We start from the raw sequence: 115,343 nt of genomic DNA on the forward strand, positions 1-115,343 counted from the left end.
GCGCTTTTCGGGGACGCGGCCGATCTTCACGGTCGCCGAAACTACCCGAAAACCCGTTCTGTTCAGGCATTTTCACCTCAGCGAACTGTCCCGGACAGTCCACCCGCGCCCGCGTCCACCGACTGCGAGATCCCCGGCTCCGCCGGTTCGAACCGGTCACCGAAACTCCCCGCGCGCAGGTGCGCCAGGCCGAGGAAGGCCACGACGACGAGCGCGGTCACCAAGGCCGCCACCGCCAGCGCGGCGAAACCGATCTGCGCCTGTTCGACCCGGCGCACCGGATGCACTCCCCCGGCCCGCCCGACCCCGGACACCCGGGCGTACAGCGCCGCCTCGGCGGGACGGCTCGCCTGCCGCGGCCCGCGCTCGGTCCGGACCGGCTCACGCGTGCGGCGCGGCGAATCCGTCTGCGGCACCGTGGCGAAGGCGAGGTCGAGCTCGGCGTCGGCGGGCCGCTGCGACGCCGCCGCCAGTACGCCGCGGGCGACGGCCAGACCGTCGGCCCCGTAGGCGGCGAACACCTCGGCAGCGGGCCCGCGCGAGACCTCGGGTCGCGGCGGCAGCGGCGGCGGCACCGGCGCGGGCCGACGGACGATCGAGCCGGCGCCGACGCCGCGCACGAGCGAGAACGGCCGTCGCGCCCGGGCGTCGCGGCGGCGCCGGACGATCGGCTCGGGGTAGGCGGCGTGGTCGTGGGAACGCAGGGCGCTGGTCGCTGTGCTCATCGGAAGAACCTCCGGGGTGGTGTGCTCCGCTGCTGAAGGAAGTGCTGGTGAAGCCGCTGTGTCACACTTTGTTCGAACACCTGTGCGACGAACTGATGTTCGATTTCTACCACGCCGCGGAGACGATGTCAGCACGAAACGCCCGACATGCTCGAACAGATGTTTGATACTTCGGCGTGGCACGACTAGCCTCGGAAAGGCGAAATCGACCAGCGGAAGGGCGGGACACGGTGACCCACACAGACGACACGGGTGACGAAAGCGCTACCGGCACCGTCACATCGGGATCCGGTGCGGATCTCACCGTGCGTCAGCGCACGGTCCTCGACGTCATCCGTACCTCGGTGACCGAACGCGGCTATCCGCCCAGCATCCGCGAGATCGGGGACGCGGTCGGGCTCACCTCCACCTCCTCGGTGGCGCATCAGCTGCGCGCGCTCGAGCGCAAGGGGTACCTGCGTCGCGACCCGAATCGTCCGCGCGCGGTGAATGTTCGCGGTCTCGACGAAGCGGTCCGCTCGGTGACGACGCTGCCCGTCGACGCGCCCGACGAGGTGGACGCGGCCAGGCCGACGCCGACCTTCGTTCCGGTCCTGGGCCGAATCGCCGCCGGTGGGCCGATCCTGGCCGAGCAGGCCGTGGAAGACGTCTTCCCGCTCCCCCGCGAGCTCGTCGGCGACGGCTCGCTGTTCCTGCTGAAGGTCGTGGGCCAGTCCATGGTCGACGCGGCCATCTGCGACGGCGACTGGGTCGTGGTGCGGCAGCAGAACGTCGCCGAGGGCGGTGACATCGTCGCCGCCATGATCGACGGCGAGGCGACGGTGAAGACGTTCAAGCGCACCGGCAAGGACGTGTGGCTGATGCCGCACAACCCGCACTTCGAACCGATTCCGGGCAACGACGCGCAAATTCTCGGCAAGGTCGTCACCGTCATCCGCAAGATCTGAGATCCGGCCGCCCCGGCGCTCAGTCGCGCACGGCGGCGTCCATCTCCCAGATCAGCAGTTCGGCGGCGGTCGACGCGGTAACGCGGTGGCCGCCGGCGGCGGTCAGACGCACCGCGTCGCCCTGCGCCAGCGCGCCGTGGTCCTCGAACTCGACCGAGCCGCGCGCGACGAAGACGTGCCCGTACAGCGCGTCCGGCACGGTGATCGAGCGGCCCGGATCCAGCCGCGCCACATGGAACGTGGCGTGCCGGTTGCCGATGCCGATCGCGGCGTGGTCGCGGTGGCGCGGCATGCCGGAGGCGACGGGCAGCAGGGTGTTGCGGCGCAGCTCGTCGGCGATGTCGAGTTCCTGGTAGCTCGGCGTGACGCCCGGGGTGTCCGGCGGGATCCACATCTGCACGACGTGCAGGCGCTCACGCTCCCGGTAGCCGGCGCCGTTGCGTTCGGAATGCCGGATGCCGGTGCCCGCGCTCATCCGCTGGGCCAGGCCCGGGTGGATCACGCCGGAATGCCCGGCGGAATCCTGGTGCACGACGGTGCCCTCCAGGACCCAGGTGAGGATCTCGGTGTCGCGGTGCTGATGGGTGTCGAACCCTTCGCCCGGGCCGACGGTGTCCTCGTTGTGCACCAGCAGCAGCCCGTGGGCGTTGTCCTCGAGCACGAAGTTGCCCGTCGCCGGGAAGGACTGCCGGGAATCGAGCCAGGCGTTCCACCAGTGCGCGCGCCGCGCACCCGGAATGACCTGAACCTGCGCCGTCGCCATCGTCATCACCTTCCGCCATCCGGACTAGGGTCCGCATAGCGGGTAACGCGGTGGGCGCCGCGGGCATTCCACGGCGCTCCACCCGCGAAGGTCAGAAGGGCAAGGCGTTGCGGAGGCGGCCGACCAGGGTGCGGCCGGAATCGCGCTCGCGTTCGTTGAACAGGAACTGGAGTTCTTCCTCGAGCCCCTTGCGGACCACGTCACGCAGATCGGCCGCCGCGGCGTCGACATCGTCGGCCTCGAGCCAGGGCGTCGGGTCGATCGGCGTGCCCGCCGAGAAGTAGAACCGCTCCGGGCGCGGCACCGGCGTCGGGCCGATGCCCTTGACCAGCGGCGGGTTCAGTTCCGGGTTGATGCCGAGCAGGCTGCACGTCCAGCGCAGCGGGCGCATCACCGGGTGCTGGCCGTCGAAGACGATGTCGAACGCGTCGTCGATGCCGATCATCGCCAGCGGCACGATCGGCACCCCCGCCTGGATCGCCATCCGCGCGAAGCCGGTCCGGCCCTCCCATTTGAGCACGTACTTCTCGCCCTTGCGGCGGATCGCCTCCCGGCCACCGCCCGGGAACACGACCACAGCCTCGCCCCGCTCCAGCAGCGCCAGGCAGTTGCCGCGGGTGCCCCGCACCGCGCCGAAGCGATGCAGGATCTCCCGCACGCCCGGCACCATCAGCACGTGCTCGGCCAGGCCGCGCACCAGGCGCCCGCGCTGACGCAGGATCTCCGGCATCAGCAGCGGCGCGTCGATCCCGCCGAGCAGATTGTGATTGGCCACGATCAGCACCGGGCCCTCGGCCGGGATGTTCTCCAGGCCGTAGAACCGCGGACTGGTCCACGCGCGCACCGGCGCGAAGAACGCCTCGAACGCCCGGATCTCCCATTCGCTCGGCGTCGGATTCAACGGCGCGTTGTCGGAGAGGATCCGGTCGCCCTGCTCGACCGATCCCACCCTGTTCTCGTTCACAATCGCTGGACCCCGCTGGTCATTCGACATAACACCCTCCTGCTGTCGACAATCGACCATAGCGCCCGAAAATGGCTGTGTCGCATCGACGTTGACCGCTACCCCGCGGCAAACCCTGCTGGTCGGATCAGTTCGGCACGGCCTCGGCCGGGCCCGAATGGGCATATTCCGACAGTGCGGCGGCCAGCGCGTGCGGTACCCGCGCGCGGACCCTGGTGCCGCCTTCCTCGTGCTCGGAGGTGATGATCCGGCCGTCGGCGTGGATGCGCGCGAGCAGGTCGCCGCGGCTGTAGGGCAGCAGCACACTGATGTCGACATCGAGCCCGCCGAGCACCTCCGAGAGCCGCTCGCGCAGCTCCTCCACCCCGGCGCCGGTCTGCGCCGAGACGAACGCCGCGTCGGGCAGCATCCCGCGCAGCCGGGTGAGCTCGTTCGGGTCGGCCGCGTCGATCTTGTTGACCACCAGCAGTTCCGGCGGCGCGGCGGTGCCCTGCTCCTTGATCACGTCGGTGATCACCTCGCGGACCGCCTTGATCTGTTCGAGCGGCAGCGGGTCGGAACCGTCGACGACATGCAGCAGCAGGTCGGCGCCGGTGACCTCCTCCAGCGTCGAGCGGAACGCCTCGACCAGCTGGGTGGGCAGGTGCCGGACGAAGCCGACGGTATCGGTGAACACCATCTCGCGGCCGTCGTCGAGCGCGGCCCGGCGAGTGGTCGGATCGAGGGTGGCGAACAGCGCGTCCTGCACCAGCAGGCCCGCTCCGGTCAGCGCGTTCATCAGGCTGGACTTGCCCGCGTTGGTGTAGCCGACGATCGCGATCGAGGGGACCCCGCTGCCCGCGCGGCGCGCGCGCATGGTGTCGCGCGCGGTCTTCATCTCGCGGATCTCACGACGCAGCTTGGCCATCCGCTCGCGGATGCGGCGACGGTCGGTCTCGATCTTGGTCTCACCGGGACCACGCAGACCCACACCGCCGTTGCTGCCCGCGCGACCACCGGCCTGCCGCGACATCGACTCACCCCAGCCGCGCAGGCGGGGCAGCATGTATTCCATCTGGGCCAGCGCGACCTGGGCCTTGCCCTCGCGGGAGGTGGCGTGCTGGGCGAAGATGTCGAGGATCAGCGCGGTGCGGTCGATGACCTTCACCTTGACGACCTTCTCCAGCGCGGTCAGCTGCGCCGGGGTCAGCTCACCGTCGCAGATCACGGTGTCGGCGCCGGTGTCGAGAACCACGGTGCGCAGTTCCTCGGCCTTGCCGGAGCCGATGTAGGTGGCCGGGTCGGGCTTGTCGCGACGCTGGATCAGGCCTTCGAGGACCTCCGAGCCCGCGGTCTCGGCGAGGGCGGCCAGCTCGACCATGCTCGCCTCGGCCTGGGCGGAGCTGCCGGTGGTCCACACACCGACCAGCACGACCCGTTCCAGGCGCAGCTGCCGATATTCGACCTCGGTGATGTCGGTGAGCTCGGTGGACAGTCCGGCCACGCGGCGCAACGAGGAACGCTCGTCGAGCTGCATCTCGCCGACGGTGGGTTCGGGGGACCAGCCGGGCTGCCGCATGCGGGCCGCGTGGCGGGCCAGCGCGTCGTCGACGTCGCCGCGATCGGCGGCCACGTCGGGCTCGGCCGCGGTGGTGTGCTCGGCCGAGGGGGTGTCTGTGGGGGTTTCTGGTTTCGTCATACGCCCTCCATGCTGCCACGTCACGGTGACAGGGCGCATCCGGTTATCCCGCTACTGCCCGTCCCACCAGTCCCGCGACAGCGTTCCGGTGGCCACCAGCACCGACGGGCCGCGCAGCTGGGCCCGGCCCCGGTCGACGGTCACCCGCACCTCGCCGCCGGGTACCCGCACCGTCACCGCACCGGATCCGGTGCTCACCGAGACACCGGCGGCGGTCAGCGCGGCGGCCGCCGCGGCCACGGTTCCCGTTCCGCAGGACCGGGTCTCGCCGACGCCGCGTTCGTAGACGCGCATGTCGACGGCGTGGTCGGGGCCGAGCGCGGTGAGGATCTCGACATTGACCCCGTGCGGGAACAGGTCGGGGTCGAAGCCGGGCGAGACCGCCAGATCCAGCTTGGCCAGCGCGTCCGCGGTGAGCCCGGGGTCGACGCAGGCCAGGTGCGGATTGCCGACATCGATGCCGATGCCCGACAGCGCCCAGCCGCCCAGGGTGGCGGTCGAGGGCCCGAGTTCGCGCACAACGCCCATGTCGACGGTGACCTCGCCCTCGACCGGTCCAGCCGCGTGCACCACGACCGGCCGGGCGCCGGCCCGGCTGCCGACGACGAACTCCGTGCGCGATTCCAGCCCGGACGCGGCGAGGTAGTGCGCGAAGACCCGCACGCCGTTGCCGCACATCTCGGCGATCGAGCCGTCGGCGTTGCGGTAGTCCATGAACCAGTCCTCGGCGCCGACACCCTCGGGCAGCGCGGTGAGCACGCCCGCTTCGACCAGCGCGCCCGTCTTCGCCACCCGCAGCACGCCGTCGGCGCCCAGCCCACGCTGCCGGTCGCACAGCGCGGCGATCCGGTCGGCGGTCAGGTCGAGCCGGACCTGGGGGTCGGGCAGCACCACGAAGTCGTTCTGGGTGCCGTGGCCTTTGCTGAATTCGATGTCGGACACGTTCGTCATTCTCCTCTGCGCCGCCGGGGACCGCGTTACCGGGCGAAGGTGCGCCGCTGACGGGCGATCTCGTACAGGCTGATCGCGCCCGCCGACGGCGCGCCGAGCGAGCTGGCCGTGCCGCCCATCGGGATGGTCACCAGATCGTCGCAGGCCTCGGCCCAGGCCGAACTCATCCCGGTCGTCTCGTTGCCGACCACCAGGATGGTGGCCTCGGTGAAGTCGTAGTCGTAGATGGTGCTGGGCGCGTCCTCGTCGGTGCCGACGATGCGGGTGGGGATGCCGCGGGCCACCTGGCGATCGCGGAACTCGAGCACCTGGGCCGGGCCTGCCGCGCGCAGCACCGGGACCGCGAACAGCGAGCCGGTGGAGGCGCGCACGGCCTGCGGGTCGAACTGGTCGGCGCCGTGGCCGGTGACGATCACGCCCGAGGCGCCGAAGGCGTCCGCCGAACGGATCAGGGTGCCCAGGTTGCCCGGCGAGTTCGGGCGATCGAACACGACGACGACCGGCGCGTCCTCCCCCGGTTCGCCCGGCGCGTAGTCGGCCAGGTCCGGCTGCCGCGACACCGCGACCGCGACGATCTCCGGCACGCTCGCCGCCTTCTCGCCCAGCTCGGCCATCAGCTCGGGCACGAGTCCGACCTGCGGCACGTCGGCGGTGTCGAGCACCTCGCGCGCCCAGCTCGACAGTTCGGGGGTCCCCAGCCGGTAGAGCAGCGTCTCGAGGGGCCAGTCGTTGGCCAGCGCCTGGGTGATCGGGCGCACGCCCTGCACGAGGAACCGGCCGTCACGATGACGTTTCGTCCGGTTGTTGAGGTAGGCCTGCCACACCTGCACCGAGGCGTTGCGGGTACTCACTCGTCGCGTCACTGCGCTGTCCGTCCTGTCGGGTCTGTCTGGTGCGTGGTGAGCCGGGCCAGCGCGGTCGCGGCGAGCTCGGGGTCGGCGCCGTCGACCCAGGTCACCCGGGGATCGCGGCGGAACCACGACCGCTGCCTGCGCACATACCGGCGGGTGCCGATCAGCGTGCGCTCGCGGGCGTGGGCGAGGTCGTAGTCACCGTCGAGGTGGGCCAGCACCTGGGCGTAGCCGATCGCGCGGCGGGCGGTCTGGCCTTCGCGCAGGCCGACCTCGATCAGGGCGCGCACTTCCTCGACCAGACCGGTGTCGAACATCAGGGCGGTCCGGGTCTCGATCCGGGCGTCCAGGGCGGCGGTCTCGCGGTCGACGCCGAGGATGGCCGTGTCCCAGCGGGGGGCGCCGATCGTCGGCGCCGAGGCCGCGAAGGGCTGGCCGGTCAGCTCGACGACCTCGAGCGCGCGCACCATCCGGCGACCGTCGGTGGGCAGGATGGTGGCGGCCGCGACCGGATCGGCCGCGCGCAGCGCCGCGTGCACGGCGGCCACGCCGCCCTCGGCGAGCAATGCCTCCCAGCGGGCGCGCACCGCCGGGTCGGTGGCCGGGAAGTCCCACTGGTCCAGCAGGGCCTGCACATACATCATCGAGCCGCCGACGATCACCGGAGTGCGCCCGCGCGCCATGATGTCCTCGACGATCGCGCTCGCCTCGCGCTGGTAGGCGGCGACCGTCGCGGTCTCGGTGACCTCGAGCACGTCGAGCAGGTGGTGCGCAATGCCACGGCGCTGGTCGGGCGGCAGCTTGGCGGTGCCGACGTCCATTCCGCGGTAGAGCTGCATCGCGTCGATGTTGACGATCTCGCCGTCGAGCCGTTCGGCCAGGTCGAGCGCGAGATCGGACTTGCCGGTGGCGGTGGGGCCGACGACCGCGATGGGGCGCCCGGGCCAGCTCGTCACTCGTCGCTACCTTCCTGTCCACCGGGTTCCCACACGCTCACGTCGTAGCCGACACCATAGGGTGCGCCCTGATAGAGGGTACGCACCCGTGGATCGGCCGAATCGGTGGCGAACAGACCGCCGAGCACCTGATAGGCGGCCCGCCCGTCGAGCAGCAGTTGCGCGCACAGCGCGGGGTCCAGGACCGCCAGCCCGGTCCGCGAGCCGGCGCGCAGGGCGGCGTCGAGCGCGTCCTGGACCGGCGCCGCCCGCTCGTCCAGGTATCCGGGCGCCGCGACCGTGAGCGTCGCCGCGCCGTCGGCGACGACCAGCACCGCGTGCGGGGCGGGGTCTGCGTCGAGTTCGGCCCGCAGCGCCGCGCCCGCCCTGGCACAGTCCGCGGGCGCGGTGTCGGCGGCCAGCAGCCGCGCCGTCACCGAGATCCCGGGGGCGACCTGCTCGCGCAACCATCCGGCGACCAGGACCGGCAGGGGAAGCTGGGGGTCTGCTGGGGCCGCGTCCGGCCCCGCCGGGCCGAGCCCGACGACGACGTCGGCGCCGAAGCCACGGAACGTCCCTCTGGTCGTGGACGCGAAGTTCTGGTCGCGCGCGCCGACGCCGACGACCGTCCAGCGGTCGGTCGCGGCGGCGAGCGTGGCCACGGCGTCGAGGGCGGCGGCGCGCAGCACCGCGGTCGGGTCGTCGGGATCACTGCCCGCTGCCACCCGGCGCCCGCACAGTTCGGGCACCAGCATCGGCGGCGACGGGACCAGGGCCGCTATCGAGAACACGCGGTAACCGTAGCCGTATCGCGCGCCGGAGGCCGCACCCGCCGCACCGCGACCGGGCAGCCGTCTGCGAGTGTCCGGCGCGGTGATGCCCGCCGAGATTGCTAGTGTTTTCAGGTGCGACTACCCACGTCGTCCGGGACGAAATCCCAGGAAATCCGGCATCCGATCACTCGGATCGATGGTTTCCTCGGCTCCGACCGGGTTCAATGGGATGTGCTAGGGCGTAACCAGGCAGCCGTGACGCGCGGCAGGGACGGAGAGCAATGACCGACAGCAACGGAACCGCGAAGCCCACCCCCGGTCCGGGCCCGCGACCGTCCGGTACCCCCAAGCCCGGCGGAAAGTCTCCGCGTCCGCCGAAGCCACACGCCGTGAAACCGGCGCCGGGCCCCGATCAACCCCATCCGCACCCGGTCGTCGTGCCGACGGTCACCGACCCCAGCAAGTGGGGCCGGGTCGACGAGGACGGCACCGCGTGGGTCAAGACCGCCGACGGCGAGCGGATCATCGGGTCCTGGCAGGCGGGCGACGCCGCCGAGGGACTCGAGCACTTCGGCCGCCGCTTCGACGACCTGGCCACCGAGGTGGCGCTGCTCGAGGCCAGGCTGGCCGCGGGCGCCGACGCCCGCAAGACCAAGGCGGCCGCACTCGCGATCGCCGAGACACTGCCGACCGCGGCCGTCATCGGCGATATCGACGGTCTGGCCGTGCGTCTGCAGGCGATCACCGAGCACTCCGAAGAGGCCGCCGCGCACGCCAAGGAGGAGAAGGAGCGCGCCCGGCACGAGCACACCGAGCGCAAGGAAGCCCTTGCCGCCGAGGCCGAGCAGATCGCCGCCGAGTCCACCCAGTGGAAGCACGCGGGCGACCGGCTGCGCGAGATCCTCGACGAGTGGAAGTCCATCCGCGGGGTCGACCGCAAGGTCGACGACGCTCTGTGGAAGCGCTATTCCAAGGCCCGCGAGGCGTTCAACCGCAGGCGCGGCGCGCACTTCGCCGAGCTCGACCGCGAGCGCGCTTCGGCGAAGACGCGCAAGGAAGAGCTGTGCGTACGCGCCGAGGAACTGTCGGGCTCGACCGACTGGACCGGCACGGCCGCGGTATTCCGCGACCTGCTCACCGAGTGGAAGGCGGCGGGCCGCGCCCCGCGCGAGGCCGACGAGGCGCTGTGGCGGCGGTTCAAGAGCGCCCAGGACGTGTTCTTCGCCGCGCGCAACGCGGCGGTCTCCGAGCGCGACGCCGAGTTCGAGCACAACGCCACCGCCAAGGAGGAGCTGCTGCGCGCCTACGCGCACATCGACCCGGCCACCGGGCTCGACGCCGCCCGCAACGCCCTGCGCGAGCTGCAGGACAAGTGGGACGCCGTCGGCAAGGTGCCGCGCGAGCGCATGCAGGAGCTGGAAGGCAAGCTGCGCGCCATCGAGAAGCGCGTGCGCGACGCCGCCGACCAGCAGTGGCGGCGCACCGATCCGGAGGCGGTGGCGCGCGCCGCGCAGTTCCGCGAGCGGGTCGCCCAGTTCGAGGAGCAGGCCGCCAAGGCCACCGCGGCGGGCAAGAAGCGCGACGCGGAGAAGGCGCTCGAGCAGGCCAAGCAGTGGCGTGAATGGGCCGAGGCCGCCGAAGGCGCGGTCAGCAACCGCTGAGCTCGCGAAACGAGTGAACCCCCGACCGGATGGTCGGGGGTTCACTCGTTCCGCGGGCTATTCGCCGGTCAGGCGCTTACGATCGCGTTCCTCGGCCTCGCGCGCGGCGTTGCGGCGCTGCTCCTCGGCGGCGAGCTGCACGGCGGTGCGGCTCCAGACCACGCGAATCCAGTGGAAGGTGAGCACCATGATCGCGATGGTGCCCAGGATCAGGCCGATGCCGGGGCCGGCGCCCTCGTAGTTGCCCAGGCCGGGGGTCTGCCGGTGCCAGATCGACAGCACGCCGAACACGCTGCCGACCGCCGAGCCCGCGCAGGCCAGCCAGGCCAGCACCCAGCGGCGGGTGGTCAGCGCCAGCAGCGAGAAGCCGACACCGAAGACGATGACCAGCCAGACGAAGATCCGCGAGGGCAGGCCGATGTGCTCGACCCCCGCGGCCTCGGTGTTGAGCAGCACGTCGAACCCGCGCGCGGTGCCCGCGGTCGGCAGCACCAGCGAGATCAGCAGCGCGAAGACCGCGCCCGCCACGACCAGCGCCCGCGCGCCGGGATCGATCTCGCCGGCGATGCGGCGTTCCACCGCGTCGAGTTCGCCGCGGAACTGTTCGAATTCCTTGTCGTCCACCCGGTTCACCGCGTTGTCGCTCCTGTTCGCAGGCTGATCGTTGCTGGTCTCGTGTGCGCCCGGCTCTACTGTGCCATCACCGTCCGCGCCGTCGGCACCCGACCCACTACGACCGGTAGTAGGTTCGGGGTCCTCCGGCGTCGAGCTCACGAGCAGCCGGTCGAGCAGCCACTGGTGACCGGCTCGACCGCGGGCGCGCCGATCCGCGGCAGCCCCAGGCCGACGCCGATCGGTTCGGTCTTCGGCGTCACGCCGCGCTCGTGCGCGTCGCCCGCCCTGGTGCGCCGGTGCGACTTCACCGCGCCGTCGGCGATCAGGTGGTGGGGCGCGGCCTCGGTGATGTGGACGACGACGATGTCGCCCGGGCGGATCCCCGCGTCGGTGCCGGGCCGGAAGTGCACCAGCCTGCCGTCGCGCGCGCGACCGCTCATCCGGGCGGTGGCGGCGTTCTTCTTGCCCGCGCCGTCGGCGACGAGCAGTTCCACCTCGGTGCCGATCAACGCCTGGTTGGCTTCGAGCGAGACCTGCTCCTGCAGGGCGATCAGCCGGTCGTAGCGCTCCTGCACCACCGCCTTGGGCAGCTGGTCGGGCAGTTCGGCGGCCGGGGTTCCCGGCCGCTTGGAGTACTGGAAGGTGTAGGCGCTGGTGAACCGCGCCCGGCGCACCACGTCCAGGGTCTCCTGGAAGTCCTCCTCGGTCTCGCCGGGGAAGCCCACGATGATGTCGGTGGTGATCGAGGCGTGCGGCATCGCCGCGCGCACCTTGTCGATGATGCCCAGGAAGCGCTCCTTGCGGTAGGAGCGACGCATCGCCTTGAGCACCCGGTCCGACCCGGACTGCAGCGGCATGTGCAGCTGCGGGCAGACGGTCGGGGTCTGCGCCATCGCCTCGATGACATCGTCGGTGAACTCGGCCGGATGCGGGGAGGTGAACCGCACCCGCTCGAGGCCTTCGATCTGTCCGGTCGCGCGCAGCAGCTGGGCGAAGGCCCCGCGATCACGCGGCTGTTCCGGGTCCACGAAGTTCACGCCGTAGGAGTTGACGTTCTGGCCGAGCAGCGTCACCTCGAGCACGCCCTGATCGACCAGCGCCTGCACCTCGGCGAGCACGTCACCGGGGCGGCGGTCGACCTCCTTGCCGCGCAGCGCGGGCACGATGCAGAAGGTGCAGGTGTTGTTGCAGCCCACCGAGATCGACACCCAGCCGGCGTAGGCCGATTCCCGCTTGGCGGGCAGCGTCGAGGGGAACGCCTCGAGCGATTCGAGGATCTCGACCTGGGCTTCCTCGTTGTGCCGAGCCCGCTCGAGCAGCACCGGCAGCGAGCCGATGTTGTGTGTGCCGAACACCACGTCGACCCAGGGCGCCTTGCGCACGACGGTCTCGCGGTCCTTCTGCGCCAGGCAGCCGCCGACGGCGATCTGCATGCCGGGCCTGCCCTGCTTCACCGGCGCCAGGTGGCCCAAGGTGCCGTAGAGCTTGTTGTCGGCGTTCTCGCGCACCGCGCAGGTGTTGAACACCACCAGGTCGGGGGTGTCGGTGGGCGCGGCCTTCACATAGCCCGCGTCTTCGAGCAGGCCGGACAAGCGTTCGGAGTCGTGTACGTTCATCTGGCAGCCGAAGGTGCGGACCTCGTAACTGCGCGCCTGCGTCACCGCGCGCTCCGTCGCGTTCTGTCCGTTCGAATCCACCCGTCCAGGGTACGGCCCGCCCCTGATGTGGTCTGCGTCGCGTCCGGGAGTCGCCCGTGGTACCGGCAGGTTACCGGCCGGTGTCGTTTCGGCGTGCCGTGGCGGCGAGTCACGGAAAGCCGGGCAAATCTCCGAAGAACGCCTAAGGTTTCTGACCATGACCGACGACGCCGCACCCGCGACCGGGAAAGCCGACGCCGCCGCCACTGCTGGCGCGCCGCCGATGATCTCGATGCGCAACGTGGACAAACACTTCGGTGAACTCCACGTCCTGCGCCACATCAACCTGGAAGTCCCCCGCGGGCAGGTCGTGATCGTCCTCGGCCCCTCGGGCTCGGGGAAGTCCACCCTGTGCCGCACCATCAACCGGCTCGAACCGATCGACTCCGGCGACATCGCCATCGACGGCGTCGCGCTGCCCGCCGAGGGCAAGGCGCTGGCCGCGCTGCGCGCCGAGGTCGGCATGGTGTTCCAGTCGTTCAATCTGTTCGCGCACAAGACGATTCTCGACAACGTCATGCTCGCGCCGCTGAAGGTGCGCGGCATCAAGAAGGACGAGGCGCGCAAGCACGCGCTGGCCCTGCTCGACCGGGTCGGCATCGCCAACCAGGCCGACAAGTACCCCGCCCAGCTCTCCGGCGGCCAGCAGCAGCGCGTCGCGATCGCCCGCTCGCTGGCGATGGACCCGAAGGTGATGCTCTTCGACGAGCCCACCTCCGCGCTGGACCCGGAGATGGTCAACGAAGTGCTCGAGGTGATGGTCTCGCTCGCCAAGGAGGGCATGACGATGCTCGTCGTGACCCACGAGATGGGCTTCGCCCGCCGGGCCGGCGACCGCGTGCTGTTCATGGCCGACGGCGAGATCGTCGAGGACACCGCGCCGGAGACCTTCTTCACCGCACCCGCCTCGGACCGGGCCAAGGACTTCCTCGGCAAAATTCTCAGTCACTGACCACCACCCATCACCAGGAGAAGGACACTCGATGAGGATCAATCGTGCGATGCGGGTCGGAATCGGCGCCGCGGCACTGGCATTGGCTGCCACGCTCACCGCGGGCTGTGGCGGCGGTGACGAGGGGTCGGTGCTCGACCACGCCAAGGACGGCAAGCTGACCGTCGGCATCAAGTTCGACCAGCCGGGTCTGGGCCTGCGCAACACCGACGGCACCTACAGCGGCTTCGACGTCGAGGTGGCCAAGTACGTGGCCGACAAGCTCGGCGTGAAGCCGGAGAACATCACCTTCAAGGAGTCGCCGTCGGCGCAGCGCGAGACGCTGCTCGAGAACGGTCAGGTCGACTACGTCGTCGCGACCTACTCGATCACCGACAAGCGCAAGGAGAAGGTCGACTTCGCCGGCCCGTACTACATCGCCGGTCAGGACCTGCTGGTGCGCGCCGACAACACCGACATCACCGGCCCGGACTCGCTGGCGGGCAAGAAGGTGTGCTCGGTGAAGGGCTCCACCCCGGCCCAGAACATCAAGGACAAGTTCCCGCAGGCGCAGCTGCAGACCTACGACACCTACTCGCTGTGCATCGAGGCGCTGCGGGGCGGCGCGATGGACGCGGTGACCACCGACAACGTCATCCTCGCCGGTTACGCCGCGCAGTCGCCGGGCTCCTACAAGCTGGTCAACAAGCCCTTCACCACCGAGAAGTACGGCATCGGTATCAAGAAGGGCGAGACCGAGGCGCGCACCAAGATCAACGACGCGATCGAGGCGATGATCGCCGACGGTTCGTGGAAGGCCGCGCTGGAGAAGTCCTTCGCCGGCACCGGTTTCGCGATCCCGCAGCCGCCGACCGTCGACCGCTACTGATCACCGCCGCGGTGGCGGTCCGGGAGTCCCGGGCCGCCACCGCGGTCGAGTCCTGCTGGCCCTTACACATCGATCGGAGGACGCGCGTCCGTGTTCGACCTGATCTCGAGGTACGACTCCGAAATCCTCGACGCCTTCTGGGTGACCATCAAGCTGACGTTCTTCTCCGCGATCGGCGCGCTGCTCCTCGGCACCCTCGTCGCCGCCATGCGCGTGTCCCCCATCCCGGTCGCGCGCTGGGTCGGCTCCGCCTACGTCTCGATCTTCCGCAACACCCCCCTGACGCTGATCATCGTGTTCTGCTCGCTGGGCCTGTACACGACCCTGGGCTGGAAGCTGGCCGGTGATTCGCTCTCGGACAACAACTATCGCTGGGCGATCGTCGGCTTGAGCGTCTACACGGCGGCCTTCGTGTGCGAGTCGCTGCGCTCGGGCATCAACACGGTGCCGCTGGGCCAGTCCGAAGCGGGCCGCTCGCTCGGCTTCGGCTTCGCGCAGAACCTGCGCCTGGTGGTGCTGCCGCAGGCCTTCCGCGCGGTCATCGCCCCGCTGGGCAGTGTGCTGATCGCCCTGACGAAGAACTCGACCATCGCCTCGGTGATCGGTGTCGGCGAGGCCGCCTTCCTGATGAGCGAGATGAACGAGAACGAGGCCGCGCTGCTCGCGATCGGTGCGATCTTCGCCCTCGGCTTCGTCATTCTCACCCTGCCGACCGGCCTGTTCTTCGGCTGGCTGGCCAAGCGATTCGAGGTAGCCCGATGAGCGCAGCTTCGGTCCTCTTCGACGCGCCGGGCCCCCGCGCGCGCCTGCGGCATCACCTCTACTCGGTCCTGGTCGTGCTCGCGCTGGCCGGTTTCGGCTGGCTGCTGTTCGACGCGTTCGACGAGCAGGGTCAGTTCACCGCGGCCAAGTGGAAGCCGTTCCTGGAAGCGGGCGTCTGGGAGACCTACCTGCTGCCCGGTCTGCGGGGCACGTTGACCGCGGCGGTCATCTCGATCGTGTTCGCGCTGATCTTCGGCATGATCTTCGGCATCCTGCGGCTGTCGGATCACAAGTGGATCCGCTGGACCGCGGGCGCGATCGTCGAGCTGGCCAGGGCGATCCCGGTGCTGATCCTGATGATCTTCCTGTTCGCCGTCTTCGGCGAGTACAAGGTCTTCCGCTCCGACGACCTGGCGCTGGCCGCGGTCGTCATCGCGCTGGTGATCTACAACGCCTCGGTCATCGCCGAGATCGTGCGCGCGGGTATCCGGTCGCTGCCCAAGGGCCAGACCGAGGCCGCGGTGGCGCTGGGCCTGCGCAAGACCCAGCTGATGCGCCTGATCCTGCTGCCGCAGGCGGTCACGGCGATGCTGCCCGCCCTGGTGTCGCAGATGGTGGTCGTGCTCAAGGACACCGCGCTGGGCTACCAGATCACCTATGTGGAACTGGTGCGCGCCGGTCAGCAGGAGGGTGCCTCGCAGCAGAACACCATCCCCGCGCTGATCGTCGTGGCGCTGATCATGATCTCGCTGAACCTGGCGCTGACCTTCCTGGCGACGACGCTGGAGAAGCGGCTGCGGTCGCGGCGCAAGCGGGGCGGCGGCGCCGTGCTGGCCGCCGACTCGATCGTCACCGACGCCGCTCCCGGCGTGGACATCACCAAGAACTAGCTCAGCGAACACGCCGCGGGGCCCGGTCCGGACGGATCGGGCCCCGCGTTGTGTCCCCTAGTCCTCGCCGACGAGGCCGAACTCGCGCAGCAGCGGCCCGATCTCGGTGTCGTCGAGCTTCTTCAGCAGCCGGTGCCGGACGAAGTCCGGTCCGGGCAGGCTCATCTCCTCGCCGTCCCGCAACCGGCTGGTCGCCGCCAGTAGCGAGCGGATGTCGTAGGTGGAGGCGTACACCTCCGGCACCCCACGTTCGATGTCGAGCAGCCGGTAGGCCGCCTCCATGCCGGTGCGCACCGAGTACTCGGTGGTGAAGATGCAGTCGCGGGTGGTCTCGGCGAACTGGCCGATGAAGGCGAAGTTCACCGCGCCGGCGGGCACCACGTCGGGCCGGTCGCCCGCCTGGCGCGGCATGAAGAACGCCGTCACGTACGGCATCATCACCGGCACGCAGGTCGCCGCGTCGGCGGCCATCTCCGGGATCTCCGCCTCGGGCACGCCCAGGTGGTAGAGCCATTCCTGGGTGATCTCCGCCCCGGTGCAGTCCTGCATCGACTTGCGCACGAAATCGCCGGGCTTGTCGGCGAAGAGCGCGTACACCCACACCACGATCTGGTCGGCGGGCTGTTGTTTGAAGTGTGGCTGCCGGTTCACCGTCCAGCTCATCAGCCAGGACGAGTCCCGCACCGTCACGATGCCGCCGGTGACGACCTTGCCGCTGAACGGGTCCCGCTTGCAGATCTTCTGGATGTAACGCGGAATCCGCTCGTCGAGGGTGGTGACCGTGGCCGATTCCCATTTGGTCTCCGGGATGTGGCCGCCGAAGACGTCGGGATGACCGAACGCGGGGTCCTTGGCCGCGATCCGCCGCCACAGATCCCAGGCCGGGGCCGGGCCCTCGTCGAGTTTCGCGGGCGTGTGCTGATCGCCTTCGTCGGAGTTCTCGGTGAGCGAGCCGATGGTGACGAACAGCAGATCGTTCGCCGTCAGATCGACGCCGCCGTCGACGCCCTCGGACACCCAGCGCAGCCGGGTGGCTTGTTTGCGCGGCCCGGTGATGTCGAAATCGACGTCGGTGACCTCGGTGTCGAAGCGGAACCGCACACCCTGGTCGAGCAGCCACCGATACAGCGGCAGCACCAGCGACTCGTACTGGTTGTACTTGGTGAACTTCAGCGCCGAGAAGTCCGGCAGGCCGCCGATGTGGTGGATGAAGCGGTGCAGGTACAGCTTCATCTCGAGCGCGCTGTGCCATTCCTCGAACGCGAACATCGTGCGCCAGTACAGCCAGAAATTGCTGGCCAGGAAGTCCGCGCCGAACACCTCGTCGATGCGCTTGTTCTCCATCTGCTCGCGGGTGGCGAGGAACACCTTCACGATGTCCTTCTGCGCGCGGTCGGTGAGGGTGAACAGGCCGTCGGTGTGCGCGTCCTGGCCGCGTCGCACGGTGGCGCGCTGGAGCGAGAAGTTCGGGTCGTCCTTGTTGAGCCAGTAGAACTCGTCGAGGACGCTGGCGCCCTCTATCTCCAGGGACGGCACCGAACGGTAGAGATCCCACAGACATTCGAAGTGGTTCTCCATCTCGCGCCCACCGCGGATGACAAAGCCCTTCTTCGGTTCCCTGATGCCGTCGAGCGCACCGCCGGGCAGCTTCAGCCGCTCCAGCACGGTGATCCGGTCGCCGGACATCTGCCCGTCCCTGATCAGGAAGGCCGCGCCCGACAGCGACGCCAGGCCTGCGCCGACGAACCACGCCGACTTGTCTTCCACCCCTTGGGGTTTGCGCGGACGGGCGAACGCTTCGTAGTTGCCACTGCTGTAGTACATCCGACTCCTCTGTCCGTTCCGGCGATGTCGAGCGGGACTACGCGGTGTAGCGGTAGAACCCCTCCCCGGTGGCGGCGCCGAGCTTGCCCTTGTCGATGTAGTTCTCCTTGAGCCAGGCCGCGAGCTTCTTGTGCGCGTCGCTGCCGTTGATCAGGATGTTGTAGGGGGTGGTCAGGCCGACGATGTCGAGGATCTGGAACGGGCCCATCGGGGCGCCGGTGGCGATGCGCCAGGTCTCGTCGACCGCGGCGGGTTCGGCGTATCCGCCCGCGGCCAGCTCGATGCCGGAATTCAGGAACGGCACCAGCAGCGAGTTGAGAACGTAACCGGCCTTCTCCTTGTGCAATTCGATCGGCACCATGCCGATGGCCGTCGCGAACGCGACCACCGCCTGGAACACCGCCGGATCGGTCCGCTCGGTGCCCATGACCTCGGCGGTGTTGAACTTCCAGACGTGGTTGGCGAAGTGCAGCGCCAGGAACCGGTCGGCGCGGCCGGTGTAGTCGACGATGTCGCTGGGCAGCAGCGTCGAGGAGTTCGTCGCGAACACGGTGCGTTCGGGCGCCAGCGCCCCGAGCTTGCCGTAGAGGTCGCGCTTGATCTCGAGCACCTCGGGCACCGCCTCGATGATCAGGTCCGCCTCGGCCGCCGCGGCCGCCAGATCGGTGGTCAGCGTGATGCCCGCGGCGGTCGCTGCGGTGTTGCTCGCATCCGCGCCTTCGACGTCCTGCTGATACACCTTGGCGAGCTCGTCGAATCGGCCACGTGCGGCGGTGATCGCCTTGTCGTCGATGTCGTAGGCGGTCACGTCGAACCCGTGGAAGGCGGTCTGGAACGCGATCTGGGATCCGAGCACCCCCGTCCCCAGGACGGTCACCTTGCGGAATTCGATCGTCATGCGTCATCCTCCCAGTCGGGAAGCGGACCCCCACGCCGCTCCGCGTTTCGGTTGCCGGTGTCACCACCGTCGTCCATCATGGCCCGGGAAGCTGAGCGTGCGGTGTGAAGGAGTCCCGCGTTTCGGACATCTCGGGCGAAGCCCGGTAACAGTTCGGCAAACCGTCGCGAGGGGTCAGCCGACGGTGACCAGCCCCTCGGCGACCATCCAGTCGCGCGCGACGTCGGCCGGTTCGCGACCGCCGATGTCGACCTGGCGGTTGAGCTCGGTGATCACCGCGTTGGTCAGGCGGGCGGAGATGGGTGCCATGAGCGCGGCGACCTCGGGGTGCGCGTCGGCGAAGGGTCCGTGCATGACGAGCGCGGCGTTGTACTTCGGGAAGAAGCCGCGGTCGTCGTCGAGCAGTACCAGATCCAGCGCCGGGATGCGGCCGTCGGTGGCCGCGACCGAGCCGAACCGGCACTGCTCGGCGTCGGCGGTCGCCTGATAGACCAGCGCGTCCTGGACGATCTGTTTCTGCACCGCACCGACATCGATGCCGTACTTGCGGGCCATCCCCGGGTAACCGTCCTGGCGGACGTTGAACTCGGTGCCCACGCAGGTGGCGGCCGCGGCCGGGTCCTTCGCGATCAGCGCAGCGTAGTCCGACAGCGTGCGCACGCCGGTCTCCTCGGCGGTGCGCCTGCTCGCGACCAGGGCGTAGGTGTTGTTCATCGGCGCCATCGCGGCCCACACCATGTCGTGCTCGGCGCGATCGGCGTCCCGGACGAGTTCGAACTGGCGCACCTCGTCCGGTTCGGGCGTCTCGTTGCCCAGGTAGTTGATCCAGCCGGTGCCGGTGTAGTCGTAGGCGATGTCGACCTGACCGTGCAACTGGGCGTCGCGCAGGCTGTTGGAGCCCTGGATATTGGTCAGGTCACGCACATTCGCGCCCGCCGCCGTGAGCGCGAATTCGATCAGATAGCCGAGGATATTGGCCTCGGTGAAGTCCTTGGAACCCACGGTGACCGCGACGCCGTCGAGGGCGGGCACGGCCACGATGCTGCCCGGTCCCACCGGCAGCGGCACCGAACCGCCCGACTGCAGACCGCAACTCGCGATCAGCAGCACACCGGCCACGGGCGCGAGCCCACGCAACCATCGGGTGATCCTCACCGCAACCCCCTCGGTCCGAGGAACTGCTCGGCCAGCGCGCCCAGCCAGTCGACCAACAGGGCCAGGGCGACGGCCAGCACCGCGCCCACGGTCAACGTGACGGTGTCGCGCAGCTTGTACCCGGTATCGATGAGGATGCCGAGGCCGCCCGCGCTCACCAGGAACGACAGCGTCGCGGTGCCGACGGCCAGCACCAGCGAGGTGCGCAGGCCGGCCAGGATGTAGGGCACCGCGAGCGGGAACTCGATGCGCCGCAGCACCTGCACCGACGACATCCCTTGCCCGCGACCGGCGTCGACGAGCGTCGGATCCACCTCCTGGTAACCCAGGATCGTGTTGCGCAGCACCGGCAGCAGCGAACAGAACGCGATCGGCGCGACCCCCACCCAGAATCCGGTGGTCCGGGTGACCAGGTAGCACAGCACGATCAGGCCGATGGCGGGCGCCGAGGCACCGATATTGGCGATGCCGACGAAGATCGGTGCGAGCCCGCGGAATCCGGGCCGGGTCAGCAGCGTACCCAGCGGCACCGCTACCGCGACGACGATGATCACCACCGCCGCGGTGATCAGGATGTGCTGCCAGGTGACCTCGGCGATATTGCCGACGCTGATGCTCGCCTGCTGGGTGAGCGTGAGATCGCGCCGGAACGCCCACACCAGCACCCCGACGGTGAGGATCAGCACGATCACGGGCTGGACCAGCAACCGCAGGAACTCGGCGCGCCGCTGCGCGCCCGGTACGGCGACGGCGGCCGTCCCGTCCGTCATCGAACGCGGCGGGGCGGGAACAGGATTCGTCATTCGAACCTCCGAGGCCGCGGTGTGGGGCCTGCGGCGGCGCCGTGGACGGCGAACACCCGGTCGAACACCGGCCGGTCGGCGGACGAACCGTCGGCACGACGCGCCGTCCGCAGCACGACGGGCACGGCCGACGGTCGGGCAAGCCCGTCGCCGACCGGAAGCCGTCGGTGTCCGCGGTGATCGGTCCTCCCGCCGGGCCGGTCACCGACCTGTCGAGTGCGAGTGCTGTCGACCGGCCGAGCAGCGCACCGGAGCGCGACCTGCGCCGCGCTCATGCCCGCGCCGTTTCGGCGGCCCCGGCGGCGGCCAGGTGGCTGATCAGAGTGTCGACGGTGACGACGCCGGCGAACGCGCCGGTGCCGTCGACGACCACGGCCGAGGCGGTGCGTTCGGTCAGCAGGATCGCGAGGGCGTCCTGCAGGGTCGCGTCGGTGGGCAGCGTGGTCTGGATCGGGGTGCCGAGGTCCCGCAGCGAATCCGCGTGGGCGAGTTCACCTGTCGCGATCCGGCGGATCGGGGTCCGGTCGGCGGCCAGGACGATGCCCCAGTCCTGCCGCGCCGTGTGCAGGCGGTCGGTGAGGTCGGCCGGGGCGGTGTCCTCGGCGACGGCGATGCCCTGGTCCAGGTCGAGATCGGCCAGCACGGCCAGGCCGAGGCGGTCGATGGTGGCGGTGTTGCCGACGAAACCGGCGACCGTCTCGTCGGCAGGCGCGGCCAGGATCGCCGCCGGGGTGTCGTACTGGAGGATGCGGGACCGGTCGCCCAGGACCGCGATCCGGTCGCCCAGTTTCACGGCCTCACCGAAATCGTGGGTGACGAAGACGATGGTCTTGCCGAGTTCGCCTTGCAGGCGCAGCAATTCGTCCTGCAGCAGCGCGCGGGTGATCGGGTCGACGGCGCCGAACGGCTCGTCCATCAGCAGCACCGGCGGGTCGGCCGCCAGCGCCCTGGCCACCCCGACGCGCTGTTGCTGACCGCCGGAGAGCTGGCGCGGATAGCGACCGCGATACACGGCGGGGTCGAGACCGACGAGGGCGAGCATCTCGTCGACACGGGCTCGGGTGCGTGTGCGGTCCCAGCCGAGCAGGCCGGGAACCGTGGCGATGTTCTTGGCGACGGTCAGGTGCGGGAACAGGCCGGCCTGCTGGATGGAATAGCCGATACCGCGCCGCAATTCGTCGGCGTCGATGCCCGCGGCGTCGCGGCCGCCGATCGTGACGGTGCCGGAGGTCGGTTCGATCAGCCGGTTGATCATCCGCATGGTGGTGGTCTTGCCGCACCCGGAGGGGCCGACCAGGACCACGATCTCCCCCGCCGGGATGGTCATGCTGACCTCCTCGACCGCCGGATCCGGCTGGTCGGGATAACGCTTGGTGACCCGGTCGAGGACGATCTCGACCCCGGAGACCGCGGATGCGGCGGCGCCGGTGCTGGTTTCGGTGTCAGTCACGAATTCCCCTCGAGATGGTGAGGCGGCCGAGCAGCAGCAGGACGCCGTCGAGCGCGAGCGCGAGCACGACGATGAGCACGGTCCCGGTCAGCGCCTGCGGCACCGCGTTCGGGCTGCCCAGGCGCGAGAGCCCGGAGAAGATGAGGTTGCCCAGGCCGGGGCCTTTGGCATAGGCGGCCAGGGCCAGAATGCCCATGATCATTTGGGTGCTGACCCGCATTCCGGCGAGGATCGACGGCCAGGCCAGCGGCAGTTCGATGGTGCTCAGCAGCCGCAGCCGGTTCATCCCGACGCCGCGCGCGGCGTCGATCACCGCCGGATCCACCGACGACAGCCCGAGCACGGTGTTGCGCAGGATCGGCAACAGCGCGTACAGCACCAGCGCCACGATCGTCGGCCCGACGCCGAGCCCGAGGAAGGGGATCAACAGCCCGAGCAGCGCGAACGAGGGCACCGTGAGGATCGCTCCCGCGGTCGCTGTCGCGGCGGCCGAGCCGAGCGGGCTCCGGTACACGAGCACCCCGACCAGCACCGCGACGATCGTCGCCAGCGCCAGCGACTGCACCACCGCCGACACATGCAGGTACGAATCGACCAGCAGCTGCTCGCGCCGGTTCACCACGAACGACCACAACGCGTCCAGGGTCCACCTCCCCGTAGTTCGGCGGCCACACCAGGCCCTGTCCCCCGGAATGCCCACCCCGACCACAGGTGAAACACCCGGTTACCACACCCCCGCCGCATTCTGCGGCGCTCGAATCCGCCTGCGCGAAAACACGTTTCACCGGCGCGAAGTCATCTTACGCGCCGGACCTCCCACACGGAGCCGTTCCCGCCACCGGACTCGCCGCCCTCGCGCCCATGCCCCGGGAGGCAGCACGATCCTCGCGCCGTCGCCCTCACGCCGCCTAGCGGCGACATCCTCGCGGCGATGCCCAACTGCCGAAGTCGAGCAGCACTCGGAAAGCTCGTCACCTGGCTCAGCGATCGGCCTCGGCCAGTTCGGCTTTGACGACCGCGTAGGCGATGGCGGGGCTGTAGCCGCGGCGGGCGAGCATGTCGACCAGGCGGCGGGTGGCCTTGGCGCGGTCGAGGTCGGTGGGCATGCCGCGGAGTTTGCGGCGGACCAGGTCGGCGGCGGCCTGCTCGTCACCGGGGACCGGGCGGCGCGGCGCGCGCCGGTCGGTACTCCGGTCCGGGGGGTCGGTGTCGGTGTCTCCGGGAGCTTCGCTGTCGGCCGATGTGCTGACCGCGCGTGACCATCGGGAGCGGTTCCGGCGCGGGAGCCCCTCGGCGGGGCTGTCCGAGTCCGCCTCGATCGCAGGATCGGCGTGCGATATCGGATCGCCCGGTCGTCCGGGTCGTCGGTGATCGTGGGACGGCTCGTCCGGGTCCGGATCGGGCTTGCTCGCCCCGCGTGGCCGCGCGGGCGCCTGGGTGAATCCCGCCTCGGCGAGTTCCGCGGTGACGACGGCGAAGGCAGTCGACTGGTCGTAGCCGCGGCGGGCCAGCATGCCGACGAGACGGCGGACGGCCTTGTCGCGGTCCAGGTCCCGGGACAGGGTGGTGAGTTTGCGGCGGACCAGGTCGGTGGCGCGAGCGCGTTCGGCGTCGTCGGTGACGATCGCCAGCGCGTTCTCGGCATCGGCGGGAGCGACGCCCTTGTCACGCAGTTCGCGCTGCAGGGCCCTCTTCCCCCGGCCGGAGTACGTGTGGCGCTCGTGCACCCACTGTTCGGCGAAGGAACTGTCGTCGACGAGGCCGACTTCGGCGAGCCGGTCGAGCGCGGCCGCGGTCACCTCGAGCCGGAAACCCTTCTCCCCGAGACGTTTCTCCAGCTCGGCCCGGCTGCGGGCGCGCACGGCCAGCAGATTGAGGCAGGCGTCCTTGGCCTGGTCGATCGTCGCCTTCGGACGGTCGCCCGGGGCGAGCCGGCGTGTGCCGGCCCGCCTGTCGGGCTCTCCCGGCTGGGATCCGGCCGCCACCGGATCCACCTGCCGCCCGTCGTCACCACCGACGCCGGTCGACAGGGAGTCTTTCTCGCGCCGGCCGGACCTGCGTCCGCGCCGGGCGCCACGGGGACGCGCCCCGCTCCCCCACTCTTCATGATCATCCCCAGTCCGCGCAGCGGAATCGTGTGGTTGATCATCATCGGCGAATCCGGTCGGGTGCGCGCGCTGCGGATCGCCCGCACCCGACCGAATTCCCCTGGCGTCCAGTTCGGCCCGGTGTGCCCGAGCCGGCCGGACGAGTTCGGTGTCCGCGCTGTCGCGGTGGCGGTCTCGCCGCTCCGGCGCTTCCGGCACCACCTCGATACCGAGGCGGGCCAACTGCCTGCGCATGTCCTCGACCGGATCCACCCCGCCACGAGGCGCACGGCCGCCGGAGATCGGCGAGCCCATCGGCTAGAAGTCGGCGGGTGCGTCGGCCTCGGCGGTCAGGTCGGCGCCGATGCCCAGCTTCTCCTTGATCTTCTTCTCGATCTCGTCGCGCACGTCGGTGTTCTCCAGCAGGAACTTGCGGGCGTTCTCCTTGCCCTGGCCCAGCTGGTCGCCCTCGTAGGTGTACCAGGAGCCCGACTTGCGGATGAAGCCGTGCTCGACACCCATGTCGATGAGCGAGCCCTCCTTGGAGATGCCCTGGCCGTAGAGGATGTCGAACTCGGCCTGCTTGAACGGCGGGCTGACCTTGTTCTTGACGACCTTCACGCGGGTCCGGTTGCCGACCGCGTCGGAGCCGTCCTTGAGGGTCTCGATGCGGCGCACATCCAGGCGGACCGAGGCGTAGAACTTCAGCGCCTTACCGCCGGTGGTGGTCTCCGGCGAGCCGAACATGACGCCGATCTTCTCGCGCAGCTGGTTGATGAAGATGGCGGTGGTGCCCGAGGTGTTGAGCGCACCGGTCATCTTGCGCAGCGCCTGGCTCATCAGGCGGGCCTGCAGGCCGACGTGGCTGTCGCCCATCTCGCCCTCGATCTCGGCGCGCGGCACCAGGGCGGCGACGGAGTCGATGACGATGATGTCGATGGCGCCGGAACGCACCAGCATGTCGGCGATCTCGAGCGCCTGCTCACCGGTGTCGGGCTGGGAGACCAGCAGCGCGTCGGTGTCGACGCCCAGCTTGCGGGCGTAGTCGGGGTCCAGGGCGTGCTCGGCGTCGATGAACGCGGCGACGCCACCCGCGGCCTGGGCGTTGGCCACCGCGTGCAGCGCGACGGTGGTCTTACCCGAGGATTCCGGGCCGTAGATCTCGACGACGCGACCACGCGGCAACCCGCCGATGCCGAGCGCGACGTCGAGCGCGATGGAGCCGGTCGGGATGACGGAGATGGGCTGGCGGGCCTCCTCGCCCAGGCGCATGACCGCGCCCTTGCCGAAGCTCTTCTCCACCTGCGCCAGTGCCAGCTCCAGCGCTTTGTCGCGATCGTAGGCCTGCGGTGCCATGATGTGGTCCCCTTCTCGAGGTGAGTGTCTCTCTGGTTGGCGCCCACAGTAGAGGCCGGCACCGACAAGTTCTGGCGCCCAGATTAGTCGAACACCCATTCGAGTCAAGCGACGCGCCCGCCCAACACGCGAGGACTCGCAAACCCGGCGCACATCGACGGCACCGCGGGCCCGTCGGCTACCGCTGCGGCAGCACCGAGTCGTCGCCCTCGGCGCGCGGCCCGAAGATCCGGCGCTCGGATTCGTCGATCCGCACGTCGTTGATGCTGGCCTCGCGCCGCGCCATCCGCCCGTCCGGCGCGAACTCCCACTGCTCGTTGCCGTAGCTGCGCCACCACTGACCGGACTCGTCGTGCCACTCGTACTGGAAGCGCACGGCGATGTGGTTGTCGTGGAAGGCCCACAGATCCTTGCGCAAGGCGTAGCCGTTCTCGATCGCCCACTTGCGGGTCAGGAAGTCGACGATGGCGGCGTGGCCGGTGAAGAACTCGTCGCGGTTGCGCCACACCGAGTCCTCGGTATAGGCCGCGGCGACCCGCTCGGGATCGCGGGTGTTCCAGGCGTTTTCGGCGGCGAGCACCTTGGCGCGCGCGGAGTCGAGGTCGAAGGGTGGCAGTGGCGGTCGCACGGGGGACCCCTTCCGGAATGTTAACTATCTATTCAGCGTTGACAGGTTAGACAGTAGGGTGGCCGGGCGACACCGTCAACCCGTGAAATCGCGACAGTGGTTAGGAGATGAGTTGGTAACCTCAGGCATGCGCGATCCCCGTCCGCACACCGGCGAACCACCGGCTCTGGACCTGCTCAATACGCGATGGGCCGGCGCCACCCCCGGTGACCTGCTCACCGATCTCGACGGGCTGCGGCTGTGGCTCGAGCTCACCGGACTCGCCGACCGCGTTCCCGCCGACGAGCACACGCTGACCGCCCTGCACGCCGCCCGCGACGCCGTCCACGCGGCGGTCACCACCGCCGACCCCACCGCGCTCAACCAGGTCCTCGACCGCGGCCGCCTGCGCCGGGAACTCACCGCCGACGGCCCGCGCGATATCCCCGAGGTGGCCGATCCGGCCTGGCTGCCGGGCTGGCTCGCCGCCGACAACCTGCTGCACCTGATCGCCGAGGCGCCGCACCGGATCCGCCAGTGTGCCCACCCGGACTGTGTCCTGTTCTTCTACGACACGTCCAAGAACGGCACCCGGCGCTGGCATTCCATGGCGACCTGCGGCAACCGCACCAAGGCCGCACGCCACTACGCCAAGACCAACTGAGCGCCGGGGCGCCTCAGAACAATTCGTCGAGCAGCCGGTAGTACTCGAGCTTGGCGCGGTCGGGCCCGGTCAGCCCGTAGGCGGTGAAGAACGCCGCGACCGCGTCGATGCCGAAGTCCTCGGCCAGGTCGCGTTCGGCGAGGGCGAGATCGCGATAGCGGTCGGCCACCCCCAGCCCGCCGACATCGATCAGCACCCCACCGGCGAGCACATTGCCCGGGGTGAAGTCGCCGTGCGCGACGACGAGATCCTCCTCCGACGGCCGCTGGGCCACCAGGTGCTCGTGGATCGCCGCGGGCGTGAGGTCGCGGTGGTCGGCGTCGAAATCGGCGGTGTCGACGAACTCTTCGACGACGTGGCGGCGGGCCTGCGCGAGAGTCACCTCGAGGCGTCCGTCGAACGGGCAACCGGTCACCGGCAGGGCGTGCAGCGCGCGCAGAGCCTGCCCCATCACCGTGCCGACCTCGGCCGGATCACCGGCCAGGTCGGTGAGCGAGCGGGCTTCGGCATCCGCCAGCACCAGGATGTCCTCGGCGAAGGCGGCCACCGTCGGCACCGCGATGCCGTTGTCGCGCAACCAGTTCAGCCGATCGTGCTCGGCGACCGCGCGCGGCCCGCGCTTGATCCAGTACCCGCCCGAGCGCACGAGGTTACCGCCGCGGCCCGCGTGCTCGTCCGACCACGCGGGCACCGGCCCGAGCAGCTCGGCGACCGGGGGCGGCAGCGGCAGGGCCAGTTCGTCGAGGTGGTCCAGGGCCGCGCGGGTGGACTCGATGAGTTCGGAATCGCCGTCGGCCACCCGCAGCCGCATCGCCTCGTTGAGCAGCTCCCGCGCCTCCCGCGGCCGATGCTGCTCGGCCAGCGACTTACCCAGGTGATGGGCGGCGAAGGAGACCAGCTCCGGATCGAGCGCGCAGCTGGCATCGAGGGCGCGCCGGTACAGGATCTCGGCGGGCGCGGGCTCGCCCTGGTAGCGGTACACGTCGGCGAGGTTGATCCACACGGTGATCCGGCGCCGTTCGGTATCGGCCAGCTCCAGCGCCTGGTCGAGCCGGTCGAGAGCCTCGTCGTGGCGCCCGAGCAGCATCAGCGCGATGCCGAGCCGGCGCAGACCGCCGAAATCGTGGGGATCGGCGACCGCGACCCTGGCCGCGAGGGTCTCCGGGTCGACCGGGATCATCCGCAGCCGCTCGTCGAACCGATACGGCCGGGTGTCCGGATTCTGCGCTGTCACAGCCATGACCTGCTCACCATCGGGTTCGGGGAACATCGAAGTCGGCGCAGAGGGCGCGCCACACGTCTCGCGGGTCGACGCCCGCCTCGATCGCGGCGGCACCGGTCCGCCCGAGCGCCGGTATCACGTGATCGGCCAGCATGGCGTCGGCGCGCGCCACGCCGAACTCGGTGTGCATCAGCTCCTGGAATTCGGTCAACCGCACGCTGCCCAAGATACTCGCGCTCGGCGACACCCGACAGAGCCGCCGGTGGCGGACCCCACCGCCCGATCCGGCGGCGTCAGCGCGTCGCGGCCTTGTGACAGATCTCCACCGGATCCTCGACCTCGGCCTGCCCGGCAGCGGCCCGGCGGGCCGCGGCCGCGTAGGCCGGGTCGTCGAGCACCTGGCGCACCGCGGCGCCGACCGCCTCGGGTGTCAGCGGGCGCACCAGCACCGAACTCCCCTGGCGCACCGCACGATTGGCCAGTTCCCACTGGTCCCCGCCGCCGGGCACGGTCACCACCGGCACGCCGGCGGCCAGGGATTTCGCGAGCAGGCCGTGGCCGCCCCCGCCGACGACCACCGCGGCCTCGGTGAGCAGGACGTCCTGGCGTCCCAGTCCGGCACTCGCCCAGTCGGGCAGGTCCGCAGGTGGGGTGTCGAGCATCGAGACGGCCGCGCGCACGCCGAGCCCGGCCAGTCCGGCCAGCACGGTGTCGGCCATGGCGTCCACCCCCGTATGCGCGGTGGACGGCGCCACCATCACCAGCGGCGCGTCCCCGGGCGGCACCGGCAGGAGCGCGTCGGTCGGTTCCCACAGCAGCGGCCCGACGACGTGGGTGTCGGCGGGCCAGTCCGGCCGGTCCACCTCCAGCGCGGGCAGGGTCGCGACGAGCCGCGCGGTGGGGCCGGGATCCTCGGCGGGCAGACCGATGCTCTCGCGCGCCGCCGAGCGCTGCCGGTTGCCCGCCTTGACCGCGCGGGCGGTCATCGTGCGCAGTACGCCGTCGCGCACCCGGCCGCGCACACCCTCCCCCGGCGCGAGCCCACTGCCGATCGGCGGCAACGCTTTCGAAGGCAGATACAGCGGATGCGGGGACAGTTCGACCCACGGCAGGCCGAGTCGTTCGGCCGCCATCCCGCCGCCCGCCGTGAGCACGTCCGAGACGACCAGGTCCGGCAGCATCGCGCCGAGCTCGGGCAGGTTCTCGGTCGCGATATGGGCGGCGCGCTCGTGGATGCGCGCGCCCGCGTCGGCGTCGTTGTCGGTGGGGCGCGGCGCGAGACCCTTGAGCCTGCGCACACTGATGCCAGCGGCTCTGGCCGCGTCGAGCCAGCGCGGGCCGGTGAACAGCACCGGCTCGTCGCCCGCGGCGAGCAATCGCAGACACAACGCGATCGCGGGAAACGCATGCCCTGGATCGGGCCCGGCCACCACAGCTACTCGCATGTCGCCAGCGTGCCATATCGCTCGGCATGGTTCGCCGTGCCCAGCCTGCTACCGGCTGGTCGGCTACCGTCACGACGAGACCCGGGCGCAGCCGGTTGCCCGTCGAATCGCGAGGAGTGACCCCGCCGTGCGGCCCGAAATCCCCACCCCCGACCCGGACGCGGGCGACCTCGACCGGGCAGACGATCACGACACCATCCGCCCACCGGTCTCCAGCGGCGCGATCACGACCGTCGACGCCCTGTTCGCGCTGCTCGCCCGCTGCGCGGACGCCTGGGACACCGCCGACCGCACCGGCGATCCGGTCGACATCCTCGATCACGACCGCCAGTGCGCCGAACTGCTGCGCCGCGACCACCCCGACGACCCGGAACTCCAGGTCTCGGGCCTGGTCCACGACATCGGCCACGTCCTGGTCCCCGGTGACGACGCGGGTCACGGCCGCCACGGCGCAGACGCGGTGCGGGCGCTGCTCGGTGAGCGGGTCGCGCGCCTGGTGGAGTTGCACGTGGTCGCGAAACGCTTTCTGGTCGCCACGGATCCGGCGCACGCCGCTGGCTTGTCCGCCTCGAGCCTGCGCACCCTCGTCGCGCAGGGCGGGCCGATGTCCCCGGAGGAGGCGCGGGCCTTCCGCGCCGACCCGGATTTCGCCGCCGCACTCGCGTTGCGCCGCGCCGACGACGCGGGCAAGGTCGTCGGCTTGTCCGTGGCGCCGCTGTGGGATTGGCGGCCGACGGTCGAGCGCGTCGCCGCGTCGAATCAGCCCGCGAAGGTGAACAGTTCGAACCCGACCGCGTGCGCGGCGGGGAATCCGTCCTTGGGACCCGTTGCGTAGGAGACGATCTCGTCCACCTGCTGCTCGACCGGCACCGGGCTGAGTACCTGGAGGTAGCGCCGGTGCGCCGCGAGCGAGGCCCGCGCCTTGTCCAGCTGTTCGCCGACGTCCACCGCGTGGGTCATGACCGGACCGACCACGGCGGCCCAGCGCGCCGACCACGGTGCCAGGTCGGCGATCTCGGGGAAGATCCATTCGTTGCCCGCGTCGGAGACGGCGTCCATCGCCGAGCGGCCCACCGCCCGATGATCGGCGCTGTTGACCATGCCGGGCGCCCAGGTGTCACCGAAGTTGAACAGCACCACCATTTCCGGGCGATGCCTGCGGATCGCGGCGGCCAGTTCCCGCCGCAGCGCCAGGCCCTCCTCGATCCGCCCGTCGGGGTGGTCGAGGAATTCGACGGTGTGCACACCCACCTCCCGCGCGCCCGCGAGCTCCTCGATCTCCCGCAGCGGCCCGGCCTGTGCGGGCGGCATGCCCGCGATGCCCGCCTCGCCGCGGGTGACGAGCAGATAGCGGATGTCCTTGCCCTGTCCGGTCCACCGCGCGACCGCGGCGGCCGCACCGTATTCGATGTCGTCGGGATGCGCGACGATCACCAGTCCGCGCTGCCAGTCCTCGGGTATCTGTTCCACCCGGCCATGCTAAGCGCAGACGCCGCGATCACGGCTTGGTCAGCGTGGTCTTGTCGGACCCGGACACCGCCTTGTACAGCAGGTACACCCCGGTACCGATCGCGGCGATCACCAGGACCGGCAACAGCGCCTCGATCAGCGCCCCGATGATCCAGAACGCGATCAACGCGACCACGACGATGCCGATGACTTTCCAGACCATGATGTGCTCCTCGCCAGTTCCGTGACCGCCCTCCGGCGATCCGACACCTTCGATGCTCCCACCCACGATCCGATAAATCACCAGGTCAGCATGGAAATCGGGGGCGATCTCAGGGTTCACCCCGAGGCCGGATCAGCGCATCGCCCGCCCGCGCGGCGACTACCGTGGGCGGTATGGACTACCTGGCTGTGCTGCGCGCGGGGCTCACCTCCTTCGGAGAATTCGTCACCGCGGACGCCGACCTCGCCACTCCGGTCCCTTCCTGCGGCAGCTGGACGCTCTACGACCTCGTCGACCATGTCGGCCGCGGGAACATGTGGGTCGTCACCGCGGTGACCGAACTGCGCGGCGACGACGAGGGCGATCCCGCGCCGAAGGACATCGCGGCACTGCGTGATTGGTACGAAGCCACCGCGGACGCCCTGGTCACCGCGCTGTCGGCCGATCCGGACCGAGAGGCGTGGACTTTCACCCGCACCATGCCCCGCACGGTGGGGTTCTGGCGCCGCCGACGCACACACGAGACGCTCATGCACCTGTGGGACGGCCACGCCGCGCTCGGCACGGCCGCGCCGTTCGACCCTGAGCTCGCGGTCGACGGCATCGACGAGGTCTTCGAGCTCTTCGCGCCGCGGATGATCCACCGCGGCCTGGCCACCGCGCCGGAGGTCGCCCTGCGACTGCGCGCCACCGACACCGACGGCAGCTGGACCTACGGTCCGGGTGAACCGGTTGCCGAGCTCGCGGGCACCGCGTCGGATCTGCTGCTCGCGCTGTGGGCGCGCCGACCTGCCTCCGATCCCGCACTGACCTGGACCGGCGACAGCTCGGCGGGCCGCCGAATACTGGCTGGGCCGCTGGTCCCCTAGCCGCTGCAGGCCGAACGACTGACGCCGACCGGGGCACGCGCCCATAATCGGGGCGTCAGCGAGGAGAAGTCCATGGAACCCATCGTCAGGATCGCCGGCGGCGCGGTGCGCGGCCGGACCGAATCGGGTGTCACCCGTTTTCTCGGGGTGCCCTACGCGGCGGCCCCGGTCGGCGCGAAACGCTTCCAGCTGCCCGAACCCGCGCCCGCCTGGGATGACGTGCGCGAGGCGACGCAGATGGGCGCGACCTGCGTCCAGTCGCCGTATCCGGCGCCGATCCACGCGCTGATCGGCAGCGACGGCATTCCCGGCGACGAGTACCTCAACGCGAACGTCTGGACGCCGGATCCGGGCGCGAGCGGGCTGCCGGTCCTGGTATGGATCCACGGCGGCGCGTTCGTGCGCGGATCGAACGCGCGCGCCATCTACGACGGCACGGCCTTCGCGCGCGACGGCGTGGTGCTGGTATCGATCAACTACCGGCTCGGGATCTCCGGGTTCGCCGCGCTGGACGGCGCCCCGCTCAATCGCGGTCTGCACGACCAACTCTTCGCGCTGCGCTGGGTGCGCGACAACATCGCCGCCTTCGGTGGCGATCCGGACAATGTGACCGTCTTCGGTGAGTCGGCGGGCGGGATGAGCGTGGCGGCGCTGATCGCCGCGCCGCAGTCGAGCGGACTGTTCCGCCGGGCGATCATGCAGAGCGGCAACGGCGCGGTCGCCGCCGACGCGCAGGACGCGCGCACGGTGGCCGCCGCGCTGGCCGCGGAACTCGGGATAGCCCCGACCGCCGCCGATTTCGGCGAGCTCGGTCCCGACGCATTACGCACCGCGCAGAACGCGGTCGCCCTCGCGGTGATGACCGACCCCGACCCGCAGCGCTGGGGCGCCTCGGTGATCGAGCAGGGCATGGGCATCATGAGCCTGTTCCCGGTGATCGACGACGACATTCTCCCCGGCGCGCCGACGGCGGTGCTGGCCGCCGACCCTGACCGTGCGGTGCCGCTCATCGCCGGCACCACCGCCGACGAGTTCCGGTTCTTCACCGTCCCGACCGGCATCACCGCCGCCGTCACCGCCGACACCCTGCCGTTCGTGCTCACCCGCTACGGGATCGATCCCGCGGTGGCGCAGACGTATTCGGCGCAGCGCCCCGATGCCACCCCGGCCGAGATCTTCAACGCGATCCTGACCGACTGGTGCTTCCGAGCGGGCACGGTCGACTTCGCCGAGGCCAACGCCGTGGGCGCACCCACCCATGTCTACGAATTCGCCTGGCCCACCGATCTTCCCGGCCTGGGTGCCTGCCACGTGCTCGAGGTCCCGTTCGTCTTCGACGCGCTCGCCGGGGCGCACTCGCTGACCGGCCCGCACCCGCCGCAGGCACTGGCCGACGAAATCCACGCGGCCTGGGTGAAGTTCGCGACCGACGGCGACCCGGGGTGGGCGGCGTTCGACAGCGAGCGCAAGCGGGTGCGGATCTTCGACGCCCCCGCGTCGTCGACGGTGGAGAATCCGCGCTCGGCCGAACTCGACGCCCTGCGCCAGACCATCGCCTGACCCGAGGCCGGAAGGCGTCGGGGCCGGAAGGCGTTGTCCGCGTTCGGACTAGCGCGGACCGGGGACGGGACGGTCGGCCAGGTCGGTGAGCGCCTGCGCCCAGCCGTCGAGCCGGTCGGCGGCCTCGCGCAGATCGGCGACGATGCCGTTGAACTGGTAGGCCACCACTGTGTCCTCGGGGACGGCCAGAATGCGCGCCGCCGCGGCGACGAGCTGTTCGTACTCCATGACGCCGGTCTCCAGGCGCGCGAGCACCCCGTTGACGGTGACTTTCAGCGCGGCGACGGTCTCGGGGTTGGCTCGTCCGACCGTGTCGGCGGCCTGTTCCATCGCCACGATGTCGGTGGCCAGCGCGTGCAGCGCGGCCGCGCCGGAGCGGGCCGTCTCGAGCAGATCGCGCAGTTCGTCCTCGGGCAGTCGCCGGGTGCGGGCGATCTGGGTGCCGAGTCCGTGCAACGCGCGTTCGGCGCGGATCAACCGCTGAATCGGACCGCGGGCCACCGAGCGCAGCCCCGGGGTCTTGCGGGCGACGAAGGCCGCCTGCGGCAACGGCTGACCGCGCAACTGCAGATACCGGCGCGCGCTCAAGGCGGTCCCGGTCACGAAAGCGACCGCGCCACCGCCGATCACGACGACCGCCCAGGCCGGCGCCGACACCACGGCCAGGCCGACCGCGCCGACGGTGGTGATGCCCGAGGCGGTGCCGAGCTGGAAACTGCGCCGGCGAGCACGCCGGCGTCGACGCAACTCCCGTTCGCGCGGATCGGCCCAGCGACGCACGGCCACCATCGCCTGCTCACCGACCTCGCGCAGGGTCGCGGGCACACCGCCGGTCGCGGTGGTTCGCACCAGCTGCGCCGGATCGATGATCTCGGCTCGCTCGCGCCGTGTTCTCCCGCTCATCCCTCATCCTTTCGTCGCCACGGACCAGTGTCGCAGCAGACGACGACAAGTTCCCACCATCACGCGCCCGCGACCCGGGAAGCGGCGACCGAAAACGCCGACCGGGTCGCCGGTCGATGCCTACCGGCGACCCCAGGGCCGCGAACCCGCGCGCCTGCGCGCCGACCTACTGCTGGGCCGCCTGGCCCTTGTTGATCTGCGGCGCCTGCGCGGGTTGCTGCTGCGCCGGATCGATCGCCGCGGCGTTGTTGCCGGTGGGCAGCGCGTCACCGCGCATCGAGGCCCGGATCTGCTCGAGCTTGCTGTGGCCCGCCATCTGGATGCTGGCCTGCTGGACCTCCATCATGCGGCCCTGCACCGTGTTCTGCGCCAGCTCGGCGGCACCGAGCGCGTTGGCGTAGCGACGCTCGATCTTGTCGCGCACCGCGTCGAGGCTGGGGGTGGAGCCGGGTGCCGACAGAGTGGAGTCCATCTGCTGCAGCGAGGCCGAGACCTGCTCCTGCATCTTGGCCTGCTCGAGCTGGCTGAGCAGCTTGGTGCGCTCGGCCACCTTCTGCTGCAACATCATCGCGTTCTGCTCGACCGCCTTCTTGGCCTGTGCGGCGGCCTGCAGGGACTGGTCGTGCAGCACCTTGAGGTCTTCCACCGACTGCTCGGCGGTGACCAGCTGGGCGGCGAACGCCTCGGCGGCGTTGGTGTACTGGATCGCCTTCTCGGTGTCGCCCGCAGCGGCCGCCTGATCGGCCAGGGTGACGGCCTGACGGGCGTTGGCGTTGAGCTTCTCGACCTCGTCGAGCTGGCGGTTCAGCTTCATCTCCAGCTGACGCTGGTTGCCGATCACCGACGCTGCCTGCTGCGACAGCGCCTGGTGCTGACGCTGCGCCTCCTCGATAGCCTGCTGAATCTGGACCTTCGGATCCGCATGCTCCTCGATCTTGGAGTCGAAGAGGGCCATCATGTACTTCCAGGCCTTCACGAACGGATTAGCCATCGATTGATCCCGCCTCCATCTGTGCGTCGCTCGTGCGACTGGTGGTGCGCGACCGTCACGCACCAGATATGTGCTTATCCTTCACCATGCGGCACCCGGGCCGGTGCGACCGGCCCGATCGACGCCTGATGAGAATCTATCCGTTCTCACCAACAGTGCGCAGCGTCTCGCCCGTCGAGCACGTGGTTCGCCGCGTCACATTCCCTTCACCAGTACCAGCATCTCGGCCCTGGGCGCCGGGATGACGATCCGGGTGTCCTCGGCGATGCCGATCCGGGCGCCCTGTTCGGCCGACATGCTCGCCGCGGCGCCGGCCTCCGGCGCGGCGGCGGGTTCGGCGGGGGCGGGTTCGGCCGGGGCGGCCTCACGCTCGGCGGCGGGGCCGGTCAGCGCGGGCTCGCGCGGCGCGGAGCCATCCGCGCCGGCCATGATGGTGCTCACGTCCCACAGCACCCGCGACAGCGGCACGTCCAGTGCCTCGCAGATGGCGGCGAGCAGTTCACTGGAGGCTTCCTTGCGGCCGCGCTCCACTTCCGACAGATAGCCGAGGCTCACACGCGCCGAGGTCGACACCTCGCGCAGCGTTCGATGCTGGGCGAGACGCGCACGCCGCAGACTGTCCCCGATTGCCTCCCGCAGCAGCGTCATCTCGTTCTCCTCCACCTCGTGTCACCGCCGCAGCGGTGCTCACCTCTTTCTGGCACAACGTCGAGCATCGGCCGGTGGTTCCCGGACGCGGCTAGTTCGTCGTCACACAGCGCAGCAACTCCCGCACCGCGCTGTGCACCGCACCGATCCTGATCGTCCACCGGTCGCCGTCGAGTTTCAACCGGACCACTTCACTGTGCCGTGGACCGGCCAATCCGAGGTATACCGTCCCGACCGGGTGCCCGTCCTGGGAATCGGGTCCGGCGACGCCGGTCAGACCCACACCCCAGTCGGCGCCACAGCGCTGTCTGGCCCCCACCGCGAGTTGCTCGGCGGTCGAGGCGGCGACCGGGCCGTCGACCCGGAGGATGTCGTCGTCGACGCAGGCCAGGCGGCTTTTCAGGTCGGTGGCGTACACGATCAGGCCACCCCGCAGCACCGCGCTCGCGCCCGGCACCCCGGCCACGGTGGCGGCCAGCAGGCCCGCGGTCAGCGATTCGGCGGTGGCGACGGTCTGACCGGCCGCGGCCAGCGCCCGGACCAGTTCGGCGACCGGCGCCCCGTCGACGAGCGGATCGGTCACGAGCGGGACTCGCCGCGCGCGCGTCCTCCCGCCAGCCACAGGCGGGCCGCCTGGCCGACGTAGTCCAGGCCGGTGATCACCGTCAGCGCGACGGCCGCGTACATCAGCACCATGCCCGCGGTGGCGAAGGCGCCCGACAGCGGCAACAGCAGCAGCGCGATGGCGATCGACTGCACCAGGGTCTTGAGCTTGCCGCCGCGACCCGCCGGGATCACCCCGCGCCGGACCACTATGAGCCGCAGCACGGTGATGCCGAGTTCGCGTCCCACGATGACCGCGGTGATCCACCAAGGCAGATCACCCAGGACCGAGAGCCCGATCAGCGCCGAACCGATCAGCGCCTTGTCCGCGATGGGGTCGGCCAGCTTGCCGAAATCGGTCACCAAACCGTATTTGCGGGCCAGTTGCCCGTCGAAGCGATCGGTGATCGCCGCCAGCCCGAACACCGCCGCCGCGATGATCCGCCAGCGGGTGTCGTGCCCGCCTTCGGCGAACAGCGCCAGCACGAACAGCGGGACCAGCACGATCCGCGCGATGGTCAGCACGTTCGCGATATTGAGCACCGGGACCTGCGCCTCGGCACGGTCGGGCGCCGTGCGCGGTGGCGCGGGCCTCTCCCACCCACGGTCGATCTCCTCGGGTCGCACGCTCATGCTGCGTCCATCCGGCCTGCTCGGGCGCTCTCCGTGGTTACGCAGGCTGCCTCCTCCGCGCGCTGACCTCTCATGCCCCGCCCTCTCGGCACTCACCGGCACTGCGCCGAAATCCACCCGTTTCGCGCGCGGTTTGCTCGCGCGGGCAATGCCGTCCGATCCGGTCGTCGAGCCCGGCGCGATGCGGTGAGCGGAACGACAGGATGTGCGGCACATGTTCAGACTATCGGTAACCCGGCCGACTACTGTGCACCCCATGACCTCACGGGGACCACTGGGTGGTTCGACCAGCGACGCGCATCCCGCCGCGCCCTCTGTGGCGCCTGTTTCCGCGGTGTCCGATCGCGGTGTCTCCGAGGGCCCTGCGTGGTCGCGCTCCGCTTCCGCCGCCGGGAACACCGACGTCGTCGTGCGACGAGCCCGAACCTCGGACGTCCCCGAGATCAAGCGTCTGGTCGACGAGTACGCGGGTCGCATCCTGCTGGAGAAGAATCTGGTCACCCTGTACGAGTCCGTCCAGGAGTTCTGGGTGGCCGAGCTCGAGGGCCGCGTCGTCGGCTGCGGCGCGCTGCACGTGCTGTGGGCCGATCTGGGCGAGGTGCGCACGGTCGCCGTCGATCCGGTGGTGAAGGGCCGCGGCGTCGGCGGCGCCGTCGTCGATCGACTGGTCGCGGTCGCGCGCGAATTGCAGCTGCAGCGACTGTTCGTGCTGACCTTCGAGGTGGACTTCTTCGGCAGGCACGGTTTCGTCGAGATCGACGGCACGCCCGTCACCGCCGAGGTGTACGCGGAGATGTGCCGGTCCTACGACACCGGCGTCGCGGAGTTCCTCGACCTGAGCTACGTCAAGCCGAACACCCTCGGCAACACCCGCATGCTGCTGACTCTCTGACCTGTCCGCAAGCCCACCGCGAGAAAGTGATCGACCGTGCCGATCTTCGCCGTCCACTACACCTACACCGAGGCCACCGCCGCCGAGCGGGCCACGCACCGCCCCGAGCATCGCGGGTGGCTCAACGCGCTCGTCGACGCGGGCACGGTGCTCACCAGCGGCCCGTACCCGGACGGTACCGGCGCGCTGCTGATCTTCCGGGCCGAGGACGCGCCGTCGCTGACCACGCTGCTGACCGAGGACCCGTTCGCGAAGCTGGACCTCATCGAGGCCGTGCGCGTCGTCGAATGGCTGCCGGTGATGGGCGCCTTCGCCGAGTGAGCGCCCGCTGACACAGCACTGCCCCGGACACCACGACGGTTCCGGGGCAGTGCGCGGTCAGGAGGAGGTGGTGCGGCGGGTCTTGAGCAGGCTCGCCACCGTGGCGATCACCAGGATGCCGATGATCACGCTCAGCGAGAACACGGTGGAGATCTCCGGCACGCTCACATGCTCACCGCCGTTGATGAACGGCAGCGTGTTCTCGTGCAGGGCGTGCAGCACCAGTTTGACGCCGATGAACGCCAGGATGGCGGCCAGGCCGTAGGACAGGTACACCAGGCGGTCGAGCAGGCCGCCGATGAGGAAGAACAGCTGGCGCAGGCCCATCAGTGCGAAGGCGTTGGCGGTGAACACCAGATAGGGCTGCTCGGTGAGGCCGTAGATGGCCGGAATCGAGTCCAGGGCGAAGAGCAGGTCGGCGAAGCCGATGGCCAGCAGCGCCAGCAGCAGCGGGGTCACCACGCGTTTGCCATCGATCCGGGTGACGAGTTTGTCGCCGTCGTACTGATCGGTGGTGGGCAGGATCCGCTTGGCCAGCGCCACGATGCGGCTGTCACGTTGCTGTTCGTGCTCGACCTCGTGTCCGCTCTCGCGCAGCAGGTTCACCGCGGTGTAGATCAGGAACGCGCCGAACAGGTAGAACACCCAGCTGAACGCGCTGATCGCGGCCGCGCCGACGGCGATGAACGCACCGCGCATCACCAGCGCCAGCACGATGCCGATGAGCAGCACCTTCTGCTGATAGATCCGCGGCACCGCGAAGGTGCTCATGATGATGAGGAAGATGAACAGGTTGTCCACCGAGAGGGCCTTCTCGGTGACGAAGCCCGCGTAGTACTCCCCGGCGTAGGTGCCGCCCCATTTCCAGGCGACGAAGAGGCCGAACAGCAGTGCCAGGCCGATGTAGACGGCCGACCAGAAGCCCGATTCCTTGAAGGTCGGCTCGTGCGGTGTGCGGACGTGGGCGAAGAAGTCGAAGACGAACAAGGCGAGGATCACCACACCGGTGATCACCCACTCGAGCGTGGTCACCTGCATGTGGTGGTCCGATCGATGAAGTTCATGTCGTCCATCATGCCCGAAATGTCCGTTTCAGTCGGCTTTGCGGAACGCTTGCTCGTCATGATTTCACACACAGGCACCGTGACCTGCGCACGGGCCGGTCGGCGCGTCGGAAAAATCCGTTTCGCCGAACGCCGTGCGCTGCTACCGTCGACGCATCGTCACCCCATCGGTACCCCGAGAGGAGCTAGCCGTGAACGGATCCACCGCGAAGTACGAACGCCGTGTCGAGATGCACCGGCTACCCCTGGGTGCCGTGCGGCCGCAGCGCTTTTCGAGCGCCCGCGGCGACTGCTGACCGGCATCGTCCGGCCCTAGGCCGCTAGGCACCCCTCCCCCACCCTCGGGCCGAGCGCCCGCGTACCCCTGCCCGCCCTGCGCGGTCCGGGGCGATCACCCATTCCCTCGTAGCCCAACTGGCAGAGGCACCGGTCTCAGGTACCGGCAAGTGCGAGTTCGACTCTCGCCGAGGGAACCGTCCACACTCCCGGCTCACGCAGGTGCCGACGGGCTGTCGAGGCCCGTCCCGCGCGGTTCGACTCCGCGGTGAGCCACGGTCCCTCCTCGTTCGTCGCCGTCTACTCCCGGCACGGTCAGAGCAAACCAGTATCGCGCGCCGACCGGCGTGCGTTCGACCTACTCGTCCTCGGCGCCGCCGGGGTCGCCACCCCGGATCGACCACAGCAGTCCGTCCAGCTCGTCGGGCTTGATCAGCACGTCGCGCGCCTTGGAACCCTCGCTGGGGCCGACGACGCCGCGCGTCTCCATCAGGTCCATCAACCGGCCCGCCTTGGCGAAGCCGACGCGCAGCTTGCGCTGCAGCATCGAGGTGGAGCCGAACTGCGAGGTGACCACCAGCTCCACGGCCTGCAACAGCACGTCCATGTCGTCGCCGATGTCGGGGTCGACGTCCTTGACCTCGCCGGCCTTGGCGGCCGTGACGCCCTCCTGGTACTCGGGCTCGGCCTGGGTCTTGCTGAACTCGACGACCGCGTGGATCTCCTCGTCGGAGATGAACGCGCCCTGCAGACGGGTCGGCTTGCCCGCGCCCATCGGCAGGAACAGGCCGTCGCCCATGCCGATCAGCTTCTCCGCGCCCGGCTGATCCAGGATGACGCGCGAGTCGGTCAGCGACGAGGTCGCGAAGGCCAGCCGCGAGGGGACGTTGGTCTTGATCAGGCCGGTCACGACGTCCACCGACGGGCGCTGGGTCGCCAGCACCAGGTGGATGCCCGCGGCGCGGGCCTTCTGGGTGATCCGCACGATCGCGTCCTCGACGTCGCGCGGGGCAGTCATCATGAGGTCGGCGAGCTCGTCGACGATCGCCAGGATGTACGGATACGGGCGGTAGACCCGCTCGCTGCCCAGCGGCGCGGTGATCTGGCCCGACTTCACCTTCTTGTTGAAGTCGTCGATGTGGCGGACCTTGTTGGCCTGCATGTCCTGATAGCGCTGTTCCATCTCCTCGACCAGCCAGGCCAGCGCGGCGGCGGCCTTCTTCGGCTGGGTGATGATGGGCGTGATCAGGTGCGGAATGCCCTCGTACGGCGTGAGTTCCACCATCTTCGGGTCGATCAGGATCATCCTGACCTCTTCCGGGGTGGCCCGGTGCAGCAGCGAGATCAGCATCGAGTTCACGAAACTCGACTTACCGGAACCGGTGGAACCGGCCACCAGCAGGTGGGGCATCTTGGCCAGGTTCGCCGAGACGAACTCGCCCTCGATGTTCTTGCCGAGCCCGATCACCAGCGGGTGATGGTCGTTGCGGGTGTGCGGCGACTTGAGCACGTCGGCCAGGCGCACCAGTTCGCGGTCGGAGTTGGGCACCTCGATGCCGACCGCGGACTTGCCGGGAATCGGCGCGAGCAGGCGCACGTTCTCGGTCGCGACCGCGTAGGCGAGGTTGCGGGCCAGCGCGGTGATCTTCTCGACCTTGACGCCGGGGCCCAGCTCCACCTCGTAGCGGGTGACCGTCGGGCCGCGCACGAAACCGGTGACCGCGGCGTCGATCTTGAACTGCACCAGCACCTCGGTGATCGCCTCGATCATCGATTCGTTGGCGGCCGAACGCTTCTTGGGCGGTTCACCGTCGAGCAGCAGGGTCAGCGGCGGCAGGGTGTAGTCACCGTCGACGACCCGGTCGGTGACGAACTCCGGCTCCGGCGGGGCGGGCGGGGTCTGGTCGACGACCTTGGCGGGCGGGCGCTTGCGCGCCGGCTTCGGGGCGGGCGCGGGCGCGGGCGGTTCCTCGTCGAGGCGCAGCTGCTTGGCTTCGCGCAGCGGGGGTTCGCCCAGCGATTCGGTGAGCGCGTCGGAGCCGCCGAACTCGTCGGGCGGGTAGTTGTCGTCGGGGGTACGGCCACGGCGACGGGTCCGGTCGCGGTGCAGCGGGAAACCGTCGTCGTCGTAGTTGGCCGGGTCGTAGGGATCGTCGTCGCCGTCGTGCTCGCCGAGGCCGAAGTACTCCCGCAGCGCCGTTGGCACCTCGCGCACCGTGGTCCCGGTGAGCAGCAGGACACCGAACACCATGGCCAGCAACAGAATCGGTAGCGCCAGCCAGGGCGTGAGCCCCTGCCCGAGCGGACCGCCGACGGCGTAGCCGAGGAGGCCCGCCGCCCGCGAACGCCCGTGCGCGTCGGCGGGCGACCCGGCGGCCAGATGCCAGATGCCGAGGGCGGGCAGCACGACGAGCAGGCCGCCCAGCACCAGCCGGGGCCGGATCTCCGGATGCGGCTCGGTGCGCATGAGCACCACGGCGAGGGCGATGAACAACAGCGGAGCCAGTCCGCCCGCGGTACCCGCGACGGCGCGCACGACGTCTTCGAGGAAACGGCCGACGGGTCCGCCCGCCGAGAGCCACATGGCGGCGGCGATGACCGCGCTCACCGCGATGAGCGCCAGACCGATGCCGTCGCGCCGGTGTCCGTGCTCGATCTCCCCGGCGCGGCTCAGCGTGCGGGTCGTGGCGCCGACGCCGCGCGCCAGCATGGTCCAGCCGCTGCCGACGCCGCGCCCGATCACCGCCAGCGGCGCGGTGTTCGACGCGCGTTTGACCGGCCTGCGCGCGGGGGCGGTACGCCCGCGTGGCGCCGCCGACGCTCGCGGAGTCGTCGAGCGAGATCGCGGCGGCGGCGTCTGCCCCCGGCTCGATCCCGCCCGCGCCCGAGAGGTCGTGGTGCTGCGGGACTTACCTGCCATGACCATCAGGCTAGCCGCTCAGGCCCCGTCCGGACCATCCGCAACACTGGTCCCACCCCGGTTGCGACGGTGATCTCACCCGCAGGCGCAGGTCGCGGGCCCCCGGTCAGCGTGGGGAAAACTCGCGCGCGACCGCGTTTCGCGGGCCCGGACTTGTCGAATCCTTACCGAACTCCTGTATTTCGGCCTGTAGGCGGCGCTACGGCTGGCGCGCGCGAGGTGCCGCTCGGTACGTTGACTGCGCTCCATCGGGTCGGTTGACCCGTGCTTACGAAGGGGAAGCAACAAGTGAAGAGAATGCTCACCAGCGCGGCCGTGCTCGGTGCCACCACCGCGGCGTTGTTCGCGGGGCACATCGCTCCGGCCCAGGCGCAGTCGAGCAATTACGGTGCCATCGCGGTATCGATCAAACCGGGGGTCTACGGGTACGCCACCGACTACGGCAGCTATGCCGAGGCGGAGGCAGGCGCGATGGCGGCATGCCGGCGCGGCGGAGGCGGCGGCGGGTGCGATGTGAAGGTGTCGTATCGCAACGGCTGCGGCGCCATCGCGATCTCGCGCGGCTGGTGGAGCTACGGCTCGGCCTCGACCATCGGCGGCGCCAAACGCGAAGCGCTGAACAACAATCCGGGCAACGCCAGCATCAAGCACTGGAACTGCACCAGCGGTTACCAGCTCTAGCCCGACCCGTATCGAGAACAGTATCTGGGGAGTTGTAGTGACCAACCGTCCACTGAAGACCGCCACCGCCCTCGTCGCGATCGTCGCGGCGCTCGGGCTCAGCGCGTGCAGCAGCGATTCGGGCTCGTCGAGCACGGGCGCGAGCAGCACGACCGCCGCGGGCGGCGCCTTCGAATCGGGCAATACCAAGCAGGGCAAGGAAGAAGGCGGCGACCTCGCGGTCACCACCCCGCCCAACCTGCCCAAGCCGACCGCCGAGGAACTGAACAGCCGGATCAACAAGGCGCTGGCGGGCAAGCTCACCGGCGACGAGAAGAAGACCTACATCGAGGACGCCGATCAGGATCCGATGCTGGTCGACAAGTTCGTCGACGCCGCGAACAAGAACAAGGTGACCGTCGCGATCACCAAGGTCGGCGAGCCCGCCGACGGCAAGCTCAAGGCCGACGCCGATGTCACCATCGACGGCAAGCCGGTGCAGGACGCCTTCGTCGACTTCGTCGCCGAGGACGATTCCTGGAAGGTCTCGCACACCTTCGCCTGCAACATCGTGAAGTCGGCCAAGCTCGACTCCGCGGCCTGCCAGGCCTGACCCGCGACGACAACCGCCGGGCGACAGTGTCGCCCGGCGGTTGTCGGTCTCGGAAGGGTCAGACGCCGATGACCGTCGGCACGATCATCGGACGGCGACGGTAGGTGTCGGCGACCCAGCGGCCGACCACCCGGCGCACGCCCTGGGCGATGCGGTGGGTGTCGGTGATGCCCTCGCCCGCCAGCCGCAGCAGCTCGGACTCCACCAGCTCGTTCGCGCCGTTGAGCGCGGTCGGGTCGTCGGAGAAGCCGCGGCCGTTGAGCTCGGTGCTGACGGCCTTGCCCGTGGTCGAGTCGATGACGACGGTGATCGAGATGAAACCGCCCTCGCCCAGGACCAGGCGGTCCGACAGGGTCGACTCGCCGACGTCGCCGACCGAGAGCCCGTCGACGTAGACGTGCCCGACCGGGACCCGGCCGACGATGGAGGCGATGCCGTCGACCAGGTCGACCACCACGCCGTCCTCGGCCAGCACGACCCGCTCCTCCGGCACGCCGGTGGCCACCGCGAGCGCGGCGTTGGCGCGCAGGTGCCGCCATTCGCCGTGCACGGGCATGGCGTTGGTCGGGCGCACCGCGTTGTACAGGTACAGCAGCTCACCGGCCGAGGCGTGACCGGAGACGTGCACCTTCGCGTTCTGCTGGGTGATGACCGTGGCGCCGAGCCGGGCCAGGCCGTTGACCACCGCGAACACCGAGTTCTCGTTGCCGGGGATCAGCGAGGAGGCCAGCACGATCAGGTCGTCGGCGCGGATGTTGATCTGGCGGTGGTCACCGCGCGCCATCCGGGCCAGCGCCGAGAGCGGTTCGCCCTGGGAACCGGTGGAGATCAGCACCAGGCGGTTGCCGGGCAGGTTCGCGGCCTGGTCCATCTCGACGACCACGTTGTCGGGCACCGTCAGATAGCCCAGATCCTGGGCGATCTGCATGTTGCGCACCATCGAGCGGCCGACGAAGCAGACCTTGCGGTTGTACTTCTGTGCCACGTCGACGACCTGCTGGATGCGGTGCACGTGGCTGGCGAAGGAGGCGACGATGACGCGGTTGCGCGCCTTGCCGATGACATTGTCGAGCACCCCGCCGATCTCGCGCTCGGGAGTGACGAAGCCGGGGACCTCGGCGTTGGTGGAGTCGACCAGGAACAGGTCGACGCCCTCGTCGCCGAGGCGGGAGAAGCCGGCCAGGTCGGTCAGGCGGCCGTCGAGCGGCAGCTGGTCGAGCTTGATGTCACCGGTGTGCAGCACGACGCCCGCCTTGGTGCGGATGGCGACCGCGATGGCGTCGGGGATCGAGTGGTTGACCGCGAAGTACTCGCACTCGAACGGGCCGTGCACGGTGGTCTCGCCCTCGGCGACCTCCATGAGCTTGGGCTGCAGCCGGTGCTCACGGCACTTGGCGGCGACCAGCGCGAGGGTGAACCGCGCGCCGATCACGGGGATGTCGGGACGGTTGCGCAGCAGGAACGGCACCGCGCCGATGTGGTCCTCGTGACCGTGGGTGAGCACGATGGCGACGATGTCGTCCATCCGGTCCTCGATGGGCCGGAAGTCGGGCAGGATCAGGTCGACGCCGGGCTGCTGGTCCTCGGGGAACAGCACACCGCAGTCGACGATCAACAGCTTGCCGTCGTACTCGAACACGGTCATGTTGCGGCCGATTTCGCCGATGCCGCCGAGCGCGAACACCCGCAGGCCGTTCTTGGGCAGCTTCGGCGGGGCGCCGAGCCGGTCCTGGGGCGCCTTCTCGCGCGGCTCGGCCACGGGCGCGGAACCCCGGCCACGGCCGCCGCCCTGCCGGCCACGGCCGCCGCCGCCACGGGACTGCTGCTGCGGGGCCTGCTCGGCGGCGGGCTTGCTCTTGGCGCGGCGCGAGGTCGCCTTCTTCGGCGCGGTGGCCTGCTCCTCGGCGACGCTGATCAGATCGGTGCCCACCTCGGCATCACCGACCAGGTTCGCCTCGGCGACGATCTCGGCGACCGGTTCGGTGGCCGGGGCGGCCTGCTTCGGCGGCGCGACCTGCTCGACCGGGGTGGGTTCGGGCGCGCCGGCGGCGCGAGAGGCGGACCGGCGACGCGGCTTGCGAGCGGTGGGTTCGGTCATGCCGACACCCCCGCGGCCTGCAGATCCAGCGCCAGCGCGTCGAGCTGCGCCTGCGTCGGCATCAGCTGGGGCAACCGGGGTTCCCCCACATCGACACCGAGCAATCGAAGAGCTCCCTTGCACATCGCCACACCTCCCAGGCGGGTCATGGCCGCGAACAGCGGCAACAGTGTCGCGTTGATCTCTCTGGCCCTGGCCACGTCACCGGCTGTGTAGGCCTGGTGGATCTCGCGCAGGCGTTCGGGCACGACGTGCCCGATGACGCTGATGAATCCGGTGGCGCCGACCGAGAGCCAGGGCAGGTTGAGGCCGTCGTCGCCGGAGTAGAACGCCAGACCGGTGGTCGCGATGAGATCGGCGCCGGAGACCAGGTCACCCTTGGCGTCCTTCACCGCGACGATGTTCGGATGGTCGGCGAGGCGGCGGATCGTGTCGATGGCGATCGGCACGATCGACCGCGGTGGAATGTCGTAGAGGGTCACCGGCAGCGAGGTGGCGTCGGCGACCGCGGTGAAGTGCGCGAGCAGGCCCTCCTGCGTGGGGCGCGAGTAGTACGGGGTCACCACGAGCAGGCCGTGCGCGCCGGCGTTCTCGGCGGCGCGCGCCAGTTCGATCGAGTGGGCGGTGTCGTAGGTGCCCGCGCCCGCGATCACGGTGGCGCGATCGCCGACCGCGTCGACGACGGCGCGCAGCAGCTCGGCCTTCTCGGTCTCGGTGGTGGTCGGCGACTCACCGGTGGTCCCCGAGATGGCCAGCAGATCGACGCCGCGGTCCACCAGGCGCGCGGCCAGAGCAACACCGGCATCGACGTCGAGCTTGCCCGCAGCGCTGAAGGGGGTCACCATCGCGACACCTACCGTGCCGGACGCGTGCAGCTCCGTTGGCGTCGATTCACCGTTCGTCATGGTCAGAAAGGCTACCCGGTCGCCAGATGAGCCTCGACACCCTAGCGGCCGATCCGGCTGCCGGTGGGTGTTTTTCGCCGTCACCCCCCGTCCGGGGTGACATCACGACCATCCTTGCGTGATGTCAGATATGACGCCACACTGATGTCATGGATCTGAACGCTCACACCGCGCGGCTGCGCGAGGAACTGATCGCCGCCGCCGCACTCGGCGACGAGAAAACGCAGGCCACCGCCGCCGCACTGGCCGCCGCGGTGGAGAGTTCGAGCAGGCTCGTGTTGCTGTCGGCACTGTCGGAGCTGGCCGCGGAGATCAGCACCGAACTCGGCGACCGCACCGTGCACGTCCGCCTCGACGGCACCGACGCGGTGGCCGACGTGCGCAAGAACACGCCGTCGGGCGCGGAGGAACCGCCGACCTTCGAGGAGATGACCGGTGACATCAGCCGCGTCACCCTGCGCCTGGTCGAACAGCTCAAGTCCAAGGCCGAGGAGGCGGCGGCGCAGAACGGGCAGTCGCTGAACTCCTGGCTCTCGGGCGCGGTCACCAACACACTGCGCGATCAGATGCGCGGCCAGGGCCCGAAGGGCTGGTAGCCGGTCACAGCAGCGGGGCCAGGTCGCCGCGCTCGCCGATGACGACGTCGTCGAGTTCGAGCCAGTCGGCCATCTCCCGCAGCGCGCCGCGCAACGCGTGCGCGGTCTCGGCCGTCGCGTAGCCCGGTTCGGCGAACGCGCCGGGCGCGAGCAGCCTGCCGCTGCCCCGCTCGGCGCGCAGGTCGACCCGGCCGACGAGCGCACCGTCGAGCAGGAACGGGAAGACGTAATAGCCGTGCACCCGTTGGGGTTCCGGCGTGTAGATCTCGATGCGGTAGTGGAAGTCGAAGATCCGCTGCGTGCGTGGGCGGAAGAAGATCAGCGGGTCGAACGGGCACAGCAGGGCGGCGCCGGTGATCCGGCGCGGGGTGCTCGCCTCCGGATGCAGGTAGGCGGGCGCATCCCAGCCGTCGACGTCGACCGGAATCAACTCGCCCGCGTCGACGAGATCGGCGATGGCGGGGGCGCTCTGGCGCCGGTTCAGGCGGTAGTAGTCGCGCAGGTCGGGCTCGGTGCCGATGCCGAGCGCGCGGGCGGACCGGCGCAGCAGCTCGCGGACGGCCTCGTCCTCGCCGATCTCGCGGTCCAGGACATCGGCCGGAACGACGCGTTCGGTCAGGTCGTACTGGCGGGTGAACCCGGCCCGGCGCGCGATGGACAGCTCGCCGGCGGCGAAGAGCTGCTCGCACACCATCTTGGTATCGCTCAGATTCCACCAGGTGCCCTTGGGGCGCGGTTTGTCCAGCTCCAGATGACGTTCGATCTCGCCCGCGCTGGACGCGCCGACCTCGGTGACGACATCGAGGATGTCCTTGCCCAGGGTCGGATTTCGTTCGATGACCTTGCGCATGCCCGACCACCGCCCGTGCCGGTACTCGGCCATCCGCCAGCGCAGCAGCGGCCAGTCCGCGACCGGGATGAGCGCCGCCTCGTGCGCCCAGTACTCGACCAGGCCGCGCCGGGCCCGCGGGCTGTCGCTCCATGCCGCCTTCTCCAGCAGCGTGCGGTCGTAGGGACCGATCCGGCTGAACACCGGCGCGTAGTGCGCGCGCACCACCGCCGAGACCGAATCCAATTGCAGCAGACGGGTTCTGGCGACGACGTCGAGGACGGAGCGCCGGTTCGGGTTGGCCGGGCGACGTTTGCCGAAACCCTGCGCGGCCAGCGCGATCCGCCGGGCCGTCGCCGCATTCATCCGCTGCATTCCCTCAGCCTGACACAGGGGTACGACAGGTGAGCGCGGCTCAGGTGGAGACCCGTACGACGCCCGCGGTGTCGATCTCGGTGCGCCGGTCACCGGCCGCGGCGGCGGCCAGCACGGTCGCCACCCAGCGCCGCCCGATCGGCAGCACCCGCACCGTGACCGTGCCCTCCTCGGCGCTGTCGAGGGCCTCGACCGCGGCATCGATGACGTTGTGGCGCACCCAGGTCGGCACGCCGCGGAAGCCACCGTCGTCGAGCAGGGTGACCTCCACGCCGCGCGCGCGAGCCGCGCGCGCGGCGGCGCTGAGCTGTTCAGTGACCAGTTCGGGCGCACGCAGTCCGTCGCGCAGTTCGGCCTCGAGCAGTCGGCACTGTTCGCGTTCGTCGTCGGTGAGATGGGCGCCCTCGGCGATACGCGCCAGTATCGGCCGGGCGAGCAGGTCCAGGCGGGTCAGCTGCCGGTCGCGTTCGGCGCCCGCCGCGGCCAGTGCCGCCTCGGTGGCCGCGCGCCGGTTGGCCTGGCCGCGCAATTCCCGCAGCGAGCGCTGGGTGGGCCGCACGATCGCCATGAACACCGTCACCACGCCGACGGTGGCGACCGGGGTCAGCGCCCGCACCACCGTCTCCGGATGCCAGGTGGTGAACACCCCCATCGTGACGAGCACCGTCGCGGCGGCCGCGACACCGAGCCAGGCCGACAGGATCCGCCCGCGCAGCACCAGCATCGCCAGCAGATACGAGGTCGGGTAGGCGGTCCACAGCTGATGCGAGAACCCCGTGGGATTCTCGATCCACGGCACCGTCAGCGCCATCGCGGCCGGTCCCGCGCAGGCGACGTAGGCGGTAGCGGGCCACGGCAGCGGATCCACCGGAAAGACCAGCACGACCAGCGCGGCCACGGCCATCAGCACCAGCGCGACGGCGGCCGGGATCGGTGGGACGATGTCGAAGTTCACCCGCAGGTACATGACGATGGTGGCTTCGAAGATCACCACGAACAGCCAGGCCATGCCGTCGCTGAGGCCGAACAGGTCGCGCATGCCGAAGGGCAGGTCCCGCTCAGCCATGGCTGCCCCACACCAGGGTCACCACGGTGCCGGTGCCGGGGGCCGACTCGACGAAGGCCGCCCCGCCCGGCAGCGTGCGCATCCGGCCCAGGATGCTGCCGGCGATGCCCATCCGGTCGGCGGGCACCCGGGCCGGGTCGAAGCCGGCGCCGTCGTCGGAGAGCACCACCTTGATGCCGCCGGTGGCCACGGTGACGGCCACCTCGCGACGCACCCGCCTGCCCGCCACGTCGGCGTGGCGCACGCTGTTGCGCACGGCCTCGCTCAGCGCCGCGCCCAGCACCTGCGCCGATTCCAGCGGCAGGCACAGATCCGCGCCGCGTCGCGCCGCCTGGACCGGCACGTCGGGATCGACCTCGCGCACCGCGGCGCGCAGGAACTCCACCGCCGCGGCGGCGTCGAGATGATCGATTTCCGGTGCGCTGCGCGCCTGTTCGAGCTGGTCTAGCGTGCGGGTCGCCTGCGCGGACAGCGCCGCGGTGGAGCCCGTCGTGCGCGATGCCTCCAGCAGGGTCGACAGCACCGCGTCGTGGATGAGCGCGGCGAAGCGGGCGGCCTCGCGTTCCCGGGCCGCCGTCGCGGCGACCGTCGCCGCGCGCGAGCGCTGCCGGACGGCCTCCCTGTCGACCCGCTCGGCGGCGGTGCGCGCGTAGACCACGCACCACAGGAACAGCGCGGCCACCCCGAGCGCCCTGGTGACGTCGCCGAACAGCGCCCACGCCGAACTGTCCGGCACCACCGCGGCATTGGACGCGCTGGTGGCCACGGCCAGCACCGCCGCGAAGCACGAGGCCGTGCGCACCGACCAGGCCAGACCGCCGGCCATCACCCCGAGGACCAGCCCGCGATACGGCCACGACGCGAACGATCCGACCGTCACCACCGAATACACCAGCGGCGTCGTCACGGTGGCCGCCAGATAGCAGATCGCGGCCGCCGCGGCGACCCGGCGGATCGCGGTGACCGGCCCGCGCGCCGACACGATCGCCAGCGGCGCGAAGAACAGGTACGCGGCAACCAGGTGCACCTCGGGCCACACCGAGCGGTTGATCGGCTGGATCAGCACGGCGGGTAGTTCGAGGGTCATCACGATGATCGCGCCGACGCCGATGACGACGCCGAGCCGGCGCAGGATCTGATCGGTCGCCGCCCGGGAGAGCTCGGTGTCCACCGCGACGGGCCCGGCTGCCGGGCGGACCGCGGTGGCGGTCACGTGCGCTGCTGACGTTCCGGCACGGGCAGCCAGCCGTCCTCGACGGCCCGTTTGTACAGGTCGGTCTTGGTCGGGGCGGGCCTGCCCGCGTCCGCGTATTTCTGCCGGATGCGGCCGAGATAGTCGTTGACGGTCTGCTCGGACAGGCCGGTCAGCCGGGCCACCCGCGACGCCTTCTCCCCCGAGGCGTACAGCATGAGCACTTCCTCCTGACGCGGGCTGAGCCCGACGTCGGACAGCTGCGGATCGCCGTCGATCGCGGCGGCCCAGTCGGTGGTGACGACCTGTTCCCCGGAGGCGGCCCGGCGCACCGCCGCGACCACGGTCGCCACGCTCTCGGACTTGCGCAGCACCCCGAGCACGCCCGCCTTGGCCGCCGAACGCACCAGGAACGCGTTGTCGGCACCGGTGAACACCAGTACCTCGATGCCGCGTTCGCGCAGCGTGGTGACGTTGTCCTCGGGCGTCGAGCCGTCGGGTAGGCGCAGGTCGAGCACGACCAGGTCGAGGGCGTCGTCGGCGGCGAGCAGCCCGGCCACGGTGTCGGCGGTCGCGACCAGGTCCAGATCGGGTTCTGGCCCGAGCATGGCCGCCAGCCCGATCGCGACGGACTCGTGGTCCTCGACCAGTCCGATCCGCCGTACCGCCGGAGTCTGCTGCAACTCGCTCACCGACCACTCCCCATCTCGAACACCCATCCGCGGCCAGCCCGCAACCCGTCGGTGTCGAGTTCTACCGCATCGGACCGCCGACTGTCAGCCCACCAGAATTCGGGGCCACGCCGATCCGCCCACGTCGCGGGGGTACGCGGCCTCAGCCGATGCGGCCACGGCGCGACCACCAGCGTGGCCTCGGCGCGGCGACGACACCATGGGCGAGCAGACTCTCGGCGGTGTCGAGCACCGATTGCCGCACGGGCAGGAAGGTGAGCCCGAGTTCGGCTTTCGCCTTCGCGGCGCTGACCCGCTCCCGTTTGCCCAAGGCGGGCACGACGCGCTGGACGGCGTCGTCGGTCAGCGCCGCGAGCCGGACCAGCCAGTCGGGCAGTGTGCGCGAGGGCACCGTGAAGCCGCGCGGGCCGAACTCCGCGGCGAGAATGCTCGCCATCTCGCGCATCCACACGTGGTCGCCGCCGCAGATGTAGCGCTGCCCGCCGGCCTCGGGGGTTTCGATGGCGAGACGATGGGCGCGCGCCAGATCGCGAACGTCCACCGTGGACCACCCCACGTCGAGTGATCCCAGCACCTTGCGGCCGAGCAGCCGGATCACCGGCTCGTGCGACATGTTGGACTGAGGATGCAGCACCGGTCCCAGGATCATCGGCGGGTGCAGGGTGACCAGATCGAATCCGAGCCCCGATGCCCGGTCGACGAAGTCCCGGGCGGCACGTTCGGCGAGCGCCTTGCTCTTGTCGTAGCCGGTGAGCCGATCCGGATTCGACCAGTCCTGTTCGGTGAACACCTTGTCCACGTCGTGGCCCTGGTTGACGGTCACGATCGAGGAGGTGAGCACGACCCGTCGCACGGTCGGGCTCGCGGCGGCCGCCCGCAGCACCCGCAGGGTGCCCTCGACGGCGGCCTCGATCATGTCCCGCTCGGGCTCGGTGCCGCCATCGGGTATCGGCGAGGCCACGTGCAGCACGTAGTCGCAGCCCTGCACCGCGACGTCCCAGCCGTCGTCGGAGGTGAGATCCGCCCGCACGAAGTCCACCGAGCCACCGAGCCGTTCGGCGAGATCCACCAGGTGGGCCCGCCTCCCGGCCGCGCCGAGCTCGCGCACGGTCGCCCTCACCTGATAGCCGTGCTCGAACAACTCCCGAACGCAGTGTCCGGCCACGAATCCGGTGGCGCCGGTCACCAGAACGATCGCCATTGTCGATTCCCTTGTCGCTCACAGGGATTGACTCCCCACCCCGATCGATTCGAGGCGGAGTCTACGGCCGCCGACCGTGGTGCGCGCGCCGGCTCAGGCCATCAACTGCGCCGCGACCGTCGCACCGAGATTCCAGCACGCCTCGAGGTCGGGTTTGGTCGGTGCGCCCGACACCACCACGTAGTCGGCCGCCTTCACCCAGCCGAGGCCGGTGGTGATGGCGGTGACGCCCTTCTCGGCGCCTTCGGTGCCCTCGTTGCCGTGGACGTAGAGGCCGAACGGCCGACCCCTAGTCGAGTCCAGGCAGGGGTAGTAGACGGTGTCGAAGGCGTGCTTGAGCGCGCCGCTCATGTAGCCGAGGTTGGCGGGGGTGCCGAGCAGATAGCCGTCGGCCTCGAGGACGTCGACGGCGGTGACCGCCAGGGCGGCGCGGCGCACCACCTCCACACCCTCGATCTCGGGATCGGTGGCGCCGGCGAGGACCGCTTCGAACATCGCCTGGGTGTGCGGCGACGGGGTGTGGTGGACGAGCAGCAACCGGGCCACGGGCTATTCCTCGCGTTCCAGCTTTTCCAGGGCGACCGCGCGGCGCATGGTCTCGCGGGCGCGGGTGCGGTCACCCGCGTAGTCGTAGGCGCGGGCGAGCCGGTAGGAAGAGCGCCAGTTGTCCGGGTCGGCTTCCCATTCGGTCTTGATCCGCGCGAACAGCGCGTCGGCGGCGTCGCGCTCGATGCGGCCGGAGGGCCGTCGGGGCAGCTCCGAGGTGTCGACCTCGAGGCCCTCCTCGTCGATCCGCCGGGCCAGGTGCTGGTGCGCGAGTGCGGCCTGCAGCGTCGCCCACACGATCCACACGCCGACGATCGGCAGCAGCAGCATGCCGATGCCGATCGCGATCCCCGCGAACCCGCCGTCGGCGATGTAGGCGATGGCCAGCCCGCCGAGGCGCACGAAGTAGTAGATCAGCGCCAGCACCAGGAAAGCCACCAGCGCGACGATTTTCACGACCTGACGATCAGGTCGCCACGCGGCGGGTTCGGACGCGTTCACAGATCCAGGAACGGGTCGAGCCCGACCGTCAGCCCCGGCCGCCCGGCGATCTCGCGCACCCCGAGCAGCACGCCGGGCGCGAAGGAGTTGCGGTCGATGGAGTCGTGGCGGATGGTCAGCGTCTCGCCCTGGGTGCCGAACAGCACCTCCTGGTGCGCGACGAGGCCGGCCAGCCGCACCGAATGCACCCGCACACCGTCGACGTCGGCGCCACGGGCGCCCTCGAGCTCGGTGGTGGTGGCATCGGGGCTCAGGCCGACGCCCGCCTCGGCGCGAGCCGCGGCGATCAGCCCGGCGGTGCGGTAGGCGGTGCCCGAGGGCGCGTCGGCCTTGTTCGGGTGGTGCAGCTCGATGACCTCGACCGACTCGAAGAACCGCGCCGCCTGCTCGGCGAACCGCATCGACAGCACCGCGCCGATCGCGAAGTTCGGCGCGATCAGGACGCCGACCTCGGGACGCTGCGCCAGCTGGCCCCGGACCTCGGCCAGGCGCACCTCGTCGAAGCCGGTGGTGCCGACCACGGCGTGGATCCCGTTCTCGATCAGGAACTTCAGGTTCCCCATCACCACGTCGGGATGGGTGAAATCGACGACCACCTGGGTGCCGGTCTCGGTGAACGTCTCCAGCGCGTCACCCTTGTCGACCTGGGCGACCAGCTCCAGATCGGCCGCCGCCTCCACGGCCGCGCAGATGGCCTGTCCGACCTTGCCGCGTGCTCCGAGCACTCCGACCCGAATGGTCACCCGTATCTCCTCGTGTCTCGCTTCACCCTTACCGGCAAGCCTATCGAGCAGCGACGGGTGACCCGGCGGCGAGGTCAGTCGAACACGATCACCTGGCGCAGTGCCGCGCCCGCCGCGAGTTCGTCCATCGCCGCGTTGACCTGGTCGAGCCCGATCCGGGCGGAGACGAGGCGTTCCAGCGGGAGGGTGCCGGCCCGCCACCGGCGCACGTATTCGGGGATGTCGCGCTCGGGCACGGCCGAGCCGAGGTAACTGCCGACGATGCTGCGCCCCTGCGCGACGAGGGCCAGCGGCGAGATCGTCGCGGTGGCGTCGGGAGCGGGCAGGCCGACCGTCACCGTGACGCCACCGGGCGCCGTGGCGGCGACGGCGGTCTCGAAGGCGCGCACATTGCCCGCGGCCTCGACCACCACCTCGGCCTGCACTCCCCGCTCGGCGATCTCGCCCGGCGTGAACGCGGCGGTGGCGCCGAATTCCTTTGCCAGCGAGAGCTTTTCGGGAACAGTGTCGACGGCGATCACCTCGCCGAGACCGAGCGAGACCGCGACGAGCACCGCCGCCATGCCGACGCCGCCGAGCCCGACGACCATGATCCGATCCCCCCTGCCCGGCTGCGCGGCATTGAGCAGCGCGCCGCCGCCGGTGAGCACCGCGCAGCCCAGCACCGCGGCGACCTCGGGTGGCACGTCGGCGTCGACCGGGACCACCGAGCGCCGGTCGACGACGGCGTGCGTGGCGAAACCGGACACGCCCAGGTGGTGGTGCACTTCGGCGCCGTCTCGGCGCAACCTGCGGCCCCCGCCGAGCAGCTCACCCGCGTTGTTGGCGACGCTGCCGGGCGCGCACGGGGTGCGGCCGTTGCTCGCGCAGCCGGCGCACTCGCCGCAGCGCGGCAGGAACGTCATCACGACCCGCTGCCCCACCGCCACATCGGCGACTCCGTCGCCCAGCGCCTCGATCACCCCGGCCGCCTCGTGTCCGAGCAGCATCGGCACCGGCCGTACCCGATTGCCGTCGACCACCGACAGATCGGAGTGGCACAGTCCGGCCGCCTCGATCCGGACCAGCAGTTCCCCGGGGCCCGGCGCGGCCAGCTCGAGATCGCACACGGTGATCGGCTGCGACTCGGCGAACGGCGCGGGCGCGGCGATGCGTTCCAGGACGGCTCCACGAATCCTCATGTGCGCGACGCTACCCCGCGCGGCCATTGCACGATCCGGGATCGGTGGCTAATCTCGTTCGCGGTGATGGTGCTCCTGTCGGCCGCCTCGTACCGTGCCCAGGGTCGGCGCCATCACGAACAAGGAGAAATCCACTGCCAGTACAGTTCAATCACACCATTGTCGGATGTCGCGATAATCGGGAAACCGCCGAATTCTGGGCGGATCTCCTCGGGTTGGACATAGGAAAAGAGTGGGGTCCGTTCATTCCGATCCCCGTCGCCAACGGCGTCACCTTCGATTTCGCGAAGGTGCCGCCACATGTTTCCGAAATCCAGCCGCAGCATTACGCATTCCTCGTCTCGGAATCCGAGTTCGATGCTGCCTATGCCAAGATCCAGCGCTACGGAATGGATCATTGGGCCGACCCGATGCAACACGGGGTCAACGAGATCAATCACAACGACGGTGGCCGCGGGGTCTATTTCCTCGACCCCAACGGCCACTTCATGGAATTGATCACCGTGCCCTACGGCGGCTGGCCCGCTTAGTTCACCCGCGCTGCCCGGGTTCCCCGGAGCCCGAGCAGCGCGGCCAGCACGCAGGCCACCGAGACGAGCACGATGAACCACGGGAAGACCGTCGACAGGCCCCAGGTGGTGGCAGCCCAGCCCGCGGCCAGGGTCGGCAACGCCATCGCGGAGTAGGCCAGCAGGTAGTAGGCCGACATGGTCTCGCCCCGGCGGTGGGGCGGAACGACTTCCGACAGATGCCGCAGCGAACCACCGAAGCCCAGACCGAAGGTGGCACCGAGCACCAGCCCGGCGAGCACGACGACGGCGGGCTGCTTGGTGGCCAGGGCCGGGATGGTGGCCAGCAGCGCGGCGGCCATGCCGAGGTCGCCGATGACGGCGGCCCGGCGCGCCGGAATCCGCGAGGCGAACAGCTGCGCCAGCGCGGCGGCGAGCGCGGTGCTCGCGACGACGACGCCGCCGAACACCAGGTTGTGCACGCCGGTCTCGGCCGCGGCCAGTGACGGATACAGCGACAGCAGCACACCCAGCACCGACCAGGCCGCCATCACGCCGATCGCGGAGAACCAGAAATCGGCCCTGATCTCGTGCGGGACAGCGGGTTTCGCGATCGTGATCCGCGACTTCACCCGGGCCGTGTGCGGCTCGCTCACCGCCAGGATGCCCGCACCCGCGGCCAGGCAGATCACCGCGATCACCACGTAGGGCGTGCGCAGCGGCGAGGGCGCGTACTGCGCGAGCACCGCGGTGCCCAGCACCGCGACCGCGATTCCGACATTGAACGCCACTCCGCTGAGCTGACCGGACCGCGCTCCGTGTGTGGGCCGCAGGTCCAGCAGGGCCGCGGCGCCCGCGACCACGGTCGCGCCGACCGCGGCGCCGTGTAATGCCCTGGCCAGCAACAGCATCGGCACGGAGTCGGCGAGCAGGAACACCACCAGGCCCAGGATCATGGTCGCGAACGCGGCCACCATCACGGGCTTGCGGCCGACCACATCCGAGATCCGGCCCGAGACCAGCACCGCGCCGAGGGCGGCCACCGCGTACACGGCGAACACCATGGTGGTGGTGAGCGGTGAGAGGTGCCACTCGGTCTGGTAGATGCCGTAGAGCGGCGCGGGCGCGCCGGAGACACCGAGCGCCACCGCGCTCGCCGCGAGGACCAGCCCGTAGGCCCACCGCTTCCCCGACTCGACCGGAGCGATCGTCGACGCCACCATGGCAGCCCCTATCAGCAGAGTTTGATCACCATCGAACGACGTAGACCCTACGCCTAGTATGATGAGTATCAAACCCCCGAGTGAGGTAGATCATGACACAGGCTAACGGTCTCCCCCCGGCGCCGACCCTGCCGGTCGCCGGGCTCCCCACTGTGCTGAGCGCCTTGCACGATCCGGTCCGCCTGGAGATGGTTCGCCGCATGGCCAACGCGGGTACCCCGGTCCGCTGCTCGGCGCTCTACGACGCGATCAACAAATCCACCGCGACCCACCATTTCAAGATCCTGCGCGAGGCGGGCCTGATCGAGCGCCTGACCATCGACGGCCAGACCTATCAGCGGCTGCGCACCGACGCCGTCGAGGACGCGGTCCCCGGTCTGCTGCCCGCCATCGTCGACGCCGCCAACCAGGCGGCACGGGACTGACCCGGGTCGGTGACCGCTACGGCACCCACGAGCGGCGGGGCGTGGGTCAGTGATCGACGAGTTTGCGGACTGCGGCGGGCAGGTCGCGGGTGCGCTGGTAGGGGCCCGCGACCGCCGCGCCGTAGGGGCGGGCGAGCAGGGTGCGAGCGATGGCGTTGACCTCGTCGGTGGTCACGGCATCGATGCGCGCGAGGGTGGCCGAGACGCTGCGGTGGTTGCCGTAGCTCAGTTCGCTGCGGCCGATGCGGTTCATCCGCGAGGCGGAGTCCTCGAGGCCGAGGACCAGCCCGCCGCGCAACGAGCCCTTGGCGCGGGCGCATTCGGCGTCGGTGACCCCGTTGGTGGCCACGTCGACGAGCACGTCGCGCGCCAATGTCGTGACCTGGGCGAGGTTTTCGGGCTGGCAGCCGAGGTAGACCGAGAACGCGCCGGTGTCGGCGAAGGTGTCGACGCTCGAGTACACCGAGTACGCCAGGCCGCGTTCCTCCCGGATGCGCTGGAACAGCCGTGAACTCAGGCCGCCGCCGACGATGGTGTTGAGCACCGACAGCGGCCAGCGCTGCTGTCCCTCGTGCCTGCCGAACGCGCGCACCCCGAAGACCAGGTGGGTCTGTTCGCTGTCGCGATTGATCCGGACCAGGCTGGGCGCGGTCTGCGCGCGGAACCTGCCCTCACGGCGCGGCGCCGGGTCGACGGTGGCGTCCAGGCGCGGCCCGAACGCGCGGTGCACCAGTTCGACGGTGCGGTCGTGGTCGACATTGCCCGCCACCGCGACGACCATCCGGTCCGGTCGGTAGCGGCGCTGGTGGAAGCCGCGCAGCTGGGCGGCCCGCATGCCCTCGATGGATTCGACGGTGCCGATCACCGGACGCCCGATCGGGTGGTCACCGAACAGCGCGGTGAGGAAGGAGTCGGCGACCAGGTCCTCGGGGTCGTCGTCGCGCATGGCGATCTCCTCGAGCACCACCTGCCGCTCCACGTCGACGTCGACGGCCCGGCACAGGCCGTTGAGCACCACGTCGGCGACCAGTTCCACGGCCAGCGGCAGGTCCTCGTCGATGACGTGGGCGTAGTAGCAGGTCTGTTCCTTGGCGGTGAACGCGTTGAGTTCGCCGCCGACGGCGTCCATGGTCTGGGCGATGTCGAGCGCCGAGCGGGTGGGCGTCGCCTTGAACAGCAGGTGTTCGAGGAAGTGCGCCGCGCCGGCCACGGTGGGCCCCTCGTCGCGCGAGCCGACGCCGACCCACACCCCGATGGAGGCCGAGCGCACGCCGGGCACGTGCTCGGTCACCACGCGCAGCCCACCGGGGAGCACGGTGCGGCGCACACCACCGGCGGTGGAGACGTCGTCAGTGGTTTCGGTCGACTCGGTCAACTGTGGCTTCGTCACCCGATCCCACCGGACGGCTGTACTGACATGGCTTCTCGACCTCTCGAACAGGGTGCTGGCGACGTGCGCGGATGCCTCGGTGATCAGGCAGCAGGCTCGACGGCCGGCTCCGCGATTCTATGCGCCCCGCACCCCCGCTCGCGCATCGGCCCTCGCCGCGTCGACGCCGCCGTCCGCGGGCCCGGCGCCGTCGAGCACGGCGGCGATCGCGGCCAGTGCGGCCTCGCTCGCCATCGCCCAGTGGGTGGCGTCGATCCCGTACCGGTGCACCGCGCCGCCGATGACGCCGGCCCAGCTCGCCGCGCCGCGCGCGCCGGTGGGGTCGTCGACGGTGGCGGCGAAGTAGACCAGGTCGCCGTCGAAGCGCTCGGGCCGGTAGGCGTCGACCATCGTCATCGAGGCCGTGGCGGCGTCGATGATGCGGGCCAGGCGGGTCCGGTCCAGCGCGGCCAGCGGTCCGCCGAGGTCGGCGGCCGCGGCGGCCAGGCCGTCGGCGTCGATGGTCACGTCGAATTCGTCGCCGGCGAGGCCGCCGAGCAGGTCGCCGACGGTCGGCAGCGGTGTCTGCTCCGGTCCGTCGCCGAGCCAGCTGTCCATCATCGCCAGCCGCGCGACCTCGGCGCCCTCGGCCTGCAACCGGGTGGCGACGGCGTGCGCGAGCAGGCCGCCCAGCGACCAGCCGAGCAGGTGGTAGGGCCCCTCGGGCTGGACGTCGCGGATGGCCGTGACATAGCGCCGGGCCCAGGCGTCGATGCTGTCGGGCAGCGGTTCGTCCGCGGTGAGGGCGGGCGACTGCAGACCGTAGATCGGGCGCTCGGGGTCGAGATGACGGGTCAGGCCGGCGAAGGACCAGGACACCCCGCCCACGGGATGGATGCAGAACAGCGGTGCGCCGGTGCCGTGCGCGCGCAGCGGCAGCAGCACCGCGAACGCGTCGTCGGCCGCGTCGTCCCGGGCGCGGAGCCGTTCCACGACCACGGCGGGTGTCGGGTCGGTGAAGAACCATGCGACCGGCACCGCGACGTCGAGCGCCGCGCTCAGCCGCGAGGACAGCTGCACCGCGGTCAGCGAGTTGCCACCGAGGTCGAAGAAGTTGTCGTCCATGCCGATCCGGTCCAGGTCGAGGACCCGGGCGAATTCCGCGGCGACGAGCCGTTCGGTCTCGGTGACCGGGCCCCGGTAGGCGGCCTGGCGCAGCTGCGGCCGTGGCAGGGCGGCGCGGTCGAGCTTGCCGGAGGTGTTGACCGGGAACGCGTCGAGGACGACGACCACCGCGGGCACCAGGTACCCGGGCAGCTCCGCGGCCAGTGCCGCGCGTACCGCGGCCGGGTCGAGCGGATCGCCCTGGGCCCCGGATGATTCCGCGACGACGTAGCCGACGAGCCGGTCCGCGCCCGCCCCCGCCACCACGGTCGCCGCGGCCTGCGCGACGCCGGGCTGGTGCAGCAGCGCGGCTTCCACCTCGCCGAGTTCGAGACGCTGGCCGTTGAGCTTGACCTGGAGGTCGCCGCGACCCACGTAGTCGAGGTCGGCCGCACCGTTGTCGCCGGTCCGCAGGCGGACGAGGTCGCCGGTCCGGTACATCCGTTCGCCGGGCCCGGCGAACGGGTCGGGCACGAACCGCTCGGCGGTGAGCCCGGCCGCGCCGACGTAGCCGTGCGCGAGTTGCGCACCGCCGACGTACAGTTCGCCGGTCACACCCGGCGGCACCGGCCGCAGGCGCGCGTCGAGGATGTGGAGCCCGGTGTTCCGCACCGGCGCGCCGATCGGCACCGTCACCGTGTCGGCGTCGCCCACCACGTGGGTGCTGACCTGCACGGCGGTTTCCGTCGGCCCGTACAGGTTGATCACCTGCGCGCCGGTCACCTCGCGGGCTCGTTGGGCCAGTGCCGCGGGCAGGATCTCGCCACCGGCGAACACCCGCCGCAGACCCGCCGGAACACCGACGGGCACCGTCACAGCTCCGCCACCGGCGACCGGTCGGGTGTCTTCGGTCGACGGAAGTGCTTGGCCCGCAACGCCGTTGCGTACCGGGTCGGCCGCCGACGGCCGTGCCGCCGATTCGGCCAGGTAGGCCGCGAGCAGGGTCGGTGCGAACTGCACGGTGTCGATGGCGTGCTCGGCGATCAGGTCGGCCAGGTAGCCGGGATCGCCGTGTCCGCCGGGACGGGCGAGGACCGTGCGGGCGCCGACGCGTGGCGGCAGCAGCAGTTCCCAGATCGAGGCGTCGAAGGTGACCGGCGTCTTGTGCAGCACCCTGTCGCCCGCGGCGAACCCGAATTCGGCGGCCAGCCAGTCGAGCTGGTTGACGATGGCGCGGTGCGGCACCCCGACGCCCTTGGGCAAGCCGGTGGATCCGGACGTGAAGATCACGTACGCGGTGTGCTCGGGCAACAGCGGCTGCACCCGCTCGGCGTCGGTGAGCGGCCCGGCCGGGTAACCGGTGAGGTCGACCGTGTCGGCCACCACCACGTCGACCCCCACCGGCGCGGCGATGACCGGCAGGTCGGCGCGATCGCGGGCGGTGGTGAGCACGCACACCGGCTGCGCGATCCGCAGGACTCGGGTGATCCGCTCGGCCGGATGATCGGGGTCGATCGGCACGTAGGTGCCGCCAGCGGCGAGCACGGCGTGCACCGCGACCAGCAGGTCGGGCGAGCGGCGCGCGGCGACGGCGACCGCCGTGTCCGGCCCGACGCCCTGGTCGACGAGGTGGCGGGCCAGCCGGTTCACCCGGGCCGCGAACTCGGCGTAGGTGAGCGAGACGTCGCCGTCGGTGAGCGCGATCGCGGCCGGCGTCGCGGCGGCCTGCCGGTCGAACGCGACCGGCAGCACCTCGGCCGCCACCGGATGCGCGGTGTCACACCAGGTTTCGAGCAGGCTCCGATCGGCGTCGGTGAGCAGGTCGACCTCGCCGATCGGGCGGGCCGGGTCGGCGGTGACGGCGTCGAGGACCCGCACATAGCCGTCGACGATGCGGGTCGCGGTGGCGGCGTCGAACAGGTCGGTCGCGTAGGTGAGACTCACCGCGCAGCCGCCGTCGGCGGTGTCGGCGAGCACCAGGTCCAGGTCGAACTTGGCGACGGCGGTGTCGGTATCGAGCCCGGTCACGGTGAGGTCGGGCAGGCTGACCTCGGTGGGCGCGGCGTCCAGGTTCTGGAAGGCGAGCATCACCTGGAACAGCGGGCTGTGCGCGGTGGAGCGGACCGGGTCGAGCACGTCGACGAGTCGTTCGAACGGCACGTCGGCGTGCTCGAACGCGTCGAGGTCCACGCGGCGGGCCCGGTCCAGCAGGTCGGTGAAGGGCGCGGCCGGGTCGACGGCGGTCCGCAGCACCAGGGTGTTGACGAACATGCCGACCAGATCGTCGAGCGCGGCCTCGCCGCGACCCGCGACCGGCGTGCCGATGGCGATGTCACCGGTGCCGCTGAGCCGGGCCAGCAGGGCGGCCAGCGCCGCGTGGGCGACCATGAACGCGCTGGCGTCGGCGCGCCGGGCGAGCTGCCCGACCCGCTGCCAGATCTGCGGCGCCACCACGGTGTCCACGCTCGCGCCCCGCTGCGAGGCGACCGCGGGGCGTGGCCGGTCGATGGGCAGGTCGAGCAGTCCGGGCAGCCCGGCCAGCTCGTCGCGCCAGAACCGCACCTGGCGGGCGGCGGGCGACTCGGGGTCGTCCTCGCTGCCCAGCACCTCGCGCTGCCACAGCGTGTAGTCGGCGTACTGGACCTCGAGCGGCGCCCAGCCGGGGTCGGTGCCCGCGCGCCGGGCCAGGTAGGCGGCGGTGGTGTCGCGCAGCAGCGGTCCGGCGGAGAAGCCGTCGGCGCTGATGTGGTGGATCACCACGACCAGCACCACCTCGTCGGGCGCGCAGCGCAGCACGCGCACGCGGACCGGCGGCGCGACGGTGACGTCGAAACCGCGGCCGATCTCCGCGGCCACCATCGCGGGCACGGCGATCGGGTCGACGGTCTCCACGACCGGGGTCGGCACGAACTGCCACACCGCCTGATGGCCGATGCCGTCGATCGCCGGGTACGCGGTGCGCAGCACCTCGTGCCGGTCCAGCACGTCGGCAACGGCGGCGGCCAGCGCCGCCGCGTCCACCTCGCCACGCAGCCGCACCGCGATCGGGATGTTGTAGGCCGCCGACGCCGGATCGAGGCGGTTGAGCAGCCACATGCGCTGCTGGGCCGCCGAGAGCGGGATCCGGTGCGGGCGGCGGGCAGCGCTCAGCGCGATGCCCGCGCCGCTGCCCATCCGGCCGGCGAGCGCCTCGGCCAGGTCGGCGACGGTGGTCGCCTCGAACAGCGTGCGCACCGGTACCCGGGTCGACAGGGCCGCGCCGAGGCGGGCGGCGACCCTGGTGGCGACGAGCGAGTTGCCGCCGAGCTCGAAGAAGTCGTCGTCGAGACCGACCCGGTCGCGGCCGAGCACCTCGCCGAAGACCTCGGCGACCGCGCGCTGGGCCGGGGTGACCGGGGCGCGGAACGGCCTGGCCACGAATTCCGGTGCGGGCAGGGCCTTGCGGTCGAGCTTGCCGGAGGTGTTGAGCGGGAACGCGTCGAGCACGACGATCACCGACGGCACCATGTACGACGGCAGCACCGTCGCCAGGGCCGAACGCAGCTGCGCGGGATCGAGTTCGGCGCCGGGTACCGGCACCGCGTAGCCGACGAGCCGGTCGCCGGTCGGGCTCGCCGACACCACCGCCGCGGCCTGGCTGACCTGCGGCAGGCCGCCCAGCGCGGTCTCGATGTCGCCGAGCTCGATGCGCTGGCCACGGAACTTCACCTGGAAGTCGATGCGCGCCAGGTAGATCAGGACCCCGTCACGATTCCAGCGCACCAGATCGCCGGTGCGGTACATGCGCTCGCCCGCCGCGCCGAACGGGTCGGCGACGAACCGGTCGGCGGAGAGGTCGGGACGCCCGAGGTAGCCCCGCGCCAGCTGCTCGCCCGCCAGGTACAACTCACCGGCGACGCCGGGGGCGACCGCCCGCAGGCGTTCGTCGAGGACGTAGACCCGGGTGTTCCACTCGGGCACCCCGATCGGCACGGTCTGCCCGGTCGCGCCGTCGGCGGGCCAGGCGGTGACCGAGACGGCGGCCTCGGTGGGTCCGTACAGGTTGTGCACGGCCGCGGTGGATTTCGCGCTCAGCGCCGCCACCGTGTCCGGGGTGAGCGCCTCGCCGATCGCGAACACCAGCCGCAGGCTCGCCAGCTGGCGCGCGTCGGCGTGCGCGGCGAACATCGCCAGCATCGACGGCACGAAGTCGGCGACGGTGATCGCGCGCGCGGCGACGAGATCGGCCAGGTACAGCGGGTCGCGATGGCCGTCCGCGGTAGCCAGCACCAGCGTGGCACCGGCCGCCAGCGGGGCGAAGAAGCCCCACACCGACAGGTCGAACCCGGCGGCGGACTTCTGCAAGTACACGTCGTCGCGGTCGATCCGGTATCGCGCGTTGAGCCACGCGATCTGGTTGCGCACACCCGCGTGACTCATCGCCACGCCCTTGGGCCTGCCGGTCGAGCCGGAGGTGAACAGGACGTAGGCGAGGTTCGAATCCCGCAGGGGTGCCCGAAGTTCCGCCTCGGCTACCGGGTCCGCCGCGTAGACGGAGGTGTCGACGGTGTCGACGACGACGATCCGCGGCGCGGGCCAGGCCATGGCGGCGATGCCGGTGCCCGTCGACGACTGCCGGTCGAAGTAGTCGCGCGCGGTGGTGAGCACCAGGTGCGGGCGGGCGGTGTCGAGCACCTGGGCGATGCGCTCGGCCGGGTGATCCGGGTCGACGGGGACGTACGCGCCGCCGGCGGTGAGCACCGCGTACATGGCGACGACGAGATCGATCGAGCGCCGCATGGCCAGGGCCACCAGCACATCGGGGCCGACGCCCTCGGCGACGAGGTGGCGGGCGAGGCGATTGACCCGGGCGTCGAGCTCGGCGTAGGTCAGTTCGGTGTCCTCGGACACGAGCGCGGTCGCTCCGGGCGTCTCGCGTGCGCGGTCGCGGAACGGGGTGAGCAGGGTCGCGGTGCGGTCGATCTCGTGCGCGGTGGCGTTCCACTCGGTGAGGATGCGGGTCCGCTCGGCGGGCTCGAGCACATCGATACCGTCCAGCGGTGTGTGCGGCGCCGCGGCGACGACGGTGAGCAGCCGTTGCAGCCGGGCCGCGATCGCCGCGGCGGTCTCGGGGTCGATGACGTCGTCGGCGTAGGTGAGCACGCCCGTGACACCGGCGGCTGCGCCGTCGGCGGCGTAGTCGTCGCTGACGATCAGGTGCAGGTCGAATTGGGACAGCGCGCTGTCGGTGTCCAGCGCGGACACCGTGATTCCGGGCAGGGCCAGTTCGGCGCGCTCGAAGTTCTGGAACGACAAGCCCACCTGGAACAGCGGGTGCCTGGCGGTGGAGCGGGCCGGGTCGAGCACCTCGACGAGCCGCTCGAACGGCACGTCGGCGTTGGCGTACACGGCGAGGTCGGTGGCGCGCTGGCGAGCCAGCAGCTGACCGAAGGTCTCCCCCGGCACCAGGCGGGTGCGGAAGACCAGGGTGTTGACGAACATGCCGATCAGGTCTTCCAGCGCGGCCTCACCGCGCCCGGCCACAGGTGTGCCGACGGTGATGTCGGCACTGCCGCTGAGGCGGCCGAGCAGGGCCGCGAACGCGGTGTGCACGACCATGAACAGGGTCGCGCCCGCGTCCCTGGCCAGCTCGGTCAGCCGGGCGTGGGTGGCGGCGTCCAGCGTCACCGGCACCGTGCCGCCGGCGAGGGTGCGCACGGCCGGGCGCGGCCGGTCCAGCGGAAGGGCGAGTTCGTCGGGGAGATCGGCGAGTTCGCCGCGCCAGAAGTCGAGCTGGCGGGCGGCCACCGAGGTGGGGTCGGCTTCGTCGCCGAGGACCGCGCGCTGCCACAGCGCGTAATCGGCGTACTGCACCGGCAGCGGCGTCCACCGGGGGGCGGCGCCGTCGCGGCGCGCCAGGTAGGCGGTCATCAGATCGCGCACCAGCGGCGGGACGGACGAGCCGTCCGCGCTGATGTGGTGCACGACCAGGGCCAGCACCGCCTCCTGCGAGGACGCGGCAGCCGAGACCCCCGCAGGGTCACCGTCGGTGGACTGTCCGGCGGTGAGCCGGTACAGCACGACCTGCCAGGGCACCCCCGCGGTCACGTCGAAGGTGGTGGCAGCCAGTGCGGTGACCGCCGCGACGACCTGATCGGCCGCGATCTCACGGACCCGCAGGGCGACACCGGCCTCGGCGGCGGACAGGATCTCCTGCACCGGGCCGTCGGCGGTCTCGGGGTAGTAGGTGCGCAGCACTTCGTGGCGCTCGACGAGATCGCCGACGGCCGCGGCGAGCGCGTCCACATCGAGGGCCCCGCTGAGCCGCACCGCGATCGGCACGTTGTATCCGGCCGACTCGGGATCGAACCGGTTGAGGAACCACATGCGCTGCTGCGCGGGCGACAGCGGCAGCACGGCGGGGCGCTCTCCCGCGGCCAGCGCCAGCCGAGCCGCGCCCTCGGCGCTGTCGAGCGCGGCGGCCAGCGCGGCCACCACGGGGGTCTCGAAGATCCGCGCCACCGGCACCTGCCGGTCCAGCGCGGCCCCGAGCCGGGCGGCGACCCGAGTCGCGATGAGCGAATTGCCGCCCAGATCGAAGAAGTCGTCGTCGGCGCCGACCAGGTCGAGGCCGAGCACCTCCGCGACCACCCCGGCCACCAGCTGCTCCGACGGCGTCGCCGGTGCGCGGAAGGCGCGCGCGAGGAGTTCGGGAGCGGGCAGTGCCCGCCGATCGAGCTTGCCGGACGCGTTCACCGGCAGCGTGTCGAGTACCACGAAGGCGCTCGGCACCATGTAGGCCGGAAGTGCCTGCCGCAGAGCGGCTTTCACCGGCTCCAGGTCGATCGCGCGACCACCCGACCGGTCGCGGTTCGCCGCCGCGTCCGAGCGGTCCGCATCGAGGCCCGGCCCAGCCGGCGCTTCCGCCGCGGTCGCGGCGCCGCCGGCGAGTGTCTCGCCGGACGGGGCGTGGCATGCGCTTTCCGTGCTCGCGGGGACGAGGTACGCGGTGAGATAGTCGCCGGTGCCGTCGTCGCGGACGGTGACGACGGCACGGTCGACGGCGTCGAGGCCGGACAGGACGGCTTCGATCTCGCCGAGTTCGATGCGCAGGCCGCGCAGTTTCACCTGGAAGTCGGTGCGGCCCAGGTATTCCAGTTCGCCGCCGCGGGTGCGCACGACGAGGTCGCCGGTGCGGTACATACGCTCCCCCGGCATCCCGTACGGATCGGCGACGAAGCGGTCCGCCGTCAGATCGGGGCGGGCCAGATAGCCGCGGGCCAGCTGGACCCCGGCCAGGTACAGCTCGCCGGGGGTACCGACGGGCACGGGCCGCAGGCGGGCGTCGAGCACGTGCAGCGCGGTGTTGGCAACGGGGGCGCCGATCGGCACGGTGACGGTGTCGGCGTCGGTGACCTCGTGGAAGGTGACGTCGACGGCGGCCTCGGTCGGCCCGTACAGATTGTGCACGGCCACCCCGGGCAGCAGTGCGCGCAGCCGCTGGGCGTCGGCGGCGGGCAGCGCCTCACCGGAGGCGAACACCTGGCGCAGCGACACACAGTCGGCGGCCCGGGGTTCGGCGAGGAACGCCGCCAGCATCGACGGCACGAAGTGCGCGACATCGACGCCGGCGCGGGTGATCAGCTCCGCCAGGTAGGCGGGATCGCGGTGCCCGTCGGGACGGGCGATCACCAGGGTGGCGCCGACCTGCAAGGGCCAGAACAACTCCCATACCGACACGTCGAAGGTGATCGGCGTCTTCTGCAGCACGACGCCGTTCGCGTCGAGCCGGTACGCGTCCTGCATCCAGACCAGGCGGTTGACGATCGCGGTGTGGCTGACCGCCACGCCCTTGGGCTTGCCGGTCGAGCCCGAGGTGAACAGCACGTACGCCAGATCGGCCGCGCGCAGCGGCCGGATCCGGTCGGCGTCGGTGACCGGATCGGCGGCGAACCCGGACAGGTCCAGGTCCGCGGGATCGACGGTGCGGGTGCCGGTCTCGGGGAACCCCGCGCCGGCGAGCACGCACACCGGGGCCGCGGTCGCCAGCACGTCGGCGATCCGGTCGGCCGGGTGGTCGGGGTCCAGCGGCAGGTAGGCCGCGCCCGCCGCCTGCACGGCGTAGATCGCGACGAGCAGGTCGATGCCGCGGCGCAGGCCCACCCCGACGACGGCGCCGGGACCCACGCCCTGGCCGATCAGGAATCGCGCCGTGCGGGCGACGCGAACGGCGAACTCGCCGTAGATGATCCGCTGACCTTCGAAGTCGAGGGCGACGGCCTCGGGTGTGCGCGCGGCTTGCGCGGCGAACATCGAGACGAGCGTCGCCGCGGTGTCCAGCGGCGCGGCGGTGTCGTTCCACGCCGCGAGCTGGGCGGTCTCGGCGGGACCGAGCAGGTCGATCTCCCCGACCGGGCGCGCCTCGTCGGCGACCACCGCGGCCAGGACGCGGACGAAGCGCTCGCCGAAGGCCGCGACGGTGTCGGCGTCGAACAGGTCGGTGGCATAGCGCAGCCAGCCACGCAGGCCGGGTTCCCCGGCGGCGCCGGTGATCTCGTCGAGCGCCAGCGACAGGTCGAACTGGGTGGTCGCGGCGGGCAGCGCGAACTCGTCGATCCGCAGACCGGGCAGCTCGATGCTGGTGTCGTCGCGGTGCTCGAACGCCAGCATCACCTGCACGATCGGCGAATACGCGGTCGAGCGGGCCGGATTCAGCTCCTCGACCAGCCGCTCGAACGGCAGCTCGGCATGGGCGAAAGCGCGCAGATCGGCCTCGCGCACGTGCGCGAGCACGTCGGCGAATCCGGCGCCCGCGTCGACCGTGGTCCGCAGCACCAGGGTGTTGACGAACATGCCGACCAGATCGTCGAGCGCGGCATCGGCCCGGCCCGCGACCGGCGTTCCGACCACGATGTCGGCTCCGGCCCCCTGCCGCGACAGCAGTACGGCGAAGGCCGCGTGCACCACCATGAAGGTGGAGACGCCGTGGCGGCGGGCCAGCTCCTCGATCCCGGCCAGCACGTCGGCGGGCACGTCGAACCCGACGGCCCCACCCGCACCCGTGCGCACCGCGGGCCGCGGCCGATCGGTGGCGAGTTCCAGCGCCGGGGCGAGCCCGGCCAATTCCTCGCGCCAGTGCCGCAGCTGCCGGGCCAGCCGCGACGCCGGGTCGGCGGCATCGCCGAGCACCGCGTGCTGCCACAGCGTGAAGTCGGGATACTGCACCGGCAGCGGCTCCCACGCCGGCGCCTGCCCCGCACTGCGCGCGGCGTACGCGGTGAGCAGATCCCGGGCCAGCGGCGTGGTCGACACCCCGTCGGCGGCGATGTGATGCACCGCGAGCACCAGCACGTGCTCGACCTCGCTCGGCGTGGACGCCGCATCGCCGCGCAGGGCGGCTTCGGCCACCCCACCGGCGAGGGCGGCACCATGGCGCGCGGCGGCGACGGAGGACCCGTTCCGACCGGCGGGGATCGACCGCAGCAGCGCGGCGCGGACCGGCGGCTGAGTCGTCAGGTCGTAGCCCGCCCCGACGATCTCGCGGACGGCCTCGGCCAGGTCCGCTTCGGCGATCTCACCGACGACGGCGGGCGGCAGCACCCGGTCCACCGCGAGGACGACCTGGGTGGGTCCCTCGGCGTCTTCGGGGAATACCGTCCGCAGCGACTCGTGCCGCGCGAGCACATCGCCCAGCGCCGCCCACAGCGCGTCGGTGTCCAGCGCGCCGGTCAGGCGCAGCGCGATCGGCAGGGTGTAGACGGCCGAGTCGGGGTCGATGCGGTTGAGCAGCCACAGGCGGGTCTGGGCCAGCGACAACGGGATCCGGGCCGGGCGCGGGTCCACCACGGTCAGCGCGGGCAGCTGCTCGCCGTGGGTGGCGGCACGGGCGGCCAGGCCGGCGACGGTCGGGGCGTCGAACACATCGCGCACGTCGAGCGCGCTGCCCAGCGCCGCGTTGGCGCGGGCGACGAGCCGCATGGCGAGCAGGGAGTTGCCGCCGATGTCGAAGAAGTCGTCGTCGGCGCCGACGCGGGGCAGCCCGAGCAGCTCACCGACCACGGCAGCGAGCGCGGTCTGCGCGCCCGGTCGCGGCGCCACATACGCGGTGGTCACCGACAGGTCGGCGGCCGGCAGCGCGGCACGGTCCAATTTGCCCGCGGAGTTGAGCGGGACGGTGTCGAGCACCACCAGGTGGGCGGGCACCATGTACGCGGGCACCCGGCTCGCGACGTGCGCGCGCACCACAGCGGGGTCGACGGCACCGGCGACGTAGGCGACCAGGCACTGCCGCCCGGCGTCGTCGGTCGCGGGCAGCACGGTCGCGTGGGTGACGCCGGGAGCGTCGCCGAGGGCGGCCTCGATCTCGCCCAGCTCGATCCGCAGGCCACGGATCTTGACCTGGAAGTCGTTGCGGCCCAGGTATACCAGCGCACCGGCGCGATCGCGGCGCACCAGATCACCGGTCCGGTACATGCGTGCGCCGTCGGGGCCGTATGGGTCGGCGACGAAGCGGTCGGCGGTCAGGTCGGGCCTGCCCAGGTAGCCGCGGGCGAGCTGGTCGCCCGCCAGGTACAGCTCACCGGCGACCCCGGCGGGCACCGGATGCAGCCGCTCGTCGAGCACGTAGGCGCGCACGTTCCAGCTCGGCCTGCCGATCGGCAGCTCGGTCTGCTCGACCGGCGCGGTGATGTGCTGGAAGGTGCTGGTGATCGTCACCTCGGTCGGGCCGTAGGTGTTGTGCAGTTCGGCGGGCAGGGTGGCGAGCACGGTGGCCGCCAGCGCGGCGGGCAGTTCCTCGCCGCCCAGATGCAGCATCCGCAGTCCGCGCAGGTCCTCGGCCAGCCCTTCGGCGAGCATCGCGGCCAGCACCGACGGCACGAACTCGGCGATGGTGACGCCCTGTTCACGCACCACCCGCGCCTGGTAGGCGAGGTCGAGGTGGCCGCCGGGCCGCAGCAGGACCAGGGTGGCGCCGAGCAGCGCCGGGCACAGCAGCTCCCACAGCGAGACGTCGAAGGTCAGCGGCGCGCGCTGCAGCAGCCGGTCGGCCGCGGTCAGGTCGTATTCGCCACGCAGCCAGCACAGTTCGTTGACCACGGCCCGATGCGAGACCAGCACGCCCTTGGGCAGACCGGTGGAGCCGGAGGTGAACAGCACGTAGGCGGGGTGCTCGGGATGCAGCGGGGCGAGGCGTTCGGCATCGGTGACCGGGCCGCCGTGGACCGGCGGCTGCGCGGGGTCCTCGAGCTGCGCGACGGTCAGCACCGGGAAGCCGGAGCGCGAGGCGGCGGCGAAATGCACCGAGGCCGTAGCGGATCGGATGCCGCGGTCGACATGGTCGAGCGCGTCGTCCGAGGCGGCGACGACCAGGCGCGGCGCCGCGGTCTCGAGCACGTGCCCGATGCGGTCGGCGGGCTGGGCCGGATCGATCGGCACGTACACGCCACCGGCGGCGAGCACACCGTGCAGTACCACCAGTAGCTCGATGCCGCGAGGCACCGCGACCGCGACCGGGGTCTCGGGGCCGACGCCGCAGTCGATCAGCCTGCGCGCGAGCCGGTTCGCCCGGGCGGCGAGGGCGCCGTAGGTGATCTCGGCGCCGTCGCAGACGGCGGCGACGGCGTGCGGGTCACGGGCGGCGGCCGCGTCCACCAGATCTGCGGCCAGCGGAGCGCGCAGGCCGAGTTCGGCGAGGACGGGGTCGAGTGGCACGAGGTCACCGTGCGGACCGGCGAGCAGTCGCGCGCGGGCGCTGTCGTCGAGCACGGCGAGGTCACCGACGGCGGTGCCGGGCGCGGTGACGGCGGCGCGCAGCACCCGCTCCAGCATGCCGACCAGGGTCGCGATGGTGTCGGCGTCGAAGAGGTCGGTGGCGTAGCGCAGTTCGAGGTCGAGACCGTCGGCGGTGCCGTCGGCGGCGTAGTGGTCGACGAAGGTGAAGTCCAGGTCCACTTCGATCGGCGCGTCCGGCAGGGTCAGCCCGGACAGGGTCAGGCCGGGCAGCTCGAACGCGGTGGTGCGCTGATTCTGCAGCGCCAGCGACACCTGGTACAGCGGCGAATAGCCCTGGGAGCGAGCCGGGTTGACGGCGTCGACGAGGCTTTCGAACGGCACGTCGGCGTGCTCGAAGGCGTCGAGGTCGCCGGCGCGGATGTCGTCGAGCAGGACGCTGAACGGCGCGGCAGCGGACACGCTCGCCCGCAGCACCAGGGTGTTGACGAACATGCCGACGATGTCGTCGAGTTCGCGATGCCCACGGCCGGCGACGGGCGTGCCGACGACGATGTCGGTGCCCGCCGACAGCCGCGCCAGCAGCACCGCGAGCCCGGCGTGCAGCACCATGAACGGGGTGGCGCGCTGCGTGCGGGCGAGCTGGTCGATGCGGCGGTGCAGTTCGGCGTCGAGGGTGGTGGTGAAAGTGGCGCCGCGGTTGGAGGCGATCAGCGGCCTGCGGCGGTCGGCGGGCAAGGTGAGTACGTCGGGCAGTCCCGCGAGCCGGTCGGTCCAGTAGGCGAGCTGGTGGGCCAGCGGCGCGTCGGGATCGTCGGCGCTGCCGAGGCCTTCGGTCTGCCACAGCGCGTAGTCGGCGTAGTGCACGGCCAGGGCGGGCAGCTGCGGCTCGGCACCGGCACTGCGGGCCGCGTAGGCGGCGACCAGGTCGCGAGTGAGCGGCCCCATCGACCAGCCGTCGGCGGCGATGTGATGCACGACCAGTACCAGGACGTGCTCGGTCGGCGACACCCGCAGCAGCGCGGCGCGCACCGGCACCTCGGTGGTGATGTCGAAGCCGCCGTCGAGCGTCGCGGCCACGGCTGCGGCCACGTTCCCGGCCTCGATCTCGGTCACCGCGAGCGCGGGGACGAACGGCGCGCCGACGAGCTGGGTGGCCTGCCCGTCGAATTCGGGATAGGTGGTGCGCAGCGTCTCGTGCCGGGCGATCAGGTCGCCCAGGGCGCCGCGCAGCGCGGCGGTGTCGAGGTCGCCGCTGAGCCGGATCGCGACCGGGATGTGGTACGCCGTGGAGGACGGATCGAAACGGTGCAGGAACCACAGGCGCTGCTGCGCGGGCGAGAGCGGAATCCGTGGCGGCCGTGGGCCCGCCACCGGTCCGCGCCTGCTGCCGGTGCCGCGCAGCGCGTCCAGGCGGACCGCGAGACCGGCGACGGTGCTCGCCTCGAACAGTTCCCGCACCGGGACCTTCGCGTCCAGGGCCGCGCCGAGTCGCGCGGCCACCTGGGTGGCGAGCAGCGAGTTGCCGCCCAGGGCGAAGAAGTCGTCGTCGGCGCCGACCCGATCGAGTCCGACGACGTCGGCGAAGGTCGCCGCGACGATCCGTTCGGTGGCGGTCGACGGCTCGCGGTACTCCCGCTCCGGCGATTCCGGCGCGGGCAGGGCCCGGCGGTCGAGCTTGCCGGAGCTGTTGATCGGCAACGCGTCGAGGACGACGTAGGCGCCGGGCACCATGTAGGACGGCAGCACCGCCGCCACGGCGGCATCGAGGACAGCCGGCGTCAAGGACTGCGCTACCGCTGCCTGTCCGTCGGCCGACCTCCTGACCGCGGGGTTCGGACCGGCGACGTCGCCGGCCGCACCTGGGCGGGCAGCGGGCGCGATGTAGGCGACGAGCTGGTCCGGGCGATCGTCGTCGGAGCGGACGATCACCGCGACCCGGCCGACACCCGGGACCGCCGCCAGGGCGGCTTCGATCTCGGCGGGTTCGATGCGCAGGCCGCGCAGCTTCACCTGGAAGTCGGTGCGGCCCAGGTAGTGCAGGGCCGGACCGGCGTGACCGGTGCGCCAGACCACCAGGTCGCCGGTGCGGTAGAGGCGGTCGCCGGTCCCGAACGGGTCGGCGACGAAACGCTCGGCGGTCAGGTCGGCGCGGCCGTGATAGCCGTCGGCCAGCTGGGCGCCCGCCACGTACAGCTCGCCCGGAACACCGGCGGGCACCGGGCGCAGCCGCGAATCCAGCACGTACACGCGGGTATTGGCGACGGGCGTGCCGATCGGAGCGGCGGCGGTCGGCTCGGCGCCGACCCGGTGGGTGGTGACCTGGACGGCGGTTTCGGTGGGGCCGTACAGGTTCACGACGGCGGCACCGGTGGCGGCGCGCACACGCTGGGCCAGCTCGGTGGTCAGGGCCTCACCACCGGCGAAGACCAGGCGCAGGCTCTCCGCGCGCACCGGCTCGGCGACGACGGCGGCCAGCACCGACGGCACGTACTGCACGACGCTGACCGCGTGCCGCGCGGTCGCGGCGGCCAGATAGGCCGGGTCGCGGTGCCCGTCGGCGGTGGCGAGGACCAGCCGCGCGCCGGTCTGCAACGGCCACAGCAGTTCCCACACCGACGCGTCGAAGGTGAACGGGGTCTTCTGCAGGACGACGTCGTCGCCGGTGAGCGCGTACTCGCGCTGCAACCACAGCAGCTGGTTGACCACGGCCCGGTGCGGCACCGCCACACCCTTGGGCCTGCCGGTCGAGCCGGAGGTGAACAGCACGTAGGCGAGGTGATCGGGCCGCAGCGGGGTGGTCCGTTCCTCGTCGGCGAGCGGCGCCGCCGAGAGCTCCGACAGCTCCAGGGTGTCGATCTCGACGACCGAGTCCCCCACGGCCACACCGTGACCGGTGGCGGTCAGCACGCAGACCGGTGCCGTGCACGCCAGCACGTACGCGGTCCGCTCGGCCGGATGATCCGGGTCGACCGGCACGTACGCGGCACCGGCCGCGAGCACGGCGTGCACGGCGACGAGCTGATCGAGACCGCGCCGCAGAGCCACGGCGACCATCGCTCCCGGTCCCGCGCCCATGCCGACGAGGTGCCGCGCCAGACGATGGACTCGGCTCGCGAACTCCGCGTACGTCAGCGATCCGACGGGGCTCGCGTCCGAGACCGGTTCGTCCGCCGGGTCGGTGTCGACGACCACCGCGACGGCGTCCGGCGTGGCGGCGACCTGGTCGGCGACCAGCGAGGCGAGCGTGGCCGCGGCGTCAAGAGGCAGGTCGGTGGCGTTCCAGGCGGTCAGGATCTCGGTGGATTCGGCCGGGTCGAGCAGGTCGAGATCACCGACCGGCCGGTCGGGGTCGGCGAGGACGCCGTCGAGGAGCCGGTGCAGGCGGGTGGCGAACCCGGCGACGGTGGTCGCGTCGAACAGGTCGGTGGCGTAGAGGAACGCGCCGGACAGGCCCGCGGGGGCGCCGTGCTCGTCGCGGTGCTCGGTGAGGGTCAGTTCGAGGTCGAACTTGGCGACGGCGGTCGGCAAATCGACGCCGGCGACGGTGAGCCCGGGCAGGGCCAGGACCCGCGGGGTGTCCTCGTTGAGCGACAGCATCACCTGGAACAGCGGGTTGCGCGCGGTGGAGCGAACCGGGTCGAGCACCTCGACCAGCCGCTCGAACGGCACGTCGGCGTGGTCGAAGGCCGCGAGGTCGGTCTCGCGTACGCGGGCCAGCAGTTCGGTGAACGAGGCGGCGGGAGCGACCTGCGTCCGCAGCACGAGGGTGTTGACGAACATGCCGACCAGGTCGTCGAGGGCCCGGTCACCGCGCCCCGACACCGGGGTGCCGATCGCGATGTCGGTGGTCGCCGACAGCCGCGCGAGCAGGACCGCGAACACCGCGTGCGCCGCCATGAACACCGTCACACCCCGTGCCCGCGCGAATTCGGCCAGCGCGCGGTGTGTTTCGGCATCGATGTCGATCGGGTGCAGCGCACCGCTGCGCGAGGCGATCGCGGGCCGGGTCCGGTCGGCGGGCAGTTCCAGCTGCTCGGGGACTCCCGCGAGGGTGTCCGCCCAGAACGACAGCTGTCGCGCCGCCACCGATGCCGGATCGGCGGCGTCCCCGAGGACGGCGTGCTGCCACACCGCGTAGTCGGCGTACTGCACACTCAGCGCCGACCACTGCGGCACGTTCCCGGTGGCCCGGGCGCCGTAGGCGGTGAGCACATCGCGGATCAGCGGTCCGAACGAGAACCCGTCGGCGGCGATGTGATGCAGCACGATCACGAGCACGTACTCGGCCGCGCCGGCTGCCGGGTCCGTCGGCACCGGCGACGCACCGGACGAATCAGCCGCTGCCGCACCGTCGGTGACGCGCAGCAGCGTCGCCCGGATCGGAGCGTCGACGGTCAGGTCGAAACCCGTGGTGGCGCAGGCGCGCACCGCGTCGGTCAGCGCGGCCGTGCCGACGATCTGTGGCAGCACCTCCGGGACGAGGCCGGTGGCGGGCAGGATCTCGGCGATCGCCTGTCCGTCGCGCTCCGGGTAGCGGGTGCGCAGGACTTCGTGCCGGTCGAGCACGTCGACGAGGGCGGCCTGCAGCGCGGCGACATCGAGCGCGCCGGTCAGCCGCACCGCCATCGGGATGTTGTCGGTGGCCGAGCCGGGGTCGAACCGGTTGAGGAACCACATGCGCTGCTGGGCGGGCGAGAGCGGCAGCGGATCGGGGCGGGTGCCCGCGACGAGGGCGGGGCCCGCGCCGGTGCCGCGCAGCCGGTCGGCGGCCGCGGCGAGGGCGAGCACCGTCGTGGTGTCGAAGAGCTGGCGGACCGGGATGCGGAGATCGAGGTCGGTGCCGAGGCGGGCCATCAAGCGGGTCGCCAGCAGCGAGGTGCCGCCCAGGTCGAAGAAGTCGTCGTCACGGCCGACCCGGTCCAGGCCGAGGACCTCGGCGAACGCGGCGGCGACGGCCTGCTCGGTCGGCGACTCGGGGGCGCGGTAGGCGGCGGCCTCGAAGACCGGCGCGGGCAGCGCGGCGCGGTCGAGCTTGCCGACCGGGGTCAGCGGCACGGTGTCGAGGGTGACGATCGCGGCCGGCACCATGTGCGCGGGCAGATGCGCGGCGACGTGCGCGATCAGCGTCGCGGTGTCGACGCCCGCGCCCGCGACCGGCACCACGTAGGACACGAGGACGGTCGCGCCCGCCTCGGTGCGGTGACCGAGGGTGGCGGCGAAGTCCACGTCGGCGTGCCGGGCCAGGACGGCGTCGATCTCACCGAGCTCGATCCGGAAGCCGCGCACCTTCACCTGGAAGTCGTTGCGGCCCAGGTACTCCAGGTCCCAGTCGGCGCCGGTGCGGACCCAGCGCACGGTGTCACCGGTGCGGTACATCCGCTCCCCCGGCGCGCCGTAGGGATTGGTGACGAACCGGCCCGCGGTGAGCGCGGGCCTGCGATGGTAGCCGCGCGCCAGCTGCGCCCCGGCGATATACAGCTCGCCGACGACACCGGCCGGAACGGGACGCAGCCGCTCGTCGAGCACCAGTTCGGTGGTGCCCTCGACCGGCGCGCCCAGGGTGATCGGCGTTGTCGCCGTGAGGGGTGCGCTGATGTTGGTGACGATGGTGGTCTCGGTGGGACCGTAGCCGTTGCGGAACACCAGACCGGGGATCGCCGCGGTCCACCGCGCCACCAGTTCCGCCGGGCACGCCTCACCACCGACGACCACGACCCGCAGCTCGTCGAGCCCGTCCGGATTCACCGTGGCCAGCGCCGACGGTGTGATGATCACATGGGTCACCCGCTCGGTCCGCAGCAGCTCACCCAGCTCCGCCCCGCCGAACACGCCGGTCGGCGCGACCACCATGGTCGCGCCCTCGGTGACGGTCAGCAGTAGCTCGGCCACCGAGATATCGAACGACGGCGAGGCCACGTGCAGCACCCGCGCGTCCGCCGACGCCCGATACCGCCCCGCCTGCACCGGCAGATACGCCGCGACGGCACCGTGCGGGATCACCACGCCCTTGGGCAGACCGGTGGTGCCGGAGGTGTAGATGACATAGGCGGGGTCCAGCGGATCCACCGCACGACGTTGTTCGGCCGGCAGAGAACTGTCGACGTCGGAGACCACGGCGGCGGCATCCGCCGTGCCGAGCCGATCCGTCGGCTCGGCGCTCGCCACGGCGTCGAGCGCGAGCCACTCCACGGTGGCGGGCAGATCGGCACGGACGGACCCGACCGTGATGCCCACAGCCGCTCCGGAGTCCGCGAGCATGTGGGTGATGCGGTCGGCGGGGTAGGTCGGGTCGACCGGCAGGAAACCGGCGCCGGAACGCACGACACCCCACACGGCGGTGACGGAGTCGGCGGAACGCGGGATGCTCACGGCGACAAGGTCACCGGCGCCGATGCCGCGACCGGTCAGGTGCGCGGCCAGGCGTGCGGACGCGGCGTCGAGTTCGCCGTAGGTCACGGTGCGCGCGCCGTCGCGGATCGCGATCGCGGCCGGGTCGGCGGCGGCCTCGGCCAGCACCTGCGGCAGCAGCGGGAAGGGATCGGACGGGCCGCCGGTACGACTGGTCAGCTCCGTGAGTTCGGTGTCGATCAGCAGCGGCAGGTCGGCGACCAGGGTCTGCGGCGCGGCGGCGATCGCGGCGAGCAAGCCGGTGAAGCGACGCACCATCCGCGTGATGGTGGACTCGTCGAACAGGTCGGTGGCGTAGGAGAATTCGCCGGACAGACCGGTGGCGTCGGACGCACGCAGGGTCACCGACAGATCGAACTTCTCGATGTCGTAGGGCAGGTCGACGGCGGCGGCACGCAGGCCGGGCAGCTCGAATGTGGTCGGCGGCAGGTTCTGCAGTGCCAGCGCCACCTGGAACAGCGGGTGACGACCGGCCGAGCGCGGCGGCGCGAGCACCTCCACCAGGCGCTCGAACGGCAGGGTGGTGTGGTCGAACGCGGCCAGATCGCCGGTGCGGACCCGGCCGAGCAGTTCGGCGAAGGACTCCCCGCCGCGCACCTCGGTGCGCAGGATCGCGGTGTTGACGAACATGCCGATGACATCGTCGAGTTCGGCGGCGCCACGCCCGGCGACCGGGCTGCCGATCGCCACGTCGGTGGTCCCCGACAGGCGCGCGATCAGCACCGACAGCGCGGCGTGCAGGACCATGAACAGGGTCGCGCCCTGCTCGGCCGCCACCGCATTCAGCGTCGCCACCAGCTCGGCGTCGAGCGCGAACTCGACCCGGCGGCCCCGCATCGACGCGACGGCGGGACGCGGGTGATCGGTCGGCAGGCTGGATTCGTCCGGCAGCCCGGCCAGCGCCTCGCGCCAGTAGGCGATCTCCCGCCCGGCCCTGGAGTCGGCATCGTCCTCGGACCCGAGCAGCGCTCGCTGCCACAGCGTGTAATCGGCGTACTGCACCGGCAGCGGCGCCCACTGTGGCGCCGTGCCCTCGGTCCGCGCGTAGTAGGCGGTCATGGTGTCCCGCACCAGCGGGCCGGCCGACCAGCCGTCCGAGGCGATGTGGTGCACCACCAGCACCAGCACGTGGTCACCGTCGACCTCGTACAACCGCGCCCGCAGCGGCGGCGCGGCGGTGACATCGAACCCGCGCAGAATCTCCGCGGCCAGCGTCTCGGGAAGGTCGTGCGCCGCGACACCGATGGGCGTGAGGATGCGGGACAACACCGACGCCGACTCGACCCCGCCGACCCCCGACCCGGCCGTAGCGCCGGCAACGCTCGCAGCGTCGGCAGCGAGAAGGGTCGAGTTCGACTCGGCCGCAAGCACATCGAGTGCCTCCGCCGGGGACAGCACGCGCTGTGTCCCGACCCCGTCGACCTCCGGGTACACCGTCCGCAGCACCTCGTGCCGGGCGATCAGATCGCCGACGGCGGCGCGCAGGGCGTCCAGCTCGAGCGCGCCGGACAGGCGGACGGCGATCGGGATGTTGTAGGCGCCGGTCTCCGGATCGAACCGGTTCAGGAACCACATCCGCTGCTGGGCGGGCGAGAGCGGCAGCACCTCGGGGCGCGGGCCCGCGACCAGAACCGGGCGGTCGTCGACGGGCCCGCCGTCGACGAGCTTCGCCAGCACGGCGACGGTCGGATTGTCGAAGAAGTCCCGCACATCCACCCGCACACCGAAATTCGCCTGCAGGCGGGCGATGGCACGGGTGGCGATGAGCGAGTTGCCGCCGAGGCGGAAGAAGTCGTCGTCCAGGCCGACGGTCTCGACGTCGAGCAGATCGCCGAACAGCGCCGCCACGGCGCGCTCGGTGGTGGTGACCGGCGCGCGGAACTCCGCGGCCGCGACCCGGAAGTCGGGCTCCGGCAGGGCCTTACGATCCAGCTTGCCGCTGGCGTTGATCGGCATCGCGGGCAGCTGCACCAGCAGCGAGGGCACCATGTACTCGGGCATCGACGCCTTCGCGTGCGCGACCAGCTCGGCCTCGTCGAGCGGTGCGCCGTCGACACTGACCACATAGCCGACCAACGCCTCGCCCGCGGCATGCCGATGCAGCACCACCGCGGCATTGCCGACGCGCGGATGCGCGGCCAGCACGGCCTCGATCTCCCCGAGCTCGATCCGCAGACCACGCAGCTTCACCTGGAAGTCGGTGCGCCCCAGGTATTCCAGCTCGTCCCCGCCGGGCAGCTGCCGCACCAGGTCACCGGTGCGGTACATGCGCTCGCCGGGCACGCCGTACGGATTGGCGACGAAGCGATCGGCGGTCAGGCCCGGCCGGGCGACATAGCCGCGCGCCAGCTGCACCCCGGACAGGTACAGCTCGCCCACCACACCCGCGGGTACCTGGTCGAGGTTCTCGTCGAGCACCAGCAGCCCGGTGTCGTCGGCGGGACCGCCGATCGGCACCGATACCTCGTCGGCGTCGCTCACCTCGTGCGCGGTCACGTCGACCGCCGCCTCGGTGGGCCCGTACAGGTTGTGCAGCGCGGTCGCCGACAGCTTGCGCAACCGCGTGGCGGTGGCGGCGGGCAGCGCCTCCCCGGAGGCGAACACCATCCGCAGCGAGGACAGGTCCACCGGTGCGGTGGTCTCGGACAGCTCACCGGCGAACGCGGCCAGCATCGAGGGCACGAAGTGGGTGACGCTGACCCGGTGCTCGGCGATCAGCGCGGCCAGGTAACCGGGATCACCGTGGCGACCGGGTTCCGCGACGACCAGTCTGGCGCCGATCTGCAAGGGCCAGAACAGCTCCCACACCGACACGTCGAAGGTGTAGGGCGTCTTCTGCAGCACCACGTCGGCATCGGAAAGCGCGTAGCGGCGCTGGCGCCAGTCCAGGTTCGCCACGATCGCGCCGTGGGTGACCGCCACGCCCTTGGGTCGGCCGGTCGAGCCCGAGGTGAAGATGACGTAGGCGGTATTGCCCGCCCGCGCGCCGCCGTCCACCGCGGCGGGCGGCGCGGTCCAGTCGATGTCGTCGGTGCGCAGCACGGGGACGCCGTTGAGATCGGGCTCGTCGGCGGCCCGGGTCACCACCACGACCGGACGGGCCACCTCGAGCACGTAGTGCAGCCGGTCCACCGGGTGATCGGGGTCCAGCGGCACGTAGGCGCCACCGGCGCGCACGATCGCGTGCACCGCGACGATCAGCTCGAGGCCGCGTCGCATCGCCAGCCCGACCAGCGCCTCCGGCCCCACCCCGAGGGCGACCAGCCGCCCGGCCAGCACCCGCACCCTGGCATCGAATTCGGCGTAGGTCAGCGTCCGCGCGCCGAACTGCACCGCGACCAGGTCGGGGGTGCGGGCCAGCTGCTCGGCGAAGCGGTCGACCAGGGTCGGCGCCTGCCCCGCCATCGGCGGCTCCATACCCAGGGCGGCCAGGGCGTCACCGGCCAGCGCGTCCAGCAGCACTCCGAAGGTGCCGTCGGCGGCGTCGACCACGCCGGGGAACAGTTCGGCGAGCACGACCTGCACGAGGCTCTCGGGGTCCAGTGCGCCACCGGTCAGCTCGGCCATCGTCGTCAGCTGGGCGTCGAGGTCGGCGTAGGACACCGCGGTGCCGTCGAAATCCACCGCGATCCGGGCCGGCTCCATCGCCGCGACCGTCGCCACCAGCGCCGCCAGCTGTTCTGTTCCCGCGCGCGCCGGAGTGGTGTTGGTCATCTGGACTGCCTTCCATCTACCGACCGCAGGTGACGCCACGCGGCCGCAATACAACTCTCGGAATTCCCCCGGACCCACCGGGGTGACGGGATCGGCTCGGGGCGGCCAACCTCGGACACCCAGCCCGAAATCCGCCCGCTCACACCGACATTCAGTGCGATCGGCTATGACACGATCGCGACCCGCCGGCTCGCCGCCATGCAACCAGCTATGACTCGGTTATCTCCCGACCTCCATCGTCAACCCCGACACCTGACACCCGCGCCCGCAGACGAGAGAAGCGTATTCGGTCCGATAATAAACCGGACCAGATTCCGTCAAAATCTCGGTCCGGGGCCGCGAATTCCGGCGCTGAGAACGGTCCAGCAATTCGACCGCATACGCCGAGGGGACAGCTCTCGCCCGATCGCCCGTGCGGGCGATGTGGCGGCTGTCGGCACAGGTTCGCACTGTGTCGGGCAACACTATGTGAAACAACGTTGCATCAACGTTGCATCGCAGTGATTCACACCACTTTTCCTGGAGCGCGTCGTCCCCCGACACGACGAAACCCCCCGCCGGGGTGAACCGGCGAGGGGTTTCGGTGATCGGTGAAGCTACCGGCGCGCTTACTCCGCGGCGGTGTCCTCGGCCGGGGCGGCCTCGGCGGCCGGGGCCTCGTCTTCGACGGGGACCAGCGAGATCTTGCCGCGGTTGTCGATGTCGGCGATCTCCACGCGCAGCTTGTCGCCGACGTTGACCACGTCCTCGACCTTGGCGACGCGCTTGCCGTTGCCCAGCTTGGAGATGTGCACCAGGCCGTCGCGGCCCGGCAGCAGCGAGACGAACGCGCCGAAGGCGGTGGTCTTGACGACCGTGCCCAGGAAACGCTCGCCGACCTTCGGCAGCTGCGGGTTCGCGATCGCGTTGATCGCGTCGATCGCGGCCTGCGCCGACGGCCCGTCGGTCGCACCGACGAACACGGTGCCGTCATCCTCGATGGAGATGTTGGCGCCGGTGTCCTCGGTGATCTGGTTGATCATCTTGCCCTTGGGCCCGATGACCTCGCCGATCTTGTCGACCGGGATCTTGATCGCGGTGACGCGCGGGGCGTACGGGCTCATCTCGTCCGGGGTGGCGATGGCCTCGGCCATCACGTCCAGGATGGTGGTGCGGGCGTCGTGCGCCTGGTTCAGCGCACCGGCCAGCACCTGCGAGGGGATGCCGTCGAGCTTGGTGTCCAGCTGCAGGGCGGTGACGAAGTCACGGGTACCGGCGACCTTGAAGTCCATGTCGCCGAAGGCATCCTCGGCACCGAGGATGTCGGTCAGCGCGACGTAGCGGACCTCGTCCTCACCCTTGTCGTTGGTGACGGTGTCCGACACCAGGCCCATGGCGATACCGGCGACCGGCGCCTTCAGCGGCACACCGGCGTTCAGCAGCGACAGGGTCGAGGCACACACCGAACCCATCGAGGTGGAACCGTTGGAGCCCAGCGCCTCCGAGACCTGACGGATGGCGTAGGGGAACTCCTCCTGCGAGGGCAGCACCGGCATCAGCGCACGCTCGGCGAGCGCGCCGTGGCCGATCTCGCGACGCTTCGGCGAACCGACGCGGCCGGTCTCGCCGGTGGAGAACGGCGGGAAGTTGTAGTGGTGCATGTAGCGCTTGGAGGTCTCCGGGCCGAGCGAGTCGACCTGCTGGGCCATCTTCACCATGTCCAGGGTGGTGACGCCCATGATCTGGGTCTCGCCACGCTCGAACAGCGCCGAACCGTGGGCGCGCGGGATCACGGCGACCTCGGCGGACAGCGCGCGGATGTCGGCCAGACCACGGCCGTCGATGCGGAAGCCGTCGGTCAGGATGCGCTGGCGCACCAGCTTCTTGGTGACCGAGCGGAACGCGGCGCCCAGCTCCTTCTCCCGGCCGGTGAAGTCCTCGCCCAGACGCGAGAGCACGTCGAGCTTGATCTCGTCGATCTTGGCCTCGCGGGCCTGCTTGTCGGCGATGCTCAGCGCCTCGTTCAGCTCACGCTTGGCGGTGCCCTCGACGGCCTCGAACACGTCGGCGGCGTACGGCGGGAAGAGCGGGAACTCCTCGGTGGGCTTGGCGGCCAGGGTCGCCAGGTCCGACTGCGCGCGGCACAGGCGGGCGATGAACGGCTTGGCGGCCTCGAGGCCCTGGGCCACGACGGCCTCGGTGGGCGCCTGCGCGCCGTCGGAGATCAGCGCGATGACCTTGTCGGTGGCCTCGGCCTCGACCATCATGATGGCGACGTCACCGGACTCGGTGACCCGGCCCGCGACGACCATGTCGAACACGGCGCCCTCGAGCTGCTCGACGGTCGGGAACGCGACCCACTGATCACCGATCAGGGCGACGCGCACGCCGCCGACCGGGCCGGAGAACGGCAGACCGGAGATCTGGGTGGACGCCGAGGCGGCGTTGATGGCCACCACGTCGTAGAGATCCTGCGGGTCCAGGCTCAGCACGGTGACCACGACCTGGATCTCGTTGCGCAGGCCGTCGACGAACGACGGGCGCAGCGGACGGTCGATCAGGCGACAGGTCAGGATCGCGTCGGTGGAGGGGCGGCCCTCGCGACGGAAGAACGAGCCGGGGATGCGGCCCGCGGCGTACATGCGCTCTTCGACGTCGACCGTCAGCGGGAAGAAGTCGAACTGGTCCTTGGGGTGCTTGCCGGCGGTGGTCGCCGACAGCAGCATGGTCTCGTCGTCCAGGTAGGCGACGACGGATCCGGCGGCCTGCTTGGCCAGACGGCCCGTCTCGAAGCGGATGGTGCGGGTGCCGAAGCTACCGTTGTCGATCAGCGCGACCGACTCGAAAACACCGGGCTCGACCTCGACCGCAGTCGAAGCACGTTCAGTTGTCTGCGTCATTTTTCTTCTCTCGACCTCTCGTCTCGCCGGAGCGCAGCACCATGTGGGCGCGAACCAGCTATTTCGTCAGCCGTACCGGACACGGACACGTGGAAACCCTCCTGGCTGCCACGCGCAGCACCCGGCCGGATCCCCTTGGAAGCGGCGACGCGGAGGCGGTCATCGATCGAAGCCCGACGGCGGCGGGAAAAACGCCTGCCGAAAGGCCACTACCGAAGACCGACGCCACGCGGACGGATGCACACGGCTGTCACATGTTGTAGTGCACGCGGAAACCCGATGGTCGCCGAATACACGAATAGCCAACGAGAAGAAGTGTACTTCTTCCCATTGGCTACTCGCCGACCGCCTCAGCGAGGAGGCGTGTCGAAGCAGATCAGCGGCGCAGGCCGAGACGCTCGATGAGCGAACGGTAGCGCTCGATGTCCTTGGCCTGCAGGTACTTCGACAGGCGACGACGACGACCGATCAGGGCCAGCAGGCCGTGCCGGGTGTGGTGATCGTGCTTGTGCTGCTTGAGGTGCTCGGTCAGGTCCGAGATCCGCTTCGACAGCAGCGCGATCTGCGCCTCCGGCGAACCGGTGTCCTTCTCGTGCAGGCCGTACTCGGCCAGAATGGCCGACTTCTGCTCAGTGGTCAGCGCCATGCGGCATCGACTCCTCTTTCTCAGTTCCGCGCTCGAAGTCCCGGTTACCCGGAATGGGCGCCACCGCGGACCGCAGCAAACCCGAGGATCGACTGTACCGGAGCGCTCGGGCGCGGGCCGCACCGGCCTCAGGCGTCGGCGGCGGTGAGTACCTTGCGCGCGTTCTCGACATCGCGGCCCATGGCCTCGACCAGGTCGTCGATGGTGTCGAACTTGCGCATCCCGCGCAGTTGCTCGACGAAGTCGACCGCCACGTGCTGGCCGTACAGATCGGCCTCGCCGTCGAGGACGAAGGCCTCCACGGTGCGCGAACGGCCGGAGAAGGTGGGATTCGTGCCGACCGAGATGGCGGCCATCGCGCGCTCACCGGGCTCGACCGTGCCGATGGTCGGGCCGGGGCCGAGCACGGTGAACCAGCCCGCGTACACGCCGTCGGCCGGGATCGCCGCGTGCATCGGCGGGGCGACGTTGGCGGTCGGGAAACCGAGCCCGCGACCGCGCCCGTCACCGTGCACGACGACGCCCTCGACCCGATGCGGACGGCCGAGCGCCTCGGCGGCGGCCGCCATGTCGCCCGCGTCGACGCAGGCGCGGATGTAAGTGGAGGAGAAGGTGACGGCGTGCTCGCCGAGCAGGGTGACCCCGTCGACCTCGAAGCCGAAGCGGGCGCCCAGCTCGCGCATGGTGTCGACGGTGCCCGCGGCCTTCTTGCCGAAGGTGAAGTTGTCGCCGACGACGACCTCGGTGACGTGCAGCCGCTCGACCAGCAGATCGTGCACGTACCCGGCCGGGGTGAGCTTCATGAACTCCTGGGTGAAGGGCATCACGCAGAACACGTCGATCCCGAGTTCCTCGGCGAGCTCGGCCCGCCGGGTCAGGGTGGTGAGCTGGGCGGGATGGGAACCGGGCCGGACCACTTCCATCGGATGCGGATCGAAGGTCATCAGAACCGAGGGAACATCACGCTTCTTCGCCGCGGCCACCGCGCGGCTGATCAGCTGCGCGTGCCCGCGATGCACGCCGTCGAACACGCCGATCGTGAGGACGCAGCGCCCCCAGTCGGCGGGCACATCGTCGAGACTTCGCCATCTCTGCACAGAGCGAAGCCTACGCAACGTTATTCGCCGGCGCCGTGCCGGTCCGCCGATGTGTCATTCGGGCCAGGGATGCCTAACATCAATGATGTGCCAGGTAAACGAGATGTCGCTACCCGCCGAGCGTCGACAGCGCCCGGTGAACAGGCCGAACTCGCTGCCACCGCGACGCTCGCGCCCGAATTGTCCGCAGTGGCGCAGGACTATCTGAAAGTCATCTGGACCGCCCAGGAGTGGTCACAGGAGAAGGTCTCGACCAAGCTGCTCGCCGAGCGGATCGGCGTGTCGGCCTCGACGGTGTCCGAGGCGGTCCGCAAGCTCTCCGATCAGGGTCTGGTCGAGCACGCCCGCTATGGCTCGATCACCCTCACCGAGCACGGCCGGCGCGCCGCCGTCGCCATGGTGCGCAGGCACCGGCTGATCGAGACGTTCCTGGTGAACGAGCTCGGGTACGGCTGGGACGAGGTCCACGACGAGGCCGAGGTGCTCGAGCACGCGGTCTCGGAACTGCTGATGTCGCGCATCGACGCCAAACTCGGCCACCCCGATCGCGATCCGCACGGCGACCCCATCCCGTCCGTCGACGGCGCGGTCCCCACGCCCCCGGCCCGGCGCCTGTCCGACTTCGCCGCGGGCGAATCCGGCCGCGTCGCCCGCATCTCCGACTCCGACCCCGCCATGCTGCGCTACTTCGACTCGGTCGGCATCGCCCTCGACACCGTGATCGCGGTCGAGGAGCGCCGCGATTTCGCCGGCACCATCGCGGTCCGCATCGCCGCCGCCGACACCCCGACCGAACTGGGCACCCTTGCCGCCGAAGCTATCTGGCTGACCGCCTAGCAGCTGAAGTAGGACCGCAGCGTATCCGGGACGCCGGCGGCGGTGGCCTCGGCCCAGCACGTGTCGTGCGGGAACCGGACATAGGTCGTCCAGGTCCCGGAGGCGCGGGTGATGATGCGCTGGTTGTCGCCGGGGCTGTTCCAGGACACGACGGCCCAGCGGCCGTCGCAGTGGGAGATGGTGGCGGCGGGCACGCGGTCGACCCCGAGTTCGGTCTCGACGGTGGCTTCGGCGCAGGCGGGCGCCGGTGCGGTGTCCTGGAAGCGCAGATTCCCGGTGACGGTCGCGCCGGCGTCGACGAGGAAGAGCGAGTGCATGCCCTCGGGAACCGGATCGGTGCCCGCCGGGGCCGTCATCCCGAAGTGGTAGCAGCCCGTCACGGCGGTGAAGACGGCCACGCCGGCGGCGTCGGTGACACCGTCCTGGCGTTGCGTTTCGGTGGTCTCGCCGATGGGGATGTCGCGACCGGCCGGGTCGCACGGCTGCTGAAGCGAAAGACGCACGGGGACACCGGGAACCGGAACACCGGACAGCGTCGCCGTGCGCAGGACGACCGTCCCGGTCCCGGGCACCGGCGCCGGAGTAGTGCGGGTGGCTGTGGGCGCGGTGGCGGTACCGACCGGCGCGCTCGTCACCGGTGCCGCGCTCGGCGGGATGATCACCGGCGGCCGGGAGGTGCTGGTTGCCGTACTCGGCCGGACCGAACTCGACGCCCCCGACCCCTGCGGATCACCACCACCGCCGCATCCCGCGAGCAGCAGCGTCACCCCGACGACGACGCCGATCCAGGTCTTCCCTCGTGCAGCCATGGCCCACCCCTCCGTAGCCGAGAGCTATTCGTCCTGGCTATCGCGACGAAGGGCGGTGGCGTTAACCACCGTCCAGTGGCCCTGACGCCACGGCGGCGTGGCTCAGCGGGACAGGAAGTCCAGCAGGACACGGAATTCCGCGAGCGAGAGGTAGCCGTCGCCGTCCTGGTCGGCCGCGGCGAGGAGGTCCGCGGCCGGTTCCTCGATGCGGCCGCCGCCGACGTGGCGGATCAGTGCGTCCAGTTCGCTCACCGAGATGCGGCCGTCGCCGTTGACGTCGAAGACCCGGAACGCCGCGTCGGCGTCGGTCACCTCGATACGGCCCTCGACCACGGCGGCGTCGAATTCGGCACGAGAGACCAGGAAGTCGCCGTCGGTGTCGGCGGCGGCGACCAGTCGTTCGATCGCCGCGCGGTCGACCTCGATACCGGCGGAACGGATTCCGGCGGCGATGTCGTCCACCGACACCAGCCCGTCCCCGTCGCGGTCCCACAGCGTGAACGTGTCGACCGGCTCTGTACTCATCGCGCTACCCTTCCCCGCGATCGGCGACATCCGTACGCCGACCGTCACCGCCACTCTACGTAGGCGCGAACGACGATGTCCGGCGACGCAGACATCGGCCCGCGGGAATCCGCCGAACACCACGCGGCGCACGACCTTTCGGATCAGTCGCCGATGCCCTGGGGACGGACCACCATCACCGAGGCCGCGCGCTTGCCGCTCTCCTCGAGCAAGGCGATGGCCTTGCCCGACGGATCGATGGCCGCGTACACGCCCTTGATCCCGATCGGCTCGAGCCAGCGGCCGTTGCGCAGGTCGTTCGCCTGGGACTCGTCGATGTCGCGGTGCGGGAACGCGGTGCGGACCGCGGTGTCGATGTCGAGGCTGAGCAGGGGCTGTTCGGCCGCCGCGGCGGCAGCCAGTTGCTCCAGGGTGCGAGCGTGTTCGAGGGTGAACGGGCCGACTCTGGTGCGACGCAACGCCGTCAGATGCCCGCCGACGCCGAGGGCGGCGCCGAGGTCGCGGGCCAGGGCGCGGATGTAGGTGCCCGAGGAGCACTCGACTTCGACGTCCAGATCGACGAATTCGCCGTCCGCGACATCGCGGCGGGCCAGCACCTCGAAGCGCGACACCGTCACCGGACGGGCCGCGAGCTGCACGTCCTCCCCGGCGCGGGCGCGGGCGTAGGCGCGCTCGCCGTCGACCTTGATGGCGCTCACCGTGGCCGGGACCTGTTCGATGTCGCCGGTCAGCGCCGCGACACCGGCCGCGATCTCGGCGTCGGTGACGTGCTGCGCCGGGGTGGTCGCGGTGACCTCGCCCTCGGCGTCGTCGGTGATCGTGGCCTGGCCGAGCCGGATGGTCGCGGTGTAGGCCTTGGTGGTCAGGATCAGCTGGCCGAGCAGCTTGGTCGCCCGCTCCACACCGAGTACGAGCACGCCGGTGGCCATCGGATCGAGCGTGCCCGCGTGCCCGACCTTCTTGGTGCGCAACAGCTTCCGGCTGCGCGCGACGACATCGTGGCTGGTCCAGCCGCCGTCCTTGTCGACGATGACCAGGCCGCCGAGCTGGTCGACCGCGGGGGTGCGCGCGGCCATCAGCCGTGCGCGATCGCGGTCAGGATCAGCCCGTCGGCGATCATCCAGCGGCCGTCGAACGAGGTCAGCGGGGCGCCGCCGTCGTTCGTCGTCCCGGGCACGAGCAGCTGCGTGTGGAAGGTGCCCGTACCGGAATCGGCGGTGCGGGAATCGATCTCGACACTGATGTGCGCGTCCTCGAAACCGAGCCAGCGCAGCGTCAGCGGGAACCAGGCCTTGTAGGTGGCCTCCTTGGCGCAGAACAGCAGGCGGTCCAGGTGCAGACCGTCGGCGGGCGCGGTGGCCAGCCAGTCCCGTTCGGCGGGCAGACTGACCGACTCGAGCACGCCCTCGGGCAGCGCGCCGTGCGGTTCGGCGTCGATACCGACCGAGCGGAAGCGCAGCGCGTGCGCCATCGCCGCGGCGCGGTAGCCGTCGCAGTGGGTCAAGCTGCCGACCACACCGCGCGGGAACAGGGGCATGCCGCGCTCCCCCTTGCCGATGGCCACCGGCGGCTCGCCCAGCTGCTCGAGCGCGAGGCGGGCGCAGTGGCGGGCGCCGATGAAGTCGCGCCGACGCTTCTCGACCGACTTGGCGATGAGGTGTTCCTCGGCGGGGTGCGCCTTCAGGTCCTCCGGGTACGCCAGCAACTCGGCGGCGGCCACGCCCGAGGGCAGAATGTTGTCAATCATCGGGTCCCAGCCTAGTAGTGGTCAGACGCCGCGTCGGCGGTCGGCCTTGGCGCGCATCTCGGCCGCGGCGGCTTCCATTTCCGGGGTGACGCTGAAGTGGCCGCCCCAGGCGTTGAGGTCACCCTCGGCGTAGACGGGCTCGGGCAGGATCTGGCGCAACAGCGGCTCGGGCATGCCGCGACGTTTCCATTCGCGCGGGTAGCCCAGCGACACCTCTTCGAAGCGCACGCCGTCGTAGTAGGTGGTGCGCGGGATGTGCAGGTGCCCGTACACCGAGCAGACCACGTTGTAGCTGGTGTGCCAGTCGGCGGTGAGGTCGGTGCCGCACCACATCGAGAACTCGGGGTAGAACAGGATCTCGGTGGGCTGGCGGACCAGCGGGAAGTGGTTGACCAGCACCACCGGGGCCTCCGGGCCCAGCGCGTCGAGGCGGCGCTGGGTGTACTGCACGCGCGCGTGGCACCAGGCGTCGCGGGTGAGGTATGGGTCGGGGGTCAGCAGGAACTCGTCGGTGGCGACGACATTGCGTTCCCGCGCGACGGCCAGGCCCTGCGCCTTGGTGGTCGTGCCCGCGGGCAACCAGGAGTAGTCGTAGAGCAGGAACATCGGCGCGATGGTCACGCGGCCGCCGTACTGCTCGGCGCCCGAGCCGGTCCACACCGGGTACGGATCCTCCGGGGTCACCACGTCGAGGTCGCGGCACATCGAGACCAGGTAGTCGTAGCGCGCGGCGCCGTGCATCTGCACCGGGTCCTTGGGCGTGGTCCAGAGCTCGTGGTTGCCCGGCACCCAGATGACCTTCGCGAACCGGCCGCGCAGCAGCTCCAGCGCCCAGCGGACCTCGTCGGCCTTCTCGCCGACGTCACCGGCGACGATCAGCCAGTCCTCCGGCGAATCCGGATGGATCTGCTCCACCACCGGCTTGTTGCCCTGATGCCCGACGTGCACATCACTGACCGCCATCAACTTCGGAATCACCTGTCCACAGTGGCACACCCGCGAACCGGCGCCTGCGCGGGTTCACCCGATCCGATCACGCGGTCGTCAGCGCCCCTCGGCGACCAGCAGATCCAGCAGCGCCGACGCGGCCGTGTTCGTGTTCTACGAGGCGTGGCGCGGCAGCGCGGATTTGGACTGCCGCACATGCGCGAGTTCAGGAGCGGAACAGGCCCTCGACGAAGGACAGCACCTGCGGCCGCGCCTGCGCGTCGATCTCGGGATGCCCGCCCGGATACTGGCCGAACTCCACGGCGGTGCCCGCCGAGCGCATCTGCGCGAGCAGGGTGTAGGTCATCGGCAACGGGACCACCGTGTCGGCGGCGCCGTGGACGATCAGGATCGGCTGCCGGTAGCCCACCGTGGGGACCACCATGTAGTCGCGCAGCGCCGCGCCGATGCCGTCGGCGTCCACCGGGCGCGCCAGCAGCGCACCGATCGACGCGCCGTCGACCACCGCGCCGAAATCGTCGACGCAGCTGGTGGCGATCGCGTCGACGACGTCCCGGCCGCGCGAGCTGAGCAGGCCGTTCACATCCAGATCGGGGCGGGCGGCGCGCAGCCCGGCGAGGATGCCCGCGAACGGGCCGACCAGCTCGTCCACGATCGGCAGATTCGGCACCCGCGGGTCGAGCCGGGACAGGATCTGCTCGAAATTGGATTCCGGCGCGAGCGCGACGGTGCCGCGGAAGTCCAGCTCGGGGGCATAGTCGTCGGCGAGATTGCCGGTGGCCAGCGCCGCGTGGCCGCCCTGGGAGCCACCGACCACCGCCCAGGTCGCCGACAGTCCCGGCTCCGCCGCGCGGGCGGCCCGGACCAGGTCGATCGTCGCCGTCGCCTCGGTGCGGGTGTGCAGGTACGGATGCACGGTGTCGGAACCGACGGACAGCCCGAGATAGTCCGGCGCGACCACGGCCCACCCGCGGTCGAGGAAGGATTGCAGCAGCGGCCGCTCGTGGACCGCCTTGTTCGTCGTGATGCCGCACTGCGGACCCAGACCGCTGGTGCCGTGGTCCCAGGCCACGACCGGATAGCCGCCGGCCGGTGGCGGCGAGTTCGGCAGCAGCACGAGCCCGGCGCCGTTGATCAGGCCGCCGGTCGGCCCCTCGGTGCGATAGTCCACGATCGCCGCGCGGGACCAGTCACCCCAGCCCGCGGGCTGGTCGATGTGCCCGAGCAACGCGCCGGCCCCGTCGGGTGCGGCTTGCGCTGCGGGAACCCCGATTCCGAGCCCGGCAACCAGGACCGCGGCGACGACCGCCGATCGGAGACCGATACTCCTGGACATCACGCCACGCACTACTTCGCCTCCATCATCGGTTCGAAGTCCTCCGTCCCGACGGTAGTGCGACATCGCCGACCGGGGCATCGCTGTGACGAGCGCCACTGTCCTACGCGGCCCCGGTCGGGATATCGGCGCCGACGCGTGCCCAGCGGCCGGAGCGGGCGCGGGCCACGACGGCCAGCAGGCGTAGCAGCATGAACGCGACCAGGCCGGACCAGATGCCCGCGACACCCCAGTCGAAGACCAGCGACAGCCAGATCAGCGGCAGGAAACCGATCAGGGCGGCGATCAGCGTGGCGGTGCGCAGGAACGCGGCGTCGCCCGCGCCGAGCAGGACACCGTCGAGCGCGAAGACCGCGCCGGCCACCGGGATCATCGCGACGAAGAACCACCAGATGACGTGCGTGCGCTCGAGGACCTGGGCGTCGTCGGTGAACAGCAGCGGGATCACCCCCGCACCGGCGGCGAAGGTGGCGGCCAGCACCAGGGCGAAGATCTCCGACCAGCCCGTGACCCGGCGGGCGATGCCCTCGGCGCCCCGCGCGTTGCCCGCGCCGAGCGCCGCACCGACGAGAGTCTGCGCGGCGATGGCCAGCGAATCCAGCGTCAGCGCCAGGAAATTCCACAGTTGCAGGACCAGCTGGTGGGCGGCGACCGAGGCGGCGCCGAAGCGGGCGGCGACGGCGGCGGCGGAGATGAAGCACGCCTGGAACGACAGGCTGCGCACGATGAGATCGCGGCCGAGGACCAGCTGGGCCCGCATCACGGCGGGGTGCGGGCCCAGCGGGACCCGTTCGCGCAGCAGCGCGTAGCCGAACAGACCACCGGTCACGAGCTGGCCGACCACATTGGCCACCGCCGACCCGGCCAGCTCCAGGCGCGGCGCCCCGAACAGCCCGTACACCAGTACCGGGCACAGCACGGCCGACAGTGCCAGTCCCACCACCACGAACATCAGCGGGCGGCGCACATCCTGTACCCCCCGCATCCAGCCGTTGCCCGCCATCGACAGCAGGATCAGCGGCACGCCGAACAGGGCGATCCGCACCCAGCGCAGCGCCTCGTCGGCGATCTCGCCGCCGCCGGCGATCGCCGCGCACAACGGCCCGGCGACCAGCTGCACCACCACCAGGATGAGCACACCGATCGCCGCACCCACCCAGCTGGCCTGCACGCCCTCCGCGACCGCGCCCGCCCGGTCTCCCGAGCCGTGCCGGCGCGCCGCCCGCGCGGTGGTGCCGTACGACAGGAAGGTGAGCTGGGTGCTGACCGACCCCACGATGACCCCGCCGACCGCGAGCCCGGCCAAAGCCAGCGCCCCGAGCCTGCCGACGATCGCCATGTCGAACAGCAGGTACAGCGGTTCGGCCACGAGCACGCCGAGCGTCGGCAACGCGATCCCGAGAATCCGTCGCGGCCCCACCTCGGCGTCCGGACCAACCGTGGACATCAGACTCTGCCTCCCCGTCGCCGGCGCCCGATCCGGCGCACGACACCGATGCTCGCACACCCCCAGGACGCCACGACCCGGCGCCGCCACGAGCACCCTGCCACCGGCGGAACGGGCGCCGAACCGGACCCGCGCGGCGGAAGCCGGACGACCCCGGGGAATTCCCTGGTAAATGTCGCGGTGCCCGACACCTCGGGCAATACTGGTCACTCGCCCAGTCAGGGCGGACGCTGCGCGACCCTCCCGGTTCGCCCCGATCTCCCAGGACTGCAACGATGGCGTTTGTACAGCGGTGGCGCGTGATCACGGCGTTCGCCCTCGTGGGCGCGGCGACCCAGGTCGTCTGGCTCAACTACGCGCCCGTCACCACGGTGGCGGCGGACCATTTCGGCGTGTCGGAGTCGGCGGTCGGCTGGCTGGCCAACATGTTCCCGCTGCTGTACGTGGTGCTGGCGATCCCGGCGGGCATCCTGCTCGACCGCTGGTTCCGGCCCGCCCTGATCGCGGGCGCTGTGCTCACCGCGATCGGCGCCGACCTGCGGTTGCTGCACGACAGCTTCGCCATGGCACTGCTCGGTCAGACCATCGTGGCCATCGCGCAGCCGCTGGTGCTCAACGCGATCACCGGCGTCGCCGGGCACTACCTCGCCGAGAAGGACCGTCCGACCGGAATCGCGGTCGGCACCGCCAGCACCTTCGCCGGGATGGCCGCGGCCTTCGTACTCGGCGCGATCTTGCCCGCCGAACACCAGCTGTGGACGCTGACCGCCGTGGGCGCGGGATTCGCCAGCGTGGCCGCGCTGCTGCTCACCGTCGAGGTCCTGCGGCCGGGACAGGTCGCGGCGGGCGCGGCGCTGAGGCGTCCGGCGGGTGAGCCGCTGGCCGCGCTGCGGGTGACGCTGCGCGACCCCTATGTCCGCCGACTGTGCGCGGCGGTCTTCTTCCCGTTCGGCACCTTCGTCGCGCTGGCCACCTACGGTCAGGCACTGCTCGAACCGGCCGGGGTGAGCGCCGACGCGGCGAGCGTCGTGCTGCTGATCAATGTCGTGGCCGGGGTCGTCGGATGCGCGGTGGTGCCGGTGGCCGTGCTGCGGCGCGGCGTCGAACTGCCCGCGGTCATGGTGGGCCTCACGGCCAGTGCGCTCGCCTGTCTGCTCGTCGCCGTCGCGCCCGGGCTCGCCACCGGATTCCTGGCCTTCGTGCTGATCGGCCTCACCCTGCTGCCCGCGCTGCCGATCGTGCTCACCATGACCGAGCGGCACACCGGAGTCGCCGAAGGCACCGCGGCCGGGCTCATCTGGATGACCGGCAATTTCGGCGGCCTGGTCGTCGCCGGAGCCACCGGCCTGCTCGTCGACCGGCCGGCGGCGGCGTTCGGACTCTGCGCCGTCGCGACGATGGTGGGAGTGCCGCTCGTGCTGCGGCTGCGACGCGAGCCCGTCGCCGTCGGCTGATCGGCGCGGTGTCGGCCGGGCAACTCGCGCGAGCGGACCGCCCCGCCCGATGTGGCCGGAGCACACGCCCGGCGACGGTTCCGCGCTCAGCCGAGCGCGGTGACCAGCGCCTGCACCACGTCGGTGGCGTTGCCGTAGGTGGTGTATCCGGCCGCGAAGCGATGTCCACCGCCGCCGAACTCGCTCGCGATCGCGGCGACATCCACCCCGTCGGCGGCGCCGGGCGCGGAATCACGGGAGCGCAGCGAGACGGTCCAGCGGTCGTTCTGGCCGCGGGCCTCCTTGAAGACGGCGGCGATCCCGGCCTCGGCGGTGGTGCGGACGACGTCGATGACGCTCTCCACCTCTTCAGGGCCCACCTCGTGGGTGTCGGCGGCCCGCACCAGCGCGTAGACCAGCCCCACCCCGGCAGCCGAGGGTACGACGACCGCCGTGGACAGCACCTTCGACAACATCGGCAACCACGCGTACGGGTGGGTGTCGAGCAGCACCCGGGTGATCTCGGCGCCGTCGATCCCGGTGGCGAGCAGCCGCTCGGCCATGGCGTGACTGCCGGTCCTGGCCCAGCGGAACGAGCCGGTATCGGTCACCAGCCCCGCGAACAGGCAGTGCGCGATGGGGGCGTCGATCGGGATGCCCCACGCGTCGAGCAGGCGAGTGACCAGCTCCGTGGTCGAGGCCGCCGACTCGTCGATCAGGTCGACGGTGCCGAATCCGTCGTTGGCCCGGTGATGATCGATGACCAGCGTCGTCGTCGCTCCGGCCAGCCGGTCGCCCAGCACCCCGAGCCTGCTGCGCGCACCGCAGTCGACGACGACCAGCAGGTCGACCTCGCGCGGTACCTCGGCGGGCGGCACCAGCAGATGCCCGCCGGGCAGCGTCCGCAGCGAGGCGGGCAGGTCGGCGGGTTCGGCGAAGGACACCACCACCGGCACGCCCTTGCGTTCCAGGGCCAGCGCCAGCGCCAGCCCGCTGCCGATGGTGTCGGCATCGGGCTGCACGTGACACAGCACCGTCACCGACCGCGCCGTCGCCAGGGCGGCGACGGCGGCGGCCGGCACGGTCGCGTCACGGGCGCCGGTCATGCGGTACCCGTTCGGCATGCGCGGGCGCCCGACGTGGTCACGCGAGCTACCGCCTCCAGGCGCTGACCGCTCATGCCGGGCTACTCGTCGCCGTCGTCGTCGCGATCGGACTTGTACGGGTCGGCCTCACCGGCGTGCGTGGCCTTGGCCGCGACCTTGGCGACCTCGTCGTCGATGGCACGAGCCCGGGCCAGCAGCTCCTCCATCTCGCGAGCCGCGTCGGGCACCTTGTCCAGCGTGAACGACAGGATCGGGGTGAACTTCACCCCGGTGCCCGCACCCACCTTGGACCGGAGCACGCCCTTGGCCGCGTCCAGACCGGCGGCGGCGGCCGCGTAGTCGGGTTCGGTGTCGAGCGTCTCGCCCATCACCGTGTAGAACACCGTTGCCTCGCGCAGATCGCCGGTCACCTTGGCATCGGTGACGGTGACGAACCGCAGCCGCGGATCCTTGATCTCGTACTCGATCGCGGTGGCCACGATCGCGGAAATCCGCTTGGCGAGTCGGCGTGCCCTGGCTTGATCCACCATGGCGATACCTCCCTCTAGTCTTCGGGTCCGAAGATCCGGCGGCGTACTGCCAGCAACTCTATCTCCGGACGGGCGGCGACGTGCCGCTCACATTTGTCGAGCACCTCGTTCAGGTGCGCCGTTTCCGCGCTGACCATGGCCACCCCGAGCAGTGCCCGGCGGTGTAAGTCCTGGTCGCCGGCCTCTGCGGCGTTCACGGCGAAGCGCTTCTGCAGCTCGGCGAGGATCGGCCGGATCACCGACCGCTTCTCCTTGAGCGAGTGCACGTCACCGAGCAGTAGATCGAATTCGAGCGCACCGATGTACAGCGGTGCTCACCTCCTGATAGATGGATGGATTGCCCGCATGACCACACGCCGCACCCGAGGTTTCGGATGCGGCGTGTGGAACGGTGTGCGTGATCAGTCGCGCGGCTTCTCGCGCAGCTCGTACGCCTCGATGATGTCGCCGTCCTTGATGTCGTTGTAGGTCACGGTCATACCGCACTCGTAACCTTCGCGGACCTCGGTGGCGTCGTCCTTCTCCCGCTTGAGCGAGGAGATGGTCATCGTCTCGGCGACGACCCGGCCGTCACGGATCAGGCGCGCCTTGGCGTTGCGCTTGACCGAACCCGACAGGACCATGCAGCCGGCGATGTTGCCGACCTTCGACGAACGGAAGATCGCGCGGATCTCCGCCCGGCCCAGCTCGACCTCTTCGTAGATCGGCTTGAGCATGCCCTTGAGGGCCTTCTCGATCTCGTCGATGGCCTGGTAGATCACCGAGTAGTACCGGATGTCGACGCCCTCGCGGTTGGCCAGCTCGGTGGCCTTGCCCTCCGCACGGACGTTGAAGCCGATGATGATCGCGTTCGAGGCCGACGCCAGGTTGACGTTGGTCTCGGTGACGCCACCGACACCGCGGTCGATGACGCGCAGGCGCACCTCGTCGTCGATCTCGATGCCGAGCAGGGCCTCTTCGAGGGCCTCGACCGTACCGGAGTTGTCGCCCTTGAGGATCAGGTTGAGCTCCGAAGTCTCCTTCAGGGCGGCATCCAGATCTTCCAGGCTGATCCGCTTGCGGCTGCGCGCGGCCAGCGCGTTGCGCTTGCGCGCATTGCGGCGGTCGGCGATCTGGCGAGCGATCCGGTCCTCGTCGACCACGAGCAGGTTGTCGCCCGCGCCGGGCACCGAGGTGAAACCGATGACCTGGACGGGCCGCGACGGCAGGGCCGCCTCGACGTCGTCGCCGTGCTCGTCGACCATGCGGCGCACGCGACCGTAGGCGTCGCCCGCCACGATCGAGTCGCCGACGCGCAGCGTGCCGCGCTGGATGAGCACGGTGGCCACCGGGCCACGGCCGCGGTCGAGGTGCGCCTCGATGGCGACACCCTGGGCGTCCATGTCCGGGTTGGCCCGCAGGTCGAGCGAGGCGTCCGCGGTCAGCAGCACCGCTTCGAGCAGCGCGTCGATGTTGGTGCCCTGCTTGGCCGAGATGTCGACGAACATGGTGTCGCCACCGTATTCCTCGGTCACCAGGCCGTACTCGGTCAGCTGCTGCCGGATCTTGTCCGGGTTCGCGCCTTCCTTGTCGATCTTGTTGACCGCCACCACGATCGGCACGTCGGCCGCCTGGGCGTGGTTGATCGCTTCCACCGTCTGCGGCATGACGCCGTCGTCGGCCGCGACCACGAGGATCGCGATGTCGGTGGCCTTCGCACCACGGGCACGCATGGCGGTGAACGCCTCGTGACCCGGGGTGTCGATGAAGGTGATCAGGCGCTCTTCGTCGTTGAGGTTGGTCAGCACCTGGTAGGCACCGATGTGCTGGGTGATGCCACCGGCCTCGCCCTCACGGACGTTGGCCTTACGGATCGTGTCCAGCAGTCGGGTCTTACCGTGGTCGACGTGACCCATGACGGTCACGACCGGCGGACGCTGCTCGAGGTCGTCCTCGCCGCCGGCGTCCTCGCCGTAGGTGAGATCGAACGATTCCAGCAGCTCGCGGTCTTCGTCCTCGGGGCTGACGACGTGCACGACGTAGTTCATCTCGCTGCCGAGCAGCTCGAGGGTCTCGTCGTTCACCGACTGGGTCGCGGTGACCATCTCGCCGAGGTTGAACAGCGCCTGCACGAGGGCAGCCGGGTTCGCGTCGATCTTCTCGGCGAAGTCCGACAGCGACGCGCCGCGGGCGAGACGGATGATCTCGCCGTTGCCGCGGGGCAGCCGCACGCCACCGACGGCGGGCGCCTGCATGTTCTCGTATTCGGCGCGCTTCGCCCGCTTCGACTTACGGCCACGACGCGGAGCGCCACCGGGGCGACCGAACGCACCCGCTGCGCCACCACGGCCACCGGGACCACCGGGACGACCGCCGCCGCCACCGGGACGACCACGGAAACCACCGGCCGCGGGTGCACCGGCACCCTGACCTGCACCGGGGGCACCGCCACCGCCACCGCGGTAGCCGCCACCGCCGCCACCGGGACGACCTGCGCCGCCACCGGGAGCGCCGCCCGGACGACCCGGACGGCCACCGGCCGCCGGACCCGGACGCGCGGAGCGCTGGGGCATGGCACCGGGGTTGGGACGCGGCGGCATCGAGCCCGGGTTGGGGCGCGGACCACCGGGACGCGGGGCACCGCCCTGCGCGGCGGCCGGACGCGGACCACCCTGGCCCTGGCCGGGACGGGGACCGCCCTGACCGGGAGCCGGACGCGGACCACCCTGGCCGGGAGCCGGACGGGGACCGCCCTGACCCGGGGTCGGCCGCGGGCCGCCCTGCGGGGCGGGACGCGGCGCCGGACGCTCACGATCCGGGGCGGAGCTGAACGGGTTGTTGCCGACGCGCGGGGTCTTCGGGCCGGGCTTCGGGCCGGGACCGGCCGGACGCGGGGCCGGAGCACCCGGCGCGGGCTGACCCGGACGGGCCTGACCGGCGGCGGGCTGACCCGGACGCGGTGCGCCGGGCGCCGGACGCGGGCCGGGCGCGGGGGCACCGGCCGGCTTCGCGGCGGGCGCCGACTGCGCGGCGGCCGGGGTCGGCCGAGCGGCCGGAGCCGGCTTGGCCTCGGCCGGAGCCGATTCGGCGGCCGGAGCCACCGGGGCCGCGGGGGCCGCCGGGGCGGGCGCCGCCGGAGCCGGACGCGGACCGGGACGGGGGCCGCCACCGGGGGTGGGCTTGGCGGCCGGACGGGCCGCCTGCGACGGCCCCGGACGGGCCGCGGGCTTCGCGTCGCCCGCCGGGGCGGACTTCGACGCGAGCGATTCGCGCAGACGACGGGCGACGGGTGCTTCCACCGTCGAGGACGCCGACTTCACGAACTCGCCTTGCTCCTTGAGCTTCGCGAGTAGTTCTTTGGACGTGACACCGAGTTCTTTGGCCAACTCGTGCACGCGGGCCTTGCCTGCCACTGCTCTCCTCACTGAGAGGCCGAGCAGCGCCACCGTGTAAGGGGACGGCGGCCCGCACGACCTCGGGTTATCTCCGATGGACGTTCATCGTTGGTGCTTCACGGTGTGCTCATGAGTGCTCGTGCCTGTTCTCGAGGTACTGCTCCAGGGCTGAGATATCCAGATTTCCGGACACTCGTAGGGCTCTGCCGAATGCTCGGCGCCGCTCTGCGGAACGCAGACAAGCTGAAACGGGGTGCAGCCAGGCACCCCGTCCGGGAAGTCTGCGCCGCGGATCGGGAACGATCGCAACAGTCGAGGCCCCGGCAGAGCCGGTGTCCCGATGCTGCGCCACGATCCGCAACAGGTCGGCAGACGGCTCGCGCTGACGGCATCCGATACAGGTTCGCACGGATTGCGCGGGCCGGTCTTCCACCCACTCTACCGGTGACCCGGTCATAACGACGAACCCCTCCCCTTCCGAAGTTACGAACATGTCATCCAAGGGTCGGGATTCCCGCGTTTTCGTCAACTACGGTGCGCCTCCGGCCGGACCGAATCGCCCTGCTCCGGAGCCGCGTCGCTGCGGATATCGATGCGCCAGCCGGTCAGACGCGCGGCCAGGCGGGCATTTTGGCCCTCCTTGCCGATCGCCAGCGACAGCTGGAAGTCCGGCACGATCACCCGGGCGGCCCTGGCCTCCGGATCGACGACAGTGACCGAGACCACCTTCGACGGCGAGAGCGCGTTGCCGACGAAGGTCGCCGGATCCTCGGCGTAGTCGATGATATCGATCTTCTCGCCCGCCAGCTCGCTCATCACGTTGCGCACGCGCTGGCCCATCGGGCCGATGCACGCGCCCTTGGCGTTCACGCCGGGCACGGTGGACCGCACAGCGATCTTGGAGCGGTGCCCCGACTCGCGGGCCACCGCGACGATCTCCACCGAGCCGTCGGCGATCTCGGGCACCTCCAGCGAGAACAGCCTGCGCACCAGATTCGGGTGCGTGCGCGAGAGCTGGATCTGCGGGCCACGGGGGCCACGCGAGACGCCGTAGACGTAGCACTTGATCCGGTCGCCGTGCTCGTAGGTCTCCCCCGGCACCTGCTCGGCGGGCGGGATCAGGCCCTCGGCGCCGTTGGCCTCGCTGCCGATCCGCACCACCACGATGCCGCGGGCGTTGGCCCTGGCGTCGCGCTGGACCACACCGCCGACGATGTCGCCCTCGTGGGTGGCGAATTCGCCGAAGGACTTCTCGTTCTCGGCGTCGCGCAGCCGCTGCAGCACGACCTGGCGGGCGGTGGTCGCCGCGATCCGGCCGAAACCCTCGGGGGTGTCGTCCCATTCGGAGACGAGGTTGCCGTCGGCGTCGAGCTCGCGCGCCATCACCCGGACCACGCCGGTCTTCTGGTTGATGTCGATACGCGCGTTGGGCTGATGGCCCTCGGTGTGCCGGTAGGCGGTGAGCAGCGCCGACTCGATCGCCGAGATCACGGTCTCGATCGAGATGCCCTTGTCGGCGACGATCGCCCGCAGAGCTTCGATTTCAATATTCATTCCGCAACCCCTTCGGTGGGAGAGTCACTGTGTTGTCCTGCGGCGGCGAGATCGGCGGGTTCCTCGCCCGGGACCGGGCGGCCCGCGGCGATCCCGCCGGCGAGTTCGAGTTCGGCGGCGCCGGGTGCGTTGAACTCGACCTGGACCACCGCGGAGGCGATGTCGGCGAGCGGCACGTGCACCCGGTGCGGCTTGTTCTTGCCGCCGAGGACCAGCGCCACGGTGCCGTCCTCGGCGAGCTGACCGGCGCGCGCGTCGAAGCGGGCCTTGCCCTCGACCGGCTCGGCGCCGTCGCGCAGCGCGACCTTCACCTTGCGGCCCTGGGCGCGGCGCCAGTGCCGCTCGGCGGTCAGCGGGCGGTCCACGCCGGGCGTGGTCACTTCGAGCAGGTAGGCGGAGTCGCCGAAATCGCCCGCTTCGTCGAGCAGCTCGGACATCTCCCGGCTGAGCTCGGCGATCGCGTCCAGATCGGCCGGACCGTCGCTGTCGACGGTGACCTTCAACCGAACCGGCGCCAATTCGTCCTTGCCCGCAGACGCGATCGCTACGCCCTCGAGGTCGAATCCCCGGCGTGCGACGAGCTCAGCGACGAGCTGGCTCACCCTTTCCTCGGTGGGCATCGGCATATGGGCGGCTCCTGGTTCAGTTGTGACGCGATCGGAAATTTCTACGCCGAAGGTCTAGCGTAACGCGCTCCGAGAGTGTAAAGGACCAGCCACCGGGCGTCGCGCACCGGTCCGCCCCGGCGTGCCTCCCGGTGGCGTGCGTGGGCGGGTTCGGGTGCGCGGATCTGGCACGATGGGTGGGTGCCCTTCCGCCTTACCGCCCCGCCGAGCGCCGGGCGACCTTCCGGCATGCGCCTCGACCGGCACGAATCCCGTCCGATGACGAGCGAGTCGTCGCGCCCGGTCGCCCCGCAGCACACCGGATCAGTTCTCCCCTCCGCTCCCGCGCGGACCGCCGCGACCGGGCCCGCGCACCGGCAGGCGGTCACCGCGTCGGCGACCGACCCGACCGCACCCCAGCTCGCGGTGCCGCGTCAGCACCCGACGCTCGGCGCCCACCGGACCGTAGTGACACAACAGGATTCGGCGACCCTCCCCGCTGCTTCGCCAGGCGGCTGGCGACGCCGCTCGATGCTGCGACTGTTCGGCACGACCGCCGTGGGAGTTCCGGCGCTGAGCCTGCTGACGGCGTGCGCCGAGGACGACACCGTGCATGCCCCGGATCCGCTTGCCGCGCAAGAAGTCCTGGCTCGCGCGGACGCCGCGGCCGCGCAGGCGGCGATCGCCCTCGCTCCGCAGTCGCAGGCCGCGCTGGGCACCATCGCGAACGAACGCGCCGCGCACGCCGACGCGCTGCGCACCGAGATCGACCGGGTGATCGGCGTCTACGGCGACGGCACCACCCCGGTGCGCCGCACCGGCGAGATCACCGTGCCCGGCCCCGACGGCGCCCTCGTGCCCGCCTCGACCGTGGACAACCCCACCCAGCCGCCGACGATCGCCCAGCTGCGCGATCAACTGGTCCGATCCCAGCAAGCCGCGGCCGCCCTGGCCCGTACCGAATCCGGTTACCGCGCAGGCCTGTTGGCCTCGATCAGCGCGGCCTGCGCCACCCAGGCGGGAGTCCTGCTGACATGACCGAACAACGTCGAGCGCTGCAGCGAGCGCTGAACAGTGAGTACGCCGCCGTCTACTCCTACGGAGTGATCGCCGCCTACGCCAACGCCGACCGGGCGCGTATGGTCGCCGAGTTCGGCGCCGCGCACCGGGCCCGCCGCGATGCCACCATCGAACTGCTGGAAGCGGGCGGCACCGCGCCCGAGGCGGCCGGCGCCGCCTACGCACCGCCGTTCCCGGTCGACGATCCGATCCCGGCGGCGCACCTGGCGGTCGCGGTCGAATCCGATTGCGCCGCAGCGTGGTACGCCGTCGTCGAACAGGCCACCGACGCTGCGGTGCGGGCGACCGCGACCGAGGCGCTCACCGAGTCCGCGCTGCGCCGGGCCCGCTGGCAGGCGATCCTGGGCACGAATCCCGTCACCACCGCCTTCCCCGGCCGCGCCACGGTATAGGCACACAGCCGCGACCTCCGCGCCGACGCGGGGACCCGAACGCGCAGCCTCGGGCACGATGACGAGCCGTGCCGACCGCCCTCGGCCGCCCGCGATGACGTGGCGGCCGAGGACGCGTCCGGCTACGGGCGCATCGCGTAGGCGCCGTCGTAGGACGCCACCTGCTGCCACACCCGGTCGAAGCGCTCGGCGTCGGCGACCGGGCTGCGCAGGGCGCCGACGGCCCAGGCGCGCTGCGCCTCGGTGACCGTCGGCTTCCCGAGCAGGGCGGTCGCGTGGGTGTTGAAGTCGCGGATCTGGAAGTCGAAGATCTGGTCGACGACATCGCGGTCGAGCCCGGTGAGCTCGGCCTGCTCGAGGATCAGCTGGCCGTAGACCACCGTGGAGAACAGGTGGCCGATGGTCAGCATGAAGTCCAGGTCCTTCTGCTGGGCCGCGTCGGGCGCGGCGGTGAGCAGCAGTGTGCGCAGCGCCTGGGCCTGCTCGTAGAACCGGCCGACATTGGGCACGTCGGCGGCCTGCTCGTAGGCCGGGGTCCAGTCGGCGAACTGCACCTTGCCCGCGCCGCGCGCGGGACCCTGCTTCCAGAAGAACTCCTGGTCGCCGGGCGCCAGATCGGTGCCGATGGCCGGGTACTCGGCCGGGTTGAGCAGGTAGTTCGGCATGAACTTCAGGATCTGGCCGACATTGACGTGCACCGTTCCCTCGAGCCGGGGCAGGTGGTTGATGTAGCGCGAGGCCTGGGCGAAGTAGGTGGCCTTCTCGAAGCCCTTGGCCGCCAGCACATCCAGCAGCAGGGTCATCGCGACCTCGCCCTCGGAGGTGACCTTGGACTTGGTCATCGGGTTGAACAGCAGGTAGCGGCGGTCCTCGAGCGAGGCGCTGCGGAAGTAGTCCACCGCGCGGTCGCTGAACAGCTTCATCGCGATCAGGCGCGCGTAGGCGTCGACGAAATTGCCGCGCACATGGCCGAAGTCGGTGACCGGGTTGCCGTAGAGGATGCGGTTGTTGGCGTGGGTGATGGCCTCGAAGAACGAGTGCTCGACCATGCCGATGCTGCCGTGGCAGAGGTTGAACTTGCCGACGTTGACGGTGTTGAGCGCGGCCGAGAAGCCCTCCGGCCCTTCGTGCAGCACGTCGGCGGCGGTCACCGGGTAGTTCTCCAGCCGGAAGTGGCTGACGTACATCTGGCCGTGGATGACGCTCTCGACCAGGTGGTAGTCGTCGTGGCGGCTGTCGGCGGCGAACCAGATGTAGCCCTCGGCGCCCTCGACATCGCTGCGCCGGGAGAACACCGACACCATCGAGGCGACGTTGCCGTTGCCGATGTAGTACTTCTCGCCGTTGGCGCGGAACAGGATGCCTGCCTCGGCGTCGGCGCTGCCCGGCTCGCTCGGGGTGAGGATCAGGTCGGTGTTGTAGATGTCGGCGCCGTGCTCGCGCTCGGACAGCGCGAACGCCATGACCTGGCCCGCGTCGAGCTCGGCGGCGGCCTTGCGCTTGGCGATCTCGTTGTCGCTCTGCCAGATCGGGCCCAGACCCAGGATGGTGACCTGCTCGGCGTACCAGTACGCGAGGCCGTAGAAGCCGAAGATCTCGGCCAGGGCCGCGTTGCGGGCGGCGTCCCAGCGCTTGTTCGGGTCGCCGTCGGCGTAGGCGGCCGGGGTCAGGAACGTCGCGAACAGCTTCTCCTTCGCGACGAAGTCGAGGAACTCCTGGGTCCACACGGCGTCGCGGTCCTCGGCCAGCAGCTGCGCCTTGCCTTTGGATTCGAACCACTCGATGGTGGCCCGCAGCAGCCGCCGCGTCTCGGCATCGAAATGCTGCGGGTCGTAGGTGGCGGGGTTGAACAGCAGGCTCGGCGAACTCGTCATGGAAGCAAATTTAGCAGCGCCACCCTCGACCATGAGCCCGTGACCTGCGGGTTTCCCCTACGTAAGCGTAAGTTGGCGCCCCTATTGTTGTTTCACGCAATCAAATGTATTGTTTGATTCATGCAAGCAAACAAGGATCAGGTCTCCGAACTCGCCCGCACGACGAGCCGGTTCGCCGAGGCGATGCGTCAGGGGACCTCCCGGGCGTACGACCCGGTCCGGGTCGGAGTGCTGCAGGCGGTGGCGGAGACGGGTCCGCTACGCGCGGGCGAGATCGCCGAGCGCCTGGACGCGCTGCCCTCCTCGATCACCCGGCACGTGCAGACCCTGGCCGAGGCCGGGCTGGTCCGCACCGCCCCGGATCCGGCCGACCGACGGGCCGTCCTGGTCGAGATCACCGACGCGGGACGCGCGGAGCTGCAGCGGTTCCTCGAGGTCGGCGACCAGGTGTTCGGCGCGGTCATCGCCGACTGGCCCGCCGCCGATGTCGTCACCCTCACCCGACTGCTGGACCGGTTGATCACCGACTGGGCGCAGACGGGATCCGTACAGCAGCAACGAGCGTCGAAGCGGCGCTCCGGCGGGTTCGGCTGGAGCCGGATCTGACCAGAGAAAGGACACCGTCATGGCAACCAACTCACCCCTGCGGGTCATCGTCGTCGGCGGCGGCATCGGCGGGCTGGCACTGGCCAACGGCTTGCGCCGGGCCGGCGTCGCGGTCAGCGTGCACGAGCGCGAGGTGCGGCGCACCGACCGGCTGCAAGGCTTCCGCATCCACATCAATCCGCACGGCAGCGCAGCACTGGCCGAGTTGCTCTCCCCCGAGCTCTTCGCGACCTTCGTCGCCTGCTCCGGCAAAGGCGGCAACGGATTCGGCTTCGTCACCGAGCAGCTGTCGAGCCTGATCGCTTTCGACAGCACCGACACCGTGAGCGCCGACTGCGACCACTACGGGATCAGCCGGATCACCCTGCGCCGCATCCTGCTGGCCGAGCTGGGCGACGCGGTGCGCTACGGCAGCGCGTTCGACCGCTACGAGCGTCGCCCGGACGGACGCGTGGTCGCCCACTTCGCCGACGGCGGCAGCGACGTCGGCGACGTGCTGGTCGGCGCCGACGGCGGCACCTCCCGGGTGCGGGCCCAGTACCTGCCGCAGGCGCAGCGGGTCGACACCGGCATCGTCACCATCGCGGGCAAGTACGCGCTCACCCCGAGCGCCCGCGACCGTCTCGATCCGCGGCTGCTCGCGCACCCGCACAGCGTGATCCCGCCCAGCGGGTGCGGCATGTTCGTCGCACCGCACGAATTCACCCCGCCCGCACCGGGTGTCGCGCTCGGCAGCGACGGCACCGAGCTCACGCCCGGCTTCCTCTTCGACGACACCCAGCCCTACGTGTTCTGGGCGTTCGCCGCCGAACGGGACCGTTTCGGCGTCGACCTGTCGGCCCTGGACCCGGCCGAACTGCACGCCACCGCCGTTCGGATGACCGCGGGCTGGGCGCCCGCACTGCGCAGGCTGGTCGCCGAATCCGACAGCGCCACCGCGACTCTGCTCCCGATCAAGACCTCGGTCCCGATCCCCCGCTGGAGTCCCACCACGGTGACCCTGCTCGGCGATGCCATCCACAGCATGACCCCGTTCGCCGGCATCGGCGCCAATACCGCCCTGCGCGACGCCCAGCTGCTGGTGCCGGATGCTGGTCGCCGCCGACCGCCGCGAGCGCGGTCTGCTCGACGCCATCGGCGCCTACGAAGCCGCGATGACCGACTACGGCTTCGCCGCGGTCCGCACCTCGCTCAGCACCGCCGAACGCGCCGTCGCCGACGGCAGATTCGGCCGCATGATCGGCAAGCTCGTGCTGCGCACGGCGGGCGCGGTGCCGTCGATGAAACGCAAGATGTTCGCCGATCTCGGCGCCTGAGGCGGGCGGCGCGTCGATAGGCGGGTTCAGCTCATCAGTTCGCCGATCATGCCGGTGCGGGTGCCGATGATGCCGCCGGTGATATCGAACTCCACCCGCAACTCGTAGAGACCGAAGTGGGCGAGCAGCAGCTGCGGTTCGCCGAAGGTCAGCGTCGCGAGGTCGTGGCGCCGGAAGTAGCCGGCGACCATGGCTCGCATGGCGGGGTAGCGGCTGTCCGGATCGGTGAGGGGGTGCAACAGGTTCGCCGCCGTCTCGATGAGCTGGGACGCCACCTCGGGATCAGAACCCGTCCCCGTCACCGCGGAGTCGGTGACCGCGAAGTAGCGCCACCCGGCACCGTCGGGCGCCGCCGCCCAGCCCAGGCACCCGCCCAGATCGGCGGCCCCGGCCACGAGCACAGTGACGACATTGTCGGGATGGACGACGGTGCCGAGGTCGACCCGGTCCACCGCCAGATGTTCGGCGCCGTGCTCGCGCGCCAGCCCGCGCAGCGCGGTGGCACCTGCCCATTCCCGCCCCGCCCACGCCCAGATCCGCTGCTCGCTGTCGTAGCGACCGATCTCGGCGACGACCACCGGGCCGCCGGGAACATCGACGAGATCGCCGTACATCGGCTGCCAGCGCAGGGTCGGGCGCGGCGCGTCGAGCGCCGCGCCCCGCAGCGAACCATGGCCGCCGACGGTGATCGCCGCGGCCGGTGCCAGCGCGACCAGCAGGCTGTCCGGGAAGAAGGGCGGAATCCGTTCGGGCCGTGGCCCGGCACCGGCCGGGGCGCTCGCACTCGCGCCGAGGACCTCGGCGCCGAGGAGCCGGTCACCGTCGCCGATACGGGCGATCAGCCGTGGCCCGTCGGGCAGCTGCACCTCCACGCCGTCGGCGGTGTCGCGCACGGGCAGGCGATGGCGATGGGCGTAACCGGCCACGACCGCTCGCGCGCCGGTGCCCGGCAGCATCCGGGCGGCGGCGCCCACCAGCTCGGCCACCCGTCCCGGGTCCGGTGTCGCGGACGGCACCTGCTCGTCGTCGACGATCAGGTAGGCGTACGCGCGCCCGCCGTGGTTGAACTTGGTCATCCCGCGAGCGCCGAGCGCTCCCAGCGCGATGATCGACAGATGATCGGCGGCCAGCATCGGATCGGGGAAGCCCGAGAGATCCACGACTCCCTCGGCGAATTCGGGAATCCCGTGCCGTAGTCCGAGCTCGCGCACCCGCGTCGACGCCGCGACGCCCGGCAAGCCCTCGAGGGTGGGCTTGGCCCACGCCCACATGAAGGTCAGGTCCTCGGCGTAGGTCCCGATCTCGCCGGACCCGGCGAACTCCCGCTCGCCGATCCAGACCCGACCGGACCGATGGTCCACCCGGGTCGGCCCCGGCCTGATCTGCTCCTGAAATACCGAATACTGCTCGATCGCCCCGCCGAGATAATCCCGCGCCAGCCGCAACAGCGAATCGCTGAACGTGTCCACGCGCTCGAAACTATCAGTCCCGGGCCTGTCCCCTCATGTCGAGCGGTGACCGGTCAATTCTTGTGGCGCAGCGGCTTTCGCCGACCCGGTCGCGTGCCGCGCACACGACCGGGGTCCGGCGAACTCAGCCGCGGATCTTCGCGGTGACCGCGGCGACGGCGTCCTCGGCCGCGATCTCCTCGGCCTCGCCGGTGAACCGGTTGCGCAGCTCGACCTTGCCGTCGGCCCAGCCACGGCCGATCACCAGGATCCAGGGCATGCCGAGCAGTTCGGCGTCCTTGAACTTGACGCCGGGCGAGGCGGTGCGGTCGTCGAAGAGGACCTCGAGGCCCTGCTTGTCCAGCCCGGCCACGACCTGCTCGGCGCCCTCGCGGGCGGCGGCGTCCTTGTTGGCGATCACCACGTGCACGTCGAACGGGGCGACCTCGGCGGGCCAGCGCAGGCCCTTGTCGTCGTGCTGCTGCTCGGCGATCACCGCGACCAGGCGGGACACACCGATGCCGTAGGAGCCCATGGTCAGTCGGACCGGCTTGCCGTTCTCGCCCAGCACGTCGACGTCGAAGGCATCGGTGTACTTGCGGCCGAGCTGGAAGATGTGGCCGATCTCGATGCCGCGGGCCGACACCAGCGGACCGGCGCCGTCGGGCGAGGGATCGCCGTCGCGGACCTCGGCGGCCTCGATGGTGCCGTCAGGGGTGAAGTCACGACCGACGACCAGCCCGACGACGTGCTTGCCCTGCGTGTCGGCGCCGGTGATCCAGGCGGTGCCCTCGACGACGCGCGGGTCGACGAGGTAGCGAACACCGTTGGCCTGCAGCGCCTTCGGGCCGATGTAGCCCTTCACCAGGAAGGGGTTCGCGGCGAAGTCGGCTTCGGTGAGCAACTCCACCTCGGCCGGCTCGACGGAGGCTTCGAGGCGCTTGTCGTCGACCTCGCGGTCACCGGGGACACCGATGCCGAGGATCTCGGTCTTGCCGTCCGGGTGGCGCAGCTTGACCATGACGTTCTTGAGCGTGTCGGCGGCGGTGACGGTGCGGTCGAGCACCTTCGCCTCGTTGGCCCAGTCGACCAGCGTCGCGATGGTGGGGGTGTTCGGGGTGTCGTATTCGACGGCGGCGGGCTGTCCCTCGAGCGGCAGCGGCGCGGGCGCGGGCGTGACCACGGCTTCCACGTTGGCCGCGTAGCCGGACTCGACGCAGCGCACGTAGGTGTCCTCACCGACGGGGCTCGCGGCGAGGAACTCCTCGGAGGCGCTGCCGCCCATCGCGCCGGAGGTGGCGGCCACGATGACGTACTCGACGCCGAGCCGCTCGAAGATGCGCTGGTAGGCCGCGCGGTGGGTGGCGTAGCTGGTGGCCAGGCCCGCGTCGTCGAGATCGAAGGAGTAGGAGTCCTTCATGGTGAACTCGCGACCGCGCAGGATGCCGGCGCGGGGACGTTCCTCGTCGCGGTACTTGTCCTGGATCTGGTACAGCGTGACCGGCAGATCCTTGTAGGAGTTGTACTCACCCTTGACGGTGAGCGCGAACAGTTCCTCGTGGGTGGGGCCGAGCAGGTAGTCGCCGCCCTTGCGGTCCTGCAGGCGGAACAGCGCGTCACCGTATTCGGTCCACCGGTTGGTGGTCTCGTAGGGCTCGCGCGGCAGCAGCGCGGGCAGGGAGATCTCCTGGGCGCCGGTGGCGTCCATCTCCTGGCGCACCACGTCCTCGATGCGGCGCAGCGTGCGCAGACCCAGCGGCAGCCACGAGTACACGCCGGGGGCGATCCGGCGGACATAGCCGGCGCGGACGAGCAGTTTGTGGCTGGGCACCTCGGCGTCGGCGGGATCGTCTCGCAGGGTGCGCAGGAACAGGCGGGAGAGGCGGGTGATCACGGATGCACAGGGTAGTCCCTGGTCCGGGACGCCGTGCAAGCCGATCGCGGTTGCGGGGCCACCACCGGCCGGGCCGGGCGCGGGCGCCGGTACCGTAGGCGATCGTGCTGGTGCTGCTGCCTCCCTCCGAAACCAAGTCCGACGGTGGGTCGGGCGCGCCCCTCGACCTGGCCGATCTGGCGATGCCGCAGCTCACGGCGGTGCGCGACAAGCTGATCACCGAGGTGGTGCAGCTCGCGGCCGACCCGGCCGCCGCCACCGCGGTGCTCGGCCTCGGCAAGTCCGCCGACGCCGAGATCGCCCGCAACGCGAGCCTGCGCACCTCGGCGACCCGGCCCGCGCTCGAGCGCTACACCGGCGTGCTCTACGACGCGCTGGACGCGGCGTCGTTCACCAAGGCGCAGCGCGCGAAGGCCTATGCGCGCCTCGGCATCGGCTCCGCGCTGTTCGGCGCGGTCCGCGCGGCCGACCCGATTCCGGCCTACCGTCTCTCCGGCGGCACCAAACTGCCCGGCCTGCCGACCTTGTCGGCGGTGTGGCGCGATGTCCTGCCGGACGCCCTGTTCGCCGAGGCGGGCGGCGAACTCGTCATCGATCTGCGCTCGGGCACCTACCAGCAGCTGGGCCGGGTCCCCGACGCGATCACCGCCAACGTGCTCACCGAGCACCCCGACGGCTCCCGCACCGTGGTCAGCCACTTCAACAAGCATCACAAGGGCCTGCTGGCCCGCGCCCTGGTCCTGACCCGCGCGGAGCCGACCGACATCCGCGCGGTGGCGAAGGTGGCGACCAAGGCCGGCCTGCGCGCCGAGATCGCCTCCCCTACCGAACTTCTCATCATCACGCGGTAGCGGGTTCCATCAGCTGGATGAGGTTGCCGCAGGTGTCGTCGAAGACGGCGGTGGTGACCGCGCCCATCGGCTGGGGTGGCTGGGTGAACAGCACGCCGCGGTCGAGCAGGCGGCGGTATTCGGCGTCGAGGTCGTCGACGGTGAAGATCATGCAGGGGATGCCGTCGGCGGTGAGCGCGCTCTTGTAGTTCTGGGCGATCGGGTTCTGGTCGGGCTCGAGCAGCAACTGGATGCCGTCGACGTCGGCGGGCGAGACCAGGGTCAGCCAGTCGTACTCACCGATCGGCACCCGGTCCTTGACCTGGAAGCCGAGCACGTCGGTGTAGAACTTCTCGGCCTTGTCCTGGTCGTCGACGAAGATGCTGGTCACACCGATGCGGATCATGTGTCCTCCTGGGGAATCGGCCATCGCTCCGAGACCGCGCGCAGCGGCGTGAAATCGGCGTGATGGAACTTGTAGCGGCCTTGCCGACGGGTGGTCACCAGCCCCGCGGCCTCGAGCATGCCCAGGTGCTGGGTGATCGCCTGCCGCGACGAACTGATCCCGTGGCGGGTGGCGAGCTTGGCGCACAATTCGAACAGCGTCTGCCCGTCCCGCTCGGCCAGTTCGTCGAGCAGCGCGCGCCGTGTCGAATCCGCCAGGGCGGTGAAGATATCGGTCACGGCGTGCGCTCCTCCCGTCGTCTCCCCTCGAACCATAGGCAAGCGATGGCTTGCATGTCAAGCATCGGCGCAGGTGGGAGGCTCTCGTCTCACACCGTGGCGGCTGCCAAGGCGGCCCGGATCGCCGCGATGTCGCCGGTGGTGGCGGCCGCGGGCGGCCAGGAATCGCCCGGGACGGCGTAGGGATGGACATAGACCGGGGTGTCGCGCTGGGAACGGCGGCTCTCGGCGAGCGTGCCGCCGTCGACCACGTCGTAGCCGAGCGCGTCGATCAGGTGGGCCGCGGCGATCTTCGCGGCCGGATCGTCGCCGAAGACCGGCAGCGCGGAGCGGTCGGCCGCGCCCGCGGGACGAGCGAGCGTGGCCAGGTGCTCGAAGTAGATGTTGTTGAACGCCTTGACCACCTGGGACTCGGGCAGGTGCCGCTGCAGCAGTTCGCTGGTGGTGACGGTGTCGGCGTCGAGTTCGGCGATCGCGCCGTCGCGCTCGGGGTAGTAGTTGTTGGTGTCGAGCACGACCTTGCCCGCCAGCGGCGCGACCGGTACCTGCTGATAGGCCTTCAGCGGCACGGTCACCACGACGAGGTCACCGGCGGCCGCCGCCTCCGCGGGCGTCGCCGCCCTGGCCCGCGGGCCGAGTTCGGCGACGAGGTCGGCCAGCGTCTCGGGTCCGCGAGAGTTGCTGAGCACCACGTCGATTCCGGCCGCCACCGCCAGCCGTGCCACCGTCGATCCGATATTGCCGCTGCCGATCAATCCGAGTGTCGTCATGTGCTCGGTCAACCACCGATCCGGTGCGACTGTTCCCCCGGCGCGGCAGCGAGAGATCCCCCACGGCTCGATCCGGGCGGGAATACCGGCTCACTCCGCGCGCCACGCGACCGCGGCGGCGAGCAGCCGGGCCCGGACCCGCTCGACGTGCGGGCGGGGCGCCCCACCGACCCGGCGGGCCAGGAACGCGGTGTTGATCGGCGGATCCGCCGGATCGAGCAGGGGCACCAGGGTGCCGTCGGCGAGCTCGTCCGTACACAGATAGCGCGGCAGCACGCTGATTCCCGCCCCGGCGAGCACCGCGGCCAGCACCGCCCGCAGATCGGGGACGATCAGGGCCGGGGTCGCCTCCAGCCGGGTCTCGAACACGTGCCGCCAGTAGCGGCGCAGGATCGGCAGGTCGGCCGCGTAACTGAGCAGCGGGAGGCCGTCGAGCGCGCCCGGTCCGGTGCGCCGCAGGCGCACGATGTCGACCCGGGCCGCCACCACCGGCGCCGCGACGAGCAGGAATTCCTCGTCGACGAGCGGCTCGGCGAGCACGGTCCGACCGCGCGGGCGCGCCGTCGAGATCACCAGATCGAGTGTCCCCGATCGCAGTTCGGCCAGCAGATCGTCGGTGAGGCCGGCCCGGACCGTCAGCCGCACTCCCTCGGCGAGCAGCGGCGCGAGGGCGGGCAGCACCTGCGCGGCCAACATCTCGGCGGGCCCGCCCAGCAGCACCGGCGGCTCGGGCGGCGCCGGTGTGTCGGCGACGGGGCCACCCACGACCGACGCGAGCGCGTCCAGCGGGGCGCTCACCCGTGCCGCCAGCTCGTGACCGGCGGCCGTCGGTGCCACCCCGCGCGGCAGCCGCTCGAACAGCGGCGTGCCCAGGTACCGTTCCAGCGCCTGGACCTGCGTGGTCACCGTGGGCTGGGACAGCCCCACCTGGGCGGCGCCCGCGGTGAGCGATCCGGTCCGATAGACCGCCAGGAAGGTCCGCAACTGCACCAGATCCATCGAGCCATCGGCTGGCCTAT

At 71.1% G+C, this 115,343-nt stretch carries 93 protein-coding genes, 1 tRNA gene and 1 pseudogene (1 of these 95 cut by a window edge); 25 read left to right on the forward strand and 70 right to left on the reverse strand.

Annotated features, from left to right (window positions below; all coding sequences use genetic code 11):
* Positions 1-77 precede the first annotated feature (77 nt).
* Positions 78-725, reverse strand: coding sequence for a hypothetical protein (locus tag Q7X29_RS24510; RefSeq protein WP_316575493.1), 648 nt, complete (start codon positions 723-725; stop codon positions 78-80).
* 305 nt (positions 726-1,030) lie between these two features.
* Here Q7X29_RS24510 and lexA point away from each other — a divergent pair, with 305 nt between their 5' ends.
* On the forward strand, positions 1,031-1,672 hold the full coding sequence (gene lexA / locus Q7X29_RS24515; RefSeq protein WP_374104813.1) for a transcriptional repressor LexA: 642 nt from the start codon (positions 1,031-1,033) through the stop codon (positions 1,670-1,672).
* 19 nt (positions 1,673-1,691) lie between these two features.
* Here lexA and Q7X29_RS24520 read toward each other — a convergent pair whose 3' ends face one another.
* The 7 genes from Q7X29_RS24520 to Q7X29_RS24550 form a co-directional block, all read right to left on the reverse strand.
* Positions 1,692-2,435 carry a pirin family protein gene (locus tag Q7X29_RS24520; protein WP_316575494.1) on the reverse strand — a complete coding sequence of 248 codons (744 nt, stop codon included), beginning with the start codon at positions 2,433-2,435 and terminating at the stop codon, positions 1,692-1,694.
* Positions 2,436-2,526: 91 nt separating this feature from the next.
* Entirely contained in the window at positions 2,527-3,384 is an 858-nt protein-coding gene (locus tag Q7X29_RS24525) for a lysophospholipid acyltransferase family protein (RefSeq protein WP_308248318.1), read from the reverse strand.
* A gap of 142 nt (positions 3,385-3,526) precedes the next feature.
* A complete protein-coding gene (gene hflX / locus Q7X29_RS24530; RefSeq protein ID WP_255586520.1) occupies positions 3,527-4,957 on the reverse strand; it encodes a GTPase HflX in 1,431 nt (476 codons plus the stop codon).
* 171 nt (positions 4,958-5,128) lie between these two features.
* Complete coding sequence (gene dapF, locus Q7X29_RS24535; protein ID WP_316576332.1) at positions 5,129-6,010, reverse strand: diaminopimelate epimerase; 882 nt, start codon at positions 6,008-6,010, stop codon at positions 5,129-5,131.
* Positions 6,011-6,054: 44 nt separating this feature from the next.
* On the reverse strand, positions 6,055-6,879 hold the full coding sequence (locus Q7X29_RS24540; RefSeq protein WP_316575495.1) for a TrmH family RNA methyltransferase: 825 nt from the start codon (positions 6,877-6,879) through the stop codon (positions 6,055-6,057).
* Between the two features lie 8 nt (positions 6,880-6,887).
* On the reverse strand, positions 6,888-7,835 hold the full coding sequence (gene miaA, locus Q7X29_RS24545; RefSeq protein WP_316575496.1) for a tRNA (adenosine(37)-N6)-dimethylallyltransferase MiaA: 948 nt from the start codon (positions 7,833-7,835) through the stop codon (positions 6,888-6,890).
* A complete protein-coding gene (locus Q7X29_RS24550) occupies positions 7,832-8,605 on the reverse strand; it encodes a class III extradiol ring-cleavage dioxygenase family protein (RefSeq protein WP_316575497.1) in 774 nt (257 codons plus the stop codon). The genes miaA and Q7X29_RS24550 overlap by 4 nt, the downstream gene beginning before the upstream one ends.
* 263 nt (positions 8,606-8,868) lie before the next feature.
* On the opposite strand from Q7X29_RS24550, the gene Q7X29_RS24555 reads away from it, so the two are divergent.
* The gene (locus tag Q7X29_RS24555) at positions 8,869-10,248 is read left to right on the forward strand and encodes a DUF349 domain-containing protein (protein WP_218716475.1); all 1,380 of its coding nucleotides are present in this window, start codon (positions 8,869-8,871) and stop codon (positions 10,246-10,248) included.
* Between the two features lie 57 nt (positions 10,249-10,305).
* On the opposite strand, the gene Q7X29_RS24560 is transcribed toward Q7X29_RS24555, so the two are convergent.
* The gene (locus Q7X29_RS24560; protein ID WP_218716474.1) at positions 10,306-10,881 is read right to left on the reverse strand and encodes an Rv2732c family membrane protein; all 576 of its coding nucleotides are present in this window, start codon (positions 10,879-10,881) and stop codon (positions 10,306-10,308) included.
* A gap of 137 nt (positions 10,882-11,018) precedes the next feature.
* Positions 11,019-12,479 (reverse strand): tRNA (N6-isopentenyl adenosine(37)-C2)-methylthiotransferase MiaB, encoded by a 1,461-nt coding sequence (miaB, locus tag Q7X29_RS24565; RefSeq protein ID WP_316576333.1) that lies wholly within the window; start codon positions 12,477-12,479, stop codon positions 11,019-11,021.
* 304 nt (positions 12,480-12,783) lie between these two features.
* Between miaB and Q7X29_RS24570 the strand changes: the two genes are divergently transcribed.
* The 4 genes from Q7X29_RS24570 (at position 12,784) to Q7X29_RS24585 (ending at position 16,032) form a co-directional block, all read left to right on the forward strand.
* Positions 12,784-13,512 (forward strand): amino acid ABC transporter ATP-binding protein, encoded by a 729-nt coding sequence (locus Q7X29_RS24570; RefSeq protein ID WP_218716479.1) that lies wholly within the window; start codon positions 12,784-12,786, stop codon positions 13,510-13,512.
* Between the two features lie 31 nt (positions 13,513-13,543).
* A complete protein-coding gene (locus tag Q7X29_RS24575; RefSeq protein WP_218716473.1) occupies positions 13,544-14,380 on the forward strand; it encodes a glutamate ABC transporter substrate-binding protein in 837 nt (278 codons plus the stop codon).
* A 90-nt stretch (positions 14,381-14,470) separates the two neighbouring features.
* Positions 14,471-15,142 (forward strand): amino acid ABC transporter permease, encoded by a 672-nt coding sequence (locus Q7X29_RS24580; protein WP_218716472.1) that lies wholly within the window; start codon positions 14,471-14,473, stop codon positions 15,140-15,142.
* The gene (locus Q7X29_RS24585; RefSeq protein WP_218716471.1) at positions 15,139-16,032 is read left to right on the forward strand and encodes an amino acid ABC transporter permease; all 894 of its coding nucleotides are present in this window, start codon (positions 15,139-15,141) and stop codon (positions 16,030-16,032) included. Before Q7X29_RS24580 ends, Q7X29_RS24585 begins: the two co-directional genes overlap by 4 nt.
* 57 nt (positions 16,033-16,089) lie before the next feature.
* On the opposite strand, the gene Q7X29_RS24590 is transcribed toward Q7X29_RS24585, so the two are convergent.
* From Q7X29_RS24590 to Q7X29_RS24630, 10 genes and pseudogenes are all read right to left on the reverse strand, one after another.
* Entirely contained in the window at positions 16,090-17,856 is a 1,767-nt protein-coding gene (locus tag Q7X29_RS24590; protein WP_316575498.1) for an oleate hydratase, read from the reverse strand.
* 37 nt (positions 17,857-17,893) lie between these two features.
* The gene (locus Q7X29_RS24595) at positions 17,894-18,754 is read right to left on the reverse strand and encodes a 3-hydroxyacyl-CoA dehydrogenase (protein WP_316575499.1); all 861 of its coding nucleotides are present in this window, start codon (positions 18,752-18,754) and stop codon (positions 17,894-17,896) included.
* A 174-nt stretch (positions 18,755-18,928) separates the two neighbouring features.
* The gene (locus Q7X29_RS24600; RefSeq protein ID WP_218716468.1) at positions 18,929-19,909 is read right to left on the reverse strand and encodes a glycine betaine ABC transporter substrate-binding protein; all 981 of its coding nucleotides are present in this window, start codon (positions 19,907-19,909) and stop codon (positions 18,929-18,931) included.
* A complete protein-coding gene (locus tag Q7X29_RS24605; protein ID WP_218716478.1) occupies positions 19,906-20,679 on the reverse strand; it encodes an ABC transporter permease in 774 nt (257 codons plus the stop codon). Before Q7X29_RS24605 ends, Q7X29_RS24600 begins: the two co-directional genes overlap by 4 nt.
* Positions 20,680-20,983: 304 nt before the next feature.
* Positions 20,984-22,162 carry an ATP-binding cassette domain-containing protein gene (locus Q7X29_RS24610; protein WP_316575500.1) on the reverse strand — a complete coding sequence of 393 codons (1,179 nt, stop codon included), beginning with the start codon at positions 22,160-22,162 and terminating at the stop codon, positions 20,984-20,986.
* Positions 22,155-22,805 carry an ABC transporter permease gene (locus tag Q7X29_RS24615; protein ID WP_218716477.1) on the reverse strand — a complete coding sequence of 217 codons (651 nt, stop codon included), beginning with the start codon at positions 22,803-22,805 and terminating at the stop codon, positions 22,155-22,157. The genes Q7X29_RS24610 and Q7X29_RS24615 overlap by 8 nt, the downstream gene beginning before the upstream one ends.
* Positions 22,806-23,142: 337 nt before the next feature.
* A complete protein-coding gene (locus Q7X29_RS33120; RefSeq protein ID WP_394358756.1) occupies positions 23,143-23,502 on the reverse strand; it encodes a hypothetical protein in 360 nt (119 codons plus the stop codon).
* A 102-nt stretch (positions 23,503-23,604) separates the two neighbouring features.
* Positions 23,605-24,147, reverse strand: a pseudogene (locus Q7X29_RS33125) (regulatory protein RecX); the annotation flags it as partial.
* Between the two features lie 420 nt (positions 24,148-24,567).
* A complete protein-coding gene (gene recA / locus Q7X29_RS24625; RefSeq protein ID WP_189024126.1) occupies positions 24,568-25,605 on the reverse strand; it encodes a recombinase RecA in 1,038 nt (345 codons plus the stop codon).
* A 178-nt stretch (positions 25,606-25,783) separates the two neighbouring features.
* On the reverse strand, positions 25,784-26,233 hold the full coding sequence (locus Q7X29_RS24630) for a nuclear transport factor 2 family protein (RefSeq protein WP_316575502.1): 450 nt from the start codon (positions 26,231-26,233) through the stop codon (positions 25,784-25,786).
* 127 nt (positions 26,234-26,360) lie between these two features.
* Here Q7X29_RS24630 and Q7X29_RS24635 point away from each other — a divergent pair, with 127 nt between their 5' ends.
* Positions 26,361-26,876: a CGNR zinc finger domain-containing protein gene (locus tag Q7X29_RS24635; RefSeq protein ID WP_218716465.1), complete on the forward strand. Its 516-nt coding sequence runs from the start codon at positions 26,361-26,363 to the stop codon at positions 26,874-26,876.
* Between the two features lie 13 nt (positions 26,877-26,889).
* Here the strand turns inward: Q7X29_RS24635 and Q7X29_RS24640 are convergent, their stop codons facing one another.
* The 3 genes from Q7X29_RS24640 to Q7X29_RS24650 form a co-directional block, all read right to left on the reverse strand.
* Complete coding sequence (locus Q7X29_RS24640; RefSeq protein WP_316575503.1) at positions 26,890-28,116, reverse strand: phosphotransferase; 1,227 nt, start codon at positions 28,114-28,116, stop codon at positions 26,890-26,892.
* A gap of 7 nt (positions 28,117-28,123) precedes the next feature.
* A complete protein-coding gene (locus tag Q7X29_RS24645) occupies positions 28,124-28,315 on the reverse strand; it encodes a DUF3046 domain-containing protein (protein WP_218716463.1) in 192 nt (63 codons plus the stop codon).
* A gap of 76 nt (positions 28,316-28,391) precedes the next feature.
* Positions 28,392-29,543 carry a glycosyltransferase gene (locus Q7X29_RS24650; RefSeq protein ID WP_218716462.1) on the reverse strand — a complete coding sequence of 384 codons (1,152 nt, stop codon included), beginning with the start codon at positions 29,541-29,543 and terminating at the stop codon, positions 28,392-28,394.
* A gap of 127 nt (positions 29,544-29,670) precedes the next feature.
* On the opposite strand from Q7X29_RS24650, the gene Q7X29_RS24655 reads away from it, so the two are divergent.
* Complete coding sequence (locus Q7X29_RS24655) at positions 29,671-30,378, forward strand: HD domain-containing protein (RefSeq protein ID WP_316575504.1); 708 nt, start codon at positions 29,671-29,673, stop codon at positions 30,376-30,378.
* Here the strand turns inward: Q7X29_RS24655 and Q7X29_RS24660 are convergent.
* Both Q7X29_RS24660 and Q7X29_RS24665 read right to left on the reverse strand, forming a co-directional pair.
* Positions 30,303-31,013 (reverse strand): PIG-L deacetylase family protein, encoded by a 711-nt coding sequence (locus Q7X29_RS24660; RefSeq protein WP_218716460.1) that lies wholly within the window; start codon positions 31,011-31,013, stop codon positions 30,303-30,305. The genes Q7X29_RS24655 and Q7X29_RS24660 overlap by 76 nt on opposite strands.
* Before the next feature lie 28 nt (positions 31,014-31,041).
* Complete coding sequence (locus Q7X29_RS24665; protein ID WP_218716459.1) at positions 31,042-31,215, reverse strand: hypothetical protein; 174 nt, start codon at positions 31,213-31,215, stop codon at positions 31,042-31,044.
* Between the two features lie 173 nt (positions 31,216-31,388).
* On the opposite strand from Q7X29_RS24665, the gene Q7X29_RS24670 reads away from it, so the two are divergent.
* Both Q7X29_RS24670 and Q7X29_RS24675 read left to right on the forward strand, forming a co-directional pair.
* The gene (locus Q7X29_RS24670; RefSeq protein ID WP_218716458.1) at positions 31,389-32,084 is read left to right on the forward strand and encodes a maleylpyruvate isomerase family mycothiol-dependent enzyme; all 696 of its coding nucleotides are present in this window, start codon (positions 31,389-31,391) and stop codon (positions 32,082-32,084) included.
* A 72-nt stretch (positions 32,085-32,156) separates the two neighbouring features.
* Complete coding sequence (locus Q7X29_RS24675; RefSeq protein WP_316575505.1) at positions 32,157-33,644, forward strand: carboxylesterase/lipase family protein; 1,488 nt, start codon at positions 32,157-32,159, stop codon at positions 33,642-33,644.
* 48 nt (positions 33,645-33,692) lie between these two features.
* Here Q7X29_RS24675 and pspM read toward each other — a convergent pair whose 3' ends face one another.
* From pspM to pgsA, 5 genes are all read right to left on the reverse strand, one after another.
* Positions 33,693-34,547 carry a phage shock envelope stress response protein PspM gene (pspM, locus tag Q7X29_RS24680; RefSeq protein WP_255586907.1) on the reverse strand — a complete coding sequence of 285 codons (855 nt, stop codon included), beginning with the start codon at positions 34,545-34,547 and terminating at the stop codon, positions 33,693-33,695.
* A 166-nt stretch (positions 34,548-34,713) separates the two neighbouring features.
* Positions 34,714-35,538, reverse strand: a complete 825-nt coding sequence (locus Q7X29_RS24685) for a PspA/IM30 family protein (protein ID WP_218716456.1) — start codon at positions 35,536-35,538, stop codon at positions 34,714-34,716.
* A 195-nt stretch (positions 35,539-35,733) separates the two neighbouring features.
* Positions 35,734-36,186: a helix-turn-helix domain-containing protein gene (locus tag Q7X29_RS24690; RefSeq protein ID WP_316575506.1), complete on the reverse strand. Its 453-nt coding sequence runs from the start codon at positions 36,184-36,186 to the stop codon at positions 35,734-35,736.
* 91 nt (positions 36,187-36,277) lie between these two features.
* Complete coding sequence (locus Q7X29_RS24695) at positions 36,278-36,769, reverse strand: CinA family protein (RefSeq protein ID WP_218717794.1); 492 nt, start codon at positions 36,767-36,769, stop codon at positions 36,278-36,280.
* Positions 36,766-37,422: a CDP-diacylglycerol--glycerol-3-phosphate 3-phosphatidyltransferase gene (pgsA, locus tag Q7X29_RS24700; protein WP_218717793.1), complete on the reverse strand. Its 657-nt coding sequence runs from the start codon at positions 37,420-37,422 to the stop codon at positions 36,766-36,768. Before pgsA ends, Q7X29_RS24695 begins: the two co-directional genes overlap by 4 nt.
* Positions 37,423-37,678: 256 nt before the next feature.
* On the opposite strand from pgsA, the gene Q7X29_RS24705 reads away from it, so the two are divergent.
* Both Q7X29_RS24705 and Q7X29_RS24710 read left to right on the forward strand, forming a co-directional pair.
* Entirely contained in the window at positions 37,679-38,314 is a 636-nt protein-coding gene (locus Q7X29_RS24705; RefSeq protein ID WP_255587521.1) for an amino-acid N-acetyltransferase, read from the forward strand.
* A 36-nt stretch (positions 38,315-38,350) separates the two neighbouring features.
* Positions 38,351-38,635: a YciI family protein gene (locus Q7X29_RS24710; RefSeq protein ID WP_218717792.1), complete on the forward strand. Its 285-nt coding sequence runs from the start codon at positions 38,351-38,353 to the stop codon at positions 38,633-38,635.
* Positions 38,636-38,692: 57 nt separating this feature from the next.
* On the opposite strand, the gene Q7X29_RS24715 is transcribed toward Q7X29_RS24710, so the two are convergent.
* On the reverse strand, positions 38,693-39,673 hold the full coding sequence (locus Q7X29_RS24715; RefSeq protein ID WP_218717791.1) for a TerC family protein: 981 nt from the start codon (positions 39,671-39,673) through the stop codon (positions 38,693-38,695).
* A 425-nt stretch (positions 39,674-40,098) separates the two neighbouring features.
* Here Q7X29_RS24715 and Q7X29_RS24720 point away from each other — a divergent pair.
* Positions 40,099-40,172, forward strand: a tRNA-Leu gene (locus Q7X29_RS24720).
* 161 nt (positions 40,173-40,333) lie between these two features.
* Here the strand turns inward: Q7X29_RS24720 and Q7X29_RS24725 are convergent.
* Complete coding sequence (locus Q7X29_RS24725) at positions 40,334-42,895, reverse strand: DNA translocase FtsK (protein WP_316575507.1); 2,562 nt, start codon at positions 42,893-42,895, stop codon at positions 40,334-40,336.
* A gap of 297 nt (positions 42,896-43,192) precedes the next feature.
* On the opposite strand from Q7X29_RS24725, the gene Q7X29_RS24730 reads away from it, so the two are divergent.
* A complete protein-coding gene (locus Q7X29_RS24730; protein WP_218717789.1) occupies positions 43,193-43,576 on the forward strand; it encodes a DUF4189 domain-containing protein in 384 nt (127 codons plus the stop codon).
* A 37-nt stretch (positions 43,577-43,613) separates the two neighbouring features.
* Complete coding sequence (locus Q7X29_RS24735; protein ID WP_316575508.1) at positions 43,614-44,168, forward strand: hypothetical protein; 555 nt, start codon at positions 43,614-43,616, stop codon at positions 44,166-44,168.
* Between the two features lie 58 nt (positions 44,169-44,226).
* Here the strand turns inward: Q7X29_RS24735 and Q7X29_RS24740 are convergent, their stop codons facing one another.
* Together Q7X29_RS24740 and dapA are read right to left on the reverse strand one after the other, a co-directional pair.
* Complete coding sequence (locus Q7X29_RS24740; RefSeq protein WP_316575509.1) at positions 44,227-46,266, reverse strand: ribonuclease J; 2,040 nt, start codon at positions 46,264-46,266, stop codon at positions 44,227-44,229.
* The gene (gene dapA, locus Q7X29_RS24745) at positions 46,263-47,171 is read right to left on the reverse strand and encodes a 4-hydroxy-tetrahydrodipicolinate synthase (RefSeq protein WP_218717787.1); all 909 of its coding nucleotides are present in this window, start codon (positions 47,169-47,171) and stop codon (positions 46,263-46,265) included. The genes Q7X29_RS24740 and dapA overlap by 4 nt, the downstream gene beginning before the upstream one ends.
* 149 nt (positions 47,172-47,320) lie before the next feature.
* Between dapA and Q7X29_RS24750 the strand changes: the two genes are divergently transcribed.
* Positions 47,321-47,767, forward strand: coding sequence for a toxin-antitoxin system HicB family antitoxin (locus Q7X29_RS24750; protein ID WP_218717786.1), 447 nt, complete (start codon positions 47,321-47,323; stop codon positions 47,765-47,767).
* A gap of 4 nt (positions 47,768-47,771) precedes the next feature.
* Here Q7X29_RS24750 and Q7X29_RS24755 read toward each other — a convergent pair whose 3' ends face one another.
* From Q7X29_RS24755 to Q7X29_RS24795, 9 genes are all read right to left on the reverse strand, one after another.
* Positions 47,772-48,971, reverse strand: a complete 1,200-nt coding sequence (locus tag Q7X29_RS24755; protein ID WP_316575510.1) for a winged helix-turn-helix domain-containing protein — start codon at positions 48,969-48,971, stop codon at positions 47,772-47,774.
* A gap of 40 nt (positions 48,972-49,011) precedes the next feature.
* Positions 49,012-50,037 carry a hypothetical protein gene (locus tag Q7X29_RS24760; protein ID WP_218717784.1) on the reverse strand — a complete coding sequence of 342 codons (1,026 nt, stop codon included), beginning with the start codon at positions 50,035-50,037 and terminating at the stop codon, positions 49,012-49,014.
* Positions 50,030-51,250 (reverse strand): sensor histidine kinase, encoded by a 1,221-nt coding sequence (locus Q7X29_RS24765; protein ID WP_316575511.1) that lies wholly within the window; start codon positions 51,248-51,250, stop codon positions 50,030-50,032. The genes Q7X29_RS24760 and Q7X29_RS24765 overlap by 8 nt, the downstream gene beginning before the upstream one ends.
* Positions 51,247-51,921: a response regulator gene (locus Q7X29_RS24770; RefSeq protein ID WP_394358728.1), complete on the reverse strand. Its 675-nt coding sequence runs from the start codon at positions 51,919-51,921 to the stop codon at positions 51,247-51,249. The genes Q7X29_RS24765 and Q7X29_RS24770 overlap by 4 nt, the downstream gene beginning before the upstream one ends.
* A 142-nt stretch (positions 51,922-52,063) precedes the next feature.
* Positions 52,064-53,122 carry an SDR family oxidoreductase gene (locus tag Q7X29_RS24775; RefSeq protein ID WP_316575512.1) on the reverse strand — a complete coding sequence of 353 codons (1,059 nt, stop codon included), beginning with the start codon at positions 53,120-53,122 and terminating at the stop codon, positions 52,064-52,066.
* A 93-nt stretch (positions 53,123-53,215) separates the two neighbouring features.
* A complete protein-coding gene (locus Q7X29_RS24780) occupies positions 53,216-53,668 on the reverse strand; it encodes a flavodoxin family protein (protein ID WP_218717781.1) in 453 nt (150 codons plus the stop codon).
* A gap of 3 nt (positions 53,669-53,671) precedes the next feature.
* The gene (locus tag Q7X29_RS24785) at positions 53,672-54,124 is read right to left on the reverse strand and encodes a hypothetical protein (RefSeq protein WP_374104846.1); all 453 of its coding nucleotides are present in this window, start codon (positions 54,122-54,124) and stop codon (positions 53,672-53,674) included.
* A 41-nt stretch (positions 54,125-54,165) separates the two neighbouring features.
* Positions 54,166-54,912: a 4-hydroxy-tetrahydrodipicolinate reductase gene (dapB, locus tag Q7X29_RS24790; protein WP_218717779.1), complete on the reverse strand. Its 747-nt coding sequence runs from the start codon at positions 54,910-54,912 to the stop codon at positions 54,166-54,168.
* 74 nt (positions 54,913-54,986) lie between these two features.
* Positions 54,987-56,093 (reverse strand): alcohol dehydrogenase catalytic domain-containing protein, encoded by a 1,107-nt coding sequence (locus tag Q7X29_RS24795; RefSeq protein ID WP_316575513.1) that lies wholly within the window; start codon positions 56,091-56,093, stop codon positions 54,987-54,989.
* Between the two features lie 134 nt (positions 56,094-56,227).
* Here Q7X29_RS24795 and Q7X29_RS24800 point away from each other — a divergent pair, with 134 nt between their 5' ends.
* Complete coding sequence (locus Q7X29_RS24800; RefSeq protein ID WP_316576334.1) at positions 56,228-56,623, forward strand: VOC family protein; 396 nt, start codon at positions 56,228-56,230, stop codon at positions 56,621-56,623.
* On the opposite strand, the gene Q7X29_RS24805 is transcribed toward Q7X29_RS24800, so the two are convergent.
* A complete protein-coding gene (locus Q7X29_RS24805; RefSeq protein WP_218717777.1) occupies positions 56,620-57,825 on the reverse strand; it encodes an MFS transporter in 1,206 nt (401 codons plus the stop codon). The genes Q7X29_RS24800 and Q7X29_RS24805 overlap by 4 nt on opposite strands.
* Positions 57,826-57,917: 92 nt before the next feature.
* Here Q7X29_RS24805 and Q7X29_RS24810 point away from each other — a divergent pair, with 92 nt between their 5' ends.
* Complete coding sequence (locus Q7X29_RS24810) at positions 57,918-58,250, forward strand: ArsR/SmtB family transcription factor (protein ID WP_218717776.1); 333 nt, start codon at positions 57,918-57,920, stop codon at positions 58,248-58,250.
* Between the two features lie 46 nt (positions 58,251-58,296).
* Here the strand turns inward: Q7X29_RS24810 and Q7X29_RS24815 are convergent, their stop codons facing one another.
* The 5 genes from Q7X29_RS24815 to Q7X29_RS24835 all read right to left on the reverse strand — a co-directional run bounded on the left by Q7X29_RS24815 (position 58,297) and on the right by Q7X29_RS24835 (position 87,179).
* On the reverse strand, positions 58,297-59,625 hold the full coding sequence (locus Q7X29_RS24815) for a M16 family metallopeptidase (RefSeq protein WP_316575514.1): 1,329 nt from the start codon (positions 59,623-59,625) through the stop codon (positions 58,297-58,299).
* 132 nt (positions 59,626-59,757) lie between these two features.
* Positions 59,758-82,557, reverse strand: coding sequence for a non-ribosomal peptide synthase/polyketide synthase (locus Q7X29_RS24820; protein WP_316575515.1), 22,800 nt, complete (start codon positions 82,555-82,557; stop codon positions 59,758-59,760).
* Between the two features lie 608 nt (positions 82,558-83,165).
* Positions 83,166-85,436, reverse strand: coding sequence for a polyribonucleotide nucleotidyltransferase (locus tag Q7X29_RS24825; RefSeq protein ID WP_218717773.1), 2,271 nt, complete (start codon positions 85,434-85,436; stop codon positions 83,166-83,168).
* Between the two features lie 376 nt (positions 85,437-85,812).
* On the reverse strand, positions 85,813-86,082 hold the full coding sequence (gene rpsO, locus Q7X29_RS24830; protein ID WP_019048089.1) for a 30S ribosomal protein S15: 270 nt from the start codon (positions 86,080-86,082) through the stop codon (positions 85,813-85,815).
* A 128-nt stretch (positions 86,083-86,210) separates the two neighbouring features.
* Positions 86,211-87,179: a bifunctional riboflavin kinase/FAD synthetase gene (locus Q7X29_RS24835; protein WP_316575516.1), complete on the reverse strand. Its 969-nt coding sequence runs from the start codon at positions 87,177-87,179 to the stop codon at positions 86,211-86,213.
* A gap of 69 nt (positions 87,180-87,248) precedes the next feature.
* On the opposite strand from Q7X29_RS24835, the gene Q7X29_RS24840 reads away from it, so the two are divergent.
* The gene (locus Q7X29_RS24840; protein WP_255587519.1) at positions 87,249-88,016 is read left to right on the forward strand and encodes a metal-dependent transcriptional regulator; all 768 of its coding nucleotides are present in this window, start codon (positions 87,249-87,251) and stop codon (positions 88,014-88,016) included.
* Here the strand turns inward: Q7X29_RS24840 and Q7X29_RS24845 are convergent.
* From Q7X29_RS24845 to Q7X29_RS24875, 7 genes are all read right to left on the reverse strand, one after another.
* Positions 88,013-88,825, reverse strand: coding sequence for a hypothetical protein (locus Q7X29_RS24845; RefSeq protein WP_316575517.1), 813 nt, complete (start codon positions 88,823-88,825; stop codon positions 88,013-88,015). The genes Q7X29_RS24840 and Q7X29_RS24845 overlap by 4 nt on opposite strands.
* A gap of 102 nt (positions 88,826-88,927) precedes the next feature.
* Positions 88,928-89,350 carry an EF-hand domain-containing protein gene (locus Q7X29_RS24850; RefSeq protein ID WP_218717770.1) on the reverse strand — a complete coding sequence of 141 codons (423 nt, stop codon included), beginning with the start codon at positions 89,348-89,350 and terminating at the stop codon, positions 88,928-88,930.
* A 143-nt stretch (positions 89,351-89,493) separates the two neighbouring features.
* Positions 89,494-90,426 (reverse strand): tRNA pseudouridine(55) synthase TruB, encoded by a 933-nt coding sequence (gene truB, locus Q7X29_RS24855; RefSeq protein WP_316575518.1) that lies wholly within the window; start codon positions 90,424-90,426, stop codon positions 89,494-89,496.
* A complete protein-coding gene (npt, locus tag Q7X29_RS24860; protein WP_218717768.1) occupies positions 90,426-91,097 on the reverse strand; it encodes a 4'-phosphopantetheinyl transferase Npt in 672 nt (223 codons plus the stop codon). The genes truB and npt overlap by 1 nt, the downstream gene beginning before the upstream one ends.
* Positions 91,098-91,118: 21 nt before the next feature.
* Positions 91,119-92,075, reverse strand: a complete 957-nt coding sequence (locus Q7X29_RS24865) for a metallophosphoesterase family protein (protein ID WP_218717767.1) — start codon at positions 92,073-92,075, stop codon at positions 91,119-91,121.
* Positions 92,076-92,250: 175 nt separating this feature from the next.
* The gene (locus Q7X29_RS24870; RefSeq protein ID WP_218717766.1) at positions 92,251-93,381 is read right to left on the reverse strand and encodes a lipase family protein; all 1,131 of its coding nucleotides are present in this window, start codon (positions 93,379-93,381) and stop codon (positions 92,251-92,253) included.
* A gap of 103 nt (positions 93,382-93,484) precedes the next feature.
* On the reverse strand, positions 93,485-94,828 hold the full coding sequence (locus tag Q7X29_RS24875; RefSeq protein WP_316575519.1) for an MATE family efflux transporter: 1,344 nt from the start codon (positions 94,826-94,828) through the stop codon (positions 93,485-93,487).
* Positions 94,829-95,103: 275 nt separating this feature from the next.
* Here Q7X29_RS24875 and Q7X29_RS24880 point away from each other — a divergent pair, with 275 nt between their 5' ends.
* Positions 95,104-96,282: an MFS transporter gene (locus tag Q7X29_RS24880; RefSeq protein ID WP_316575520.1), complete on the forward strand. Its 1,179-nt coding sequence runs from the start codon at positions 95,104-95,106 to the stop codon at positions 96,280-96,282.
* A gap of 86 nt (positions 96,283-96,368) precedes the next feature.
* Here Q7X29_RS24880 and Q7X29_RS24885 read toward each other — a convergent pair whose 3' ends face one another.
* The 7 genes from Q7X29_RS24885 to rimP all read right to left on the reverse strand — a co-directional run bounded on the left by Q7X29_RS24885 (position 96,369) and on the right by rimP (position 103,451).
* Positions 96,369-97,367 (reverse strand): DHH family phosphoesterase, encoded by a 999-nt coding sequence (locus Q7X29_RS24885; protein WP_316575521.1) that lies wholly within the window; start codon positions 97,365-97,367, stop codon positions 96,369-96,371.
* A gap of 80 nt (positions 97,368-97,447) precedes the next feature.
* Complete coding sequence (rbfA, locus tag Q7X29_RS24890) at positions 97,448-97,897, reverse strand: 30S ribosome-binding factor RbfA (RefSeq protein ID WP_316575522.1); 450 nt, start codon at positions 97,895-97,897, stop codon at positions 97,448-97,450.
* A gap of 14 nt (positions 97,898-97,911) precedes the next feature.
* Positions 97,912-98,205, reverse strand: a complete 294-nt coding sequence (locus Q7X29_RS24895; protein WP_218717795.1) for a DUF503 domain-containing protein — start codon at positions 98,203-98,205, stop codon at positions 97,912-97,914.
* Positions 98,206-98,298: 93 nt separating this feature from the next.
* A complete protein-coding gene (gene infB / locus Q7X29_RS24900) occupies positions 98,299-101,289 on the reverse strand; it encodes a translation initiation factor IF-2 (protein ID WP_316575523.1) in 2,991 nt (996 codons plus the stop codon).
* Between the two features lie 109 nt (positions 101,290-101,398).
* Positions 101,399-101,728, reverse strand: a complete 330-nt coding sequence (locus Q7X29_RS24905) for a YlxR family protein (RefSeq protein ID WP_218718422.1) — start codon at positions 101,726-101,728, stop codon at positions 101,399-101,401.
* A 68-nt stretch (positions 101,729-101,796) separates the two neighbouring features.
* Positions 101,797-102,825, reverse strand: coding sequence for a transcription termination factor NusA (gene nusA, locus Q7X29_RS24910; protein ID WP_218718423.1), 1,029 nt, complete (start codon positions 102,823-102,825; stop codon positions 101,797-101,799).
* Positions 102,822-103,451 carry a ribosome maturation factor RimP gene (rimP, locus tag Q7X29_RS24915; RefSeq protein WP_218718424.1) on the reverse strand — a complete coding sequence of 210 codons (630 nt, stop codon included), beginning with the start codon at positions 103,449-103,451 and terminating at the stop codon, positions 102,822-102,824. The genes nusA and rimP overlap by 4 nt, the downstream gene beginning before the upstream one ends.
* A gap of 180 nt (positions 103,452-103,631) precedes the next feature.
* On the opposite strand from rimP, the gene Q7X29_RS24920 reads away from it, so the two are divergent.
* Together Q7X29_RS24920 and Q7X29_RS24925 are read left to right on the forward strand one after the other, a co-directional pair.
* Positions 103,632-104,468, forward strand: coding sequence for a hypothetical protein (locus tag Q7X29_RS24920; RefSeq protein WP_316575524.1), 837 nt, complete (start codon positions 103,632-103,634; stop codon positions 104,466-104,468).
* Positions 104,465-104,902, forward strand: a complete 438-nt coding sequence (locus Q7X29_RS24925; protein ID WP_218718425.1) for a DUF4439 domain-containing protein — start codon at positions 104,465-104,467, stop codon at positions 104,900-104,902. Before Q7X29_RS24920 ends, Q7X29_RS24925 begins: the two co-directional genes overlap by 4 nt.
* A gap of 122 nt (positions 104,903-105,024) precedes the next feature.
* Here Q7X29_RS24925 and Q7X29_RS24930 read toward each other — a convergent pair whose 3' ends face one another.
* Positions 105,025-106,776: an acyl-CoA dehydrogenase family protein gene (locus tag Q7X29_RS24930; RefSeq protein WP_316575525.1), complete on the reverse strand. Its 1,752-nt coding sequence runs from the start codon at positions 106,774-106,776 to the stop codon at positions 105,025-105,027.
* A gap of 120 nt (positions 106,777-106,896) precedes the next feature.
* Here Q7X29_RS24930 and Q7X29_RS24935 point away from each other — a divergent pair, with 120 nt between their 5' ends.
* Both Q7X29_RS24935 and Q7X29_RS24940 read left to right on the forward strand, forming a co-directional pair.
* Positions 106,897-107,382: a MarR family winged helix-turn-helix transcriptional regulator gene (locus tag Q7X29_RS24935; protein WP_218718427.1), complete on the forward strand. Its 486-nt coding sequence runs from the start codon at positions 106,897-106,899 to the stop codon at positions 107,380-107,382.
* Between the two features lie 19 nt (positions 107,383-107,401).
* A complete protein-coding gene (locus Q7X29_RS24940; protein WP_316575526.1) occupies positions 107,402-108,718 on the forward strand; it encodes an FAD-dependent oxidoreductase in 1,317 nt (438 codons plus the stop codon).
* Positions 108,719-108,724: 6 nt separating this feature from the next.
* On the opposite strand, the gene Q7X29_RS24945 is transcribed toward Q7X29_RS24940, so the two are convergent.
* Complete coding sequence (locus tag Q7X29_RS24945) at positions 108,725-110,167, reverse strand: DUF6882 domain-containing protein (protein WP_316575527.1); 1,443 nt, start codon at positions 110,165-110,167, stop codon at positions 108,725-108,727.
* Between the two features lie 124 nt (positions 110,168-110,291).
* Positions 110,292-112,040 carry a proline--tRNA ligase gene (locus tag Q7X29_RS24950; RefSeq protein WP_316575528.1) on the reverse strand — a complete coding sequence of 583 codons (1,749 nt, stop codon included), beginning with the start codon at positions 112,038-112,040 and terminating at the stop codon, positions 110,292-110,294.
* A gap of 104 nt (positions 112,041-112,144) precedes the next feature.
* Between Q7X29_RS24950 and yaaA the strand changes: the two genes are divergently transcribed.
* Entirely contained in the window at positions 112,145-112,891 is a 747-nt protein-coding gene (gene yaaA, locus Q7X29_RS24955) for a peroxide stress protein YaaA (RefSeq protein WP_316575529.1), read from the forward strand.
* Here the strand turns inward: yaaA and Q7X29_RS24960 are convergent.
* From Q7X29_RS24960 to Q7X29_RS24975, 4 genes are all read right to left on the reverse strand, one after another.
* A complete protein-coding gene (locus Q7X29_RS24960; RefSeq protein ID WP_218718499.1) occupies positions 112,881-113,273 on the reverse strand; it encodes a VOC family protein in 393 nt (130 codons plus the stop codon). The genes yaaA and Q7X29_RS24960 overlap by 11 nt on opposite strands.
* The gene (locus Q7X29_RS24965; RefSeq protein WP_308248476.1) at positions 113,273-113,554 is read right to left on the reverse strand and encodes an ArsR/SmtB family transcription factor; all 282 of its coding nucleotides are present in this window, start codon (positions 113,552-113,554) and stop codon (positions 113,273-113,275) included. The genes Q7X29_RS24960 and Q7X29_RS24965 overlap by 1 nt, the downstream gene beginning before the upstream one ends.
* Positions 113,555-113,643: 89 nt before the next feature.
* Positions 113,644-114,324, reverse strand: a complete 681-nt coding sequence (locus Q7X29_RS24970; RefSeq protein ID WP_218718433.1) for an NADPH-dependent F420 reductase — start codon at positions 114,322-114,324, stop codon at positions 113,644-113,646.
* Between the two features lie 90 nt (positions 114,325-114,414).
* Positions 114,415-115,343, reverse strand: the 3' portion of a protein-coding gene (locus Q7X29_RS24975) for a LysR family transcriptional regulator (RefSeq protein WP_316575530.1). 7 nt of this gene lie beyond the right edge of the window; 929 of the gene's 936 nt are visible here — the last part of the coding sequence; its start codon lies beyond the right edge, outside the window; it ends in the stop codon at positions 114,415-114,417.

This window comes from Nocardia canadensis, from assembly GCF_032656385.1.
Taxonomy (GTDB): Bacteria; Actinomycetota; Actinomycetes; order Mycobacteriales; family Mycobacteriaceae; genus Nocardia; species Nocardia canadensis.

What these genes read in the sequence shown, in the direction of transcription:
- Q7X29_RS24510 (WP_316575493.1), bottom strand. Translation starts at nt 725, where the DNA reads ATGAGCACAGCGACCAGCGCCCTGCGTTCCCACGACCACGCCGCCTAC.
- Q7X29_RS24520 (WP_316575494.1), bottom strand. Translation starts at nt 2,435, where the DNA reads ATGGCGACGGCGCAGGTTCAGGTCATTCCGGGTGCGCGGCGCGCGCAC.
- hflX (WP_255586520.1), bottom strand. Translation starts at nt 4,957, where the DNA reads ATGCGGCAGCCCGGCTGGTCCCCCGAACCCACCGTCGGCGAGATGCAG.
- Q7X29_RS24555 (WP_218716475.1), top strand. Translation starts at nt 8,869, where the DNA reads ATGACCGACAGCAACGGAACCGCGAAGCCCACCCCCGGTCCGGGCCCG.
- miaB (WP_316576333.1), bottom strand. Translation starts at nt 12,479, where the DNA reads ATGAACGTACACGACTCCGAACGCTTGTCCGGCCTGCTCGAAGACGCG.
- Q7X29_RS24570 (WP_218716479.1), top strand. Translation starts at nt 12,784, where the DNA reads ATGATCTCGATGCGCAACGTGGACAAACACTTCGGTGAACTCCACGTC.
- Q7X29_RS24575 (WP_218716473.1), top strand. Translation starts at nt 13,544, where the DNA reads ATGAGGATCAATCGTGCGATGCGGGTCGGAATCGGCGCCGCGGCACTG.
- Q7X29_RS24585 (WP_218716471.1), top strand. Translation starts at nt 15,139, where the DNA reads ATGAGCGCAGCTTCGGTCCTCTTCGACGCGCCGGGCCCCCGCGCGCGC.
- Q7X29_RS24590 (WP_316575498.1), bottom strand. Translation starts at nt 17,856, where the DNA reads ATGTACTACAGCAGTGGCAACTACGAAGCGTTCGCCCGTCCGCGCAAA.
- Q7X29_RS24595 (WP_316575499.1), bottom strand. Translation starts at nt 18,754, where the DNA reads ATGACGATCGAATTCCGCAAGGTGACCGTCCTGGGGACGGGGGTGCTC.
- Q7X29_RS24605 (WP_218716478.1), bottom strand. Translation starts at nt 20,679, where the DNA reads ATGACGGACGGGACGGCCGCCGTCGCCGTACCGGGCGCGCAGCGGCGC.
- recA (WP_189024126.1), bottom strand. Translation starts at nt 25,605, where the DNA reads ATGGCACCGCAGGCCTACGATCGCGACAAAGCGCTGGAGCTGGCACTG.
- Q7X29_RS24635 (WP_218716465.1), top strand. Translation starts at nt 26,361, where the DNA reads ATGCGCGATCCCCGTCCGCACACCGGCGAACCACCGGCTCTGGACCTG.
- Q7X29_RS24640 (WP_316575503.1), bottom strand. Translation starts at nt 28,116, where the DNA reads ATGGCTGTGACAGCGCAGAATCCGGACACCCGGCCGTATCGGTTCGAC.
- Q7X29_RS24650 (WP_218716462.1), bottom strand. Translation starts at nt 29,543, where the DNA reads ATGCGAGTAGCTGTGGTGGCCGGGCCCGATCCAGGGCATGCGTTTCCC.
- Q7X29_RS24665 (WP_218716459.1), bottom strand. Translation starts at nt 31,215, where the DNA reads ATGGTCTGGAAAGTCATCGGCATCGTCGTGGTCGCGTTGATCGCGTTC.
- Q7X29_RS24670 (WP_218716458.1), top strand. Translation starts at nt 31,389, where the DNA reads ATGGACTACCTGGCTGTGCTGCGCGCGGGGCTCACCTCCTTCGGAGAA.
- Q7X29_RS24675 (WP_316575505.1), top strand. Translation starts at nt 32,157, where the DNA reads ATGGAACCCATCGTCAGGATCGCCGGCGGCGCGGTGCGCGGCCGGACC.
- pspM (WP_255586907.1), bottom strand. Translation starts at nt 34,547, where the DNA reads ATGAGCGGGAGAACACGGCGCGAGCGAGCCGAGATCATCGATCCGGCG.
- Q7X29_RS24685 (WP_218716456.1), bottom strand. Translation starts at nt 35,538, where the DNA reads ATGGCTAATCCGTTCGTGAAGGCCTGGAAGTACATGATGGCCCTCTTC.
- Q7X29_RS24690 (WP_316575506.1), bottom strand. Translation starts at nt 36,186, where the DNA reads ATGACGCTGCTGCGGGAGGCAATCGGGGACAGTCTGCGGCGTGCGCGT.
- pgsA (WP_218717793.1), bottom strand. Translation starts at nt 37,422, where the DNA reads ATGAGCGTGCGACCCGAGGAGATCGACCGTGGGTGGGAGAGGCCCGCG.
- Q7X29_RS24705 (WP_255587521.1), top strand. Translation starts at nt 37,679, where the DNA reads ATGACCTCACGGGGACCACTGGGTGGTTCGACCAGCGACGCGCATCCC.
- Q7X29_RS24715 (WP_218717791.1), bottom strand. Translation starts at nt 39,673, where the DNA reads ATGCAGGTGACCACGCTCGAGTGGGTGATCACCGGTGTGGTGATCCTC.
- Q7X29_RS24725 (WP_316575507.1), bottom strand. Translation starts at nt 42,895, where the DNA reads ATGGCAGGTAAGTCCCGCAGCACCACGACCTCTCGGGCGCGGGCGGGA.
- Q7X29_RS24730 (WP_218717789.1), top strand. Translation starts at nt 43,193, where the DNA reads ATGCTCACCAGCGCGGCCGTGCTCGGTGCCACCACCGCGGCGTTGTTC.
- Q7X29_RS24740 (WP_316575509.1), bottom strand. Translation starts at nt 46,266, where the DNA reads ATGACCGAACCCACCGCTCGCAAGCCGCGTCGCCGGTCCGCCTCTCGC.
- dapA (WP_218717787.1), bottom strand. Translation starts at nt 47,171, where the DNA reads ATGACGAACGGTGAATCGACGCCAACGGAGCTGCACGCGTCCGGCACG.
- Q7X29_RS24750 (WP_218717786.1), top strand. Translation starts at nt 47,321, where the DNA reads ATGGATCTGAACGCTCACACCGCGCGGCTGCGCGAGGAACTGATCGCC.
- Q7X29_RS24755 (WP_316575510.1), bottom strand. Translation starts at nt 48,971, where the DNA reads ATGCAGCGGATGAATGCGGCGACGGCCCGGCGGATCGCGCTGGCCGCG.
- Q7X29_RS24760 (WP_218717784.1), bottom strand. Translation starts at nt 50,037, where the DNA reads ATGGCTGAGCGGGACCTGCCCTTCGGCATGCGCGACCTGTTCGGCCTC.
- Q7X29_RS24775 (WP_316575512.1), bottom strand. Translation starts at nt 53,122, where the DNA reads ATGGCGATCGTTCTGGTGACCGGCGCCACCGGATTCGTGGCCGGACAC.
- Q7X29_RS24795 (WP_316575513.1), bottom strand. Translation starts at nt 56,093, where the DNA reads ATGAGGATTCGTGGAGCCGTCCTGGAACGCATCGCCGCGCCCGCGCCG.
- Q7X29_RS24805 (WP_218717777.1), bottom strand. Translation starts at nt 57,825, where the DNA reads ATGGTGGCGTCGACGATCGCTCCGGTCGAGTCGGGGAAGCGGTGGGCC.
- Q7X29_RS24810 (WP_218717776.1), top strand. Translation starts at nt 57,918, where the DNA reads ATGACACAGGCTAACGGTCTCCCCCCGGCGCCGACCCTGCCGGTCGCC.
- Q7X29_RS24820 (WP_316575515.1), bottom strand. Translation starts at nt 82,557, where the DNA reads ATGACCAACACCACTCCGGCGCGCGCGGGAACAGAACAGCTGGCGGCG.
- Q7X29_RS24825 (WP_218717773.1), bottom strand. Translation starts at nt 85,436, where the DNA reads ATGACGCAGACAACTGAACGTGCTTCGACTGCGGTCGAGGTCGAGCCC.
- rpsO (WP_019048089.1), bottom strand. Translation starts at nt 86,082, where the DNA reads ATGGCGCTGACCACTGAGCAGAAGTCGGCCATTCTGGCCGAGTACGGC.
- Q7X29_RS24840 (WP_255587519.1), top strand. Translation starts at nt 87,249, where the DNA reads ATGCCTAACATCAATGATGTGCCAGGTAAACGAGATGTCGCTACCCGC.
- Q7X29_RS24845 (WP_316575517.1), bottom strand. Translation starts at nt 88,825, where the DNA reads ATGGCTGCACGAGGGAAGACCTGGATCGGCGTCGTCGTCGGGGTGACG.
- Q7X29_RS24850 (WP_218717770.1), bottom strand. Translation starts at nt 89,350, where the DNA reads ATGAGTACAGAGCCGGTCGACACGTTCACGCTGTGGGACCGCGACGGG.
- truB (WP_316575518.1), bottom strand. Translation starts at nt 90,426, where the DNA reads ATGGCCGCGCGCACCCCCGCGGTCGACCAGCTCGGCGGCCTGGTCATC.
- npt (WP_218717768.1), bottom strand. Translation starts at nt 91,097, where the DNA reads ATGATTGACAACATTCTGCCCTCGGGCGTGGCCGCCGCCGAGTTGCTG.
- Q7X29_RS24870 (WP_218717766.1), bottom strand. Translation starts at nt 93,381, where the DNA reads ATGTCCAGGAGTATCGGTCTCCGATCGGCGGTCGTCGCCGCGGTCCTG.
- Q7X29_RS24875 (WP_316575519.1), bottom strand. Translation starts at nt 94,828, where the DNA reads ATGTCCACGGTTGGTCCGGACGCCGAGGTGGGGCCGCGACGGATTCTC.
- Q7X29_RS24880 (WP_316575520.1), top strand. Translation starts at nt 95,104, where the DNA reads ATGGCGTTTGTACAGCGGTGGCGCGTGATCACGGCGTTCGCCCTCGTG.
- Q7X29_RS24885 (WP_316575521.1), bottom strand. Translation starts at nt 97,367, where the DNA reads ATGACCGGCGCCCGTGACGCGACCGTGCCGGCCGCCGCCGTCGCCGCC.
- rbfA (WP_316575522.1), bottom strand. Translation starts at nt 97,897, where the DNA reads ATGGTGGATCAAGCCAGGGCACGCCGACTCGCCAAGCGGATTTCCGCG.
- Q7X29_RS24905 (WP_218718422.1), bottom strand. Translation starts at nt 101,728, where the DNA reads ATGACCGGGTCACCGGTAGAGTGGGTGGAAGACCGGCCCGCGCAATCC.
- nusA (WP_218718423.1), bottom strand. Translation starts at nt 102,825, where the DNA reads ATGAATATTGAAATCGAAGCTCTGCGGGCGATCGTCGCCGACAAGGGC.
- rimP (WP_218718424.1), bottom strand. Translation starts at nt 103,451, where the DNA reads ATGCCGATGCCCACCGAGGAAAGGGTGAGCCAGCTCGTCGCTGAGCTC.
- Q7X29_RS24925 (WP_218718425.1), top strand. Translation starts at nt 104,465, where the DNA reads ATGACCGAACAACGTCGAGCGCTGCAGCGAGCGCTGAACAGTGAGTAC.
- Q7X29_RS24930 (WP_316575525.1), bottom strand. Translation starts at nt 106,776, where the DNA reads ATGACGAGTTCGCCGAGCCTGCTGTTCAACCCCGCCACCTACGACCCG.
- Q7X29_RS24935 (WP_218718427.1), top strand. Translation starts at nt 106,897, where the DNA reads ATGCAAGCAAACAAGGATCAGGTCTCCGAACTCGCCCGCACGACGAGC.
- Q7X29_RS24940 (WP_316575526.1), top strand. Translation starts at nt 107,402, where the DNA reads ATGGCAACCAACTCACCCCTGCGGGTCATCGTCGTCGGCGGCGGCATC.
- Q7X29_RS24970 (WP_218718433.1), bottom strand. Translation starts at nt 114,324, where the DNA reads ATGACGACACTCGGATTGATCGGCAGCGGCAATATCGGATCGACGGTG.